The sequence below is a fragment of the Marinobacter sp. L-80 genome (assembly GCF_056859395.1).
Genome location: NZ_JBSXOI010000077.1, coordinates 518181 through 633523 on the forward strand (window position 1 = coordinate 518181; position 115343 = coordinate 633523).

The 115343-nt window shown below is 58.0% G+C and carries 104 protein-coding genes (2 of these 104 cut by a window edge); 47 read left to right on the forward strand and 57 right to left on the reverse strand.

What is annotated here, in order from left to right:
- The 8 genes from hisG to AC13E3_RS22035 all read right to left on the reverse strand — a co-directional run.
- Nucleotides 1–558 carry the 5' portion of an ATP phosphoribosyltransferase gene (gene hisG / locus AC13E3_RS22000; protein ID WP_014577730.1) on the reverse strand. 84 nt of this gene lie to the left of the window's left edge, so 558 of the gene's 642 nt are visible here — the first part of the coding sequence; the start codon lies at nt 556–558; the stop codon falls past the left edge of the window.
- A 40-nt stretch (nt 559–598) separates the two neighbouring features.
- Entirely contained in the window at nt 599–1861 is a 1263-nt protein-coding gene (gene murA, locus AC13E3_RS22005; protein WP_008170181.1) for a UDP-N-acetylglucosamine 1-carboxyvinyltransferase, read from the reverse strand.
- 28 nt (nt 1862–1889) lie between these two features.
- A complete protein-coding gene (locus tag AC13E3_RS22010; RefSeq protein ID WP_008170179.1) occupies nt 1890–2132 on the reverse strand; it encodes a BolA family protein in 243 nt (80 codons plus the stop codon).
- Nucleotides 2133–2236: 104 nt separating this feature from the next.
- On the reverse strand, nt 2237–2569 hold the full coding sequence (locus AC13E3_RS22015) for an STAS domain-containing protein (protein WP_008170178.1): 333 nt from the start codon (nt 2567–2569) through the stop codon (nt 2237–2239).
- The gene (locus AC13E3_RS22020) at nt 2566–3219 is read right to left on the reverse strand and encodes an MlaC/ttg2D family ABC transporter substrate-binding protein (protein WP_008170176.1); all 654 of its coding nucleotides are present in this window, start codon (nt 3217–3219) and stop codon (nt 2566–2568) included. Before AC13E3_RS22020 ends, AC13E3_RS22015 begins: the two co-directional genes overlap by 4 nt.
- Nucleotides 3220–3251: 32 nt before the next feature.
- Nucleotides 3252–3701, reverse strand: coding sequence for an outer membrane lipid asymmetry maintenance protein MlaD (gene mlaD, locus AC13E3_RS22025; protein WP_008170174.1), 450 nt, complete (start codon nt 3699–3701; stop codon nt 3252–3254).
- A 34-nt stretch (nt 3702–3735) separates the two neighbouring features.
- Nucleotides 3736–4518: a lipid asymmetry maintenance ABC transporter permease subunit MlaE gene (gene mlaE, locus AC13E3_RS22030; protein ID WP_008170172.1), complete on the reverse strand. Its 783-nt coding sequence runs from the start codon at nt 4516–4518 to the stop codon at nt 3736–3738.
- Nucleotides 4515–5327 carry an ABC transporter ATP-binding protein gene (locus tag AC13E3_RS22035; RefSeq protein ID WP_482902559.1) on the reverse strand — a complete coding sequence of 271 codons (813 nt, stop codon included), beginning with the start codon at nt 5325–5327 and terminating at the stop codon, nt 4515–4517. Before AC13E3_RS22035 ends, mlaE begins: the two co-directional genes overlap by 4 nt.
- A 188-nt stretch (nt 5328–5515) precedes the next feature.
- On the opposite strand from AC13E3_RS22035, the gene AC13E3_RS22040 reads away from it, so the two are divergent.
- From AC13E3_RS22040 to yjgA, 12 genes are all read left to right on the forward strand, one after another.
- Nucleotides 5516–6496: a KpsF/GutQ family sugar-phosphate isomerase gene (locus AC13E3_RS22040; protein WP_108017532.1), complete on the forward strand. Its 981-nt coding sequence runs from the start codon at nt 5516–5518 to the stop codon at nt 6494–6496.
- 23 nt (nt 6497–6519) lie between these two features.
- Nucleotides 6520–7068, forward strand: a complete 549-nt coding sequence (locus AC13E3_RS22045; RefSeq protein WP_405420807.1) for a KdsC family phosphatase — start codon at nt 6520–6522, stop codon at nt 7066–7068.
- Nucleotides 7065–7649 carry an LPS export ABC transporter periplasmic protein LptC gene (gene lptC, locus AC13E3_RS22050; protein ID WP_014577737.1) on the forward strand — a complete coding sequence of 195 codons (585 nt, stop codon included), beginning with the start codon at nt 7065–7067 and terminating at the stop codon, nt 7647–7649. Before AC13E3_RS22045 ends, lptC begins: the two co-directional genes overlap by 4 nt.
- The gene (lptA, locus tag AC13E3_RS22055; protein ID WP_405420809.1) at nt 7633–8199 is read left to right on the forward strand and encodes a lipopolysaccharide transport periplasmic protein LptA; all 567 of its coding nucleotides are present in this window, start codon (nt 7633–7635) and stop codon (nt 8197–8199) included. The genes lptC and lptA overlap by 17 nt, the downstream gene beginning before the upstream one ends.
- On the forward strand, nt 8177–8902 hold the full coding sequence (lptB, locus tag AC13E3_RS22060; RefSeq protein ID WP_405420812.1) for an LPS export ABC transporter ATP-binding protein: 726 nt from the start codon (nt 8177–8179) through the stop codon (nt 8900–8902). Before lptA ends, lptB begins: the two co-directional genes overlap by 23 nt.
- A 151-nt stretch (nt 8903–9053) precedes the next feature.
- On the forward strand, nt 9054–10580 hold the full coding sequence (locus AC13E3_RS22065) for an RNA polymerase factor sigma-54 (RefSeq protein ID WP_273071640.1): 1527 nt from the start codon (nt 9054–9056) through the stop codon (nt 10578–10580).
- A 101-nt stretch (nt 10581–10681) separates the two neighbouring features.
- On the forward strand, nt 10682–10990 hold the full coding sequence (gene hpf / locus AC13E3_RS22070; RefSeq protein ID WP_008170154.1) for a ribosome hibernation promoting factor: 309 nt from the start codon (nt 10682–10684) through the stop codon (nt 10988–10990).
- Nucleotides 10991–11077: 87 nt separating this feature from the next.
- Nucleotides 11078–11548 carry a PTS IIA-like nitrogen regulatory protein PtsN gene (ptsN, locus tag AC13E3_RS22075; RefSeq protein ID WP_482902560.1) on the forward strand — a complete coding sequence of 157 codons (471 nt, stop codon included), beginning with the start codon at nt 11078–11080 and terminating at the stop codon, nt 11546–11548.
- A 28-nt stretch (nt 11549–11576) separates the two neighbouring features.
- A complete protein-coding gene (gene rapZ, locus AC13E3_RS22080) occupies nt 11577–12461 on the forward strand; it encodes an RNase adapter RapZ (protein ID WP_482902561.1) in 885 nt (294 codons plus the stop codon).
- Nucleotides 12462–12468: 7 nt separating this feature from the next.
- Nucleotides 12469–12738, forward strand: coding sequence for an HPr family phosphocarrier protein (locus tag AC13E3_RS22085; protein ID WP_482902562.1), 270 nt, complete (start codon nt 12469–12471; stop codon nt 12736–12738).
- A gap of 9 nt (nt 12739–12747) precedes the next feature.
- A complete protein-coding gene (gene mgtE / locus AC13E3_RS22090; RefSeq protein WP_008170150.1) occupies nt 12748–14109 on the forward strand; it encodes a magnesium transporter in 1362 nt (453 codons plus the stop codon).
- A gap of 15 nt (nt 14110–14124) precedes the next feature.
- Nucleotides 14125–14652 (forward strand): ribosome biogenesis factor YjgA, encoded by a 528-nt coding sequence (gene yjgA, locus AC13E3_RS22095; protein ID WP_008170149.1) that lies wholly within the window; start codon nt 14125–14127, stop codon nt 14650–14652.
- A gap of 9 nt (nt 14653–14661) precedes the next feature.
- Here yjgA and AC13E3_RS22100 read toward each other — a convergent pair whose 3' ends face one another.
- The 7 genes from AC13E3_RS22100 to AC13E3_RS22130 are packed head-to-tail and all read right to left on the reverse strand — an operon-like array spanning nt 14662 to nt 23862.
- Entirely contained in the window at nt 14662–15507 is an 846-nt protein-coding gene (locus AC13E3_RS22100) for a carbon-nitrogen hydrolase family protein (protein WP_008170148.1), read from the reverse strand.
- 30 nt (nt 15508–15537) lie between these two features.
- Nucleotides 15538–19293, reverse strand: a complete 3756-nt coding sequence (locus AC13E3_RS22105; protein ID WP_053112676.1) for a YhdP family phospholipid transporter — start codon at nt 19291–19293, stop codon at nt 15538–15540.
- Between the two features lie 40 nt (nt 19294–19333).
- Entirely contained in the window at nt 19334–20815 is a 1482-nt protein-coding gene (rng, locus tag AC13E3_RS22110; RefSeq protein ID WP_053112677.1) for a ribonuclease G, read from the reverse strand.
- Nucleotides 20812–21417, reverse strand: a complete 606-nt coding sequence (locus AC13E3_RS22115) for a Maf family protein (RefSeq protein WP_053112678.1) — start codon at nt 21415–21417, stop codon at nt 20812–20814. Before AC13E3_RS22115 ends, rng begins: the two co-directional genes overlap by 4 nt.
- Before the next feature lie 2 nt (nt 21418–21419).
- Entirely contained in the window at nt 21420–21896 is a 477-nt protein-coding gene (gene mreD, locus AC13E3_RS22120; protein WP_053112679.1) for a rod shape-determining protein MreD, read from the reverse strand.
- Nucleotides 21896–22792 (reverse strand): rod shape-determining protein MreC, encoded by an 897-nt coding sequence (mreC, locus tag AC13E3_RS22125; RefSeq protein ID WP_082220538.1) that lies wholly within the window; start codon nt 22790–22792, stop codon nt 21896–21898. Before mreC ends, mreD begins: the two co-directional genes overlap by 1 nt.
- Nucleotides 22793–22821: 29 nt before the next feature.
- Nucleotides 22822–23862, reverse strand: a complete 1041-nt coding sequence (locus AC13E3_RS22130; RefSeq protein ID WP_008170134.1) for a rod shape-determining protein — start codon at nt 23860–23862, stop codon at nt 22822–22824.
- 374 nt (nt 23863–24236) lie between these two features.
- Here AC13E3_RS22130 and gatC point away from each other — a divergent pair, with 374 nt between their 5' ends.
- Genes gatC through gatB form a run of 3 tightly spaced genes read left to right on the forward strand, consistent with a single transcriptional unit; the run spans nt 24237 to nt 27479 of the window.
- Nucleotides 24237–24524, forward strand: coding sequence for an Asp-tRNA(Asn)/Glu-tRNA(Gln) amidotransferase subunit GatC (gene gatC / locus AC13E3_RS22135; protein ID WP_008170132.1), 288 nt, complete (start codon nt 24237–24239; stop codon nt 24522–24524).
- Between the two features lie 11 nt (nt 24525–24535).
- Nucleotides 24536–25993, forward strand: a complete 1458-nt coding sequence (gatA, locus tag AC13E3_RS22140; RefSeq protein WP_482902563.1) for an Asp-tRNA(Asn)/Glu-tRNA(Gln) amidotransferase subunit GatA — start codon at nt 24536–24538, stop codon at nt 25991–25993.
- A gap of 34 nt (nt 25994–26027) precedes the next feature.
- Nucleotides 26028–27479, forward strand: a complete 1452-nt coding sequence (gene gatB / locus AC13E3_RS22145) for an Asp-tRNA(Asn)/Glu-tRNA(Gln) amidotransferase subunit GatB (protein ID WP_008170130.1) — start codon at nt 26028–26030, stop codon at nt 27477–27479.
- A gap of 455 nt (nt 27480–27934) precedes the next feature.
- Here the strand turns inward: gatB and rimO are convergent, their stop codons facing one another.
- Entirely contained in the window at nt 27935–29284 is a 1350-nt protein-coding gene (gene rimO, locus AC13E3_RS22150; RefSeq protein ID WP_482902564.1) for a 30S ribosomal protein S12 methylthiotransferase RimO, read from the reverse strand.
- Between the two features lie 327 nt (nt 29285–29611).
- Here rimO and AC13E3_RS22155 point away from each other — a divergent pair, with 327 nt between their 5' ends.
- From AC13E3_RS22155 to cysN, 3 genes are all read left to right on the forward strand, one after another.
- A complete protein-coding gene (locus AC13E3_RS22155) occupies nt 29612–30022 on the forward strand; it encodes a PilZ domain-containing protein (protein WP_482902565.1) in 411 nt (136 codons plus the stop codon).
- Nucleotides 30023–30183: 161 nt separating this feature from the next.
- Nucleotides 30184–31092 carry a sulfate adenylyltransferase subunit CysD gene (gene cysD, locus AC13E3_RS22160; protein WP_053112683.1) on the forward strand — a complete coding sequence of 303 codons (909 nt, stop codon included), beginning with the start codon at nt 30184–30186 and terminating at the stop codon, nt 31090–31092.
- Nucleotide 31093: 1 nt separating this feature from the next.
- Nucleotides 31094–32752, forward strand: a complete 1659-nt coding sequence (gene cysN / locus AC13E3_RS22165; protein ID WP_008170122.1) for a sulfate adenylyltransferase subunit CysN — start codon at nt 31094–31096, stop codon at nt 32750–32752.
- A gap of 68 nt (nt 32753–32820) precedes the next feature.
- Here cysN and AC13E3_RS22170 read toward each other — a convergent pair whose 3' ends face one another.
- Nucleotides 32821–34029, reverse strand: a complete 1209-nt coding sequence (locus AC13E3_RS22170) for an alginate export family protein (protein WP_039881807.1) — start codon at nt 34027–34029, stop codon at nt 32821–32823.
- Between the two features lie 612 nt (nt 34030–34641).
- Here AC13E3_RS22170 and AC13E3_RS22175 point away from each other — a divergent pair.
- Nucleotides 34642–35658 carry a nucleoid-associated protein gene (locus AC13E3_RS22175; protein WP_273157287.1) on the forward strand — a complete coding sequence of 339 codons (1017 nt, stop codon included), beginning with the start codon at nt 34642–34644 and terminating at the stop codon, nt 35656–35658.
- 162 nt (nt 35659–35820) lie between these two features.
- Here AC13E3_RS22175 and trmH read toward each other — a convergent pair whose 3' ends face one another.
- Nucleotides 35821–36558 (reverse strand): tRNA (guanosine(18)-2'-O)-methyltransferase TrmH, encoded by a 738-nt coding sequence (gene trmH / locus AC13E3_RS22180; RefSeq protein WP_104269919.1) that lies wholly within the window; start codon nt 36556–36558, stop codon nt 35821–35823.
- A 185-nt stretch (nt 36559–36743) separates the two neighbouring features.
- On the opposite strand from trmH, the gene miaB reads away from it, so the two are divergent.
- The 5 genes from miaB (at nt 36744) to lnt (ending at nt 42493) form a co-directional block, all read left to right on the forward strand.
- Nucleotides 36744–38090: a tRNA (N6-isopentenyl adenosine(37)-C2)-methylthiotransferase MiaB gene (gene miaB, locus AC13E3_RS22185; protein WP_482902566.1), complete on the forward strand. Its 1347-nt coding sequence runs from the start codon at nt 36744–36746 to the stop codon at nt 38088–38090.
- A gap of 555 nt (nt 38091–38645) precedes the next feature.
- Nucleotides 38646–39629 carry a PhoH family protein gene (locus AC13E3_RS22190; protein ID WP_449284931.1) on the forward strand — a complete coding sequence of 328 codons (984 nt, stop codon included), beginning with the start codon at nt 38646–38648 and terminating at the stop codon, nt 39627–39629.
- Entirely contained in the window at nt 39626–40099 is a 474-nt protein-coding gene (ybeY, locus tag AC13E3_RS22195) for an rRNA maturation RNase YbeY (protein ID WP_474545760.1), read from the forward strand. Before AC13E3_RS22190 ends, ybeY begins: the two co-directional genes overlap by 4 nt.
- Nucleotides 40096–40941 carry an HlyC/CorC family transporter gene (locus AC13E3_RS22200; protein WP_064228670.1) on the forward strand — a complete coding sequence of 282 codons (846 nt, stop codon included), beginning with the start codon at nt 40096–40098 and terminating at the stop codon, nt 40939–40941. The genes ybeY and AC13E3_RS22200 overlap by 4 nt, the downstream gene beginning before the upstream one ends.
- Nucleotides 40931–42493 carry an apolipoprotein N-acyltransferase gene (lnt, locus tag AC13E3_RS22205; RefSeq protein WP_482902567.1) on the forward strand — a complete coding sequence of 521 codons (1563 nt, stop codon included), beginning with the start codon at nt 40931–40933 and terminating at the stop codon, nt 42491–42493. Before AC13E3_RS22200 ends, lnt begins: the two co-directional genes overlap by 11 nt.
- Here lnt and AC13E3_RS22210 read toward each other — a convergent pair.
- Nucleotides 42462–43010, reverse strand: a complete 549-nt coding sequence (locus AC13E3_RS22210; protein WP_008170105.1) for a zinc ribbon-containing protein — start codon at nt 43008–43010, stop codon at nt 42462–42464. The genes lnt and AC13E3_RS22210 overlap by 32 nt on opposite strands.
- 449 nt (nt 43011–43459) lie before the next feature.
- Here AC13E3_RS22210 and leuS point away from each other — a divergent pair, with 449 nt between their 5' ends.
- From leuS to AC13E3_RS22235, 5 genes are all read left to right on the forward strand, one after another.
- A complete protein-coding gene (gene leuS / locus AC13E3_RS22215) occupies nt 43460–46045 on the forward strand; it encodes a leucine--tRNA ligase (RefSeq protein WP_273157300.1) in 2586 nt (861 codons plus the stop codon).
- 1 nt (nt 46046) lies between these two features.
- Nucleotides 46047–46634 carry an LPS assembly lipoprotein LptE gene (locus AC13E3_RS22220; protein ID WP_273157292.1) on the forward strand — a complete coding sequence of 196 codons (588 nt, stop codon included), beginning with the start codon at nt 46047–46049 and terminating at the stop codon, nt 46632–46634.
- On the forward strand, nt 46631–47638 hold the full coding sequence (gene holA / locus AC13E3_RS22225) for a DNA polymerase III subunit delta (protein WP_482902568.1): 1008 nt from the start codon (nt 46631–46633) through the stop codon (nt 47636–47638). The genes AC13E3_RS22220 and holA overlap by 4 nt, the downstream gene beginning before the upstream one ends.
- A gap of 111 nt (nt 47639–47749) precedes the next feature.
- Nucleotides 47750–48013 carry a hypothetical protein gene (locus AC13E3_RS22230; RefSeq protein ID WP_008170101.1) on the forward strand — a complete coding sequence of 88 codons (264 nt, stop codon included), beginning with the start codon at nt 47750–47752 and terminating at the stop codon, nt 48011–48013.
- Between the two features lie 187 nt (nt 48014–48200).
- Nucleotides 48201–48836 (forward strand): endonuclease, encoded by a 636-nt coding sequence (locus AC13E3_RS22235; RefSeq protein WP_008170100.1) that lies wholly within the window; start codon nt 48201–48203, stop codon nt 48834–48836.
- A gap of 89 nt (nt 48837–48925) precedes the next feature.
- Here the strand turns inward: AC13E3_RS22235 and AC13E3_RS22240 are convergent, their stop codons facing one another.
- The 9 genes from AC13E3_RS22240 to bioB form a co-directional block, all read right to left on the reverse strand.
- Nucleotides 48926–50716: an acyl-CoA dehydrogenase C-terminal domain-containing protein gene (locus AC13E3_RS22240; protein WP_092030995.1), complete on the reverse strand. Its 1791-nt coding sequence runs from the start codon at nt 50714–50716 to the stop codon at nt 48926–48928.
- Nucleotides 50717–50926: 210 nt separating this feature from the next.
- Complete coding sequence (locus AC13E3_RS22245) at nt 50927–52726, reverse strand: acyl-CoA dehydrogenase C-terminal domain-containing protein (RefSeq protein ID WP_273070409.1); 1800 nt, start codon at nt 52724–52726, stop codon at nt 50927–50929.
- A 269-nt stretch (nt 52727–52995) separates the two neighbouring features.
- On the reverse strand, nt 52996–53664 hold the full coding sequence (locus tag AC13E3_RS22250) for a putative metalloprotease CJM1_0395 family protein (RefSeq protein ID WP_273157294.1): 669 nt from the start codon (nt 53662–53664) through the stop codon (nt 52996–52998).
- Between the two features lie 22 nt (nt 53665–53686).
- Nucleotides 53687–53932: a flagellar basal body rod C-terminal domain-containing protein gene (locus tag AC13E3_RS22255; RefSeq protein WP_014577776.1), complete on the reverse strand. Its 246-nt coding sequence runs from the start codon at nt 53930–53932 to the stop codon at nt 53687–53689.
- 51 nt (nt 53933–53983) lie between these two features.
- On the reverse strand, nt 53984–54676 hold the full coding sequence (bioD, locus tag AC13E3_RS22260) for a dethiobiotin synthase (RefSeq protein ID WP_482902569.1): 693 nt from the start codon (nt 54674–54676) through the stop codon (nt 53984–53986).
- A 22-nt stretch (nt 54677–54698) separates the two neighbouring features.
- Nucleotides 54699–55529, reverse strand: coding sequence for a malonyl-ACP O-methyltransferase BioC (gene bioC / locus AC13E3_RS22265; protein ID WP_338355301.1), 831 nt, complete (start codon nt 55527–55529; stop codon nt 54699–54701).
- On the reverse strand, nt 55517–56272 hold the full coding sequence (locus tag AC13E3_RS22270) for an alpha/beta fold hydrolase (protein WP_482902570.1): 756 nt from the start codon (nt 56270–56272) through the stop codon (nt 55517–55519). The genes bioC and AC13E3_RS22270 overlap by 13 nt, the downstream gene beginning before the upstream one ends.
- A complete protein-coding gene (gene bioF / locus AC13E3_RS22275; RefSeq protein WP_092031001.1) occupies nt 56269–57444 on the reverse strand; it encodes an 8-amino-7-oxononanoate synthase in 1176 nt (391 codons plus the stop codon). The genes AC13E3_RS22270 and bioF overlap by 4 nt, the downstream gene beginning before the upstream one ends.
- 73 nt (nt 57445–57517) lie before the next feature.
- Complete coding sequence (bioB, locus tag AC13E3_RS22280) at nt 57518–58576, reverse strand: biotin synthase BioB (RefSeq protein WP_482902571.1); 1059 nt, start codon at nt 58574–58576, stop codon at nt 57518–57520.
- A 263-nt stretch (nt 58577–58839) separates the two neighbouring features.
- Here bioB and AC13E3_RS22285 point away from each other — a divergent pair, with 263 nt between their 5' ends.
- Complete coding sequence (locus AC13E3_RS22285) at nt 58840–59361, forward strand: ComF family protein (RefSeq protein WP_227497727.1); 522 nt, start codon at nt 58840–58842, stop codon at nt 59359–59361.
- On the opposite strand, the gene AC13E3_RS22290 is transcribed toward AC13E3_RS22285, so the two are convergent.
- Nucleotides 59358–60455 (reverse strand): NAD(P)/FAD-dependent oxidoreductase, encoded by a 1098-nt coding sequence (locus tag AC13E3_RS22290; RefSeq protein WP_092031005.1) that lies wholly within the window; start codon nt 60453–60455, stop codon nt 59358–59360. The two genes, AC13E3_RS22285 and AC13E3_RS22290, sit on opposite strands and share 4 nt — an antisense overlap.
- 161 nt (nt 60456–60616) lie before the next feature.
- Here AC13E3_RS22290 and AC13E3_RS22295 point away from each other — a divergent pair, with 161 nt between their 5' ends.
- From AC13E3_RS22295 to cmoB, 5 genes are read left to right on the forward strand one after another with little or no spacing between them, the layout of a single operon-like run.
- A complete protein-coding gene (locus AC13E3_RS22295) occupies nt 60617–61042 on the forward strand; it encodes a hypothetical protein (protein WP_008170078.1) in 426 nt (141 codons plus the stop codon).
- 10 nt (nt 61043–61052) lie between these two features.
- Nucleotides 61053–62069 carry a serine/threonine protein kinase gene (locus tag AC13E3_RS22300; RefSeq protein WP_092031007.1) on the forward strand — a complete coding sequence of 339 codons (1017 nt, stop codon included), beginning with the start codon at nt 61053–61055 and terminating at the stop codon, nt 62067–62069.
- Between the two features lie 34 nt (nt 62070–62103).
- Complete coding sequence (locus AC13E3_RS22305) at nt 62104–62472, forward strand: PA3694 family proteiin (protein ID WP_008170074.1); 369 nt, start codon at nt 62104–62106, stop codon at nt 62470–62472.
- Nucleotides 62465–63241: a carboxy-S-adenosyl-L-methionine synthase CmoA gene (gene cmoA / locus AC13E3_RS22310; protein WP_008170072.1), complete on the forward strand. Its 777-nt coding sequence runs from the start codon at nt 62465–62467 to the stop codon at nt 63239–63241. Before AC13E3_RS22305 ends, cmoA begins: the two co-directional genes overlap by 8 nt.
- Nucleotides 63242–63243: 2 nt before the next feature.
- Entirely contained in the window at nt 63244–64236 is a 993-nt protein-coding gene (cmoB, locus tag AC13E3_RS22315; RefSeq protein ID WP_193364066.1) for a tRNA 5-methoxyuridine(34)/uridine 5-oxyacetic acid(34) synthase CmoB, read from the forward strand.
- Between the two features lie 54 nt (nt 64237–64290).
- On the opposite strand, the gene AC13E3_RS22320 is transcribed toward cmoB, so the two are convergent.
- The 11 genes from AC13E3_RS22320 to AC13E3_RS22370 form a co-directional block, all read right to left on the reverse strand.
- Nucleotides 64291–65586 (reverse strand): adenylosuccinate synthase, encoded by a 1296-nt coding sequence (locus AC13E3_RS22320; RefSeq protein WP_008170068.1) that lies wholly within the window; start codon nt 65584–65586, stop codon nt 64291–64293.
- Nucleotides 65587–65669: 83 nt separating this feature from the next.
- On the reverse strand, nt 65670–66851 hold the full coding sequence (locus AC13E3_RS22325; protein ID WP_008170066.1) for an ATP phosphoribosyltransferase regulatory subunit: 1182 nt from the start codon (nt 66849–66851) through the stop codon (nt 65670–65672).
- A gap of 175 nt (nt 66852–67026) precedes the next feature.
- Nucleotides 67027–67902 carry a protease modulator HflC gene (hflC, locus tag AC13E3_RS22330; protein ID WP_008170064.1) on the reverse strand — a complete coding sequence of 292 codons (876 nt, stop codon included), beginning with the start codon at nt 67900–67902 and terminating at the stop codon, nt 67027–67029.
- 2 nt (nt 67903–67904) lie between these two features.
- The gene (gene hflK, locus AC13E3_RS22335; RefSeq protein ID WP_053112707.1) at nt 67905–69092 is read right to left on the reverse strand and encodes an FtsH protease activity modulator HflK; all 1188 of its coding nucleotides are present in this window, start codon (nt 69090–69092) and stop codon (nt 67905–67907) included.
- An 83-nt stretch (nt 69093–69175) separates the two neighbouring features.
- Nucleotides 69176–70474 (reverse strand): ribosome rescue GTPase HflX, encoded by a 1299-nt coding sequence (hflX, locus tag AC13E3_RS22340; RefSeq protein WP_482902572.1) that lies wholly within the window; start codon nt 70472–70474, stop codon nt 69176–69178.
- Nucleotides 70475–70592: 118 nt separating this feature from the next.
- Nucleotides 70593–70844, reverse strand: a complete 252-nt coding sequence (gene hfq / locus AC13E3_RS22345) for an RNA chaperone Hfq (RefSeq protein ID WP_008170056.1) — start codon at nt 70842–70844, stop codon at nt 70593–70595.
- A gap of 33 nt (nt 70845–70877) precedes the next feature.
- On the reverse strand, nt 70878–71882 hold the full coding sequence (miaA, locus tag AC13E3_RS22350; RefSeq protein WP_482902624.1) for a tRNA (adenosine(37)-N6)-dimethylallyltransferase MiaA: 1005 nt from the start codon (nt 71880–71882) through the stop codon (nt 70878–70880).
- 28 nt (nt 71883–71910) lie between these two features.
- Nucleotides 71911–73821, reverse strand: a complete 1911-nt coding sequence (gene mutL, locus AC13E3_RS22355) for a DNA mismatch repair endonuclease MutL (protein WP_008170053.1) — start codon at nt 73819–73821, stop codon at nt 71911–71913.
- A 20-nt stretch (nt 73822–73841) separates the two neighbouring features.
- Nucleotides 73842–75146 (reverse strand): N-acetylmuramoyl-L-alanine amidase, encoded by a 1305-nt coding sequence (locus tag AC13E3_RS22360; RefSeq protein ID WP_413540216.1) that lies wholly within the window; start codon nt 75144–75146, stop codon nt 73842–73844.
- Between the two features lie 92 nt (nt 75147–75238).
- Nucleotides 75239–75736, reverse strand: a complete 498-nt coding sequence (tsaE, locus tag AC13E3_RS22365) for a tRNA (adenosine(37)-N6)-threonylcarbamoyltransferase complex ATPase subunit type 1 TsaE (protein ID WP_092031013.1) — start codon at nt 75734–75736, stop codon at nt 75239–75241.
- A complete protein-coding gene (locus AC13E3_RS22370) occupies nt 75733–77286 on the reverse strand; it encodes an NAD(P)H-hydrate dehydratase (protein WP_482902573.1) in 1554 nt (517 codons plus the stop codon). The genes tsaE and AC13E3_RS22370 overlap by 4 nt, the downstream gene beginning before the upstream one ends.
- A gap of 147 nt (nt 77287–77433) precedes the next feature.
- On the opposite strand from AC13E3_RS22370, the gene queG reads away from it, so the two are divergent.
- Complete coding sequence (gene queG / locus AC13E3_RS22375; protein WP_288365186.1) at nt 77434–78513, forward strand: tRNA epoxyqueuosine(34) reductase QueG; 1080 nt, start codon at nt 77434–77436, stop codon at nt 78511–78513.
- Here the strand turns inward: queG and orn are convergent.
- Complete coding sequence (gene orn, locus AC13E3_RS22380) at nt 78508–79050, reverse strand: oligoribonuclease (RefSeq protein ID WP_008174128.1); 543 nt, start codon at nt 79048–79050, stop codon at nt 78508–78510. The two genes, queG and orn, sit on opposite strands and share 6 nt — an antisense overlap.
- A gap of 253 nt (nt 79051–79303) precedes the next feature.
- On the opposite strand from orn, the gene rsgA reads away from it, so the two are divergent.
- Nucleotides 79304–80359: a small ribosomal subunit biogenesis GTPase RsgA gene (gene rsgA, locus AC13E3_RS22385; protein ID WP_014577800.1), complete on the forward strand. Its 1056-nt coding sequence runs from the start codon at nt 79304–79306 to the stop codon at nt 80357–80359.
- A gap of 15 nt (nt 80360–80374) precedes the next feature.
- Here rsgA and motB read toward each other — a convergent pair whose 3' ends face one another.
- Together motB and motA are read right to left on the reverse strand one after the other, a co-directional pair.
- Nucleotides 80375–81334, reverse strand: coding sequence for a flagellar motor protein MotB (motB, locus tag AC13E3_RS22390; protein ID WP_273094576.1), 960 nt, complete (start codon nt 81332–81334; stop codon nt 80375–80377).
- 31 nt (nt 81335–81365) lie between these two features.
- Nucleotides 81366–82217: a flagellar motor stator protein MotA gene (gene motA, locus AC13E3_RS22395; RefSeq protein WP_008174118.1), complete on the reverse strand. Its 852-nt coding sequence runs from the start codon at nt 82215–82217 to the stop codon at nt 81366–81368.
- Nucleotides 82218–82391: 174 nt separating this feature from the next.
- Between motA and asd the strand changes: the two genes are divergently transcribed.
- Nucleotides 82392–83246, forward strand: coding sequence for an archaetidylserine decarboxylase (gene asd / locus AC13E3_RS22400; RefSeq protein ID WP_008174116.1), 855 nt, complete (start codon nt 82392–82394; stop codon nt 83244–83246).
- 15 nt (nt 83247–83261) lie between these two features.
- On the opposite strand, the gene epmA is transcribed toward asd, so the two are convergent.
- Both epmA and efp read right to left on the reverse strand, forming a co-directional pair.
- Entirely contained in the window at nt 83262–84230 is a 969-nt protein-coding gene (gene epmA, locus AC13E3_RS22405; protein ID WP_008174115.1) for an EF-P lysine aminoacylase EpmA, read from the reverse strand.
- A 7-nt stretch (nt 84231–84237) separates the two neighbouring features.
- Nucleotides 84238–84813 (reverse strand): elongation factor P, encoded by a 576-nt coding sequence (gene efp, locus AC13E3_RS22410; protein ID WP_008174112.1) that lies wholly within the window; start codon nt 84811–84813, stop codon nt 84238–84240.
- Between the two features lie 45 nt (nt 84814–84858).
- Between efp and epmB the strand changes: the two genes are divergently transcribed.
- From epmB to AC13E3_RS22425, 3 genes are all read left to right on the forward strand, one after another.
- On the forward strand, nt 84859–85899 hold the full coding sequence (gene epmB / locus AC13E3_RS22415; protein ID WP_008174110.1) for an EF-P beta-lysylation protein EpmB: 1041 nt from the start codon (nt 84859–84861) through the stop codon (nt 85897–85899).
- Nucleotides 85900–86121: 222 nt separating this feature from the next.
- On the forward strand, nt 86122–87927 hold the full coding sequence (locus AC13E3_RS22420) for a GTPase (RefSeq protein ID WP_286801583.1): 1806 nt from the start codon (nt 86122–86124) through the stop codon (nt 87925–87927).
- Nucleotides 87928–88035: 108 nt separating this feature from the next.
- Nucleotides 88036–90120, forward strand: a complete 2085-nt coding sequence (locus tag AC13E3_RS22425) for an EAL domain-containing response regulator (protein WP_008174106.1) — start codon at nt 88036–88038, stop codon at nt 90118–90120.
- A gap of 11 nt (nt 90121–90131) precedes the next feature.
- Here the strand turns inward: AC13E3_RS22425 and serB are convergent, their stop codons facing one another.
- Complete coding sequence (serB, locus tag AC13E3_RS22430; RefSeq protein WP_008174104.1) at nt 90132–91364, reverse strand: phosphoserine phosphatase SerB; 1233 nt, start codon at nt 91362–91364, stop codon at nt 90132–90134.
- Nucleotides 91357–93666 carry a DNA topoisomerase IV subunit A gene (gene parC / locus AC13E3_RS22435; RefSeq protein WP_273017347.1) on the reverse strand — a complete coding sequence of 770 codons (2310 nt, stop codon included), beginning with the start codon at nt 93664–93666 and terminating at the stop codon, nt 91357–91359. Before parC ends, serB begins: the two co-directional genes overlap by 8 nt.
- Nucleotides 93667–93944: 278 nt before the next feature.
- Here parC and AC13E3_RS22440 point away from each other — a divergent pair, with 278 nt between their 5' ends.
- Nucleotides 93945–94202, forward strand: a complete 258-nt coding sequence (locus tag AC13E3_RS22440) for a hypothetical protein (RefSeq protein WP_053112721.1) — start codon at nt 93945–93947, stop codon at nt 94200–94202.
- Between the two features lie 116 nt (nt 94203–94318).
- Here AC13E3_RS22440 and AC13E3_RS22445 read toward each other — a convergent pair whose 3' ends face one another.
- Both AC13E3_RS22445 and AC13E3_RS22450 read right to left on the reverse strand, forming a co-directional pair.
- On the reverse strand, nt 94319–94900 hold the full coding sequence (locus AC13E3_RS22445; protein WP_482902574.1) for a YceI family protein: 582 nt from the start codon (nt 94898–94900) through the stop codon (nt 94319–94321).
- A 66-nt stretch (nt 94901–94966) separates the two neighbouring features.
- On the reverse strand, nt 94967–95512 hold the full coding sequence (locus AC13E3_RS22450; RefSeq protein WP_104269898.1) for a cytochrome b: 546 nt from the start codon (nt 95510–95512) through the stop codon (nt 94967–94969).
- A gap of 525 nt (nt 95513–96037) precedes the next feature.
- On the opposite strand from AC13E3_RS22450, the gene AC13E3_RS22455 reads away from it, so the two are divergent.
- Nucleotides 96038–97324 carry an EAL domain-containing protein gene (locus AC13E3_RS22455; protein WP_482902575.1) on the forward strand — a complete coding sequence of 429 codons (1287 nt, stop codon included), beginning with the start codon at nt 96038–96040 and terminating at the stop codon, nt 97322–97324.
- On the opposite strand, the gene AC13E3_RS22460 is transcribed toward AC13E3_RS22455, so the two are convergent.
- The 8 genes from AC13E3_RS22460 to AC13E3_RS22495 form a co-directional block, all read right to left on the reverse strand.
- Entirely contained in the window at nt 97319–99097 is a 1779-nt protein-coding gene (locus AC13E3_RS22460) for an SLC13 family permease (protein WP_053112725.1), read from the reverse strand. The genes AC13E3_RS22455 and AC13E3_RS22460 overlap by 6 nt on opposite strands.
- Before the next feature lie 95 nt (nt 99098–99192).
- The gene (gene parE / locus AC13E3_RS22465; protein WP_008174087.1) at nt 99193–101088 is read right to left on the reverse strand and encodes a DNA topoisomerase IV subunit B; all 1896 of its coding nucleotides are present in this window, start codon (nt 101086–101088) and stop codon (nt 99193–99195) included.
- A 100-nt stretch (nt 101089–101188) separates the two neighbouring features.
- A complete protein-coding gene (locus tag AC13E3_RS22470) occupies nt 101189–101527 on the reverse strand; it encodes a protease complex subunit PrcB family protein (RefSeq protein ID WP_008174084.1) in 339 nt (112 codons plus the stop codon).
- A gap of 149 nt (nt 101528–101676) precedes the next feature.
- A complete protein-coding gene (locus tag AC13E3_RS22475; RefSeq protein WP_227497833.1) occupies nt 101677–104109 on the reverse strand; it encodes a S8 family serine peptidase in 2433 nt (810 codons plus the stop codon).
- A gap of 334 nt (nt 104110–104443) precedes the next feature.
- The gene (locus AC13E3_RS22480) at nt 104444–106495 is read right to left on the reverse strand and encodes a TRAP transporter large permease subunit (protein WP_482902576.1); all 2052 of its coding nucleotides are present in this window, start codon (nt 106493–106495) and stop codon (nt 104444–104446) included.
- A 15-nt stretch (nt 106496–106510) separates the two neighbouring features.
- A complete protein-coding gene (locus AC13E3_RS22485; RefSeq protein ID WP_405420906.1) occupies nt 106511–107521 on the reverse strand; it encodes a putative solute-binding protein in 1011 nt (336 codons plus the stop codon).
- Between the two features lie 58 nt (nt 107522–107579).
- On the reverse strand, nt 107580–108644 hold the full coding sequence (locus AC13E3_RS22490; RefSeq protein ID WP_405420908.1) for a hypothetical protein: 1065 nt from the start codon (nt 108642–108644) through the stop codon (nt 107580–107582).
- A 204-nt stretch (nt 108645–108848) separates the two neighbouring features.
- On the reverse strand, nt 108849–109508 hold the full coding sequence (locus AC13E3_RS22495; protein ID WP_008174077.1) for a TetR/AcrR family transcriptional regulator: 660 nt from the start codon (nt 109506–109508) through the stop codon (nt 108849–108851).
- A 106-nt stretch (nt 109509–109614) separates the two neighbouring features.
- Here AC13E3_RS22495 and AC13E3_RS22500 point away from each other — a divergent pair, with 106 nt between their 5' ends.
- The 4 genes from AC13E3_RS22500 to AC13E3_RS22515 form a co-directional block, all read left to right on the forward strand.
- On the forward strand, nt 109615–111411 hold the full coding sequence (locus AC13E3_RS22500; RefSeq protein ID WP_008174075.1) for an acyclic terpene utilization AtuA family protein: 1797 nt from the start codon (nt 109615–109617) through the stop codon (nt 111409–111411).
- 150 nt (nt 111412–111561) lie between these two features.
- Nucleotides 111562–112428, forward strand: a complete 867-nt coding sequence (locus AC13E3_RS22505) for an SDR family oxidoreductase (RefSeq protein WP_008174073.1) — start codon at nt 111562–111564, stop codon at nt 112426–112428.
- 10 nt (nt 112429–112438) lie between these two features.
- Nucleotides 112439–114055 (forward strand): acyl-CoA carboxylase subunit beta, encoded by a 1617-nt coding sequence (locus tag AC13E3_RS22510; protein WP_104269891.1) that lies wholly within the window; start codon nt 112439–112441, stop codon nt 114053–114055.
- A 541-nt stretch (nt 114056–114596) separates the two neighbouring features.
- Nucleotides 114597–115343: the 5' portion of an acyl-CoA dehydrogenase family protein gene (locus AC13E3_RS22515; RefSeq protein ID WP_062781787.1), read on the forward strand. 414 nt of this gene lie beyond the right edge of the window; 747 of the gene's 1161 nt are visible here — the first part of the coding sequence; it begins with the start codon at nt 114597–114599; the stop codon falls past the right edge of the window.

The following is a 115343-nucleotide window of genomic DNA, read 5'->3' on the forward strand; positions in this document are numbered from 1 at the left end:
ATTGACCACCAGCCGGCTGCTGATGTGCTCAATCAGTTCCCGGGCCTCGAGGCCGTTCGCCTTCAGCGTGTTGCCGGTGTCGACAATGTCGACGATCTCGTCGGCCAGCCCGAGAATCGGAGCCAGCTCCATGGCACCGTATAACTTGATGATGTCTGCCTGACGGCCCTGGGCCGAGTAATATCGGCGGGCCAGGTTTACAAATTTTGTTGCCACCTTGATACGACCGGATGGCGGAGTCTGATCTTTTGGGCCGGCGGTCATAAGGCGACACCGGGAAATGTTCAGATCCAGTGGCTCATACAGCCCTTCCCCACCATGCTCCATCAGCACGTCCTTGCCGGTCACACCAAGGTCCGCCCCGCCGTACTGAACATAAGTCGGCACGTCTGTGGCCCGGATAATCAGAACCCGAACATTGGGGTCCGTTGTCGGGAACACCAGTTTGCGCGACTTTTTGACGTCGTCGATCAGTTCGATTCCTGCTTCCGCCAGCAGCGGCAGGGTTTCTTCCAGGATTCGTCCCTTCGACAAGGCGATGGTTATGGAATCTGTCATGGATTCTTCCGGTTTCCCGTAGTGTCTGGATAGATGTCTTTCACGCTGGCAGGCGGCGGATGGTGGCACCCAGCAACTGCAGTTTCTCTTCGATACACTCGTACCCGCGGTCTATGTGATAGATGCGATCTACGATGGTATCGCCGTCGGCCATGAGGCCGGCGATGACAAGGCTTGCCGAGGCCCTGAGGTCCGTGGCCATAACCGGCGCGCCGGTGAGGTGGTCCACACCCTTGATGATCGCGGCATTGCCCTCAAGCGTGATATCCGCACCCATGCGGATCAGTTCCTGAAGGTGCATAAACCGGTTCTCGAATACGGTTTCCACAATGGTACCGGTGCCTTCGGCCACGGCGTTCATTGCAGCGAACTGCGCCTGCATGTCGGTCGGGAAGGCCGGATATGGCGCTGTACGCAGGCTAACCGCCTTCGGGCGATTACCCTTCATGTCCAGTTCAATCCAGTCCGGGCCGGTGTTGATGTGGGCGCCGGCCTCTTCAAGCTTGAGCACAACGGCTTCGAGCAGGTCTTCACGGGTATCCTTGAGCTTGACCCGCCCCCCAGTAGCCGCCGCAGCCACCAGGTACGTCCCGGTCTCAACCCGGTCTGGCAGTACGTTGTAATGGCAACCGTGCAGGCGCTCTACACCGTTGATTTCGATGGTGGCGGTACCGTGACCTTTGATGTCTGCGCCCATGGCGATCAGACACTCGGCGAGGTCAACAACCTCCGGCTCGCGGGCCGCGTTTTCCAGGATGGTTTTTCCGTCGGCCAGGGCCGCGGCCATCATCAGGTTTTCGGTGCCGGTTACGGTGACGATATCCAGGAAGATGTGCGCGCCTTTCAGACGACCGTTGGTCTTGGCCTTGATGTAGCCATTCTCGACCTTGATGTCCGCGCCCATCATTTCCAGGCCATGGATGTGCAGGTTCACCGGGCGACTGCCGATCGCACAACCGCCGGGCAGGGATACTTCTGCTTCGCCGAAGTGAGCCACCAGCGGACCCAGCACCAGAATGGAGGCCCGCATGGTTTTCACCAGCTCGTAAGGGGCATGGAAGTGTTTGATGGTGTTGGCATGGATTTCCACGCTCATTTTCTCATCAATGATCACTTCAACACCCATGCGACCCAGCAGCTCGATCATGGTGGTTACGTCGTGCAGGTGCGGTAGATTGCCTACGGTTACCGGCTCATCCGCCAGCAGAGTGGCTGCCAGGATCGGCAGTGCGGCGTTCTTGGCACCGGAAATCCGGATTTCACCATCCAGAGGCTTGCGGCCTCTGATCAGAAGTTTATCCACAATAAATATCCTGTTTTGTCCGGGCCGTTCAGCCCTGGCGCTCAGCCCATTCGGCCGGAGTAAATGCTTTTGGATGAAGGGCGTGAATCGAGCCATCCATGATCTGCTGGAACAGCGCCTTGTTGATCAACTGCTGGCGCTTGATAGTCGGCAGGCCTTCGAATACGTCACCCACCACGACGACCAGGTAATGGGTACCATCAACCTGAACCTGAACTTCACAGCCGGGCAACGCTTCTTTGACCAGCTCGGTGACTTGGGCGGCATCCATAGACAATCCTCGGGTGTTTTGAAATCAGGGGCGAGATTGTAACCAATTCCGGCGCTCGGGTCAGCTTTAGCATCCGGTCAAGAAAGGGAGCGAGGCCGGAATAATCAGTGGGCGGGATGGACGGCTTCCGGACCAAACCCCTCAAGCTGATCATCAAGATTGCTCAGGGCTGCCAGCGAGGCCAGACGGCGGCTGACGCCACGAAACGAAAGGGCAACGCCTGCCTGATGCGCCAGGCGCTGCCAGCAGAGCAGCATGGAGAGAACAGCACTGTGGGCCGTCACCAGTCCATCGAGGTCGACGACCAGATCGACAGAAGCCAAACGGATCAGCTTCTCACCCTGCTTTCTCAAGCCGACCACGGTGTCTGTGTTCACTTCACCGGTCACGACAAGCACGCCGTCCAGGAGCTGAACCACAGGCGAGCCGCTGGTCATGATTGGTTGACTTCCTGATCGAGGTTCAGACTTTCAACAGCGTCGCTCCACCCATCAATCACCGCCTGGATCTGGCCACGGTTTTCTTCCATTTCCTGGCCGAATCGATCCCGGAAAGCCAGGCCTATGTTGACGCCCTCAACAATGACGTTTTCCATCAACCACTTGCCTTCCGCCGTCTTGTACATCGAATAGGTCACCGGGTAGCGATTACCGGAGGCACTGATCACTTCCATCTGCACCGAGGCTCGATCGTCACTCTGGGGGTTTATGGTCGCCTCCTTGACCTGGATCTCAAAATTCTCGGCATTAACCAGCGCCTGGGCGTAGCTGTCAAACAGACTGCGCTTGAACTTGGCCACGAACTCGTCTCGTTGCTCAGGCGTCGTCTGGCGTGCGTAACGACCCATCACCCTGGCAGCGATGCGGCGGAAGTCGACAAAATCGGTCAGAGCCTCATCCATGCTTTTATAAAAAGCCTCTGGATCCCGCTCGTAGAGTCCACGCTCCTCGTTCAGCTTGTCCACCAGCCGCTGGGTATTGGCGTCCACATACTTGCGAAGCTCCTCAGCTTCACTCGCCTGTGTCGGCGCGACCAGAGCCAGGGCCATGAAGAGGCCGATCAGAATGTGGTGTCTCAGTGCAAACATCAGGATCTCCTGTTTGATCTTTCCGGCCCGAATCAACGGCCCGACGCAAAGTTGCTGATCAGCCGTTCCAGGTTCATGGCCGACTGTGTCGAATAGAAGGTATCGCCCTCTTTCAGCGAATCCATCTCGGCGCCAATCGATATATCAATGTACTGCTCGCCGAGCAGGCCGGATGTACGTATAACTGCGGAACTGTCCGATGGGATATTGTCCACATCCGAATGAATCGACATCTCGACCCGAGCCTGGAAGGTTTCCGTGTTCAGGCTGATGGATTCGATGGTGCCAACCGTTACCCCGGCCATCGAGACCCGACCGCGGGGCGTGAGCCCGCCCGTATCGTTGAAATTGGCGTAAATGGTATAGGTGCTCTCGGCCGACTTCGGCGACAGCCCGCTAACCTGCAGCGCCAGGAAAAGCAGGGCTGCGCAGCCTGCGATCATGAACAGGCCAACTACGATTTCAGTGGTTCTCTGTGCCATTTCAGGCTCCGGTAATATCTCGTTGATCGATGTTTCAGAAATCGCCAAACATGACAGCGGTCAGTACAAAATCCAGCCCCAGCACCGCCAGCGATGAGTACACCACCGTCTTGGTGGTCGCCGAACTGATACCTGCCGATGTCGGCACGCAGTCATAGCCCTGGTAAACCGCGATCCAGGCACAAACAAAACCAAAAACAACGCTTTTGATGACGCCGTTCAGGACGTCATCCACAAAATCCACAGACGACTGCATGTTGCCCCAGAAGGAGCCTTCGAACACACCCAGCCAGTCCACACCCACAAGCATACCGCCCCAGATGCCGACTACCGAGAAAATCACCGCCAGTACCGGCATGGCAATAAACCCGGCCCAGAGGCGAGGCGCAATGACACGCCGCAGCGGGTCTACACCCATCATTTCCATACTTGATAGCTGTTCGGTGGCTTTCATCAAGCCAATCTCTGCCGTCAGAGCTGAACCCGCGCGGCCGGCAAACAGCAATGCTGTCACCACCGGGCCAAGCTCACGCACCAGGGTCAGCGCAATCATCTGACCGATGGCCGCTTCCGAGCCATAGTCGCTCAGAATAGTGTATCCCTGAAGCCCCAGCACCATGCCGATAAACAGGCCCGACACCACAACAATGGCCAGAGAGAGCACCCCAACGGCATAAATCTGTTTCATCAGAAGCGGGAAGCCCGTTGCCGGGCGGGGAACACCGCCCAGAACGCCCGCCAGAAAACGACCGGAACGACCGAATGAAGAAACGATATCCAGCCCCAGGCGTCCGAATGCCGCTATTCTGTCAATCAAGAGGCACCTCCCGACAGGCCGAAGTCACTGGCGGCGCCTTCGGCCGGATAATGGAACGGCACCGGGCCATCCGGCTGCCCCTGCAAAAATTGCTGGACCTTCCCGGAAGGATGCGCCCGGAGCTCCTCCGGTGTGCCCTCACCGATTACCTTGCCATCAGAAATAATGCAGGCGTAATGGCAGATGCTCAGGGATTCGGGCACATCGTGGGAGACCAGCACACTGGTCAGTCCCATGGAGCTGTTCAGATCCCGTATCAGCTTGACCAGCACGCCCATGGCAATCGGATCCTGGCCGGCGAAGGGTTCGTCGTACATGATCAGTTCGGGATCCAGGGCCATACTACGGGCCAGTGCAACCCGGCGGGTCATCCCCCCGGACAACTCCGAAGGCATCAACTGGCGGGCTCCGCGCAGGCCAACCGCTTCCAGCTTCATCAAAACAATGTCGCGGATCATGTCTTCCGGCAACTTGGTATGCACACGGAGCGGAAAGGCAACGTTCTCGAAGACAGTCAGGTCGGTAAACAGAGCCCCGCTCTGGAAGAGCATGCCCATCCGTTCGCGAAGACTGTAGAGAGCCTTGCGTTTGAGCTTTGGCACCTCGTGGCCGTCCACCATGACACTGCCGGAATCTGGCTTGAGCTGACCACCGATAAGACGCAGCAGCGTGGTTTTACCGGTTCCGCTGGGCCCCATAATGGCAGTAATTTTGCCGCGGGGAATATCCAGACTGACACCGTCGAAGATACGGCGCCCTGAACGGGAGAACACGACATCCTTGAGCGATATGTAAGCCGGTGAATCCATAGTCCTTACCTTTCAAAGAGGCGCTACATTATGCCATGGAGCGCCGGAGCTCAATCCAAAGAGCGCAAAATGTACTGATAGCAATGATCAGTTTGACTGAACTTCCTGTAACCGGGCATCGTTGCCGGGGGAAAATGGTATACTCTGCCCCACATTTTCAATGTCCCGATAGCCAGGCCCTTAGCCCGATGACCGAACAGACTGCCCACGATTTCCGATCTTCTGCCATCCGCGCCATTCGCATCGAGCGTGACGCCATTGATGCACTTGAAAGCCGGATCGACGACCAGTTCACCCGTGCCTGCGAAGTCATCATGAACTGCAAGGGCCGTGTTGTCGTGACCGGCATGGGAAAATCCGGCCACATCGGCAACAAGATAGCGGCCACCCTTGCCAGCACCGGTACACCGTCGTTTTTCGTGCATCCCGGAGAAGCAAGCCACGGCGACATGGGGATGATCACACCGCAGGACGTTGTCATCGCCATTTCCAACAGTGGCAACACCAGCGAGGTGGTCACGATTCTGCCCCTGATCAAACGTATGGGCGCCCCGCTGATCAGCATGACCGGCAATGCCACGTCCACCCTGGCCCGGGAAGCCGTCGCCAACCTGGACGTCAGCGTTATGGTGGAAGCCTGCCCCCTGGGCCTGGCGCCCACCTCCTCAACAACGGCCACCCTGGTCATGGGGGATGCGCTGGCCGTTGCACTGCTTGAGGCCCGCGGATTCAGTGCCGAGGATTTTGCGTTCTCCCATCCCGGAGGCAGCCTCGGCCGCCGGCTGCTGCTTCGGGTTTCCGACATCATGCATACAGGCGATCAGATTCCCGTTGTTAACGAGGGCACACCCCTGAGCGGCGCTCTCCTTGAAATCTCCCGCAAAGGTCTGGGTATGACCACCGTCGTAAACGGGGAAGGCACGCTTACCGGCATATTTACGGACGGTGACCTGCGCCGGACTCTGGACCGGTCAGTTGATATTCATCATACGCCCATCAACGAGGTGATGACGCGGAATGGTAAAACCATCCAGGCTGATCATCTGGCGGCGGAAGCGCTGAATATCATGGAGGAAATGAAGATCAATGCCCTGCCCGTGACGAACGATAGCGGTGCTCTAATCGGCGCCATCAACATGCACGACCTGCTGCGGGCCGGCGTCATCTGATGGGCCATGAGGAGTTTTTCAACATGAAGCATCAATGGCCTGAGCCACTGCTGGAAAAAGCCGCCAAAATTCGACTGATCGCACTGGATGTGGACGGCATCATGAGCGATGGCAAGCTTTACTTCAGCGCCAACGGTGATGAACTCAAGACGTTCAACATCCTGGACGGCCTGGGACTCAAACAACTCATGGCAGCCGGCATTACTGTCGCCGTTATTACCGGTCGGAAGTCACCCCTGACCGAAAAGCGCATGCGGGATCTGGGCATCCCCCATCTGATGCAGGGGCGTGAGGACAAGAAAGTGGCCCTGCAGGAACTGGTCAGCACCATGGATCTCAGCCCTGAGGCCATCGCCTACATGGGTGATGATCTGCCAGACCTGCCGGCGCTCCGGTTTGCCGGGCTGGGAATCACCGTACCCAATGGTTACTGGCTGGTGCAGCAACATGCCGATTACTGCACCCGAACCCGGGGTGGCGAGGGCGCGGTGCGAGAAGCCTGCGACCTGCTGCTGACTGCCCATGGCAAGCTGGATGCTGCGCTTGCACCCTACCTGGAGCTCAAGGCGTGAACTGGCTCCCGGACAGGCCCTGGCTGCGAACACTGGCGCTGGCTGGCACCGTGGTGGCCGCGGTCTTTTTGCTCTGGCAAAGCGATGAACCGCCGGTCATTGATGATGAGGCAGCCGCACTGCGGGGCGATGCCGAACCGGACGGCTTTGTGGTCAATGGCAATTACACGTCATTCGACGAATCGGGCAAGCTGAAAATCCGGTTCTCCAGCCCCCGCATTGAGCAGTTTGAAGAAGGTAACCTGGCCACCATGGAGTCTCCCCGTGCCGAACTGTATGGCGGCGACAATGTTCTGCCCTGGATTGTTGAAGCCGAGAATGGCAGCCTGCTGCAGAACCAGAACCTGGTCTATCTCACTGACAATGTCCGGATTCAGCGCAGTATTGGTGAACGGGACGCCACTCTGACAACATCAACACTGACGCTGGATAATGACCGGGGCATGGTATATACAGACGCACCCGTAGAAATACGCGACGTTACCGGCATAACCCGGGCCACGGGCATGAAAGCGTGGATTGACGAGCGGATTCTGGAACTGAACTCCCAGGTGGAAGGACGCTATGAAACCGGAAACTAACCGATACCGGAGCCTGCTGGCCGCCCTGCTGACAGTCGCAATGGCTGGCCCGGTGGCGGCTTTCGACCTTGATTCCGACATCCCCATCAAGGTTACCGCCGACAACGCCCGCCTGGACGATGGCCAGGGCATTGCCACTTACACCGGCGATGTGGAACTTGAACAAGGCAATACCCGCCTGAACGCGGAGCGTGTGGTCCTGTACCGTACAGAGAACGGCCTGAGCCGCATCGAGGCCTCCGGAACCCCCGCAAGATACAGGCAACCGGCGCGCGAAGGTGGAGGTGAAACCGACGCCCGCGCCCTGAATATTACCTGGTCCGCCACCGACAGCCAGCTGACCTTTGAACGGGAAGCGGTGATTGAGCAGAATGGCAACCTGTTCCGCGGCGACGTGATTCACTATGATACCGCTGGCCGCGTTGTAACCGCAGAAGGCGGCGCCGAGACCGGCGATGGCACTGGCCGGGTAGAAATGGTGATCCAGCCGCGAAGCGCCGACAGACGCACTGACAAACAGGAAACCGATGGCAGTTCTGAGAGCCAGTAACCTGGCAAAGAGTTACAAACAGAAAAAAGTGGTTATCGATGTGTCCCTGGAAATCCGAAGCGGGGAAATTGTTGGACTGCTAGGCCCCAACGGCGCCGGGAAAACCACCTGTTTCTACATGATCGTGGGGCTGGTACCTGCCGATCACGGGCGGATAACTATCGACAGCCGGGATATCACGCCGCTGCCGATGCACGGTCGGGCCCGCCAAGGCATCGGCTATCTGCCACAGGAAGCCTCGGTTTTCCGCAAACTGTCTGTGCGCGACAACATCATGGCGATCCTTGAGACGCGGCAGGGCCTGACCAAGGCAGACCGGCAGAAAAAGCTCGAGGAGCTGCTGGAGGAATTCCACATCACCCATATACGGGACAGCGTTGGTATGGCCCTGTCCGGTGGTGAGCGGCGACGGGTGGAAATTGCCCGGGCCCTGGCCATGGAGCCGGCTTTCATCCTGCTGGATGAGCCCTTCGCCGGTGTGGACCCCATATCCGTCAGTGACATCAAACACATCATCCGGCACCTTCGGGACAAAGGCATTGGCGTTTTGATCACCGACCACAACGTGCGTGAGACCCTGGACATCTGCGAGAATGCCTACATTGTTTCCGGCGGCCACATCATCGCCTCCGGCAATGCCGACGCCATCCTGGCCAACCAGCAGGTCAAGGAAGTCTATCTCGGCGACGAATTCAGACTCTGACACCCAATGGCTGATTGTTTTGATGATCTGTAGCAAGTAAACTCGGCAAAGAACTTGCTAGGGTAAATTAAAATCACGGCAAGTAACCGGCATATAAAGATTTTTTCACGACTTATGACACAACGCGCTGATGAGTGACGGATCCTGAACCATGGTTATGAAAGCCTCCTTACAGTTAAAGCTGGGTCAAAGCCTGACCATGACGCCCCAGCTGCAACAGGCGATCCGGCTTCTCCAGCTCTCCACTCTCGACCTCCAGCAGGAAATCCAGCAGGCACTGGAATCCAACCCCATGCTGGAGACCTCCGAGGACGATGACCAGACCGACGCAGCCAGCGAAAACGACGAGCGCGAGGCCAACGCCACCGAGTCCGCCGCTGAAGCTGCCCCGGAACCGGCCAGCGACTGGGATGAATCCGAGAACGGCCCGGACTGGTCCTCGGAGAACGAGATTCCTGACAACATTCCGGACGATCTGCCGGTTGATACCGCCTGGGACGACATCTACCAGTCCGCACCAGCGCCGGCAGCCCGCAACGACGACGAAAACGATCACGATTTCGAAACCCGTAATTCCCCGACCGAAACGCTTCAGGATCACCTGGAATGGCAGCTCAATCTGACGCACCTCAGTGAACGGGACCAGGCCATTGCCCATGCCCTGATGGATGCAGTGGACGAACGGGGCTATATCACCAGCCCGCTGGAGGAAATCCACGCCGGACTGCTGGATGAGAACGATGAAGACCCCCTTGAACTGGATGAAGTGGAAGCCGTGCTTCACCGCCTGCAACACTTTGATCCGCCCGGCGTGTTTGCCCGGGACCTACAGGAATGCCTGCTGATCCAGCTCAACCAGCTGCCGCCGGAAACACCCTGGCTGGCCCAGGCACGCCTTGTAATTACCCATTACATCAACCTGCTGGGCAACCGCGATTACGCCCAGTTGCTGCGCCGCAGCCGCCTGAAAGAAGACCAGTTGCGGGATGTCCTGGCGCTGATCACCGGCCTGAATCCGCGGCCGGGCGATGTCATTGACCGGGCCGAACCCGATTATGTGATTCCGGACGTGATCGTTCGCAAACACAATGGCCGCTGGCGTGTTGAGCTGAATCCTGAAATTGCACCGCGCATCCGGGTCAATGCCAGCTATGCTTCTCTTATAAGGCGTGCGGACAGCAGTGCCGACAACACCTACCTGCGGGATCAGTTGCAGGAGGCGAAATGGTTTATCAAGAGCCTGCAGAGCCGCAATGAAACCCTGCTGAAAGTGGCGACCCGTATTGTCGAGCACCAGCAAGGATTCCTGGATCAGGGTGAAGAAGCCATGAAACCGCTGATCCTCTCTGATATCGCCCAGGCGGTTGAGATGCATGAGTCCACGATTTCCCGGGTCACCACCCAGAAATACATGCACACCCCCCGGGGAATTTTCGAGCTGAAATATTTCTTCTCCAGCCATGTCAGCACTGACGAAGGCGGTGAATGTTCTTCCACGGCGATCCGCGCGATGATCAAAAAGCTGATTGCCGCGGAAACGCCCAAAAAGCCGTTGAGCGACAGTAAAATTGCAGCCATGCTAGGAGAACAGGGAATCAAGGTTGCGCGACGCACCGTTGCCAAGTACCGGGAGGCCATGCACATTCCGCCTTCGAACGAACGCAAGCGGCTGGTCTGAACACCCCGGGGTCCGGGCGCAACGTACTATTCGCCGGCGCATAATGCGCCAGCACCCAGACCGGCTCCCGGGAGCCGGCACGATGACAACAGGAGACGCCTATGCAACTCAATATTTCAGGCCATCACGTAGAACTGACTCCCGCACTGAAGGATTATGTTTCAGAGAAGTTCGAGAAGCTCGAGCGTCACTTTGACCACATCAGTAACTGCCAGGTGACCCTGGAAGTGGAAAAGGTGCGCCAGATTGCGGAAGCCACGTTGCATGTGGTTGGTGGTGAGATTCACGCAAAGGCAGAAAATGAGGATATGTACGCAGCCATCGATGCCCTGATCGACAAGCTTGACCGTCAGATCCTCAAGCACAAGGAAAAGAATGTAGACCGGATGCACGGAAACGGCTCTCGCTAACTGACTGTTTTCATGCAATTCATCTAATCGAGCTGCGACATGAGTAACGTGTCGCAGCCTTTTTTTTAACGGAAACGCAGTCGATCCATGAGCGACACATCCCTGACCATAGAGAACATTCTTGCTCCGGAGCTCACCCTCTGCAGGGTAGCTGCGTCCAGCAAGAAACGGGCCCTGGAGTTTATTGCCGAGCAGATAAACCATCAGGACAACACGCTCAGCGAGACCCAGCTCTTCAACAACCTGATTTCCCGCGAGCGCCTGGGCAGCACCGGCATTGGCCAGGGAATCGCCATTCCCCACTGCCGTCTGGAAGGACTTGATCACGTGGTGGGCGTGCTGATGACGCTGGAAGAAAGCGTCGAATTCGATGCTATCGACAATCAGCCGGTGGATCTGATTTTCGCCCTGATCGTCCCGAAGGAAGCAACGAGCGAACACCTGGAGCTGCTCAGCCAACTGGCTGAAAAGTTCAATGAGCGGTCGTTCTGTGATCGCCTCCGGCAATCCGAGGACGCAAGCACGCTGTACCAGCGCATGACCGCCCCGGGCGGATGATATTCATTGCAGTGGAGATAAGGTGGTCATGAAGCTGATTATCGTTAGTGGCAGGTCTGGCTCGGGCAAGAGTACCGCCCTTCATGTGCTTGAAGACCTCGGATTCTATTGCATCGACAATCTGCCTATCGGCCTGCTCTTTCCCCTCACCCGGGAAGCCGCCAGCCAGACCAAGCCTGGCCGGCTGGGAAAGATGGCGGTGAGCATCGATGCCCGCAACCTTTCCGGAGAGTTGGCCAATTTCGAAGAGATCTACCGTCGCCTTCAGGAGACCGGGGTTACGGTTGAGATCATCTTCCTGGACGCCGACGAACAGTCATTGCTCCAGCGTTTCCATGCCACCCGCAGAAAGCATCCGCTGAGTGACGACAGGACATCCCTCCGGGAAGCCATTACCAGTGAAAAGAAGCTTCTTGAGCCTCTCTCCAAGCTTTCCGACCTGTATGTGAACACCACGGGCATGTCCATGTACGAACTCCGGGACATGGTGAAGCAACGGGTGGTTGGCCGGAAAGACCAGGAGCTGGCCCTGCTGTTCCAGTCGTTCGGCTTCAAACACGGTGTGCCATTGGATTCCGACTATGTCTTCGATGTTCGCTGCCTGCCGAACCCCTACTGGGATACCAGCCTCAGGAAATACGTGGGCACCGATCAGCCGGTTATCGAGTTTCTCGAGAAAGAGCCGGCAAGCCGGAAGATGATTGACGACCTGAAGGCCTTCCTGGATACCTGGCTGCCGTCGTTTGCTGATAGCAACCGCAGCTATATGACCATCTCCATTGGTTGTACCGGCGGCCAACACCGATCGGTGTATGTGTGCGAGCAGTTGGGTGAATACTTCCGGCAAAAATACAATAATGTGCAGGTACGCCATACCGAGCTGCCACACCTGCAGACCCGGGAAGAGATCTGATCGAACCATGATTCGCCGCCCGATCACCATTATCAACAAGCTGGGCCTGCACGCCCGCGCCACTGCGAAGCTGGTCGCCACCGCCTCCGAGTTTGACAGCAGCGTGCGAATCAGTGGCAAGGGCCGGGATGTGGACGCAAAGAACATCATGCAGGTGATGATGCTGGCCGCCAGCAAAGGGACCGATGTGGAACTTGTTGCCGAAGGGCCGGACGAGGAAGAAGCCGTCGAGGCACTGGTGGAACTGATCAACGACTATTTCGGCGAAGGTGAGTAGAATAAATACATGACCGATATACTGGAAAAAAGCCAGGCCCGCCAGCGCCTTCGTTCCCTGAGCGAAGCGCTGGACAGTGGCGCACTGAAGCAGGTTGCCCGCATCCTGAACGGTGGCCTGAGCCCCAGTGATATTGCCCATTTGCTGGAGTCCTCACCGCCCCGGCAGCGGGCCCTGCTGTGGAACCTGGTGGACAAAGACCTCGAAGGCGAGGTTCTCCAGTATCTCAGTGATGATATCCGAGGCTACTTCCTGAGCCAGCTGAACGCTCAGGAACTGGCGGACATCATCGAGGATTTCGAGTCAGACGACCTGGCCGACCTGCTGCAGCAGCTGCCGGATACGGTCATCCAGGAAGTCCTGGAGACCATGGACGAGCAGGACCGGCAACGGGTGGAGGAAGTTCTCTCCTATCCGGAGGACACCGCCGGCGGTCTGATGAACACGGACACCATTACGGTGCGCCCGGACATCAGTATCGATGTTGTGCTCCGCTACCTTCGCAGGCACCGCACCCTGCCACCCATGACCGACAGCCTGATCGTGGTCAGCCGCCGGGACGATTTCATTGGCATGCTGCCCATCACGAAAATGCTGGTCTCCAACCCCGCCTCCACCGTGCGGGAAGTCATGGATACCGACATCGAGCCCATTCCCGTGAGCCTCTCCGACACCAAGGTAGCGACATTGTTTGAACGCTACGACCTGATCTCGGCGCCGGTGGTAAACGAGGAGGGCCGCCTGCTGGGTCGGATCACCATCGATGACGTGGTTGACGTTATCCGGGAGGATGCGGACCACTCACTGATGAGTATGGCGGGTCTGGACGAAGACGAGGACACCTTTGCGCCGGTGTGGAAAACCACCCGTCGCCGTGCCGTCTGGCTGGGCATCAACCTGATTACGGCACTGACCGCCTCCGCCGTCATCGGGCTATTTGAAGACACGATCGCCAAAGTGGTGGCGCTCGCAGTGCTGATGCCAATTGTTGCCAGTATGGGCGGCATTGCTGGTAGTCAGACGCTTACACTGGTGATTCGCGGTATGGCCGTGGGGCAGATCAGCGGCGCCAACGTAGGCTGGCTGCTGAACCGGGAATTTCTGTCAGGGATACTGAACGGCCTGCTCTGGGCCGCCGTGGTGGCGGGTGCAGCCATGCTCTGGTTCCAGGATGTGATGATCGGCGCGATCATTGCTGCCGCGCTGGTGATCAATCTTGTCGCCGCAGCGCTGGTTGGCACGGTTCTGCCACTGTTTCTCAAATCTCGCAATATTGATCCGGCCCTGGCAGGCAGCGTGATTCTCACGACTGTGACCGATGTAGTCGGGTTCATGGCCTTTCTTGGCCTCGCGACGATTTTCTACGCTTAAGCGGATCTCGGATTTATGAAAGACCATCAAGACAACGACGCGCCGGAATACGACGGCCCGAGCAAATCCCAGCTGAAACGGGAAATGCATGCCCTGCAGGATCTGGGCAAGCGGATGCTGGACCTGAGCAACGATCAGCTGGAAACCTTGCCAATCAGCGAGACCCTCCGCGCCGCGATCGAGGAATCCCGCCGTATCCGCCAGAACGAGGCCAAACGACGGCACCTGCAATACATCGGTAAGGTCATCCGACAGGAAGATGATCCTGAAGCCCTGGCGAAAGCCATCGACGCCTTCGATGCCGGTAGCGAAGAACACACCCGCAGACACCACCTGGCGGAACGCTGGCGGGACCGGATGATTGCCGAAGGCGATTCCGTTGTTGGCGAGTTCTTCAGCTACTGCCCCACTGCCGATATGCAGCACCTGCGAAACCTTGCTCGAAACGCCCGAAAAGACGTCGAAAAACAGAAGAACACCGGCCAGGCCCGGAAACTGTTCCGTTATCTCAGGGAGTGCATCGATGACGCCGAGGCCATGTGAGCCGTTGGTTCAACCTTTGAGCCGGCGGTGCTCCCACACCGGCATCCGGGCGCGCAGATTGGCTACCTGATCGGCGTCCAGTTCGGCGGTGACCAGGCCCGGGCCTTCCCCCATTTCCGTCACGATCCGCCCCCAGGGATCACAGATCAGGCTGTGGCCATAGGTGCGACGGCGCTCGCTGTTCTGGCCACCCTGGCCAGGTGCCACTAACCATACCTGGTTCTCGATCGCGCGGGCCCGGATCAGGGGGTACCAGTGGGCATCACCGGTCTGCCAGGTGAAAGCGCTCGGAAGGCAAATCCAGTCGACATCCTGCTCACGCAGCAGCCTGAACAGCTCCGGAAAGCGAAGATCGTAGCAGATCGCCAACCCCAGCTTGCCCGCGGGCGTATCCACGGTCACTATCTGTTCGCCGGGCTCGAAGGTGTCCGATTCACGGTATTGACCATGGGCGTCTTCCACCATGGCATCAAACAGGTGAATCTTGTCGTAACGGGCAACTTCCTCACCCTGGTCATCAAAGACAATGCAGGTTGCCCTGACCCGATCCTCCAGATCTGAGCCGTCCGGTCGTTTGGCCACGGGCATCGATCCGCCAACGATCCAGAGCCCCAGTTTCCGGGCCTGTTCGGCCAGGAAGGTTCTTATGACAGGCTCGGCCCCCGCCTCCTGGCGACCACGATCAATCATCTGACTGGTGGCCAGAACCGCAAAATTCTCAGGCAGTACGGCGACCGAGGCGCCCTGCTCGGCAGCCCGGGCCAGCAGCTGTTCCGCTTCGCGCAGATTGGCGTCAATGTCATGACCGCTGACCATCTGGATGGCTGCGACCCGGTTGGAAACACGCTTGTTCATGACTGCCTCCGATATTGCCAAACAGAAAAGTTATTCGCCGGTGTCAAAAACCCGTTGCAGATTCACTTCCGGCTCGTCCCATGAGCCGGTCACGCTGTAGGTTGCGCTTGTCAGCCTGCTCAAAGGATCGCCCAGAATCTTGTCCAGCACAAACAAGGCGCCGCCGATCGGCGCACCGGCACCCATGAGCAGCGCCGCCAATGGCAGATTCTGAGTCAGGGGCAACACAACCACAAGCCGCATATCCAGCTCCTCGCTGGCCATATTGGTCGTGCCACTGAGTTTGAAGGCGCCGGATGGGCCCACTATTTGCAGTTCGGGATCCATGGTCAGCAAGCCATTGATGATCTGCGCCTTGCCCGAGATCGCGTCGAATGCCACCCCACGCTCATACAGATCGGAAAAGTCGAGCTTCAACCGGCGCCATAGGGTGTCAGAGTTCAGCAGATTGAACACCCGGAACAGTTGCGCCGTGTTGTTTCGCTCCAGGATCACACCCTCATCCAGCCTTAGACTGACCGAGCCACTGAGCTCCGGTATGGAAAGCTCATCCGGACGGCCGGGCCAGTCCAGATCCAGCTCTATGTTGGTCCCCTCGTTAGTGACCGGCATTTCAGTGTCGAGGAGCTCGTTCAGATCCGCGAGCGCACCCCCGCTGATGGAACCTGTAAACCGGCTGGTTTCCCGGTCTCCGACGATGCTCCAGCTCATGTCGCCCAGCAGTGTCAGGGAATTCAGGCGCCCCTCGATGTCATTTACCTGCAACCGAAAAGGTTCGGGGCGGAGCCGGAAGGCCCACTGTCCCAACGATTCGTCGTTCAGTTGCAGTTCCGCAATCGAGACATCGATATCCGGCCAGTTTCCCATATCCAGCGCGCGGAACGCCTCAAGCTGCTCTTCGAGGGTGAGTAATTCCGGCGAATCCTCAGGGGGTGTTTCACTGCGCACGAGCCGTAACACCTGAAAATCGGCCTTCACCGTGTCGCCATTTTGCGGAATTGTCAGTCGGCCTTCGGCGCGTTGCGAGCTGGTGGTCACCACCCACCGGTCACCAAGATCGAGGGCATTGATATCAATATCGTTCAACACCTGCGGGCCAAGGTGCAGGCGGCCAAGACGCAAATCAAACCCGGTCTCTTTCCATAACAGATCGAACGTTGCGCGGTTTTCCCAGTCGCCCGTAATGCCAAGCCCGCCGGCGGCCGAGGGATTGATGGTTGCCCGCAGCGGTGCTGCCTCATCCGCCGTTTTTGACAGTGGCTCCGGCCAGTCAACCGCCAGCCCCTCAAGAGTGGACCGCACGCGGATGCCCGACGTTGAATCCGATCCCACGTCCAGGTCCGCGGTATAGGTAACATTGCCCTGCAAACCAAAACCCGAACTGGTCTCAAGTCCCGCCTGCTCAAACACCCCGGGCACCGGTAGCGTTCCCGACTGCCGGATGGTAAGGGCATTGCCCGCCCGGGACTTGCTGAAGGCAATGGTTACCGGTTCATCGAAAAATTCGGCAGTCAAAGGGCCACCGGAGAAGCCGTTTTCGCTGTGGTAGGTCAGTTCACCCTGAACCGACCGCCAGGCCAACCCTGCCGAGGGGTAGGAGACGGTGCCTTCCTGTGCGGCAATTTTTGCCTCAACCACGGTTGGCTGCTCCGTCCCCAATGGCAAGTCGACACCAAGGTCCAGCTGATACTCACCACCATATTCAAGCTTCTGGGCCTCTGTGCCTGCCATATCACCCAGGGGGCTATTTTCCATCCAGAACCCGACCGATTCGCCGGGCACCCGTGCCGAGGTATCCACCCTTATCCGTGTGCCTTGATCGGAGGGCTCCACGCGAACCGTCCCGGGATCGAGATCCAGGCCACCGGTCTGACCTGCTTCGAGTCGAACCAGCGTGTCGCCATTGTGAACCCTGACACTGCCCCGGGCACCTGTGACCTCCGGCCAGGCGTCATCGTAGCGGACAGATGCCTGATCGAATTCATAGATCATTGAGGTGACGAAGGAGCCCCGGGGTGCACCAAAACCTATCTGACCATGGCCGAAAAACGTCCCTGAGGTAATATCGGCCTCGAGAATGGCGGTCGTGAGCCAATCGTACAAACCGGGGTTTACCGCCTTAACCGGAACGAAATCTGCCAGCATGTCGGCGTTGCCGTTTTTCACCGACACTTTGAGCCCCAGATTGTCTTCACCCTCTCGATCCATCCTGAGGTCAAAAGCACCGTCCAGTTCGGTGGCCTCGCCGTAACGCATCCGTACGCCATCCGAAAACACACGGGTAATAGCGCCATCCAGCAGCCAGGCCACTTCGCCCTCAAGTACGGGGAATGACCAGGCGCCCCCGAAAAGCTGGGGAAAATCCAGAGAAACGGGCGACTCGCCGGCGGCAATCCGGACATAGCCTCGTTGCCGGTCCAGAGCGATGTCTCCGTTTACAGAGGTAACGCCGGGCGCGCCGCCGTGGGCCCGAACACTAACGTCACGCAACCGGCCGGAAAGCTGAAAGTCTTCCGGGGCGCCCTCGGGGAAGAAGATTCTCAACTGGTCCAGAAAGCCACCGGGCCTATAGTCCTGAAGGGCCCGGAGTGCACGCTCCGGCAATAACGGAAGCCGCGCAGCGAGGCGACGTGTGGGCGCTAGCGGAAGGGCGTCGGCAATGACGGACATGCCTCCCTCCGACGGCGCCAACCTCAGACTGAAAGGTGAAACCACATCGCCGTCCCAGGTCCACTGGAGCTGCTTCAGATGCCACTCGCCAAGGGCGAAGGCCCCGGATTCGACCACAGTCTCGTCGGTCATCACCGTATCGTGGCGACGCCAGCCAAATCTCGCGCGGATGTCTTCCAGTGGCGCCAGGGATTGAGAGCCTACACCCAACTGCAGATAGGGGGTCCGCACCGTACCGGTCACCTGTTGCAGCAAACCGTTGCGGAACGTAAGCCAGGCTTCACCACCAAGATCGAAGCCTTCCACCCGGAGGGATCGCCACTGGTACTCGTCAACCAGTCCGTCGAACAGCCGGCCGGAATCGACGCCAAGGTACAACTGGCCGGTAAAGTCACCCCGGAAAAAATGCTGGCCCACGAGGGCAAAACTGGCCAGCTGCTGGGTAGTACCAGACTGCATGGCACGGCCGGATGCGTGGAACAATCCACGGCGGTAGTCGAGATCCAGCTGGGGGATATCCAGGTGGCGCAGGTTGCCCTGGTTATCCCGGATACCAAGATTGACGCGGGTAATCTTGACGTAAGGATCAGAGAGCCAGTCACCGGCAAGCTCCAGCCACTCCTGCAACTGATTGCTGACCGGTTCCGGTATTTCTGCGCCTCTCACCGCGACATCACCGCCGCGCTCCTGATTCACGGTCAGTTCCAGACCGTCTGCCTGGAAGTCCTCAAAGACAATCCTCAGACGCATCAGCGAGGCCAGTGCAGCAAAGCGGATATTCAGATGCTGAAGGTTGGCAACGACAATTCCGGTGTCAGGGTGAGTGACCTGAATGTCGCTGGCCGTAAAGGCGGGGTCGAGCCAGTACCACTGGGATGAAAGGCCACCGATGCTGACATCATGGCCCAGTCGGTCTGACAGCTCACGAGCCAGATCATCGCGAAAGCTGTCCACATTCTGGGTCAGTTGGCGGCCAAGACCGGCGTATAAGGCCAGCAGCACCAGAAGTGTCAGCAGCATCCACCAGATCAGGCTGGCGAGCCGCGCCAAAAGCCGAACCGGAGGGCTCTCGGGCAGGTTCTCCGGAAGCGGCGGTTCGTGGTCAGCGGAGGACATTCAGACCCCTTAACCCGGTAACCGGCGCAGTTTCCCGGCATCAGAGCAGAACAACATCATACTGCTCCTGGCTGTAGAAGGGCTCCACCTGGAAGCGAATGGTCTTGCTGATGAAGGTTTCAAGATCGGCCACGTTATCGGATTCCTCATCCAGCAGGCGATCCACCACGCTCTGGGAGGCCATCACCAGATAGCTCTCGGCATCATAGGCGCGATTAACCCGGAGAATTTCCCGGAAAACCTCATAGCAAACGGTCTCGGTGGTTTTCAGAAAACCCCGTCCATCGCAGATGGGGCAAGGTTCGCAGAGCACCTGACCAAGGCTCTCGGTGGTTCGTTTGCGGGTCATTTCCACCAGGCCCAACTCGGAGACGCCGGTGATCTTGGTCTTGGCGTGATCCCGCTCCAGCATCTTCTCCAGCATCCGGTGGACCTGGCGCTGGTGCTCGGGATCTTCCATGTCGATAAAATCGATGATGATAATGCCGCCCAGGTTTCGCAGGCGCAGCTGACGACTGATGGCCCGAGCCGCTTCCAGGTTGGTCTTGAAGATGGTTTCTTCCAGATTCCGGTGCCCGACGAACGCCCCGGTATTGATATCAATCGTGGTCATGGCTTCGGTCTGGTCGATAATCACATAACCACCGGACTTGAGCTGGACCTTTCGGCTCAGGGCCTTCTGGATTTCGTCCTCGACCGAGTAGAGGTCAAATATAGGGCGCTCGCCCGGGTAGTACTCGACCTTGTCGGCAAATTCCGTAACGAACTCCTCGACAAACTCCATCACCCGCTGATGACTCTCGCGGCTGTCGATACGCACCTTTTCGGTCTGGGGCCGGATCAGGTCACGGATGGTGCGAATGAACAACGGCAGATCCTGATACACAACCGCCGGCGCCTGAACCCGGGCAATTCGCTCGTGTATGGACTGACTTAACCGGTGCAGATAAGCCATGTCGCCAATCAGATCCTCAGGTGACGCCGCTTCCGCGGCCGTCCGGATAATATAGCCGCCCTGAACATCCGGATCCTCGGCGGCGGCCTCCTCAACGAGCGTTTTCAGCCGAGCCCGCTCGGTGTCGTCCTCAATTCGCTGCGAAATACCAACGTGGCTAACGCCTGGCATAAACACCAGATACCGCGACGGAATTGAAAGCTGGGTGGTCAGGCGGGCCCCCTTTGTACCGATCGGATCCTTGGTAACCTGGACGACCAGTGACTGCCCTTCCCGAAGCAGGCTTCGAATATCGGGAACGGTTTTGGGAATATCGGCGGGCTCATCGCCATTGGACTGACTCGGAACCACATCGGACGCATGAATGAATGCGGCCCGTTCCAGACCAATATCGACGAACGCCGCTTCCATGCCCGGTAGAACGCGCACCACCTTGCCCTTGTAGATGTTGCCGACAATGCCTTTCCTGCTGGTGCGCTCTATATAGGCTTCCTGCAGCATGCCGTTTTCAACCAGGGCCACCCTCGTTTCCACCGGGGTGACGTTGATCAGAATCTCTTCGCTCATAATGTTTGGCTCTCCAGACTGCGCGGCCAGTTTTTCCAGACCGGGTAACCGGCACCAGCCAGCAATGCGGCGGTTTCCTGCAGCGGCAGACCAACCACGGCACTGTAGCTACCCCGGAGCTCATTAACAAAAATACCACCAAGGCCCTGAATTCCATAACTCCCGGCCTTGTCCATGGGTTCGCCGCTGGCCACATAGGCGTCGATCTCTGCGCTGGAAAGCTGCCTGAAACAAACTTCGGTGATGACCAGAACAGACTGGCATTGCCCTTCTGAGGCCAACGCCACGGCAGTCATGACTTGATGAGTGGCGCCGGAGAGGCGGGCCAATGTTTCCCGGGCTTCGGTGAAGTCTGACGGCTTACCGAGTATCTCGCCATCGAGCACCACCGATGTATCCGACCCAAGTACCAGGCATTCCGGTGAGGACCCAGCCACAACCAGCGCCTTCTCCCGGGCCAAACGTTCCACATAGCGTTCCGGGGATTCATCGGGCTCCGGTGTTTCGTCGATGTCCGCCGGACGAACCGAAAAATTCAGGCCGATTTGCTGCAACAGCTCCGCCCGGCGCGGCGAAGCCGAGGCGAGAATGATTGATGGCATGGCTAACCCAGTTTGCGGTTAATGTTGTCCAGCAGGATACAGAATACCGGCCATACCAGGGCGCTGGTCAGGGCCGGCCAGAGGTAGCTGAAGCCAGCATCATCAGCCCCCAGCAATTGCTTTACAAAATGCACCAGCATCTGATTGATGCCCAACAACAGGAACACCATCAGGCACTGCTGGGGCATTGGATACATGCGCAAACGCTGGTGGATAGTAAGCACCAGAAAAGCGATCAAGGCCATCGCCATGGCATTCACGCCAAGAGGCGTGGCTTCCAGCACATCCAGAAGCAGGCCCAGACACCAGGCCAGCAGGATGCCGAACTGGGCCGGAGCCCGGAATGTCCAGTAGAAAACAACCAGCCCCAACCACTCCGGGCGGAACTCGAACCAGCCCACAGGAAACAGGGAAATACTGAACACCAGGGCAACGATCACGGAAAGCACAAAGACCGGATAGCTGATTACGGACAACATCAGTCCTGCCCTCCCTGGCTGGCATCTTCGGCGACGTTGGCAGCGGATGCGTCCTCACCCTCGTCGGTTTCGATCGGCGCGGCATTTTCCGCAGGGAATACTACCAGCACCAGACGGCTCTGGTTGAGTTGCGCCTTGGGTGTGGCTTCAATGGAGACAAAAGGTTCGCCCGGCTCTTTGGATATTCGACTGACTTCCGCGACCGGGTAGCCCCTCGGAAAACGGCCACCAAGACCGGAACTGACGAGCAGGTCGCCCTCGCGAATATCCGCCGTATCCGGCACATGAACGAGATCCAGGGTATCCGTATCGCCGGTACCCAGCAGGATGGCGCGCAAACCGTTACGCACAACCTCCACCGGAACGGCGTGGCTGCTGTCGGAGACGAGCAAGACGCGGGAGGTAATCTGGCTGCTCTGCACCACCTGGCCCATCAGACCATGGGCGTCCAGAATGGCCTGGCCCGGCGACAAGCCGTCACTGCGCCCTTTGTTGATAATAATTTCGTGGGAAAAGGGATCCGGGGAGACACCGACCACCTCGCCAACGATGACGCGGTCATCCAATACTTCTGATGAGTTCATCAGGCGGCGCAGCTCGTTGTTCTCGGAAGCAAGCGCGGCGTATTTCAGGGCGCGACGCTCGAGGATCAGCAAACGAGCCCGGAGATCTTCATTCTCTTCCTGAAGATCCTGTTTATTTTCAAACAGCCCGGCGAACCAGTCGGAAAATTCGTAGGGCGCATTCCCCAGCCAGTACACGGGTGCCAGACCGGTTGCAATGGTACTTCGCACCGTTGAGAGCTTGTCGAAACGCGCATCGGCAACCACCAGGGCTGCCGATACGAGAAGAACAATGAGGAGTCTGAAGCCGGGAACAGGCCCCTGGACAAAGATGGTTTTAATGGCGAGCCCTCCCCACAGGATTATCCCTCCTGGGAGAACATTCCGATGCCACCCCGGTCAATCACTTCCAGCGCCTTGCCGCCACCACGGGCCACACAGGTCAGCGGGTCTTCAGCGATAATCACCGGCAGGCCGGTTTCCTCGCTGATCAGTTTGTCCAGCCCGCGCAGCAGTGCGCCGCCGCCGGTCAGAACAATACCGCGCTCGGCAATGTCGGACGCCAGCTCGGGCGGAGACTGTTCCAGAGCACTCTTGACGGTCTGAACGATCTGCGCCAGGGATTCCTGCAGCGCGTCGAGAATCTCTTCGCTGTTGAGGGTAAATGCCCGGGGCACACCTTCGGCGAGGTTGCGACCGCGCACATCGATCTCGCGGATTTCGAGGCCTTCGTATGCGCAACCGATTTCGTGCTTGATACGCTCGGCGGTAGAATCACCGATCAGGCTGCCGTAGTTGCGACGCACGTAGGTTACGATGGCTTCGTCGAATTTGTCACCGCCAACCCGCACAGACTCGGCGTAGACGATGCCGTTCAGGGAGATAATGGCGATTTCGGTGGTACCACCACCAATGTCCACGATCATGGAGCCGCTGGCTTCTTCAACCGGCAGACCGGCGCCGATAGCGGCTGCCATGGGTTCTTCAATAAGGAAGACTTCCCGGGCACCAGCACCGAGGGCGGATTCGCGAATGGCTTTGCGCTCTACCTGGGTGGACTTGCTGGGAACACACACCAGCACTCTCGGGCTCGGGGTAATGAAGCTGTTCTCATGCACCTTATGAATAAAGTGCTGGAGCATTTTTTCGGTTACCACAAAATCTGCAATCACGCCGTCTTTCATGGGGCGGATAGCGGTGATGTTGCCCGGTGTACGGCCGAGCATGCGCTTGGCTTCAGCGCCGACAGCGGCAACCATTTTCTGAGAGTTGTTGGTGCGAATGGCCACTACCGAGGGCTCGTTCAGCACGATTCCGCGCTCACGCACGTAGATCAGGGTGTTGGCGGTGCCCAGGTCGATGGACAGATCGCTGGAGAAGATGCCTCGGAGTCTTTTTATCAACATTCGTGTAGTTTCAACCTGAGAGTTGCAGTCGCAAAGAAAAGATGCGGCAACTTTAGCAGTGAGCACCCCTGCAGGCAAGGCGCTAACGGGCCTCAAGCCTTACGGTTCACACATTTACCTTATGGGCTGGGGCCTCCCGCCATTGTTCGAATCTGTTACCATGGTCCACCTGATTTTCCGGCTTCGGTGTAGGGCCGCTCGGAGATCCCTTTTCAAAACACGCTACGAGCACGTCCATGTGCGCTTGTTTCGGGCCATCCTTGGCCCTCTACAGTTTTGAAAAGGGATCTCCGAACGTCCCCGCAGTTCAGAGCGGCCCTCTTTTTTCAAAACATTTATTAATGACATTTCATTTATCTGGGAGGCAATGCGTGACCATTTCCCGTGAGGACATTGAGAAAGTCGCTGTGCTCGCCCGCATTCGTGTGGATGACGAGCAGGTTTCGGCTCTGGAGAAGGATCTGGGCAACATCCTGGATCTGGTGGATCAGTTGGGTGCTGCCGACACCGATTCGGTTGAGCCCATGGCCCATCCGCTGAATGCAGTGCAGCGCCTGCGCGCTGACGAGGTAACCGAGACCAATCAGCGTGAGGCGTTCCAGGCGATTGCGCCGGCTACCGAGAACGGGCTTTATCTGGTTCCCCGAGTGATCGAGTGAAAGGACACGTCATGCATAACAAATCCGTAGCAGAGCTTTCCCTGGAACTGGAAAGCGGCAAGATTTCCAGTGTGGAGCTGACCCAGGAGTTCCTCGACCGCATCAAGCGGGAAGATTCGAAGTACAACAGCTTTATTACCGTGACCGAAGAGCAGGCCCTGGCCGATGCCCGGGTCGCGGATGACCAGCGTGCGGCGGGGAATGCGACGCCCTGGACGGGGATCCCGTTTGCGCACAAGGACATTTTCTGTACCAACGGCGTTCGGACCACTTGCGGTTCGAAGATGTTGGAGAACTTTGTTCCGCCTTATGATGCCACCGTTACGGCGAATTTCCGCCAGGCCGGTGCGGTGTGCCTGGGCAAAACCAACATGGACGAGTTCGCCATGGGGTCGTCCAACGAGAACAGTTATTTTGGCGCTGTGACCAACCCTTGGGGCCTGAGTGAAGGTAGTAAGCGGGTGCCGGGCGGTTCATCGGGCGGGTCGGCTGCGGCGGTTTCCGCTCGACTGACTCCGGCAGCTACCGCCACGGATACTGGCGGCTCGATCCGTCAGCCAGCGGCACTGTGTGGTGTTACTGGCCTGAAGCCCACTTATGGCCGGGTGTCCCGGTACGGGATGATTGCTTTTGCGTCTAGTCTCGACCAGGGCGGCACTATGGCTCGCACAGCAGAAGATAATGCGCTGATGCTGAATGTGATGGCAGGTTTTGATCCGAAGGACTCGACGTCTATTGACCGCGAGGTGCCGGATTACACCGCCACGCTGAACGAGCCCCTAAAAGGTTTAAGAATCGGCCTGCCCAGGGAATATTTCAGCGATCAGCTAAGCCCGGCGATGGAGCAGCAGGTTCGCAACGCAGTAAAGGAATACGAGAAACTGGGCGCCACCGTTAAAGAGGTGTCGCTGCCAAACGCGAAGCTCGCGATTGCTGCCTACTATGTAATTGCTCCAGCAGAGGCGTCCGCCAACCTGTCCCGTTTTGACGGGGTACGCTATGGCTACCGCTGCGAGGATCCCAAGGACCTGATGGATCTTTACACCCGCTCCCGCGCGGAGGGTTTTGGTGAAGAGGTGAAACGTCGGATTCTCGTGGGCACCTACGCCCTCTCCGCCGGCTATTTCGATGCCTATTATCTCAAGGCCCAGAAGGTTCGGCGGCTGATTCAGCAGGATTTCATCAATGCCTTCAAGGAAGTGGATGTGCTGATGAGCCCGACCACGCCCTCGCCGGCCTTCATCCAGGGCGAGAAGACCAGTGACCCGGTGACCATGTACCTGGAAGACGTATTCACCATCGCCATCAACCTGGCGGGCGTTCCGGCCATGTCGGTACCGGCTGGTTTCGTCGACGGTCTTCCAGTGGGTTTGCAGATCATCGGGGATTATTTCTCCGAGGCGCGTCTGCTGAACGCCGCCCATCAGTTCCAGCAGGTGACCGACTGGCACCAGCGTGAACCGCAATAAGCCCGGGACAGGCCCCTTACAGGAGAGAGCAACTATGCAGTGGGACATTGTGATCGGGCTGGAAATTCACGTTCAGCTCGCCACCAAGACCAAGATTTTTTCCGGCTCCAGCACCTCTTACGGCGCCGAGCCCAACACCCAGGCCAACGCGGTTGACCTGGCCATGCCCGGCACTCTGCCGGTGCCTAATGAGCAGGCGTTCCGCTATGCGGTGATGTTTGGCCTGGCCGTGAACGCCCAGATCGAGCGCCGTTCGGTATTCGAGCGGAAGAACTACTTTTACCCGGACCTGCCCAAGGGCTACCAGACCACCCAGCTGGAGCGCCCGATTGTCGGCCCCGGTTTCGTGGACATTGATCTGCCGAACGGTGAGACCAAGCGCGTTCGCATTCACCACGCCCACCTGGAAGAGGATGCCGGCAAATCCCTGCATGAGGATTTCCACGGCATGACCGGCGTGGATCTCAACCGGGCCGGCACACCGCTCATTGAGGTGGTCACCGAACCGGATATGAACAACGCGGAAGAAGCCGTCGCCTTCGCGAAGAAGCTGCACAGCATCGTGACATCCCTGGGCATCTGCGACGGCGACATGTCCCAAGGCTCCATGCGTTTCGACGTGAATATTTCGTTGAAACCGAAGGGGTCCGACACTCTGGGCACACGTACCGAAACCAAGAACCTGAACTCGTTCCGGTTCATGGAGCAGGCCATTGCCCACGAAGTTGAGCGGCAAATGGACGTTCTGGAAGACGGCGGCAGCATCGTGCAGGAAACCCGCCTGTATAACGGCGACCGTGACGAATCCCGCTCCATGCGCACCAAGGAAGAAGCCAACGACTACCGCTACTTCCCCTGCCCGGACCTGCTGCCGGTAGAAATCGATGATTCCTTCATTGAAGAAGCCCGCAACAGTCTCCCGGAACTGCCGGACGCCCGCAAAGTCCGCTTTATGGACCATTACGGCCTGAACGACTACGACGCCAGCCTGCTCAGCGGCGACTCAAAACTGGCCACGTTCTTTGAAGAAGCGGCCAGCCAGGGCAAAGACGCAAAGCTGGTCGCCAACTGGATCCAGGGCGAATTCTCTGCGCGCCTGAATGCAGAGGAGAAATCGGTTGCCGATTCGCCCATCAGCGGTGCTCAGCTGGGCGATCTGGTGGTACGGATTGCCGACAATACGATTTCATCCGCCGGCGCAAAGAAGGTGTTCGAGGCGCTGTGGTCCGGTGAGAACGACAGCGTTGACGCCATCATCGATGCCAAGGGGCTGAAGCAGGTGTCTGACACCGGCGCCCTGGAAGCCATGGTAGACGAGGTTCTGGCGGGCATGCCGGATCAGGTGGCGCAGTATCAGAACGAGGAAGACCCGAAGAAGCGCAAGAAGATGCTTGGGGGTTTCATGGGGCCTCTGATGAAGGCCTCCAAAGGTCAGGGGAATCCCAAGCTGTTTAATGAGATTCTTGTTCGCAAGCTTGGGGGGTGACCCTTTTGGCTTGGGTCGTGGTTTCTGACTGCGGCCCTAGCCTGCTAGCTTGGGGGGACTGCCATGGTGGGTAGAGCCTCCCAAAAAACGCCCGTGAATACATCCCTGTAGGGCTTCGTCGCGCCATCCCTGGCGCTCCAGATTTTTGGGAGGCTCTACCCACCACGGCACTCGAGCTGGCGGCGTGCCCTCGCGAAGACAGGCCATCAAAACAAAATGATAGGTCGGATTACGGCTTCACCTGATCCGACCTACTGACCTTGTTTATCCGGCCCGATTGCTCCCTATCCCTGAAGATTCTGAGGCCTTGGCGGGGTGTGACTCCCAAAAATGTCGGCGGCCATGGATGGCCGACGCCAAGCGCACATGGATGTGCTCGTAGCGGTTTTTGGGAGGCACACCCCGCCGAGGCCTACCCCCAAATTCGGCAGGCTAGGTGCCCAAGCCGGAAGCCATCAAAGAAGCCGAGCCCAAAGATCATGCTCATCGGCATGCTCAACAACCGCCTGAACAATCTCACCCGGAACAAGGTCGGTCTCGTCGTTAAGGTAAACCATACCGTCAATCTCCGGCGCGTCTGCCTTGGAGCGACCAATGGCGCCTTCCTCGTCGACCTCGTCAATCAGCACATCAATCGTCTGGCCGATTTTGGCCTGTAGGCGGGCTGCTGAAATCTCTGCCTGTTTTTCCATGAAACGGGCCAGGCGCTCTTCTTTGACTTCCTCGGGAACCGCACCTTCCAGTTCGTTGGCTTTGGCGCCTTCCACCGGGCTGTATTTGAACGCGCCAACACGATCCAGTTGAGCCTCGTCGAGCCAGTCCAGCAGGTACTGGAAGTCCTCCTCGGTTTCACCGGGGAAGCCGACGATGAAGGTGGAGCGGATGGTGAGCTCGGGGCAGATCTCACGCCATTTGCGGATGCGCTCCAGAGTTTTGCTGTCGTGGGCCGGGCGCTTCATGGCCTTGAGTACTCTCGGGCTGGCGTGCTGGAACGGGATGTCCAGGTACGGCAGGATTTTTCCCTCGGCCATCAGCGGAATGATGTCGTCGACATGGGGATAGGGGTAAACGTAGTGCAGGCGAACCCACACGCCCATTTCGCCGAGCGCTTCACACAGTGACTGCATCTTGGTCTTGAGCGGCCGCCCCTGCCAGAAGCCGGTGCGGTATTTGGTGTCGACGCCGTAGGCGGAGGTGTCCTGGGAGATGACCAACAGCTCTTTTACACCGGCATCCACCAGGCGCTGGGCTTCGTCCATCACATCGCCGATGGGCCGGCTGACCAGATCGCCGCGCATGGAGGGGATGATGCAGAAGGTGCAGCGGTGGTTGCAGCCCTCGGAAATTTTCAGATAGGCATAATGCCTCGGGGTCAGTTTGATGCCCTGGGGCGGAACCAGATCGGTGAACGGGTCGTGTTGCTTTTTCTGGGGCACGAACTGGTGAACCGCACCGACCACTTCTTCATAGGCATGAGGACCGGAAACCGCCAGAACGCCGGGGTGGGTCTCGCGGATCTTGTCGGCTTCGACTCCCATGCAGCCGGTGACAATGACCTTCCCGTTTTCACTGATGGCCTCGCCAATCGCATCCAGGGATTCCTGCTTGGCGGCATCAATAAAGCCACAGGTATTCACCACCACGATATCGGCGTCGTCATAGGTGGGGACCACGTCATACCCGTCGAGCCGGAGTTGGGTGAGGATACGCTCTGAGTCGACAAGGGCCTTGGGGCAGCCAAGGCTGATAAAACCGACCTTGCCATTACCGGTTTCTGTAGCGGGGTTCTGGGTGTTGTCTGTCATAAAAAACTTGGAATTCCCGGGGCTCAGTGAACGCCCACACATGAATGGAGGCCGGCATTTTACACCAGCCACGGTGCCGCCTGTAGCAAAACCTGTGACATAAGACGGACCGGCATTTCCGGTGGCTAATACTGACAGGCGTCAATTTTTGTGACGCTTCGTTCAGAAAGGTTTAATAAAACTGCCACAATAAGCGGCAGACTTCTTGCTGATCACAAAGTAAACAACTACACTTTCATGCGCTTATCATAAGCTTAAGTGTTTTTCTGGAAGGGATTTATGGGAAAGGCAGCCTCATTTGCAACCAGACACGCCAGAAGAGTCAACATGAAACCTGTCGCCGCCAAACTGAATCTGCGCAACCAGCAACGGGTGGACGTAGCCACCGACATTACCCTTGAAAAACCGGACGGCTGCTGTCTTACCTGTTCAATTTCCAATCTTTCACGCACCGGCGTGATGATTTCCTGCAACCAGGCAACGGTGAAGCAGTTGATTCCGGAGCAAAAGGCGCCTGCTCCCGGCAACTGGATTGCCGTCAAAGCCCGGTTCTCGGTGCCCGTCGTTGCCACGCAACCGGTTTCCATTGTTGCAGACGGCAATATCGTTCATATGCGCCGGATTGCCAGAGATGAATTCCAGCTGGGCATCCAGTTCGCCGAGTTCGAGGGCAACGGCTTCGACTATGTCGACCGCTACGTTGCCAAATTACTGGCCGACTCCTGCAATCCAGCCTGAGCCCGGACACCCGCCTTTCGGAAGCCCGGCGCCCGCCACCTGCTATATTGTTATAGCGCCAATGTCTAGTTGACCGTCTTCTTATGCCCTTGCTGGCTCTGGTATAGTTGCGCTATCAATTCGCATAGCCACAACGGCCCGCACGGCGGCAACGGATTACCATGACCACATACAACCTCACGCATCTGAAACAGCTGGAAGCGGAAAGCATCCACATCATCCGGGAAGTGGCAGCCGAGTTCGACAATCCGGTAATGCTGTATTCCATCGGCAAGGACTCCGCGGTAATGCTTCACCTGGCCCTGAAGGCCTTTTACCCGGGTAAGCCGCCCTTTCCGTTGATGCACATTGATACCACCTGGAAATTCCGGGACATGATCAAGTTCAGGGACAACGTCGCTGAGAAGTTCGGCCTCGACCTGATTGTGCACACCAACCAGGAAGGCGTGGATCAGGGAATCGGGCCGTTTACTCACGGCAGCGCGAAACATACCGATGTCATGAAGACCCAGGCCCTGAAACAGGCGCTCGACAAGTACAAGTTTGATGCAGCCTTCGGCGGTGCCCGCCGTGACGAGGAAAAATCCCGGGCCAAGGAACGCGTGTATTCGTTTCGGGATGAATACCATCGCTGGGATCCCAAGAACCAGCGTCCCGAGCTGTGGAACATCTACAACGGCAAGATCAACAAGGGCGAGAGTATCCGGGTGTTTCCGCTGTCCAACTGGACGGAACTGGATATCTGGCAATACATCTACCTTGAGAACATCGACATCGTTCCGCTCTACTATGCCGCCGAACGCCCGGTCGTTGAGCGCGATGGCACCCTGATCATGGTGGACGACGACCGCATGCCATTGAAGGACGGCGAGAAACCAATGATGAAATCGGTTCGCTTCCGGACACTGGGCTGCTACCCGCTGACGGGCGCCATCGAATCCGAAGCCAACACGCTTCCTGACATTATCCAGGAAATGTTGCTGGCCAAGAGCTCCGAGCGCCAGGGTCGGGTAATCGACCACGATTCAGCCGGCTCCATGGAACAGAAAAAGCGGGAAGGGTATTTCTAAGATGTCACACCAGTCTGATCTGATTGCGGAAGATATTCAGGCCTACCTGAAACAGCACGAAAACAAGGAACTCCTGCGCCTGCTCACCTGCGGCAGCGTGGACGACGGCAAGAGCACGCTGATTGGTCGCCTGCTGCATGACACCAAGATGATCTATGAAGATCACATGGCCAGCCTGAAAACCGACAGTGCCAAGATGGGCACCACCGGCGAGAAGCTGGACCTGGCCCTGCTGGTAGACGGCCTGCAGGCGGAGCGCGAACAGGGCATCACCATTGATGTTGCCTACCGGTATTTCTCCACCGACAAGCGCAAGTTCATCATCGCCGACACTCCGGGCCACGAGCAGTATACCCGCAACATGGCCACCGGCGCGTCCACGGCGCAGGTGGCGATCCTGATGATCGATGCCCGCCACGGTGTGCTGACCCAGACCCGCCGGCATTCCTACATTGCCTCGCTGTTGGGCATCCGCCACATTGTGGTCGCCATCAACAAGATGGATCTGGTGGATTTCAGCGAAGAGCGCTTCAACGAGATCCGGGACGACTATCTGGCGTTTGCCGCCAAACTGGGCCTGAAGGACATCCGCTTCGTGCCGATTTCCGCCCTGGAAGGCGATAACGTGGTGAACAAGAGCGAGCACACCCCCTGGTTCACCGGCCAGCCGCTGATGGAAATCCTGGAAACCGTGGAAGTCGGTCGGGACAAGAACCTGGAGCATTTCCGCTTCCCGGTTCAGTACGTAACCCGCCCGAACCTGAACTTTCGCGGCTTCTGCGGCACCATCGCCTCCGGCGTGATCCGCCCGGGCGAGAAAATCATGGCGCTGCCCTCCCGGCGCACCAGCACGGTGAAAGAGGTGGTAACCTTCGACGGCAACCTTGAAGAAGCCTATATCGACCAGGCGATCACCCTCACGCTGACCGACGAAATCGACGTCAGCCGTGGCGACATGCTGGTAAAAGCGGAAGATGAGCCTGAAGTGGGCAACCGTTTCCTCGCCAACATCGTCTGGATGACCGACGCGCCGCTGGAAACCGGTCGCCTCTATGACATCAAGCTGGGCCCCACCTTCTCATCGGCCACGGTGAGAAAGATTCAGCATCAGACAGACGTAAACACGCTGGAAAAACGGGAAAACCCTCCGGAACTGAACTTGAACGAAATCGGCCTGTGCGAACTGACCCTGAGCCAACCCGTTGCGTTCGATCCTTATCCCAACAACCACGCAACCGGCAGTTTTATCGTTATCGACCGGCTGAGCAACGTGACCATCGGCGCGGGCATGATCGCAGGAACCTCGGAAACGGTGGAATCGCTGGACCCGGTCAGCGCTGACGAGCGCCGGCGTCGTCTGGCCCAGAAGCCTGCCATCATCGCGTGCAATGGCAAGCAGGCAGCGGCCCTGGCCTTGTCCCTGGAACGGGCGCTGTTTGATCAGGGTAAAACGTCCATCGTGCTCAGCGAAGACAACGCCGGCACTGTCGATGATCGCCGCCGCTTCGCACAGGTCATCAGCGCCCACGGCGTCATCGCGATTGCGGCAAAGCTCGGCTCGGACATCGCCTCGGCTTCCATCTGCGCAGACGACAGTGAAGAAATCGCAGGCGCGGTCAGCAAACTGGTGCAAGACCTGGTGCGCAACAAGCGAATCTGAGCCGAATGACGGATGAAAGGCCCCCGCTGGCAGTGGACGCCGCCGGGGCTTTTTTTCGGATATCAGCCTCAGAACTTGGCGGCCAGAGTCAGCCAGAGCTTGTCAGTATCCACTTTTCCGGTTGCTGCATCTCCGGCCATGTAGCGAGCGTATTTAATACCTGCTGAGTAGTTCTCCGCAAACTTGCGCTGATAGACCACATCAACCTCGCTACCCAAGTCACTGGCACCGCCAGGCGAGTCACTGGCCCTGAAGTCATGATATTTAAGGGTCAGGCCGCCGCCCGCCACGGGTGCCTTTACGCTGAGCGACGCGTCTTCCAACCCGACCAGCGGGGTGTTCAGAAACTGGTCAGCCCAGCCGTTCTGACCGTGCAGGGTTGCCAGTGGTGTAGAGAAGCCGTAGTTGCCATTATCCGACCCAAGGACTTCAAGTCCCGCTGAAACAATGACGCCCGCGATATCAATGCCCGCATTCAGCTTGTAATACTCGGCATCAAAATCAGCACCGCCCGATTCTGCCTCCTGGATCGCATATTCGGCTTCGTAGATTATCCCCAGCGGCTCAAGGTCATACCCGCCAACATAACGAAGCCCGACGGTGTCGAGCGAGTTGTCAACGCCTTCATCAATTTCCAGCAGATAGGCATAGCCGGTCAGCTTGCCGAGGGGTGTTTGGTAGGCAACGTTGACTATGTGATCCTTGGATGGCAGGTCCTGGCTCTCGGCAAAGATGCGGTTGCGCTGACTCAGGAAGGCGTAGTCGATTGCGAGGTTGGTTGACGGGGTGTAAGTCAGGCGGGCCGCATCAAACGTCTGGCGATCCTGGCGCCAGCCAACGTCGCCAATAAACCGGTGATTGTCGTAAGTTATCACCTGACGCCCCAACCGACCGGTTATATCTCCGAACCTGTACTGAAGGTAAGCCTGGTCCAGCTCTGTTGTCTCGGGATCGGCAATAACAGAGTAATTTGGATTCTTCCCCAGCGTGTCGTTGTAGTCGTCAAGCCCAGCCACGTTCCGAACGTCCTCAAACTCGACAAGCCCGGATAACCCATTGTAATCCGCAGTACGATAGCCAAGGCGGGTTCGCAAAGTTACGCTTTCCGCGTCCCTGAGTGCATTGTCCTGTTGCACCTGTTCGAAACGCAAGCGAAGATCTCCGTATACCTCGCCCTTACTCAGGGCTTCATGAAACCCGGTCTGTGCGGCCTGCACCGAGCCACCCATCAGGGCAATCGCTATCGCCAATCCGGCCTTTTTCATTACACATTGCATCGCAGTTCTCCGTTTCTGTTAAACTGACTGGTCAAGAGGAGACCGAAGAAAAATTCCGAGCCGCCTCACTGGCCATTTGCCAAAAAAAAAAGCGCCTATTGAACCGAAGAAATCTCCGGGCCAATAAGCGCTTTTGCTTGAGTGACTTATTCCACGAGAATTGTGTCGCACGACACAACGCGACTCTTCCCGCTGACCTGAACCATAAGCATGGATTGCGCCAATTCTTGTTCAGGCCTTTACTCTGGCGCTTCCGACCCTTTCCCAACCTCTGCGGGGTAGCCCTGCCAAGCCTGAAAACTGCCCCTTATTCAGGCACAGGCACAGACATGGAGCAGTCAAAGTGCGGGTCCCGAAGGCGGCTTCAGAGCTGAAAAGGCGATATTGCGGAATTCTCACGTGTCAAAATCGGCTTTGAACGATAATGCATCAGGATGGGTGGAAATTTGGATTTCCGCGTTTTTCATAATAAGCTGCCGCTCCTTGGACTATGGCCTTCTCTCCCATATCACTCACTGCGCAACCCATTGGATTTGACTGGCTTTACCATCCCGATGAAACGCTCATCATGGAGGCCTTTCAGTCAGGACAACGGCAACAGGGTAATTAACCATGGCAATCAAACACCTGAGGTCTGCCTTTTTTACGCATTTCCAGCCGGACCAGGCAGCCCATCTCAGTGCCGGAGACTCTCTGAGGGAGCCCGGTGGCGACTACGAGGGCCTGCACAAGCAGATGAAGCGGCTGTTCAACAGCAAGCCCGGTAAGAAATACGGCCGGTTTTCCGAAGATCTGGGCGAGTGCCCGTTCAGCGCCTGGCTGAACGACTACCTGGAAGACAAGCAAACCTTCAGCGCCATGACCGACCGCCTGTTCGGACAATGGCAGGAGCTCCTGACCGACAGTCAGGAGGAGTTCGATGGCCATCTGATGATCGTCCACGATGCCCTAGCGGACGCCGAGGTGGTTTACCTGTTTATCCTGGAAACCGACAGCGCCATGCGGTTCGATGGCAACCAGTCACTGGATGCGACCGACGTCCTGAGCCTCTCCCGTCTGAACCTGGCCGTTCGCATCGAGCTGGACGACTGGCGCGGCAACAACCCGGCGGAAAACTACCTGACACTGGTCCACGGCCGCGGCACCGGCGAGCCAGGAGAGCTGTTTATCCGTTTGTGCGGGTTTACCAATCAGGTGGATGTGGAAAAGGAAACCATGACCTTCCTGGATGCGGTGGAAGCTTTTGCCAAGTCCTCCGAGCCTGAGAAAGCCGGGGAGGTTCGCAACAAGGCCTATGAGTTCTGTAAGGAGCAGCATGCCCTGGGCGAGCCGGTCGAAATCGAGGCATTGTCCGGCTACCTGGACGAGAGTGAGCCGCAACGCTTCAAGGAGTTTGCCTCAAAAACCGCCGAACTGCCGGAAAGCGGCGTGCTGCACCCGGACCACCGGAAAGTGAAAAAACTGGTACGGATTGCAGGCTCCGGAGGCGGAATGAGCGTGTCCTTCTCCTCCGACCTGGTGAATCAGGCGGTTTACTATGACCGTGACAAAGATGCCCTGACGATTACCCGGCTTCCCAAGGCTTTGCGGGAGCAGCTTCAGCGGTATCTTGAGGCTCGCGAGGAGTGATGGGCTCTAGCTTTTGCTAAGTAGCCTGCTCGATTTGGGGGCTGATCCAGAGGTGGGAGGCCTTTTCTTCTGGGAAAAGCAACTCGCTTCGCTCAGACATCTTTTCCCGACAGAAAAGACCTCCCACCCCCGGACCGATCTCACAGAAGAGTAATTTTCTTTTTATTGCTCATCTGCGGTGACTTTGGGTTCGTCATCCCACCGTGGGCGATTCGCCCTTAACTTTCTTACTTCCTGCATCCAGCCCACACCGTCGACCAACTCACCCGTTTCCGGGTCTATCGGCGGGTATGGCAAATTACGGTCGTCGCAGTAGCGTTTGACGGTGGGCTGACACCAACAGAATAAAAGGCGGTTGTACTCGTCATCCGGCATCCGGCGCTGATCGAACATGCCGGCCAGCTTCCGCTGCCTCTGGGCTTCGGACAGGACAATCGCACAGGCAGACGATACGTTCAGCGACTCCACCATCCCCATCATTGGGATAACGATGTGCTCGTCAGCCTGAGCTGCGGCATCAACGCTGACGCCATCCACTTCGTTACCCAGGATTATCGTGCACGGCAGGGTGTAATCCACATCCCGGAAATCAATGGCCCGGTCGGATAGCTGTGCGGCGTATAGCTTGTGGCCCTGCCCTTTCAGACTCTGGATCGCTTCGTCCATGCTCCGGTGGGTGTGGGTTGTTACCCAGTTGTAGCTGCCACCGGCGGTTTTGCGAAATGCCCGGAAGCCTTCTTTTGGCCAGACCACGTGCATGTTCGCCAAGCCAAACGCATCGCAGGAGCGGATGATGGCGGACAGATTCCGGGGCTTGTGGACCTGGTCGGTTAGGACGCTCAGGTCCGGCTGCCGGGTGTTCAGGGTTTGTTTGATTCGGGCGAGGCGTTCGGGGGTCATGATCGTGTTCGGGCTTGATTGTCGATTTAAAGAACCAAAAATAATACCACAAGCGGACTAGCAACTAGCCGAGACAAAGGTGGTTGAAGTTTAAGCACCCCGTTATAATACGCAGTTCCTTTTTGCTGGCGCCCCGTTTCAAAAACCAGTTCCCGGCGCAACATCCATCAGATTACGTGAGACCCATGGCCAAGAAGCTGTACATCAAAACCCACGGCTGTCAGATGAACGAGTATGACTCTGCCCGCATGGCAGACCTGCTCAAAACCGGTGAAACCGTCGAAATGACCGATTCACCCGATGACGCCGACATCCTGCTGCTGAACACCTGCTCCATTCGGGAAAAAGCCCAGGAGAAGGTGTTCCACCAGCTTGGCCGCTGGAAAAAGCTGAAAAGCAAAAAGCCGGAAATGATCATCGGCGTGGGTGGCTGTGTGGCTTCCCAGGAAGGCCAGGCGATCATTGACCGCGCACCCTACGTGGACATGGTCTTCGGCCCCCAGACCCTGCATCGCCTGCCGGACATGATTACCGAAGTGCGCGCCAAGGGTAACGGTGTTGGCGTGGTGGACGTCAGCTTCCCGGAAATCGAAAAATTCGACAACCTGCCCGAGCCCGGCGCAGACGGCCCTTCCGCGTTTGTTTCAATCATGGAAGGCTGCAGCAAGTACTGCACGTTCTGCGTGGTGCCCTATACCCGCGGTGAAGAAGTCAGCCGCCCGGCAGACGATGTGATCGCCGAAGTGGCCCACCTCGCCAGCCAGGGTGTTCGCGAGGTTAACCTGTTGGGCCAGAACGTGAATGCCTACCGTGGCGAAACCCACGACGGCGACACGATGGACCTGGCGGAACTGATTGAGCTGATCGCCACCATCGACGGCATTGATCGCATCCGGTACACCACGTCACACCCGGTGGAGTTCTCTGATGCTCTCATTGATGTCTATGAGCGCGTTCCGGAGCTGGTCAGCCATCTGCATCTGCCAGTTCAGAGCGGTTCCGACCGCATCCTGGCGGCCATGAAGCGCGGCCATACAGCGCTGGAGTACAAATCCAAACTCCGCCGCTTGCGCAAGATCCGCCCGGATATCAGTTTCTCGTCGGACTTCATCATCGGCTTCCCGGGCGAAACCGAGAAGGACTTTGAAGACACCATGAAGCTGATCAACGACATCGGCTTCGACATGTCCTTCAGCTTCGTTTACAGCGCACGGCCCGGCACGCCGGCATCAGATCTGCCGGACGATACGCCGATGGACATCAAGAAACAGCGGCTGAGCATCCTGCAGGATCGCCTGAACCAGAACGTGATGGACATCAGCCGCAAGATGGTGGGTTCTACTCAGCGGATTCTGGTGACTGGCTTGTCCAAGAAAGACCCTGGTGAGTATGCGGGGCGTACCGAGAACAACCGGATTGTGAATTTCCGGCATGAGAATCCGGAGGTTGTTGGGCACTTTATTGATGTCGATATTGTGGAGGCCTATCCCAACTCACTTCGCGGTGTGCCCGTGAATTCGGAGTTGTACTAAAGCTCGGATCCTATTCGTCTGGGGTTTGGAGTTTGGCGAGTGGTGGGGCTCCCCTCCCAAAAAACGCTACGAGCACCCGCAAGCGGGTCCAGCCAGCAATCGTAGATTGCTGTCGCTCCGCGGCACGCGAAGCTTCGCTTCTAAAGCGTTTGCTCCGCCCATGTGCGCTTGGCGTCGGCCATCCTTGGCCGCCGACATTTTTGGGAGGGGAGCCCCACCACTCTCCGTAGGCCCCAGAGCCGTCTGCCCAGTTTATGCTCCGCATTCGTAGGTTGGATTGGACGAATTCGTAATCGAGCAACATGCCTGTAACGAAGAAACCAGTCGGATTACGCCTCCAGCTACTCCGATCTACTTGTTTTTTAGCATTCGGGCCTGCACATAGAATGATCAGGGCGAGGGCCGGAAGGTGTTTCCAAAAACGTGGAGCGCCAGGGATGGCGCGACCGAGCCCTACAGGGACGTATTTACGGGCGCTTTTTGGAAACACCTTCCGGCCCTTGCCCGTTTCACCAACATCAGATACTCGTTCTCCCAAACCAAAACGGAGCACTTTTGAACGCCAACGATCACAGACAATTTGACCTGCACCCGGTGGACCAGCGCCGGCTGGCGACGCTTTGTGGCCAGTTTGATGAAAACCTGAAAATGATTGAAAAACGCCTGCACGTGAAAGTCGGCAGGCGCGGCCATCATTTCCGAGTTGAGGGTGAGACCGAGCATGTGGCGGCGGCCGTTGAGGTTATCCGGCATCTTTATCGGGAAACCGAGGCTACCGATGACCTTCCTCCGGATACCGTGCATCTGTTTATCCGGGAAACCGGTTTTGAACGCCTGCCCGAAGACGTGCCCTACGATGGCGCTGTGACGGTCATCAAGACCCCCAAGCTTCAGGCCAAGCCGAGGGGCGCGAATCAGCAGAAGTATGTGCACAATATCCGCACCCACGATATCAACTTCGGGATTGGGCCGGCGGGTACCGGCAAGACCTGGTTGGCGGTGGCCTGTGCCGTTGAGGCCCTGAAAGACGAGCAGGTGAAGCGGATTTTGCTGGTTCGGCCAGCGGTCGAGGCCGGCGAGAAGCTTGGTTTCCTTCCCGGCGACCTGGCCCAGAAGGTGGATCCGTATCTGCGCCCGCTGTACGACGCGCTCTATGAAATGCTCGGGTTTGACCATGTCACCAGGCTTATCGAGAAAAGCGTGATCGAGATTGCGCCGCTGGCGTTCATGCGGGGCCGTACGCTGAACAATTCGTTCATCATTCTGGACGAAAGCCAGAACACCACCCGGGAGCAGATGAAGATGTTCCTGACCCGGATCGGTTTCGGCTCTACCGCCGTGATCACCGGTGACACCACCCAGGTGGACCTGCCACGTGGCCAGAATTCCGGGCTGATTCATGCCGCAAGTGTTCTGAGCAAGGTGCCGGGGATCGGGTTTACCCGGTTCGAAGCAAAAGATGTGGTACGTCACCCGCTGGTACAGCGCATTGTCGAAGCCTACGATTCCTTTGATGACGGGAGTGCGACCGGCCAGTGAGCAAGCTGACTGTGGATTTTCAACAGGTTTTTGAAGCGCCGGGTATACCCTCGGAGTCGCAGGTTCAACAATGGGCGCAACTGGCCTGGCAGGGCGAGGATCCGTCCGAGGTGACGGTCCGTATTGTCGGAACCGAAGAGAGCCAGGCCCTGAATCACCAATACCGGGGGCGGGACTATCCGACCAACGTGTTGTCCTTCCCATTTGAGGCGCCAGCCGGTATAACGGTGCCATTGGCCGGAGATCTGGTGATTTGTGCACCGGTTGTCGAGACAGAGGCCAGGGAGCAGGACAAAACCCTGGACGCCCATTGGGCTCACATGGTGGTGCACGGTATGTTGCATCTCCAGGGTTTTGATCATATTGACGACGAAGATGCCGAGGTCATGGAAGCCCTCGAAATCCGGCTGCTGGCGCAGCTTGGATTTGGCAATCCCTACGAAGCAGAGGAAACGGAACAAGACTCATGAGCGACGATCAGTCGAGTCGCAGTCAGGGCGGAAAGTCCTGGCTGGAACGTATATCACAGGCCTTCTCCAGCGGGCCTGAGTCCGTCGAGGACGTGCTGGAAATCCTGCGGGACGCCGAGTCCCAGAACATCATCGATGTTGATGCCATGAGCATCATCGAAGGTGCCATGCAGGTGATCGACATGCGGGTGGATGAGATCATGATCCCCCGTTCGCAAATGGTCACCGTCAAGGCCTCCCAGGAGCCCAAAGAGTTTCTGGGTGAAATCATGGATTCCGCACACAGCCGGTTCCCGGTCATCGGGGACAGCCAGGACGATGTGATTGGCGTTCTTCTGGCCAAAGATCTGCTTCCCCTGGCCCTGAACAATGATCTGAACTGGAACCGTATCCGGGAAATCCTGCGCCCGCCCACCTTCGTGCCCGAGAGCAAGCGCCTGAACCAGCTGCTCAAGGAGTTCAAGGAAAATCGCAACCACATGGCCATTGTGGTGGACGAGTACGGTGGCACTGCCGGGCTTATCACCATTGAAGACGTGCTTGAACAGATTGTCGGCGAAATCGAAGACGAGCACGATTTTGATGAAGAAACCCACATCAAGGCCCGGGGCGATGGCAGCTACGCCGTGAAAGCGGTGACCCCCATTGATGATTTCAATGAGTTCTTCGAAACCGAAATGGACGAAGAGGAATTCGACACCATCGGTGGCGTGGTTCTCAAGGAATTCGGACACCTGCCCAGACGGGGCGAATCGGTTGAATTCGGCGGCTTGCGCTTTACCATTGCCAACGCCGATAACCGCGTAATCCGTCTGCTGCAGGTAACCCGAAGTGACCAGTGACGCCACACATTCCAGAGCGCTGAAAACCCCGCTCTCCTCCAACGCCTGGTTGGGCGCGGCCACCCTTGTGGTTGCCGGCGCCCTGCAAACCCTGACCTTTTCTCCGTTCAACCTCTGGTGGCTGGGCCCGGTCTCGGTCCTGCTGATCCTCCTGGTTACCGTACCCCTGGCACCGGAGAAGCTTTTCCGGGCTGGCTGGCTTACTGGCCTGGGGCTGTTTGGCAGCGGCGCCAGTTGGGTCTACATCAGCATCAGCGAACACGGCAACACGGCAATTCCCATCGCCGTCCTGTTGACGGTTCTGTTCGTAGCGGGCCTGGCGCTGTTCCACGGCCTGGCCTTCTGGTTCTGGGGCAAACTGGCCAAGGACAGCCCGGCCCGGCGCCTGATCCTGTTTCCGGCCATCTGGATCCTGGGCGACTGGCTCCGGGGCTGGCTGCTCACCGGCTTTCCCTGGCTGTATCTGGGCACCGCGCACACTGACGGCCCACTGGCCGGGCTGGCACCTCTGACCGGCGTGCATGGCATCACGTTCTGGATTGCTGCGACCGGTGCCGCACTTTACGGCGGCTGGTGGCTGCTGAAGCGCCTCAAACCGGTGGCTGCGGGCGTTACCCTCTTTGTTGCCCTGATTCCCTGGCTGGTTGCCCCGGCCATGAACCGTGTCGACTGGACGGATCTGAGCGAAGACCCTATATCCTTTGCCGCCATGCAGGGCAATATTCCGCAGCAGATCAAATGGGATCCTGAGTTCCTGAAGGATCAGATCGTTACCTACCTCGGCATGACCGAGGATCACTGGGACACGGATCTGATCCTCTGGCCGGAAACCGCCATTCCCACTCCCCAGGATCAGGCTGGCAAGATCATCGATCACATCAGTGCAGAGCTGGGCGACAACAGCACCCTGATTACCGGCATACCCTGGTACGGATTCAGTGACCGAATTGAAGATTTCACGTTTCACAACAGCATCATGGCCATCGGCAACGGCGAGGGCATCTACCACAAGCAGAAGCTGGTGCCTTTCGGGGAGTACGTGCCACTGCAGAGCGTGTTGCGGGGGCTGATTGGTTTCTTCGATTTGCCCATGAGCGATTTCAGCCGGGGACCGGAGTGGCAGGATCCGCTCAAGGCCAATGGCGTCAATGTGATGCCCTTCATCTGCTATGAAGTCGCCTATCCGGATTTTGTTGCCTTTAATGCCCGGGGCGCGGGCCTGCTGCTCACGATCAGCAACGATGGCTGGTTCGGCGATTCCATTGGGCCGTTACAGCATCTGCAGATTGCCAGAATGCGGGCACTGGAAACCGGTCGCTACATGCTCCGGGGCACCAACAACGGCGTGACTGCGATCATCAATAACCGGGGCGAACTGACCGAAACCATCCCCCAGTTCGAGCGCGCCACCCTGACCGGCGAGGTGTTCACCGCCACGGGCAGCACGCCTTACATGCAGACTGGCTCCTGGCCGGTCCTGACCCTCGCAGTTATTCTCATCGTGTTTGTCCGGGAGCGGATTATTCCTCCTGTTTCGGCCAGCGGCTCGTAACCCGCTCGTAGTAGTGGGAGCCGCAGGCTTCACAGGGTTCCAGATGGCTGGTGGCTGTCAGACACCGCATGTGCCCGCAGTTCAGGCACTGGAACATACCAGCGGTGGCCACCTCGCCCGAGATGTACTGGCCCACTTCGTTGTTTTCCAGTTTCTGTTTGAGCTCCAGAAAGTCCACAACGGTTTTATCAGCAACCGAGAACAGGCTATCCGCCAGCTGGTGTTCCAGCAGGGCGATATCAAGCTGCAACCATTCACTCAGGCCTTCGCCGGTCTCTTCCACGAAGTGCAGAAGGTGCTCGAGATCTCTCTGGAGGTATTCGCCGAGCAGGGCCGCTTCATCTCTGGTCATTTCCTCCAGCTCGTACTCGAACTCCACCGCCCTCTGGACTTCTTCCTCAAGGTTCTGGAGCGATGTTTCCTCCAGGTCATGGAGACGCGTTTTTACCCGCTCCAGCATACGGTCGTAAACTTCCAGTGCCTTGCCTGAGAGATGACTTCTTTCTGGTTGTGTCATGTTGACTCCTTGATACCGCAAATCTGGGTGCAAGAGCCGGACTGCGCCCTCTCTTTCCGGGACACGCTGTGAATACATCCCTGTACGCTTGACTGCAGCATCCATGCTGCAGACAGTCCCGGAAAGAGAGGTCGAAGCCCGTCTCCCAAACCTTGGGAAAACACCTGCCGACTCCACTGCTTATGCCTGGGGCGCTGGCGGGGATGACTCCCCGGGACTGTGAGCAGCATGGATGCTGCGATCAAGCCTACACGGACGTATTCACGGCGTGTCCCGGGGAGTCATCGCCGCCAGCGCTACCCCCATATCAGCAAGTCTGGCACAAGAACAGAAAATTGGCAGACTACCTGTAAAGGCTAGTGTGCGTTAGAATGTCCGGCCCGCTCCGGACGTGATTTTTGATACAGGCTTTTATTTTTCCACACAAGGTAATTTCGGTAATGGCAGGAATGGACGAGCAATACAATCCCCGTGACGTAGAACAGAATGCCCGTGATTTCTGGGAAGAGAACAAGACCTTTATGGTCAAGGAAGAGCCGGGCAAGCCCAAGTACTACTGCCTGTCCATGTTCCCCTACCCCAGTGGCAAGCTGCACATGGGGCATGTCCGTAACTACACCATCGGCGATGTGATTTCCCGCTATCAGCGCATGCAGGGCAAGAACGTGATGCAGCCCATGGGCTGGGATGCATTTGGTCTTCCCGCCGAGAACGCCGCCATTGCCAACAAGACCGCGCCGGCCAAGTGGACCTACGCCAACATCGAATATATGAAGAACCAGCTCAAGCAGTTGGGCTTTGGTTACGACTGGGACCGGGAGCTGGCTACCTGCAAGCCGGATTATTACCGTTGGGAGCAGTGGTTCTTCGCCCGCCTGTACGAAAAGGGCCTGGTGTACAAGAAAATGTCCACGGTGAACTGGGATCCGGTGGATCAGACGGTTCTGGCCAACGAGCAGGTAGTCGACGGCCGGGGCTGGCGTTCCGGGGCCCTGGTGGAACAGAAGAAGATTCCCCAGTGGTTTATCCGCATTACCGATTACGCCGAAGAGCTGCTGAACGATCTGGACCAGCTGGAAGACTGGCCTGAGCAGGTCAAGACCATGCAGCGCAACTGGATCGGCAAGTCTGAAGGTACCGAGCTGACCTTCCCGCTGAAAGACCGGGACAGTGGCCTGACCGTTTACACCACGCGCCCCGACACCCTGATGGGGGTGAGCTACATGGCCGTGGCCGCAGAGCATCCGCTGGCGAAAGAGGCGGCGGAGCGCCATCGGGACGTGGCTGAGTTTGTCGAGGAGTGCCGAAACAGCAAGACCGCGGAGGCCGAGCTGGCCACCATGGAAAAGCGCGGCATCGACACCGGTTTCAAGGCGATTCACCCGCTGACTCAGGAAGAGATCCCGATCTGGGTCGCCAACTTCGTGCTGACTGACTACGGCACCGGTGCCCTGATGGCGGTTCCTGGCCACGACGAGCGGGACCATGAGTTTGCCCGCAAATACAAGCTGCCCATCAAGCAGGTTATTGCTGCCCGCGATGGCCGCGAGATTGATGTGCAGGAAGAAGCGTTTACCGAAAAAGGCACGCTGGTGTCTTCTGGCAAATACAGCGGCCTGACCAGCGAGGAAGCCTTCGACGAGATTGCCAGCTACCTGGAAGAACAGAATATCGGCAAGCGCACCGTCAACTACCGCCTGCGCGACTGGGGCGTATCCCGCCAGCGTTACTGGGGTGCACCGATCCCGATGATGACCCTGGAAGATGGCACAGAGATGCCGGTGCCCGATGACAAGCTGCCGGTACGTCTGCCGGAAGATGTGGAAATGGACGGTGTCCAGTCTCCCATCAAGGCCGACCCTGAGTGGTGCAAGACGGAGTTCAACGGCCAGCCGGCGACGCTGGAAACCGACACCTTTGATACGTTCATGGAGTCCTCCTGGTACTACGCACGGTTCTGCAGCCCCAATTACGACCAGGGCATGCTGGACCCGTCCGCGGCCAACTATTGGTTGCCAGTGGATCAGTACATCGGTGGCATTGAACACGCGATCCTGCACCTGCTCTACGCCCGCTTCTTCCACAAGCTCTTGCGGGATGTCGGGCTGGTAACCAGTTCAGAGCCATTCAACCGGCTGCTTTGCCAGGGCATGGTTCTGGCGGAGACCTATTACCGCGACGATGGCAAAGGCGGCAAGGTATGGATTTCGCCCGCCGACGTGACCGTCGAGCGTGACGAAAAGGGGCAGCCCGTTCGAGCAGTACACAGGGAAGATGGTGAGCCGGTGGTTTCCGGCGGTGTCACCAAGATGTCCAAGTCCAAGAACAACGGTATCGATCCCCAGGCTATTATTGATGAGCACGGCGCCGATACGGTTCGCCTGTTCATGATGTTTGCGGCCCCGCCAGAACAGTCCCTGGAGTGGTCGGACAGCGGTGTTGAAGGCGCACACAGGTTCCTCAAGCGGGTCTGGCGTCTGGTGAACGAACACGCCGCCGCTGGCCCGGCACCCGCTCTGGACGCGGCAAGCCTGAACGATGACCAGAAAAACCTGCGACGCAAGACTCACGAAACCATTGCCAAAGTCAGTGACGACATCAGCCGTCGGCTGACCTTCAACACGGCCATTGCCTCGGTGATGGAGCTGCTTAACGAGGTCGGCAAACTGCAAGGTGACGAACCCCAGACCCGGGCGGTACGCCAGGAAGCGCTGGACACCGCAGTGCTTGTGCTGTCGCCGATCGTCCCGCACATCTGCCACACCCTCTGGCAGGCGCTCGGCCACCAGGAGCCCGTGGTTGATGCACCCTGGCCAAAATCCGATGAAGCCGCCATGGTTCGCAGCCAGATCCAGGTGGTACTGCAGGTGAATGGCAAGGTGCGGGCCAAAGAAGACGTGCCTGCAGACATCAGTAAGGCGGACCTCGAAAAGCTGGCCCTGGAAAACGAGAATGTCATGCGCTTTACTGAGGGAGCGACGGTGCGCAAGGTTATCGTGGTCCCCGGCAAACTGGTGAACGTGGTGGCTAACTGATATGTCCCGGCACTCCGCTCTGAAATCGTCAGCACGCCTGATGCTGACCGCTGTAATAGCGGCGCTGCTTGGTGGTTGCGGGTTCCAGTTGCGGGGTGCCCCACCGGTTTCTTCGGCCCTCGAGCCTCTTGCCGTGGATTGCTCCTCACAGGTGCCCGACACGCTGTGCCGTTCCTTGCGTGAACAGCTGAACCTGGGCAAGGTCCGTGTGGCGCCAGTGGCGGAGGCCGACTACATTCTGCGTCTGAAGAACTTCGAGCGTGACCGTCGCGCAAGTGCCATCACCGCCCAGGCCGCAGCCGCGGAATACACGCTGCGTCACTCTGTTGATCTAGAAGTAATCAGCGCGGATCGGATTCCCATGGTGGGCACGACACGCCTGACCACCAGCGAGAGTTACCGCTACGACGAAACCAACGTGCTGGCAAGACAGCGGGAAGAAGAGACCCTCCGCCAGCAAATGGACGATCGTCTTGCGCAGCAGGTGATATTCCGGCTGGCACCATTGACCCCGCAACGCATCGACGCCATCCGGGCGGATTACCAGCGTGAACAGGAAGCCGACGCCCCAGCCACAGGCCAGCCATGAAGACCAATCCAGGCCAGTTATCCCAGCTGCTAAAAAAGGGCCTCTCGCCCGTCTATCTTATATCCGGGGACGAACCCCTGCTGGTTCAGGAATGTTGTGACCAGGTTCGTAAGGCCGCAAAAGACGCCGGTTTTCATGACCGCCTGACCTTTCACGCTGACCACCAACTGGACTGGAACGCCGTTGGCGAGGAATTTAGTGCCATGTCCCTGTTCGCGGAAAAACGGCGCATCGAGATTCACTTGCCAACCGGCAAGCTGGGCGACGGCCGCGCGGTACTGGAACGAGTCCTGGCCGACCCTCCCGACGATATCATCCTCGTGCTCATCAGTGCCCGTCTGGACGCGGCGGAAACCCGCCGCAAATGGTACAAGGAGCTTCAGGGAAAGGGCGTGCACGTACCGGTGTGGCCCGTCGACGCCGACAAGTTCCAGGGTTGGCTGCAGCAGAGGGCCAGCAACCGCGGCCTCAGCCTGACCCGGGGTGCCCTGGCCATCATGAGCGAACGCCTCGAGGGCAATCTGCTCGCCGCGAGCCAGGAGCTCGACAGACTGTCACTGCTCGCAAACGGCAATACCATTGATGAGGAAACCGTTGAACAGGCGGTCCAGGACAGTTCCCGATTCAATGGCTTTGAACTCGTGACCGAGCTGATCAGTGGCCGCGCGCCCCACGCCGGCAAGATGATCACTGTGCTTCAGCAAGAGAGAGAAAACCCGCTCGGTTTGCTATCCGTTCTCAGCCGGGATCTGAACCTGCTGCTTGAGTTGAAATCTGCGGCCGGCCAGTCGGAAAATCCCGCCGCATTCCTGAAAAAACGGGGCGTATTCCAGCCGCAACGTGCCCGCGCAATGGAACAGGCCGCTCGCCGGCTGAACCGGAACCAACTGAATGAGGCCATCACCCTGTGCAGCCAGATCGACCGCGCGGCGAAAGGCTTCGATTCCCTCTCCCCCTGGCACTATTTGCGGGATATGTCTGCCCTGCTCGCCGGCCGTTCCTGATCTGAATCAAACTCAGCCTTCGTTGTGCCCTGTTGGCCCTGCCGGCCCCTTGACAGTTTTTTACGATCGGGCGCATTGTAAGCACACCAACAATCCAAGGAGGTGCTTGATATGAGTCTTCAAGAAGAACTCAAGAAGCTGTCGGAAAAAGTGAAACAATACCGGGATGAGGCGCGCGTCCAGATGCATCTGGCCCGTGAAGACGTTAAGGACGAATGGGAGGATCTCGAACAGGATTGGGATCGTTTCAGAAGCAAGATCGATGAAGTTCTGCACGATGCCGAGAACGCGTCCCAGGAAGCTCGTCAGACCGCATCCAAACTTGGCGAAGACCTGAAAACCGGTTACCAGAACATCCGCAACAAACTGAAGTAATACTGTTAACCCGTTAACATTACGCCACAAATTTCTAGCCTGGAGGCTCCGTGGTTTGGAGCCTCTGTGCCATACTTCACAATATCCGTGAACAAAGCGTCATAGTTTTGACCCGCTTGATCAGATCCTGACCAGTGAGGCCCGAATTGACAGGGTGCTTGAACACACTGCGAGGTATAAAAGGCGTATGAAAAGATTCTTACTGATACCCACAGCACTTGGCCTATTGCTCACCACTACCCTCGTGATTGGCCAGAATACCCGGTTCAGTGATCCAAAAACCGTTGTTACCGATCACTTCTGGGGTGACCTTTACGCCAGTGGCGGCAATTCCTTCTTCTGCAACACCGCCTTTACAAGCAAAGGATTCGTTCTGACGGACGGTTATGTCTATCCATTGGCCGATGTCCGCAGCGCACTCGACTGTGGCACCTCGCGTCAATGTGAACAGGATAACCGCTACCGTCAGATCGCGTCTGACATGCACAACATGGTACCGGTGCGCAGCCGGACCGAGATGGGCCGGCGAAACGCTCGTTACGAGGACCTGGGCTCGTCAGTAAGCGAAGACGAATGCGGCATTCGCCAGAGCGCCCAGTTCTTTGAGCCCCCGGGGCGGGTAAAGGGAGATGTGGCGCGCACGGTGGCCTACATGGTGGACACCTATGATTTGCCCTGGCTTGGCTCCTCGGCGGTGTTCAAGGGCTGGAACAGGCTGGACCCGCCGGATGATAGCGAGCTGACCCGTCACGGGCGCATTGTCGAAATCCAGGGTAGTGCCAATCCCTTTATTACCAACCCGGAGAGAATGGAGCGACTCTGAGAGTCCGGGAAGCTTGCCCTGCTGACCAATTAACCATAAAAAAACAGGCCCGAGGGCCTGTTTTTTTGTGCCTGAGTCTTGCTGGCTAATCAGAACTCTTCAGCCGTCAGCGCCATCATGGAGTCGCTGCCGCTGCGAATACCTTCAGCCAGTGAAACGGTCTTGGGCAGCAGGCGGTCAAAGTAGAAGCGCGCGGTCTTCAGTTTACCGCTGTAGAATCCGGAGGTATCTGAATCCGCCTGGGGCGCAGCCGCTTTGACGATCTTCGCCCACATATAACCCAGAGCGGTCAGGCCAAACAGATCCAGATAGTCCACAGACGCTGCCCCAATGGCATTCGGGTTATCGCCAGCCTGTTTGATCACGTGCTCGGTTACATCGTCAAGGCGCTCAACCGCTGCCGCAAGAGGCTCGAGGAACGGGCGCAGGTGCTCGTCACCACTGTTCTCTTCAAGGAAGCTCGCGACATCCTGGGCAAACAGTTCGTAGAGCTTACCCTGGGTACCGACCACCTTCCGGCCCATCAGGTCCAGCGCCTGGATACCATTGGTTCCTTCGTAGATCTGGGTAATGCGGCAGTCACGAACCAGTTGCTCCTGACCCCACTCACGGATGAAGCCATGGCCACCGAAAACCTGCTGGCCCATGATGCAGGCATCCAGGCCGCGATCGGTCAGGAAAGCCTTGGCCACCGGTGTCAGCAGCGCCACCATGCCCTCGGCGTGCTTGCGCCGCTCGTCGTCCTCGGCATACTTGGCGATATCCAGCCACTGGGCCACGTAGGTTGAGAAAGCACGACCGCCCTCCACATAGCCTTTCATGGTCAGCAGCATGCGACGGACATCCGGGTGTACCAGAATCGGATCAGCCGCCTTCTCGGGCTGCTGGGCACCCGTAGGCGCACGGCTCTGGGTGCGGTCGAGGGCATAGTCCCGGGCACTTTGCAGTGACGCCTCGGCAGCACCGATACCCTGAATGCCAACCCCGAGACGCTCATAGTTCATCATGGTGAACATGGCCGCCAGGCCCTTGTTCTCCTCGCCGACGAGCCAGCCTTTGGCGCCATCAAAGTTCATGACGCAGGTCGCAGAGCCCTTGATGCCCATCTTCTTCTCGATGGAACCACAGCTGAAGCTGTTACGCTCACCCAGGGAACCATCGTCATTCACCAGGAACTTGGGCACCAGGAACAGGGAAATACCCTTCGGGCCTTTCGGTGCGTCCGGAAGCTTGGCCAGCACCAGGTGGATGATGTTCTCCGCCATGTCGTGCTCGCCCCAGGTGATGAAGATCTTGGTACCTGTGACATTGAAGGAGCCGTCGTCCTTGGGCTCGGCCTTGCTACGGATAATACCCAGGTCAGTACCGGCATGGGGCTCGGTCAGGTCCATGGCCCCGGACCAGACGCCGGAGTACATGTTGGGCAGGTATTTTTCTTTCAGCTCATCACTGCCATGGGCGTCCAGGGCCAGGCAGGCACCGGCCGTCAGCATGGGAGCGAGACCAAAGGCCATGTTGGCACCCTGCATCATTTCCTCGAACTGGGCCACCAGGGTCTTGGGCATGCCCATGCCGCCAAAGTCCGGGTTACCACCGAGGCCGTTCCAGCCGCCTTCAACGATGGTCTGGTAGGCTTCCTTGAAGCCGTCCGGAGAGGTCACCTCACCGTCGTTCCATTTGCAGCCCTGTTCATCACCTTCGCGATTCAGGGGCGCAAGTACACCACTGCTGATCTTGCCGGCTTCTTCAAGAATCGCGTCGGCCGTTTCCGGGTCCACATTCTCGGCAACCTTGGGCAGTGAGGCCCACAGGGAAGGGGCGTCGAAAACCTCATTCAGAACGAAACGCATGTCACGTAGGGGTGCCTGATAATCAGCCATCTAAAACTCTCCAAAATTCTGTCAGTCTGTTCAGGTGGCAATAGGGCCGTTGTTCCGGCCGGTCACACCTGCTCGGGCTATGTGTCCGCTGAAGATTATTTTTATGGGCGTTTATTCTACCCTAAAAACGGACCGCAACTCATGAAAAAAGCCCGCCTCCGGGGAGCGCGGGCTTTGTGTCCTTTGGAACCGTCCTTCGGTGCCCGCGCCTTAGATGGCGAATGCTTCCTCCGGCATGTCCATCAGGCTGTCAGCGCCAGCCAGCATGCTTTCTGCGTGGCCCTTGGCCCTGGGCAGCATACGCTTGAAGTAGAAGCGCGCAGTCTGGATCTTGGCGTTGTAGAACATCTCTTCAGTGGTACCCTCAACCATCTTGTCCAGGGCAACCTTGGCCATACGGGCCCACAGGTAGGCAAACACTGCGTAACCGGAGTACATCAGGTAGTCCACAGAGGCCGCGCCCACTTCCTCACGATTCTTCATGGCAGACATACCAATTTTGGTGGTCAGCTCGCCCCATTCCTTGTTCATCGCCGCCAGCGGCTCGATGAATTCCTTCAGCTGCTCGTCTTCCGCGTTTTCCTTGCAGAACAGATGCACCTGCTTGGTGAAGCCTTTCAGGGATTCGCCCTGGGTCATCAGAACCTTGCGGCCCAACAGATCCAGCGCCTGAATACCGGTGGTGCCTTCATAGATCATGCCGATACGGGCGTCACGAACGTTCTGCTCCATGCCCCACTCGGAGATAAAGCCGTGACCACCAAAGACCTGCATACCAAGGTTCGCTGCCTCGTAACCGATTTCGGTGAGGAACGCCTTGGCAATCGGTGTCAGGAAGCCCAGCGCCTCATCGGCCGCCTTGCGCTCTTCTTCGGTCTTGCCGCTGTGAACAACGTCTGCCTGCTGCGCAGTCAGGTAAATCAGGGCACGGGCGCCTTCTGCAACCGCCTTCTGTGTCAGCAGCATCCGACGAACGTCCGGGTGAACAATGATCGGATCGGCAATACCTTCCGGATTCTTCGGACCGCTCAGTGAACGCATTGCCAGACGCTCCTTGGCGTAGGCAAGTGAACCCTGGAAGCCCAGCTCGGCGGCACCCAGCCCCTGGATGGCGGTACCGATACGGGCCACGTTCATGAAGGTGAACATGCAGTTCAGGCCTTTGTTCTCCGGCCCGATCAGCCAGCCCTTGGCGCCGTCGAAGTTCATCACGCAAGTGGCGTTGCCGTGGATACCCATCTTGTGCTCAATGGAACCGCAGGAAACGGCGTTGCGCTCACCGGCCGAGCCATCTTCGTTCGGCAGGCACTTTGGCACGATGAACAGGGAGATACCCTTGGTGCCTTCCGGTGCACCCGGCAGACGTGCCAGGACGATATGGACGATGTTCTCGGCCATGTCGTGCTCACCGGCAGAAATAAAGATCTTGGTGCCGGTGATAGCGTAAGTGCCATCGGCATTCGGCTCCGCCTTGGTGCGAAGGGTGCCGAGATCAGAACCGCAGTGCGGCTCGGTCAGACACATCGTACCAGTCCACTCGCCGCTGATCAGCTTGGTGAGGTAAGTCTGCTTCTGCTCTTCGGTGCCATGCTCTTCAATGGTGTTGGTTGCACCGTGGCTCAGGCCCGGGTACATGCCAAAGGACCAGTTGGCGGTGCCCACCATTTCACTCATGACCAGACCGAGAGAGTGCGGCAGTCCCTGGCCACCGTAGTTGGGATCGGCGGTCATGGACGGCCAGCCGCCTTCCACATACTGCTGGTAAGCTTCTTTGAAGCCAGTCGGTGTCTTCACACCGTCTTCGCTCCAGATACAGCCTTCCTTGTCACCCACCTGGTTCAGCGGAGACAGAACCTGCTCACAGAACTTGGCACCTTCCCCGATAATGGCATCCACCATATCCGGAGTAGCGTCTTCGGCACCTTCCAGGTTGGCGTAGTGCTGCTCGCTGTTCAGCAGCTCGGTCATTACGAATTTGATGTCACGCAGGGGCGCTTTGTACTCAGGCATGGAATCCACCTCGGTTCTCGGGCTCAGCTGAATCAGGTTTGACAGCTTCTGGCCTTGGGTTTGCTCAGACACCGCAACGCGATGCGCTGCAGCCTTAATTAAACACTTGTTTGAAACATACGTTTACAGGCACAGAATTGTCAATAGCCGGATGCAAAATTTGTGTTGCGAACTGTCACCGGATCACGCGCCACAGCAGCGCATGGAGCCGGATCGCACCTTAAGTGCCGGATATCTATGAAAGGACCTGGATGTTGGAAATTAAACGGTCAGGCAGACACCGGTTGGAAAGAAGAAACGCGGTTTTCGTCACCACTCTGATCAGACTCTCCCATGGCGGAGACCTCACGATAAGCATCGCTCGCGGTTCTTGACGAAGCGCCCGTTTCGGCGGCCAGCTCCGACTGGGCCTGGAGCATGATCTGCATCGCCTGGGCAGCCACCGCTCGATCCTGGCCGGACGGCTCCGCCGGCGCCATGGCCGCCGCCCGGACAATTCGCATTTTCTCGATAGTGGCCTGGGGATCACCCTGCACCGGGGACAGATCAATGGAGACTTCACCTCCCACCGCATACTGGGCACCGTCCGGCCCCCGCTGGTAGGTGAACGACATGGCGCCGGCGTACTGGCCGCCAACCGCCTGGTGCGCGGCTTCGTGGGCACGAACTTCACGATCCCGCGCTTTCAGCTCGGTCAGTTGTTTCAGCTCTTGCTCTTTGAGTCCCTGAGGATTGTCGGATTCCCCGCTCCGGGGCCCGGAGTCGGGATTTTCCCGCGCAGATTCGGCTTTGCCTGCAGCCTCAGTAGATCTGGCGCCGGCGGTCGGCGCCTCCGGCTTTGCCGATACTGGGCCCGTGGCCTGGACTCGCGGAGAAACCTGACCCTGAAACGAGGCCGCTGGGATAGGTGGGGGAACAGGGGGGAGAGATGAAAGCACGAGCCAGGCGCCCTTTCAGTAATCAGGCCATGATATCAAGCAGCGTTCCGAGTGTTTCGTCAGCGGTTTTCACCACTTGTGCGGACGCTTCGACACTTCGCTCGTAAATCTTGAGATCAACAATGGGTTCAACGAGGCTGCCCGCGCCTTCCGCGGTTCCCTGGGGACCATCAGTACCACCACGAGCAATCTTGCGGGCGGCATTTTCCATGCCCACCATGCCATCCTGGATGCCCTGAATCCCAACTGCGAGAGTGTTACTGATCATAACTGCGCTGCCCGATGACCATAAATTGACTTCATTAAGCCACAAACCTGGTCAATTTTCAAACAGCCCATCGATATTCAGATAACCAGCCAGCATTTCAGGCCGCGCCTGCTCCAGCCACGGAAGAATACCCAGACAGAGCGCTCCCATGTGGTTAACCAGATAGTTCAGGGTGTCCTGTTCGCAACTCATGGGCTCAGGCTCGGTGCGATTGGCAACCCACCCTGCCACTCTGAGACCGTCACTTCTGATGGCCTCTGCCGTAAGAAGCGCATGATTAATACAGCCAAGGCGCAGTGAAACCACGAGAATGACCGGCATGGACAGCTGGCGCGGAAACTCTGAATAGGTTTCCCGATCGTTAAGCGGGACCCGCCAGCCGCCGGCACCCTCAACCAGCAGAAGGTCCGCCGGACGAATCTGCAATCCGCGGCAGAATCCAACCAGACGATCAGACGTAATGTGTCGCCCAGCCTGCTCAGCCGCAACATGCGGTGCAATGGCAGGCTCCAGCGCCACCGGGTTGATCAACTCGTAGGCCAGTGGCTCAGTAATGGCGTTCTGCAGAATAAGGGCATCTTCGTTGCGAAGGCCTTCCGGCGTCCGATCGCAACCCGAGGCGATGGGCTTCATCGCCAGGGTGTGCTTACCCATGGCCTTTGCCGCCTGAAGAATGGCTGCGGATACCAGGGTTTTCCCAACCCCGGTGTCGGTGCCCGTTACGAAAAAGGATTGCTTGGCCATGTGTATTTCCAGTTAACGACTCTTACGGTTTCTGCCAGTAAACCCAGGCAGCCTCATAGCTTGCCATGATAGTGCCATCCGGCTCTTTGGGGTACTGCCTGCACATTTCCCGCATCCGCCCCGGTGCCGTGGCCGCTCGTCGCCGGCCAGCGCCGCGGAAGCCCGCGCCAAGATGGCGAAGCTCACCCGCCAGGGCCATCGGCGATTCGTAGGGTAAGCTGATAGTGCGCTCTTCAACAACGGCATCCGGTAACTCGGCCCGCACCTTGGCCTGCAAGGCAAGGTCAGTCTCGAAGCGATTTACGTGCTGATGGCCAGGATCCGCCGCCTGCCAGGCCGATTTCAACTCACGGAGCGTACCGTCAAGGAGTGTGGAGACCATCAGATTCCCACCTGGCCGCAGGATCCGCCGGCATTCCCGAAGCACGGCGCCGGGGTCATCACACCACTGAATCATGAGATTGCTGAAAATCACATCGACACTGCTATCCGGCAAAGGCAGGTGTTCGGCATCGCCCACGATCCAGCTGATTCCCGCAGGCCCATTCTTGCGAGCCTGTTCCAACATGCCAGGCGACAGATCAACCCCACTCAACGATTCAATCTGCCCGAAATCCGCAAACTTTCGGGTAAACCAACCTGTGCCACACCCCAGGTCCAGCAATGTTAGATCATGATCCTGACTTTCCCGGAACTCAAACTTCTGCAGCATGGTATTGCCCATGAAGCGCTGCAGTCTTGAGGCATTTTCATAGGTGCCACTGGCAATGCCAAAGCCCCGGGCAATATCAGACTTGCGAGTGTCGGAAATGCCCCGGGCTATCTGGTCGGTAGAGATGCTCATAACGCCCATGACAACGCCTTTTGAGTGGCAAAAAACGCCTGTATCGCCTCCCAGCAATCCGAAGCCGAGCAGCCGCCCGGCCAGTGCGCCATACCCGGTACGAGCGCATGACCGCTTGACGTCGGGACAGCGAGATCATCCGCCCACGACCTGACCACAATATCGTTCTCACCCATCACATGAAGAGCCGGTGTGGCGAGTGAACGCCATAACGCCCTCTGATCTCCGCTTTCCAGCCAGGCAAGACTCGTGACGAGGTGTTCATGCGAGACCAGAGTGCCTTTCTCAAGCCACGTCTTGAGCCTCTGGCGCTCCTGTTTTTCGTCCGCAGAACCGTTGATCATCAACAACAGAAAATGCAGCCAGTAGCGCTGTGGGTCACGGCGGATACCACGGGCAAACGCCCGAAAGTCGCTTTCCGCCATACCATTGAGCCAGCGTTCGTCGGCCACGAACTTCGGAAAACCACCGAGGGTAATAACACAGGACACTGCACCGGTCTCACGCCCGGCGGCCTCCATCACAACCTGACTGCCCAGGGACCAGCCCATCCAAACTGACGGCTCCGGATAAAGTGACAACAGCTCGTCCGTCACCTCCGAGAGCGACTGGCAGCGGCTCAGCAGCTCATCGTCCAGAGACACGGGAACCACCTCCCCCGGCCAATAGCCATAGAGCCCAGATAACATCTCTGCACGAACGCCCCAGCCAGCAACCACCACCAGACGCGGACAGACCCTGCAGGAACTCATACCGCCATGTCCGCTTTTTGAACCAGATGCCGGCAGTCTGACAGCGCGGTCAACAGACAATCCAGGTTCGCCTGGGAATGAGCGGCACTGAATGTAACCCGCAATCGCGCCTCCCCCGCGGGAACCGTCGGCGGGCGAATGGCCGAGACCAGCAAGCCGCGCTCCTCCAATGCCTGACTGAGCGCCAGCGCGTCGTGATTGTCGCCAACCATGATCGGCTGGATCGGAGTATGTGAAGGCATCAATTCATACCCCATGGCCGAGGCCTCCCGACGAAACCGCGAAACCAGACCCAATACATGCTCGCGGCGCCCCTGATCCCGTTCAATAAGATCCAGACTCGAAATGGTTGCCATGGCAAGAGCCGGCGGCATCGCCGTCGTATAGATATAGGTTCTGGCTTTCTGAACCAGATAATCCATCAGCAGCGATGGCCCGGCCACGAATGCGCCACTGGTTCCGACCCCCTTGCCCAGGGTGCCGATCAACACGGGGACATCCTCTTCGGACAACCCCGCTTCAGCGACGCTGCCCCGCCCTTCAGGTCCGAGTACGCCAATTCCGTGAGCATCATCAACCACCAGTAACGCATCGTGGAACCGGCAGACCCGGGCCAGCTCCGCCAGGGGCGCAATATCGCCGTCCATGCTGAAGACCCCGTCGGTCACCACCAACTTGTGCCCGGACGTCTCCGCCAGCATCGCCTCCAGCGCCGCGACATCGCCATGGGCATAACGGCGAACCCTGGCCCGGCTCAGGATACAGCCGTCGATGATGGATGCATGATTCAGGCGATCCGAAAAAATCGTATCGCCCCGCCCGGCCAGTGCCGAAATAACGCCCATATTCGCCATGTAGCCAGTGGAGAAAAACAGCGCCGAACTGCGTCCGGTAAACTCCGCCAGACGAAGCTCCAACTGGTGATGGGCATCATGGTGACCACAAATCAGATGGGAAGCCGCGCCCCCAAGGCCTGTTTTGGAAAGCGCATCACGGAGGGCCTCGATATTGGCAGGGTTATTGGCAAGACCAAGGTAATCATTACTGCAGAACGACAACAAAGGTTTGCCGTCAGCAATGAGAGAGGGCCTCTGAGGACCGGCTACATGCCGACGCGTCCGATACAGACCGGCCTGTTTCCGCTCTTCGAGTTCAAGGGCAAAATCCCGCACGATAGCACCTGGAGGTTAACTCAACGATCCGGGCAACGAGCGGGTGAGCTCGCTGCCTCCCAAGATCAAATACTCAGGCAGACTCCCGCGTAGCGTCGTAGAACATGTGACGGGTCGCCTCATACTCCACGGCCTCGGCAATCGCCTCCTCTTCCTGCTCCTCCGACGCACACTGCTCCCGCTGCTCTGGGCGAATACCGAGGCGTTTGAACAACAGCATATCGGCATCGGCCTCCGGATTGGCGGTGGTCAGGAGCTTTTCGCCGTAGAAGATCGAGTTGGCACCAGCCATGAAACACAGAGCCTGCATCTGCTCATTCATGTTTTCACGCCCAGCTGACAGGCGAACGTGGGAAGCCGGCATCAAGATCCGCGCCACCGCAATAATCCGGATGAACTCGAACGGATCCAGGTCCTCGGCGTCCTCCAGAGGCGTGCCTTTCACCTTCACCAGCATATTCACAGGCACACTTTCCGGATGATGGGGCAGGTTCGCGAGCTGAACCAGCAGTCCGACCCGGTCATCCTCGTCTTCGCCCATACCCATAATGCCACCGCAACAAACCTTCATTCCGGCCTTGCGAACATTGTCGAGAGTGTCCAGTCGATCCTGGTAGGTTCGAGTGGTGATGATGTGGCTGTAGTACTTCTCAGAGGTATCCAGGTTATGGTTGTAGTAATCCAACCCGGCATCGGCCAGTTCTGCCGCCTGCTCCTCTTTGAGCATGCCAAGGGTCATGCAGGTCTCAAGCCCCAGGGACTTCACCTGTTTGACCATGTCCAGAACATAAGGCATGTCCTTCTTCGAAGGACTGCGCCAGGCGGCGCCCATGCAAAACCGGGAAGCCCCCTTTTCTTTCGCGGCCCTGGCCTCAGCCACAACTTTTTCGATTTCCAGCAGCTTCTCTTTCTCAAGACCGGTGTTGTAATGACCGCTCTGGGGACAGTATTTGCAATCCTCCGGGCAGGCGCCGGTCTTGATCGACAGCAAGGTGCTTACCTGAACCTCGTTAGGATCAAAATACTGGCGATGCACACTCTGGGCACGGAACAGTAGATCGTTAAAAGGGAGTTCGAAAAGCTCGCGAGCTTCCTGCAGTGTCCAGTCGTGGCGGAGTTCTGTAGCGGTCATGTAAAAGTCCTGTTAACCTTTCCCGGTCTCTGGGTTTACGGATGAATCAGATGATAAAGGGACTGAACTGGCTGTCAACCTTCGTGGACAAAAAGGTTAACAGCATCAGGCACGGCGGACTGTGTGTCGCCTGCCTTTCCTCACAGGCATTCAACGGCTTATGCCAGCCTTGCCGGGGCGACCTACCAGTGAACCGCTGGCACTGTCGCTGCTGCGCCCTGCCCCTGGCTTTTCCCTCCTCGGAGCTGCTCTGCGGTGACTGTATGAAACACCCGCCGGCTTTCGATAGCTCTTTTATTCCCTGGCGCTACCAGTACCCACTCGACGGCATGATTGGCCGATACAAGTATCGGGGCCAGCGCAAGTTCGGAAGACCATTGATGGCGGATTTTGCTGACTTGGTGCAGAAGGCTCGGCTCGATGGTGCTATCGCAATGCCAGAAGTACTGGTACCCGCGCCAATGGATGCGCGGCGACGCCGGCAACGCGGGTTCAATCAGGCCCAGGACATTGCCGAGACGATTGCCAGCGCCCTGGATCTCCCGGTCGACAACGGACTTGTCAGAAGGGTTCGCCGTGTCCGGTCTCAACGGGAGTTGAACCGGGAGGCCCGACTGGCGAATCTTCGCGGGGTATTTGAGGTCATCCCGCCAGTGCCAGAGCGAATAGCGATTGTCGATGATGTGGTGACCACCGGCGCGACCGTCAGGGTTTTATCATCAGCACTTCGGGAGGCCGGGGCCCGGAACATTCAGGTTTGGGCACTAGCCCGGACGCCAGGTTAAGACAGCAAAGCTTTTACACGCTCAGCAATTGCCAGGCAGGATGTTAAACCCGGCGATTCGATACCGAACAGATTAACCAGTCCCGGCATACCGTGCGTCTCTGGACCATCAATCCGGAAATCCGCGAAGCCACCATCGGGGCCTATCAGCTTCGGTCGGATGCCGGCATAGGCGGGCTGAAGTCGGGTCGGGTCGAGTCCTGGCCACCATTGGCGGATGCCTCTGGCGAAGCCTTCCTGGCGGCTGGGTTCCACGGTGTAGTCTTCCTTTTCGATCCACTCTACATCCGGACCGAAACGGGCCTGGCCAGCGAGATCGAGAGTCAGGTGGATACCCAGGCCCCCGGGTTCAGGAACCGGATAGATCAGGGTCCTGAAAGGTGTTCGTCCGCTGTAGCTGAAGTAGACGCCCCTCGCGAACCATTGCCGGGGAATGCAGTCGTCGGGCAGACCTGCCCAGTTTTTTGCCAGCGGGACGGCGCCGAGCCCGGCGGCGTTAATGACATTTTTCGCTTCCAGAATTAGCGGGGTTTCGCCTGCCACGTTTAGACGGTGCCGCTGGCTATCCGATTCAGCAGCCGCTACCGGTGAGCGTAGAGCGAGCTGGCCGCCGGCATCATGGAGCTCGCCAAGCAAGGAGAGCATCAGCCCGTGGCTGTCGACAATACCGGTTTCGGGGGACCAGAGCCCCGAGCTGGCGCAAATACCCGGAGCGCCTCGGGCGACTCTTTCGCCATCATACAGCTCAAGTTCAACACCGTTGCTGGCTGCCGCAGCCTGAATATCAAAGAGCTTGTCATTCTGTGCCTCGTCGACGGCAACAATCCACTTACCGCATTTACGGTGTCCAACCTTGTGCGTCAGGCAATAGTCGTAAAGCTGCCGTCGACCCTCAACACACAACTCCGCCTTCAGTGATCCTTGCGGATAATAAATGCCGCCGTGAATGACTTCGCTGTTTCGTGAGGAGATGCCCTCACCAAACCGGTCTGAGCTTTCCAGAACGATGACCTCATGCCCGGCTCTAGCCAGAGCGCGGGCAATAGCCAGCCCAATGACACCGGCGCCGATAACAACGGTTTGGATTTCCAGCACTTCTGTCGACACTTATGGTTGGCCCTGCTCCACTGACAAGAGGTTGAGCATATCCTATACCGCCAGCCCGGCGAAAACGGGCGCCGGCGGGCTCAATACATTACTCAAGAGCCCATACCGGTTATACTTGGCTCCGGAAAGTAGTGCATGGAGCCCGGCTTATGATGTCTGACAGGAAGCAGTTTGTTCTGGTAATGGTGGTGGCGGCCCTCTTTGTCGGGTGGCTAGGCTGGCGGGGCTTTGAAGTAATCAGCCTGAACGAGCGGCTGAAAGCGGATGAGGTGGTTGCCAGCTACCCCTACAAGCACCGGGTACTGAGGGTGGAGGGCGACACGGCCATTATGAGCTCACTGCGGTCCCACACCACGTCCACCCACAAGGCGCTGAGTGCGGTATTTCCGAGTATGCGCAATCTTGGGGACAGTCATCGCGACTGGCAGCGGGCAGAACGCGAGCTTGCACAGGTTCAGGCCCGTGCCGGAGACGTTATTCTTGGGGCTTCTGGCATCAGCCGTATCCGCTGGGAGCTGGACGAAAACTGGTACCATCTGCAAACCATGAAATCCAAATACGACACAAGGCTCTGAAACGCCCTTTATGACCCATGACCCCTCACTTGCGGCATCCACCCACCCCTACGATTCCCTGACGCCGGATATCATTCTGGATGCGATGGAAGAGGCAGGGTTTGCGGTAAGTGGCCGGCTGTTCGCGTTGAACAGCTATGAAAACCGGGTCTATCAGGTAGGCCTGGATGAAGGCGCCCCGGTAATTACCAAGTTCTATCGGCCGGGCCGATGGAGCGAAGCGGAAATCCGCGAGGAACATACATTCACCCTGGAGCTCCTGGAAGCCGACATTCCGGTTGTAGCACCTATGAAGCTGGCGACCGGGGACACGCTCGGGCGCCATGGTGAGTTCCTGTTTGCGGTATTTCCGCAGCGTGGCGGGCAAGCACCAGACACCAGTGTTACCGATACCCTTTACCGGCTGGGGCAATGGCTGGGTCAGATCCACAATATTGGCGCCAAAAAACCGTTTGCCCATCGCTCGGGCATGGATTTGCTGGATGGCATCGAAGCCAGCAATCGGCTTTTGTTACGGGGAGACTGGATTCCCACGGATCTGAGGCCAGCCTGGGACAGCCTGATTCCTGACCTGCAAAGACTCTGTGCCGCTCGGGTTGACGAAGCCGGTCCGGTGGAAACCCTGCGACTTCATGGCGACTGCCATGCCGGTAATATTCTCTGCCGGGACGAACAGATGCTGTTCGTGGATCTCGACGATTGCCGCACCGGGCCCGCCATTCAGGATATGTGGTTGCTGCTGAACGGAGACGACTTCGAGCGCGGCGCCCAGCTGGGAGAGTTGCTGGAAGGCTATGAAATGTTCCGTGATTTCAATCGCCGCGAGCGCCACCTGATTGAGCCGCTACGCTGCTTCCGGCAGATTGCCCATTGCGCGTGGCTGGCAAAGCGCTGGGATGACCCTGCATTTCCGCGATTCTTTCCCTGGTTTGCCCAGCCACGGTTCTGGTCAGACCAGATTCTGTCGCTCCGGGAGCAGTTATCAGCCTTGCAGTCACCGGCCATCACGGTGCCGGGACAATACTGACCAACACTTTTAATTCGTTTGATTTGAGGTATGCATGAGCCAGAATGAGGCCCGTTACACCGTCCGTAGCCTGATCGTAACCGCTGTGGTTGCGGCTATTGGCACCGTTCTTGTATTGGAGATGAGCGGCAGGATCAACCACAGCGAGAACAAGGATCATATGCCTGTTGGCGATTTCCAGGCCATCCATGTAACCGAGGAGGATCCGTTTCGCATGTCGCCCAAAGCCTCGGAACTGCACGCCGTTTGCGAAAATGGTTACCTGGCAATTGCCGCCGATGTGGATCCCTCGTTCCGGGGAATCCTGGTGGACTATAAAAATCGCGGCGTACGCTGCTCAAGGCCCTCCCCAACCGGGCCTGCCGTTCTGCCCGCCCCCGAGACTCCGGACACCAATGAATAAATCCCGCAAGCCGTCGGAGGCACCCGAGCAGACCACGGACCGGCTGTTTGCCACAGAGCGCCGGCCGGAGGACTTCCGATTCGACGCATCGGTGGCAAGGGTGTTTCCGGACATGATCCGGCGCTCGGTGCCGGGCTACACCACCGTCATTCCGATGATCGAGGTTATCTCGGAGCAATATGCCCAGCCCGCCACCAACTGCTATGACCTGGGCTGCTCACTCGGCGCTTCCACGCTGGCAATGCGCCATGGTATCGCCAATGCGGACTGCAACCTGATCGGAGTGGATAACTCGAGCGCCATGATCGAACGCTGCGAGCATTACATTGCACTGGACGACAGTGCGCTCCCCGTTACCCTCAGGTGCGAGGATATTCTGGACACCGAGCTGAGTAATGCCTCGGTGACCACTCTGAATTTCACCTTGCAGTTTGTCGATCCGGAGAAGCGGGCCGGCCTGCTTGCGCGCATTGCTGATGCCACGCGTCCTGGCGGTGTCCTGATCCTGTCGGAGAAAGTTCGCTTTGAATCTGACGACGAGCAAGCCATTCAGACCCGACTGCATCACGAATTCAAGCGCGCCAACGGCTATTCGGATCTTGAAATAAGCCAGAAACGCACGGCGATCGAACAGGTGCTGATTCCCGAAACACTGGCTGCGCACAAGGCGCGCCTGTTGTCGGCAGGTTTCGATGACGTGGTGGTGTGGTATCAGTGCTTCAACTTTGTTTCCATGCTCGCCATAAAGGCCAACCAAACCACCGAATGACCATGGCAGACTTTGACTGGAAAGCCCGGTTCGGGCCTATCATCGATGAACTTGAGAAAGACGGCCTGGAGCATTGGGCGACGCAACTCCAACAGCAACTGACCCACCGCTTTGAGGACCGCCCCCACGGCGATCTCGATCGCTGGCAAGCTGCCCTTGACCAGCTACCCGGTCTGACTCAGATAGACGCGCAACTGGACCAATCCGCGGTAACCCTGACCTCCAGGCAGCCCCTGACCGTGGCACAACGGGAGCAACTGGAACTCGGATTACGCGGCCTGATGCCCTGGCGCAAAGGCCCCTTCGACTTCTTCGGTACGTACATCGATACCGAATGGCGCTCTGACTGGAAATGGGACCGCGTGTCGCCTTACCTTTCAGACCTTTCCGGTCGTCGCATACTGGATGTGGGTTGTGGCTCCGGGTATCACTGCTGGCGCATGCTGGGCGAAGGCGCGGGTCGGGTGATCGGCATCGACCCGGGGTTGCTGTTCCTGTTCCAGTTCTTCAGCGTCAAGGACTACCTCGGTGATGTCCCGATAGACCTGCTGCCCGTTCGGATGGAAGACCTCCCCGCCGACCTTGAAACCTTCGACACCACCTTTTCCATGGGGGTTCTCTATCATCGGCGCTCACCGCTCGATCATCTGCTTGAACTGAAGGGGACGCTTCGCAGGGGCGGGGAACTGGTGCTGGAAACACTTGTCGTTGAAGGCCCTGAGGGCTTCAGCCTGATGCCCGAGGATCGCTATGGGCAGATGCGGAACGTCTGGTTCCTCCCGTCCTGCGACACACTGCTGCGCTGGCTGGACCGCACCGGCTTCCGGAATGCCCGGGTGGTCGATGTCACCCCTACGACCACAGACGAACAGCGAAGCACCGACTGGATGCGTTTCAACTCCCTCCAGGATTTTCTGGATCCGAACGACCCCTCAAAAACCGTGGAAGGATACCCGGGGCCGTTGCGTGCTACCGTGATTGCCGAGAAGCCCTGAACACAAAAAAACCGCCGTGCCTTTTAAGCAGGGCGGTTTTTTTAACGTTGGCGATTACTCGCCGAACGGGTGACGCAATGTAATCGTCTCGATACGATCCGGACCAGTAGATATCACATCGATCGGCGCTTCGATCTGCTCTTCCAGGAAACGGATGTAGGCCTTGGCGTTCTCCGGCAACTGATCAACGCTGGTCAGGCCAACGGTGCTTTCGCTCCAGCCGGGCAGTTCCTCATAAACCGGCTCGATGTCCTTGTAGCTGTCGCAGCCGATGGGCGGCCGGAAAATCTCGCCGTTAGGCGTCTTGTAGCCTACGCAAACCTTCACGGTTTCCAGTCCGTCCAGCACGTCCAGCTTGGTCAGACAGATACCGGACACACTGTTGATCTGGATGGCGTGGCGCAGAGCCACCGCATCGAACCAGCCACAACGGCGGGCGCGCCCGGTTGTAGTGCCGACTTCGTTGCCCTTCACCGCCAGGTGGTTGCCCATATCGTCGAACAGTTCGGTCGGGAACGGTCCGGAGCCTACACGGGTGGTATACGCCTTGGTGATTCCCAGCACATAGTCGAGGAACAGCGGGCCGAAGCCGGAACCGGTGGCCGTGCCGCCAGCGGTGGTGTTGGAAGAAGTCACATACGGATAGGTGCCAAGATCGATATCCAGGAGCGAGCCCTGGGCACCCTCGAACAGGATATTCTCTCCACGCTTACGGAAATCATGCAGCATGTCAGTCACGTCTGCCGCCATGGGCAAAATTTCCTCGCCCATCTGCTTCAGCTCTTCCAGTGCGGCATCAATGTCCTCAGCCTCTTCCTTGAAGTACTCTGTCAGGATGAAGTTGTGGTACGACATGATCTCCCGGAGCTTCATTTCGAAGTCGGCGGGATTGCACAGATCGCCCAGGCGCAGGCCACGACGGGAAACCTTGTCTTCATAGGCCGGGCCAATACCGCGACCGGTTGTGCCGATCTTGTCGACACCACGAGCCCTTTCACGGGCCTGATCAATTCGAACATGAGTACGCAGAATGATCGGGCACGCCAGACTGATGCGGAGGCGATCGCGAACCGCCACGTCATTGGCTTCCAGCTCACGCACTTCTTTCAGCAAAGCCTCGGGCGACAGGACAACACCGTTGCCGATGAGGCAATAGACGTGTTGCCGCAGAATGCCGGAAGGAATCAGGTGAAGCGCTGTTTTCTTGCCGTCAATTACCAGGGTATGACCGGCATTGTGCCCGCCCTGGAAGCGGACAACCGCTGCAACCTTGTCGGTCAGCAGGTCAACAATCTTACCCTTGCCTTCATCACCCCACTGGGTGCCCAGCACAACAACATTTTTACCCATGATTCTCTCTCAATGCGGCTGCCCCGCAGGACAGGCGTTTCGCAAGTTTACCTGTAAATGAATTCACCGAGGCCCCGGGGGCATCAGCCCAGCTTCTGCACAACCCATTGGCCACTCTGTTTGACCAGCTCACGGTCACAGCCTCTGGCGGCAGGGTTAACGCCCTCGTCTTCGGGAAGTGCACGAACAACGGTTTCCGTCATTCTCAGACCGGAGATCACGCCTTCCAGGGCGGGGTCGTCATCCGCCGGCGCCCAGACAGCGCCGGCACTGCGAGTCACGCGCTCGCCAAGAGAGACGAGCGAGCGAATATCAAGACTGAACCCCGTTGCCGGGCGGGCGCGGCCAAAGTCACTTCCAATCGCATCATAACGGCCACCCTTGGCCACGGAATCGCCGTGGCCCGGCACGTAGGCTGCAAACACCAGGCCCGTGTGGTAGTTGTAGCCACGAAGCTCACAGAAATCGAATCCGAAGCTGATATCCGGGTAATCCCTTCCCAGCATTTCAGACACACGCCCAAGCTGGTCGAGTGCCGCGTCCAGGCTGTCAGAGGCACCCTGCAGGATCCGACGGGCCTCGTTCAAGGCTTCCGGGCCACCACTGACCCGGGCAAGCTCACGCAAACGAGCACCCGCAGAGCCTGGAGGGCATTGACCCAACAGTTGATCAAGCTCCGGCACCGATTTGCGGGCCATGGCGTCAAAAATGGCGCTCTCCGTATCCCGATCAAAATCCGCCTCGCCGATCAGACTCTCATAGATGGCAACATGAGCCAGATCCAGATGGATACGGGGCAAGCCGGCAACCCTGAGGGTTTCCAGCATCAGGCTGATCACTTCCATATCCGCTGCTTCGGAGCCACTGCCAAACAGTTCGCAGCCGGCCTGAATCGGTGTTCGACCTGTCAGCATGTGCCTTGGGCGGGTGTGGAGTACGTGCCCTGCATAGCAAAGACGGGTGATCCCTTCCTGGCCCAGGGTATGGGCATCAATGCGCGCCGCCTGAGGCGTCATATCGGCGCGAACACCCATCATCCGCCCGGTCAACTGATCGGTGAGCTTGAAGGTCTGAAGCTCCAGATCGTTTCCGGTTCCGGTAAACAGGGATTCGAGATATTCAATGAGCGGTGGGATTACCAGCTGGTAGCCCCAGCGCTGGCAGGTATCCATTACATCCCGACGCAGGGATTCGATCCGTCCGGCCAGTGGGGGAAGAATGTCCTCTACCCCGTCTGGCAGTAACCAGCGATCAGATACTGTCATGAGATTCCGTTGTCCGTTATATCCGCTCCGGCACAGGTGGCTGGGGGGATCACACAGGATTTAAGGCGGCACTCGGCAAAAGCCCGACACAAAACCGGCAGAATTTTACACGGTTGCCGGGCACAAAAAAACCGGAATACAGAGGTATTCCGGTTTTTGGTCTCAACGTGCAGGGTTAACGGGCACCCTGCGGATCGTTCAGGAACTTCATGAACGCGCTGTTGGAATCAATCACCATGATGTCATCCTTGCTCATGAAGGTATTGCGGTAAGCCTGCAGGCTCCGGTAGAAGCTGTAGAATTCCGCGTCGGAGCCGTAGGCATCGGCGTAGATTCTGGCCGCTTGACCGTCACCTTCACCCCGGGTTTCTTCTGACTGGGCAAAGGCTTCAGCCAAAATAACGGTTCTCTGACGATCCGCATCGGCACGAATACCTTCGGCCAACTCCCGCCCCCGCGAACGGAATTCCTGAGCCAGTTTCTCACGCTCGGTCGCCATCCGACGGTAAACGTTTTCGCTCACCTGACCCGGGAATTCGATAGCCTTGACACGAATGTCCAGGACCTCGATACCGAATTCATTCTGGGCGGTCTGGTTTACGCGATCCCGCAGAGTGTGCATCAGCTCATCTCGCTGGCCCGAGACCACTTCCACCATGGTCCGGATACCAAACTCGTCCCGCAGGCCGTTATCAACACGGGAGGACAACAGAGACTGAGCGCGGAACTCGTCACCGCCGGTCGCCCGATAGAACTGGTCCACATCACGGATCTTCCAGGCAATATACGAATCCACATCCAGCGGTTTCTTCTCCACGGTCAGATACTGCCGTGAGGGCAGATCCATGGTGAGAACCCGGATGTCGAATTCACGAACCTGGTCGATGACCGGAACCTTGAAATGGATACCGGCCTGGATATCGGTCTCTACCAGCTCACCGAACCGGAGCAGAACACCCCGATGGGTTTCCGGAATGATGTACACACTGGACAGTACCAGCAGGACAACGATCAGGGCGCCTGCAAGGCCCACTACACCTTTAGGTCCCATAATTATCTGCTCCTCCGAACGGTAGTATCCTGCCTGCTTCGCAGTTCCTGAAGAACCTGATCAGTCAGGGTCTGGATGTCCACGTTGCCCTGGTTGTTGCCGGAGGATGATCCACCGGTACGGGGCAGCGAGCCCTGGGTCAGTCGATCAAGCGGCAGGTACATCATGTTGCCACTGCTCTCCGTGTCAACCAGGATCTTGCTGCTGTTAGCAAGGACTTCTTCGACCGTCTGTAAGTACAAACGTTCGCGAGTGACTGTCGGAGACATCTGATAGACGGCCAGAAGCTCAAGGAAACGCGAGGTCTCACCACGTGCCCGCTCGATCACCTCTTCCTTGTAGGCGTTGGCTTCTTCGATCATGCGCTGGGCCTCACCACGAGCCTCCGGAACGATCCGGTTGCGGTAGGTTTCAGCTTCTTCCTTCACCCGCTGCTCGTCCTCACGGGCCCTCTGGACTTCACGGAAGGCATCCTGGACCGCTGGTGGTGGCTGGGTGCTTTCAACGTTAACCCGCACCAATTCCAGGCCGGTGCCGTATTCCCGCAGGAACATCTGGAGCCTTTGCTCGACCCGCACGGCCAGTTCTGCACGACCTTCGGTCAGTACGTCGTCGAGTGTCGAGCTACCGACCTCGTGACGGATCGCACTATCCGTTGCAAAGGCCAGTGCCTGGTTGGAGTCACGCACATTCAGCACGTAGGCTTCTGCGTCGCCAACGCGGTACTGCACCTGGAGGTCAACCGTTACCAGGTTTTCGTCCTGGGTCAGCATCTGGCCACTGGACTCAGCGGTACGCACGTTAGTCACGCGGACCTTGGTGACGCTATCGATCAGCGGCACCTTGAATCTCAGGCCAGGATTCTCGGTCTGGTGGTATTCACCGAAACGGAGAACCACCGCCCGCTCCTGTTCGTCCACGGTATAGAAGGACTGGAAGATGACATAGCCGACCACCAGTATGGCTGCCAGTGCGAGAATCGCACCAAAACCACCGGCGCTGCCGCCGCTACTGCCACCACTGCCGCCGGACTTGCCACCCTTGCCGCCCAGCATCTTGTTGAGCTTGTCGAGACCTTTTTTCAGCGCCTCATCGAGGTCTGGCGGCCCCTGATCATTGCCGCGTCGACCACCACCGGTACCCCAGGGGTCATTGTCGTTACGGTTTCCACCCGGTTCGTTCCAGGCCATAGTGCTCTCCGTTACTGACTTATAAATAGAATGGCTGCAAATACTAGGGATTTATCTCCGCCCCGGCAATAGCCGCTGCGGTTTCAGGCGTGACCCACGTCCAGCCTGACTGACTTTTCATTCACACCGGCGCGGCTCAACAGCTGATGCCAATCCCGGTTCTGCAGACGCACCTCAACCACCGTGTCGCCGGTATCCCGGTATTCCTCGCTGATCACCGATCCTGCCTCATGCAAAAGTGCACGCAGTTTGCCATCCGCGGGACCCAGCAGGACAAAGTGGTGAACGACGTCTTCGGCCACACGCTCCACGATCGCATCGAACAAGCCGTCCAGGCCTTCGCCAGTAACCGCGGAAACCCACGCTCTCACCGGGATACCCTCTTCGTTGCGCTCAACCCGAGGCGTGAAATTTTCAAGCAGATCAATCTTGTTGAACACCTGCAGCATGGGAATGTCGTCCGCCCCGATCTCCGCAAGCACTTCCTCAACCTGCTCAATGTTCTCCTCGCGGCGCGGGTCATGGCTGTCGATGATGTGAAGCAGCAGCGTCGCCTGCGTTGTTTCCTCAAGCGTCGCCCGGAACGCCTCAACCAGCTTGTGCGGCAGATGCCGGATGAAGCCCACGGTGTCCGCCATTACGACCGGCCCGACATCCGGAAGTTCCAGCCGCCGCAACGTCGGATCCAGCGTGGCGAACAGCTGGTCTGCAGCATATACGGAGGAAGTGGTAATACGGTTGAATAAAGTGGATTTACCGGCGTTGGTATATCCAACCAGCGATACGGTGGGGATGTCAGCCCGCTGACGGGCCCTGCGGCCCTGGTTGCGCTGGCGACGAACCTTTTCCAGACGCTTGTGGATAGACTTGATGCGCTCCCGCAAGAGCCGGCGGTCGGTTTCCAGCTGGGTTTCACCAGGCCCGCGCAGCCCGATACCACCTTTCTGTCGCTCAAGGTGGGTCCAGCCCCGAACCAGTCGCGTGGACATATGCTCGAGCTGCGCCAACTCTACCTGAAGCTTACCTTCGTGAGTCCGTGCCCGCTGAGCGAAGATATCAAGAATCACACCGGTGCGGTCCAGCACACGGCACTTGAGCTCGTGCTCAATGTTGCGCTCCTGGCGTGGGCTCAGGGCATGGTTGAACAACACCACATCCGCTTCGTTCGCCGCTACTGCATCACGAATTTCTTCCAGCTTGCCCTCACCAACGAAAAATCTGGGGCTGGGCTGCTTGCGGGACCCGGTAACGGTTGAGACAGGCTCAACACCGGCAGAGGTGACCAGCTCCCGGAACTCACCGGGGTCTTCGGTACCATCGTAGGCAGTAAAATCGATGTGGACGAGGACCGCGCGCTCACCGACATCAGGACGTTCAAACAATTGGCATCAACTCCGGGGTAAACACATGATGAGGGTCATAAAAACAAACACCCGCAGCCACAAGACCCCTTGTCGGGATCCTCTGGAACGCGGGTGGCAAGATCGGGAAACGGATGGATCAGTCTTCAGACTCGCCCTCTCCTCCCGGAGCCTGCTGCGGAATGCGGACATTTCGGGCAGGAACCACAGTGGAAATAGCGTGCTTGTAGACCATCTGGCTGACAGTATTTTTCAGCAAAATCACGAACTGGTCGAAAGACTCAATCTGGCCCTGAAGCTTGATACCGTTGACCAGAAAGATGGAAACCGGAATGCGTTCCTTGCGCAATGCATTGAGGTAAGGGTCTTGTAACGAATGCCCTTTTGACATGTGTTTTCTCCTGTTTTTAGTAAATGCAGATCGTCATTTGTCAAAATTAAATGTGGTGCGAAGTCGGATTTTTTTCAAGGCTACCTCAGCGATATGTTTGTCGCCGCTGTCCAGCCAGTCCAAATCTGACCACTTGCGCAACCAGGTCAACTGCCGCTTCGCCAGTTGGCGTGTTGCTGCCACTCCCTTGCTGACAAATGTCTCGTAGTCGTCTTCCCCGGACAAATAGCTCCAGGCCTGGCGATATCCGACACAACGCATGGAAGGGAGATCAGGGTGCAGGTCGTCCCGGATCATCAGAGCCCGAACTTCATCAACGAACCCCGCCTCCAGCATTTTTAGAAACCGCAGGCGAATACGCTCATGAAGCACCCGCCGCTCAGGCGGCGTCACGGCAAGTTGAATTACAGTATACGGAAGCAAAGATGTTTCGTCTGCCTGCCAGCGAGTGAAATAGGTGTAATCCTCAATGTCGCCGACCTGCGCCACTGCCGTCGTTTGCTCACAGCCACCCTGATCGGCTCGCCAGAACTCCGAAATCGGCTTGCCGGTAAGGCGCAATACCTCCAGGGCCCGCATCAGACGCTGCCGGTTGTTCGGATGGATCCGCTCGGCTGCCACCGGATCACTGGCCCGCAGCTCTTCATGCAAAGCCTCCCAACCCCGCTCCTCTGCCTCCTGCTCCAGCGCCCGTCGTACGTCGGGGCTGGCCGATGGCAGACCGGACATTCCATGCAGCAACGCTTTGAAATACATCATGGTGCCGCCGACTAGAAGCGGGATCCTGCCTGCGGCCGTTATTTCGGCCACGGCGGTCAGCGCGTCCCGACGGAAATCCGCAGCGGAGTATGTTTCCGCCGGATCGCAGATATCAATCAGCCTGTGGGGCGCCCGCGCGAGCTCTGCGGCCGTGGGTTTGGCCGTTCCGATATCCATACCCCGATAGATCATTGCGGAATCTACGCTGATGATGTCGCAAGGCAGGTGGTCGCAGAGCGCCATGGCCAGGTCTGTCTTTCCGGAAGCCGTGGGCCCCATCAGAAAGATGGCAGGAGGCAGTGACACCTCAGCGCCCCCGGAGAAACAGCTTGTCCAGCTCAGACATGGTCACCAGGGTCCATGTCGGCCGGCCATGGTTGCACTGGCCACTGCGCTCGGTCGCCTCCATGTCCCTGAGCAGCGAATTCATCTCCGGAATGGTCAACTGCCGGTTGGCACGCACTGAACCATGGCATGCCATGGTGCCGAGCAGCTCATGCGTCACCGCCTCGACACGATCACTCTGACCGTGCTCAATGAGATCCGCCAGAACGTCACGCACCAGCTGTTCTGTGTCAGCACCCCGCAGAAGCGCGGGCACCTGCCGCACAGCGAGGGTTTCCGGACCAATCCGCTCAATCTGGAGACCAAGCTTCTGCAGTTCTTCACCGTGACTCTCGGTCAGGGCGGCTTCTTTCTGGCTGACCGCCAGCGACAGCGGCACCAGCAACGGCTGGCTTTTAAGGTCCTGCTCGGCAAGCGCCCGCTTCATTCGCTCATAGGTAATGCGCTCGTGGGCCGCGTGCATGTCCACAACAATGAGCCCCGCACGACCCTGGGCAAGAATATAGATCCCGTGCAGCTGGGCGATGGCATATCCGAGCGGCGGCTCCTGGTCACTGTCTGCAGGCGGTGTTGGCATTGGTGTGGCGGCGCGATCGCTTACGGGCATAGCCTGCTGTCCGTCGCTTCCGCCACCGGCATTCAGGGACTGATAAAACGCCATCTGATCGCTGGCGCGCCACTCCTGTTGGGGCTGCGACTGTCCGCCAAAGCCGGCGCCTGAGCTGCCGGGGTAACCATAGCTGGATACCGATGGCTGGCCGTTCCAGCCCGCCTCTGCAGAGGCACCGGTGGACGGAACGGCTTCCTGACCCTGGGTGACTGCTTCGCGACCAAAGGACTGCGCCACCGCGCCGCGGAAATGATCGTCCGGCCGGACATCGGCCAGCGCCTTGTGCAGGGTTCTGAAGATGAAATCGTGAACCAGCCGACCATCCCGGAACCGGACCTCGTGCTTGGTCGGGTGGACGTTTACATCGACGGTGGCGGGGTCGACTTCCAGATACAATACAAACGCCGGGTGCCGGTTATTGTAGAGTACATCCCGATAGGCCTGGCGCACGGCATGAGCTACCAGGCGGTCACGAATAACGCGGCCGTTGACGAAAAAATACTGAAGATCGGCCTGGCTGCGCGAAAATGTGGGAAGAGCGACCCAACCCCAGAGGCGCAGCCCGGTGGCCTCCGCATCAATAACCACCGCGTTATCGATAAACTGCTGGCCGCACAGGGATCCAATCCGACGCTCGCGATCGAGGGCCGATTCCGCTGGCCTGAGGCTTTGAACGACACGCTGGTTATGGCGCAACGTGAAGCCAGCATCGAAACGGCTCAGCGCCTGGCGCCGCACACATTCTTCGACGTGATTGAATTCTGTCTTTTCAGTACGCAGGAATTTGCGGCGAGCCGGGGTGTTAAAAAACAGGTCGCGCACTTCAACGGTCGTTCCGACCGGATGCGCTGCAGGCGAAATTCTCGCGTCCATTTCCCGGCCCTCGACCTCGACCCGAGAGGCCGCTTCCTGCGACTCGGTCCTTGAGGTCAGGGTAAGACGAGAGACAGAGCTGATACTGGCAAGCGCTTCTCCCCGGAAACCCAGGGACGCCACGGCTTCCAGATCGTCCAGACTGGCAATCTTGCTGGTCGCATGGCGGCTTAGCGCCAGGGGAAGATCGTCTTCCTCAATACCACTGCCGTCATCCCGAACTCGAATCAGCTTGACGCCGCCCTGCTCCACCTCAACATCGACGCGGTTGGCGCCGGCATCCAGGGCATTTTCAACCAGTTCTTTGACGACAGACGCGGGGCGCTCAACCACCTCACCCGCGGCAATCTGGTTCGCGAGCCGCGGTGACAGCAATCGAATGGGGGGCATGTTACAGAAAAACCTCTTGATCAGGACGCGGGAATACGAATGGTTTGCCCTACCATAACACGGTCGTCCCGAAGGTCGTTAAACTGCATCAGCTCACTGACGGTCGTCTGATTTTTCCGGGCCACGCCGGATAGCGTGTCTCCACGCTGTATCCGATAGTGGCTGATGCTGTTTCCACCCTGGCGATTCTGTTTTTGCCACGCCAGCAGGGTTCCAGGCGGGGGCGTTTTCTGGAAGTAGTCATCTATGCCTTTCATGATGGCGCCGGCCAGCTTGTTGCGATACCACTCAGTGGCCAGGTTTTTCTCTTCCTGGGGATTCGATACGAAGCCTGCTTCCACGAGGATGGAGGGAATATCCGGTGATTTCAGAACCGCAAAAGCGGCCTGCTCAACGCCAGGCTTGTGCAACTTCGCCACGCCGCCCAATTTGCCCAGGACCGAACTGCCAACCCCCAGACTGGCGTTGATACTGGCCGTCATGGAGAGGTCCAGCAGAACACCGGCAAGCATGTCGTCACGGCCATCGAGGGACAGCCCGCCGGCACCACCGATCAGATCCGACCGGTTCTCACTATTGGCCAGCCAACGGGCGGTTTCACTGGTGGCGCCGCGTTGGGAAAGGGCGAAGACCGAGGCACCTTTGGGTTGTGGTGTACGGAAGGCGTCGGCATGGACCGAGACGAACAGGTCAGCGTTGTATTTCCTGGCCAGAATCGTGCGATTGCGAAGGCCAATGTAGTAGTCCCCGGTTCTGGTCAGCTTGGCGGTATAACCCGGCCGATCATTGATGAGGTTGGCCAGGGTTTTCGCCATTTTCAGAACCACATCCTTTTCACGGGTTCCCCGCGGACCAATAGCACCCGGATCTTCCCCGCCGTGCCCGGCATCAATGACCACAATAACGTCCCGCTTTCCGGATGAATCCTGGGTCACGGTGGGCGTTGTCGCCTTTTCCAGCCGGCTACCGCTTTCATCAATCAGGTCGACCACCAGTCTGTGGCCGTACTGCTGATTCGGCTCGAGCTGAAAACTCCGCGGTTTGATGTCAGCCTTGAGATCCAGAACGACGCGCAAATCGGTGCCGTTTCTGGGGGCGCTGCGGATTCGCTTGATCGGACTGCCGGAAAGGTCCAGACCGGAAAAATCGGTCTTCAGGTTGGCATTCTTGAGATCGATCACCAGCCGCGCCGGGCCGCTCAGGGAGAAAATGTTGTGCTCCACCTGCCCGCCAGTGTCCAGAACCAGCCGGGTATGATCGGGCGCGGGCCAGATACGGGCACTCTCAACCTGTGTCGCCGCCGAACCGTGAAACGCCAATGTCATAAGCAATAGCGCAATCGGCCAGACCAGTTGTTTACTCAGCTTTGCACAATTCATAAAGCTTACCTGCCAGTTTATTCCCGGTTCCGGGCTCACTATGACGCCGGACCAATCAACTCCAGTTCGTTCAGCACCCCGGCGCCCGGCTCTGAGCGGGCCCTGAGGACTACAGAGCGCCCCTCTCCCCGGGTTTCGAGATGAACCTCCAGGTCCGGCTCGGGCAATATGCCCTTGCCTCTCTCGGGCCACTCGATCAGGCACAGGTTTTCGGCGGAAAAATAATCGCGGATGCCCATGTATTCCAGTTCTTCGGCGTCGCCCAGGCGATAAAGATCAAAATGGTATGTCGGTGGATTCAGAGTCTCGTAGGGCTCTACCAGGGTATAGGTCGGGCTCTTTACGGCCCCCTCATGACCCAATCCGCGCATGACGCCCCGACTGATGGTGGTTTTACCCATGCCGAGCTCACCATCCAGATAAACAACCAGGCCATGGCCAGACTCCACGACGGTCCTGGCCAGTTCCCGACCGAGATGCTCGGTTTCGGCCTCGTTCTCCAGAAAAACCCGACGCTCGTTACCCATTATGCTCATAACGATTCAGCCCCCGGACTCCTTTCAGATTCCCGAAACACCAACGGCAGCGCATCGATGACATCGGTCGGTATCAGCCCGATAAACCCCGTGGTTCTCGCAGCACGGTCAGCCGCAGCAAGGTGCACGGATGCGCCCAGCACGGCCGCTTTCTGTCCGTCACCAATCTGAGCCAGAACAGCCGCAACAATACCTGAGAGCACATCTCCCATTCCGCCAGTCGCCATTCCGGGATTGCTGCCGCTGATGATATCCAGGCCGCCGTCCTCAGACGCGACAACGGTGCCGGCGCCTTTCAAAAGCACCGTGCCGCCATACAGCGTCTGCAGCTTTCTGGCGGCGGCCATCCTGTCTGCCTCAACCTCGGGCACCAGGCAATTCAGCAACCTGGCCGCCTCGCCCGGATGAGGAGTCAGGATGTGATTATCCGCCGGGATGGCTACCCGACCAGACAAAAGGTTCAGCGCATCCGCATCCAGCACCCGCGGCTTGCCGCTGGCAACCACCTGCTCGAGCATCTGCTGGCCCCAGGCGCTTCGCCCGATACCCGGGCCACACACGACAACCGAGGCAGCATCAAGCAACGTCGGCAACTCCGAGCCATGGATCAGGCCATGAACCATGACGGATGGACATCTTGCCAGGGCCGCTGTCACATGCTCGGGGCGGGTCGCCAACGACACGAGCCCGGCACCCGATCGCGCCGCAGCCTCTGCCGCCAGCAGACCGGCCCCACCGAATCCGCGATCACCCGCAACCACCAGCACATGCCCGAATCTTCCCTTGTGAGCGTTGGCAGGCCGGGGTGGTAGCCAGGGCATCACAGAACCCCAGTCACGACGGCGGGCGACGGGCTTCTGGCCGCTACCGGCGATACCCTCGTCGGTATCCAGAGATTCGAAAACCACCTCGCCGCACGCTGCTGCACCTTGCCCCGTGAACAAGCCAGCCTTGAGCCCGATAAAGGTCACTGTCCTGGCCGCATTAACCACATCCCCCTCGGCCGCTCCCGTGGTCGCATTAAGCCCGGAGGGCAGATCCACTGCAAGGACAGGCGCTAAAGCGCTGTTACACCGGCTTATCAGAGTCGCAAACGGTTCCCGGGGGGCACCGGACACGCCAGTACCGAGCATGGCATCAACAATCAGGCCCGCGCTGGCAAACAGATCGTCCAGCGATGACTCGCCGAGAGCCTCGAGGTCAAGAACATCTACACCGTCCGCCAGGGCCTTTTGCCAGGCTTTACGGGCGTCGCCGGACAATTTGCCGGTTGGCGCAACCGCGACACAGCTGACGTCCAGATCGTGCCTTTTCGCACTTGCCGCGACCAGGTAACCGTCACCACCGTTGTTACCCGCACCGCACAGGACCAGCACCGAGCCGCAGTTTGGCCAATGCCGTACCAGGCAGCGAAAAGCGGCGTGGGCGGCGGACTGCATCAGTTCAAAACCATCAACACCTTGCTGATCAATCACATAGCGATCGATCTGCCTCACCGCATCGGCGGAAAACAGTGCGTCTGGTAGACTGTGCCCAGCGGACGGCGGCATGAACCTTTGCTCCCGTTACAGAAACCGGTTTAAGAAAATTGGCCAGATACCTGTAAAGCATAGCAAAACAGTAGAAAAGGTCATAACTTAATCAGATTAAATATCCGTACACGGGTTCAGCACCGAATTCCAGCATCGGCAGTCACTATGAGCACCACAGCAACCTGTACCACGACACACCCGGAACTTGCGGATCTGCCGTCGCTCATCCGCCGGTGGGCAGCTGAATTCGGGTTTGCCGATGTGGGCATTACCAACGCGGACACGGGCGAGCACGCCGACCATCTGAAGGACTGGCTTGCGGCAGGTTACCAGGGCGAGATGGATTACATGGCCCACCACGGTGACAAGCGCTATACGCCTGCCTCTCTGGCGCCGGGCACCACGCGGGTTATATCCGTGAGAATGGACTATTTGCCCTCACCAGACAGTCCGAAAGAAGCGCTTACTAACCGGGAGGGTGCTTATGTCACGCGTTATGCGCTGGGTCGGGATTACCATAAACTGATCCGTAAGCGTCTTGCACAGCTGGCAGCGAAGATTGATGAGGCCGTTAGCGGATACGATTACCGGGCTTTTGTAGACAGCGCTCCGGTGCTGGAACGCGCACTGGCGCAGAGAGCAGGCCTCGGCTGGATCGGCAAGAACAATATGCTGATTCACCCGAAGGCCGGCTCGTTCTTTTTCCTCGGGGAAATCTTCACCAGCGCCCCCCTGCCCATCGATGAACCCTTTGAAACGGATCATTGCGGCAGCTGTTCGGCCTGCCTCGACCTTTGCCCGACGGACGCCTTTGTTGGCTCGCACAAGCTTGATGCCCGACGTTGCATCAGCTATCTCACCATCGAGCTGAAAGGGAGTATCCCAGAGGAGCTGCGACCGCTAATGGGCAACCGGGTTTTCGGTTGCGATGACTGCCAGCTGGTGTGTCCATGGCAGAAGTTCAGCAAACCGACCAGCGAAAAGGACTTTCAACCGAGGCATGGGCTGGACAACAGCTCCCTGGCAGAGCTTTTTCTCTGGACCGAGGAGCAGTTCCTCAAACGCACCGAGGGCTCTGCGATTCGGCGCACAGGCTACGAGGGCTGGCTCCGCAACCTGGCGGTCGGGCTGGGCAATGCGCCGTCAACCATCCCGGTAATTGAGGCCCTGAAAAAACGCGCGGACCACCCTTCCGAGGTGGTCCGCGAGCACGTCCAGTGGGCTCTGAAGCGGCATGGCCTATAGCTTGAAGAACTGTTCCCGGTAATGACGCAGTTCGTTGATGGAGTCCCGGATGTCGTCGAGTGCAAGGTGGCTACCTTTCTTTTTTACGCCGGCGAGGACATCCGGGCGCCAGCGGCGAGCAAGTTCTTTCACTGTGGATACGTCGAGATTCCGGTAATGGAAGAAGTCTTCCAGTTCGGGCATGTATTTGACGAGGAACCGGCGATCCTGGCCAATGCTATTGCCGCACAGGGGTGACTGGCCCTTTTCTACGTGTTTTTTCAGGAATTCGATGGTCTGCTGTTCGGCTTGAGACTCGGAGATATCGCTTTCCTGAACGCGTTTGGTGAGTCCGCTTTCACCATGGGTACGGGTGCACCATTCGTCCATGGAGTCCAGAAAGGATTGTGGCTGATGGACGGCAATAACCGGTCCTTCCGCGACAATATTGAGTTCCGAATCGGTGATGATTGTGGCCATTTCGATGATCCGTTCTTTTTCCGGATCCAGGCCTGTCATTTCCAGATCGATCCATACGAGGCGATTGCTTTCTGCCATTTTGTTACCAGCCTTCTGAGTGCGGTGGTAGTGGTGCTGGGTCCGGCTTTCCGGAAACCGCTACGAGCACATCCATGTGCGCTTGGCGTCGGCCATCCATGGCCGCCGACATTTCCGGAAAGCCGGACCCAGCCCCACTGCGAAATCAGGTGATATACCTTGAACGTCTCGGCATTGCCCAAGCCGAGTAGCTACGATTGCAGTATGATGGCACACCAAGGGCGAAACTTTCATCTGGTTATCCGGGACATAAATGGCAAAACGGCGACTGAACAAACAGCAGCAATTCCGCATCAAGAAAGTCCAGGAGGAGCGTGCGGCCCGGGCGGCGCGCAAGGAGAAGAAGGTTCAGGAGCAGGCCGACGCCGGCGAGCTCGGGCCAGAGCAGGAAGGGCTGGTTATTGCTCACTACGGGCAACAGCTGGATGTCGAAGCGCTTGAAGGCGACCAGGAAGGCGATGTGGTTCGCTGCTTTGTTCGGGCCAACATTGATAGCCTGGTAACTGGCGACAAGGTTGTCTGGCGGCCGGGTAAGAATGAGACGGGGGTTATCGTTGCCCGCAGTGAGCGCCGCAATCTGCTGCAGCGGCCGGATAATTTTGGTGCCCTGAAGCCGGTGGCCGCAAACATTGATCATATTATTCTTGTGATTGCGCCGGAGCCGGAACCTCACGATAACCTGATTGACCGGTATCTGGTTGCATCCGAGATCACAGACATTCCGGCAGTGATTCTGTTGAACAAGACCGATCTGATCACCGACAGCAACCGGGAGTACATCGACGCGCTTCTGGGCCGGTATGAGGCCCTGGGCTATGAGGTGGTTCGAACGTCTGCGGCTGAGTCCGGTGATAAACCTTCGCCAGAGGTTGAGGCACTGGTGAAGGATCAGACCAGTGTGTTTGTGGGGCAATCCGGGGTGGGCAAGTCATCCATTATCCAGACACTGATGCCCGATGAGGCCATTCGCGTGGGGGCTGTGTCGGAGAGCACCGGCAAGGGGATTCACACGACAACCACGGCTAAGCTGTTCCACCTGCCGCTAGGAGGCGATCTGATTGACTCGCCGGGGATCCGTGAGTTCGGGCTCTGGCATATGACAGCGCAGGAGATCGAGTATGGCTTTCGGGAAATTCGGGAGGTGATCGGCACCTGCAAGTTCCGCAACTGCCGGCACATGGGTGACCCCGGTTGCGCCATCGACAGAGCTGCGGAGGAAGGGAAAATCAGCCCGGAGCGGCTGAAAAGCTTCCACCGGATTCTTCAGGATATGACGGAGCAGCAGGCCCGCGGGCTGAAGCTGGACTGACAGACCCGAGCGGCCTTACCAGTTGAGTTCGCCAGGGGCCGGCTCTTCTTGTTCCTGCAACCATTCCCCGCTTTCCAGACGCTCACGGGCCGCCTCCTGCTCCGCCTCGGTTGGCTGGGTCAGATCGATCAGGGGCTCATCTGACTGGCCAGCGCTACTCTGGATGTTATCGACGGTTTTCTTGTTGAGGACGATAATGGAGATGCGGCGATTCACCGGCGCGTTCGGGTCTTCGTTGTCGAACAGTACGGAATCACTCAGGCCAACCACGCGAGCAATCTGCTGCTGACGCACACCCCCTGCAACCAGCGCTCTTCGGGCGGTATTTGCCCGGTCTGCCGATAATTCCCAGTTCGTGTAACCCGGCCGACCGCTAAATGGCGTGGAGTCGGTGTGCCCGGTAATACTGAGCTTGTTGTTCACTGAACCCAGAGTTTTCGCAAGCTCAAACAGAATATCCTGAGAGTAGTACTTCAGCTCGGCCCGGCCGCTGTCGAACATGGGGCGACCGGAGCGATCGACGATCTGGATCCGCAGGCCCTCGTCGGTTATATCGATCAGCAACTGATCCTTGAACTCCTGCAAAGTCTCATCCTGCTTGATTTGCTCCTTCAGCTCCTGAAACAACTCCTGCATACGTCGCTGTTCAAGAGTTTCAGAGAGCTCATCCACCACTTCGTCTTCAATCTGGATCTGGCTCGATTCGATATCCGGACTCGCCTCGTTGACGACCGAGGCACTGCCCTCAAGGTCCACAGGGTTTGGAGAACCACCCTCGGTAAAGCCAACGGGATCCCGGAAGTAACCCTCAACCGCTTTTTTTTGCTCCGGCGATGCCGTAGCGGTTAACCACAGAACCAGAAAGAAAGCCATCATGGCGGTGGCGAAATCGGCAAACGCGACCTTCCAGGAGCCACCGTGATGGCCACCTGCAACAACCTTTTTCCGTTTGATGATGATCGGCTGTTCTTCCACGAATCGGCTCCGGGTTCAGATGAGGGCGGTGTTACTTGGAACGAACGTGATCATTAAGCTCCTGGAACCCAGGGCGCTTATCCGTGGGCAACGCCTTGCGGCCAAACTCAATGGCCATCTGGGGTGCTTGCCCGGAAACCGTCGCCACAATCGCTGATTTGACGCACTCGTAAGCCTTCAGCTCATACTTCGCAGCGTGTTCCATGGCGATAGAAGCAGGACCCACAAAACCATACCCCATGAAAATACCCAGAAAAGTACCCACCAGTGCTGCAGCCACACTGAGACCAATTTTTTCCGGGCCTTCAGTGAGAAAGTTCATGGTAATTACGATACCCAGCACCGCAGCGACGATGCCAAGCCCCGGCAGCGCATCGGCGATTTTGTTGACCGCGTGAGCAGGCTCCTCAAGCTCGTGCTGACGACTGTCGATCTCATTCTCCATCATGCCTTCCAGCTCGTGGGTCGCCATATTTCCGGAGCTGATGATGCGAAGGTAGTCCGTGATGAACGCGAGCAGTTCCTTGGACTTCATGACGGCTGGATATCGACTGAAAATCTGGCTTGCCTCGGGATTATCGATGTCCTCCTCGATCGCCATGACGCCTTGTTTACGGGATTTATCGAAGATCTCGTAAAGCAGACTCAGCAGATCCATGTAGAAAGCCTTTTTATAGGGTGAGCCTGTGAGTAACTGGACTCCCTTACCAAAGACTTCTTTGAGCGTATGGACGGGGTTAGCAATGATGAACGAGCCCAGAGCCGCCCCGAAAATGATTAACACTTCGGTTGGCTGCCAGAGCACCATCAGATTGCCGCCGTGGAGAACATAGCCAGTCAATACGCTGGCCAGAACAATAATCGAACCGACGATCAGTAACATAGAATCTACGCACGCCTTATTTTCTTGGTTATCGGCCGGAGCCGGAAGCTGTCACGCAAAAGGTGACACGATAATAGCAAGGCCGCGTCATAACCGCGAAGCCATGAAACAATTTCTATACAGGTAGCAGTCTTTGGTAAACTTCGCGCCTTTGAGCGCAAAGGATCACATCTAATGTTCGACAAGCTTTTTGTTCTTAGCCAGTACATCACGCCGCAACTGGGGGTATCCAACCTCGCCGGCCGTCTGGCGGACAATGACCGCTCCCCTGCGCTCAAGAACCGGGTTATAAAATGGTTTATCGGCCGCTATGGCGTTGACATGAGCGAAGCCGCCGAGCCTAACCCTGAAGCCTACGCCACGTTCAACGATTTCTTCACCCGGGAGCTGAAGCCTGGCATCCGCCCCCTGGCGGACGGCGAAAAAACCCTGGTCAGCCCCGTTGACGGCGCCATCAGCCAGCTCGGCCAGGTCACCGGAGACCGGGTTTTCCAGGCAAAGGGCCAGTCGTTCAGCCTGAGCGAGCTGCTCGGTGGCGAAGAGGCGACCACAGCCCCGTTTGCCGATGGCGAATTTTCTACAATCTACCTCTCGCCCAAGGACTATCACCGGATCCACATGCCGATGGCCGGCACGCTTCGACAGATGATCCATGTTCCCGGCAAGCTTTTTTCGGTCAACCCGGTAACCGCCGAAAATGTCCCGAATCTGTTCGCCCGCAATGAGCGGGTTGTCTGCATCTTCGACACCGCCTCCGGCCCCATGGCCCTGGTACTGGTTGGCGCCATGATTGTCGGCAGCGTGGAAACCCGCTGGGCAGGCGTTGTTGTGCCCGGCAGACGGCAGGTCACATCAACACTGTACGAAGGCGAGCAGGCCATCACCTTCGATAAGGGTGAAGAAATGGGCCGGTTCCGCCTGGGCTCCACTGTGATTGTGGTTATGCCAAAAGGCGCCGTCAGTTGGAACAGCAATCAGGTGGCCGGCAAAACCGTTCGCATGGGCGAGGCGTTCGGCGCCCTGGCGTGATCAAGTTCCGCAGGCTCAAGCCCGCTCGAACGGAAACGCCAAGACCTCACGGATGTCCTGGACTCCCAGCTTGAGCATCAGCAGCCTGTCCAGCCCGAGTGCGACACCGGAGCACTCGGGCAAACCCTGATCAAGCGCAGCGAGAAAAGCCTCATCCAGCTCCATTTCAGGCTTTCCGGATCGGCTGCGAAGCTCGTTATCGGCCTCAAAGCGCAACCTCTGTTCTCTTGGATCGGTCAATTCCCAGTAACCGTTACAAAGCTCCAGACCATCTACATAGAGTTCAAAACGATGCGCGGTCTCATAACCGTTAGACTTCGAAACTCTAGCGAGAGAAGCCTGCGAGGCTGGATATCCCGTTATGAAAACGGGCCTGCCCCGTCCCAGATTCGGCTCCACGGCAAAACTCATCAACAGATCGAGGCAGCCATCCCGACCAAGGTCCGCCAATTGCTCTGGCTCCAGCCACTCCTCACAGCGGCGCATCAGTTCAAGGTCCGTCGCTGCGAACGGGTCAATGTGCGCCCATCGCCTGAGGGCATCGCGATACTGAATGATTTCCGGCCGCTCGCATCCCAGCCAGCCGCAGACAAGGTCCGACACTTCAGCCATGAGCGTCACATCGTCAAAGCCTGTCCGATACCATTCGAGCATGGAGAATTCGGGGTTGTGACGACGCCCCTGTTCGCCATTGCGGAACACCCTGGAGATCTGAAAAATGGATCCACAGCCGGCCGCAAGCAATCGCTTCATGTGGTACTCGGGAGACGTCTGGAGCCACCCGCCTTTGCGTGTGCCGGCAGAAACCTGCGCGGGGATGCCGTCAAGATTGACATCAGTAACGCCACATCGCCCAAGCACCGGGGTTTCGACCTCCAGCACTTCTCGCTTCGCAAAAAAGCCGCGCACAAACGCCAGTTGTTGTGCGCGGCTTTTCAGGGCAGCCTGCGAGGCAGAGGGCTGCCAGACAGGTTCGCGGTTCATGACCGGATCAACTGCTCTTTACCCGGCTCACGTACTCGCCAGAGCGGGTATCCACCTTCAGGACTTCGCCGATGGTGATGAACAGGGGTACGTTGACAACCGCACCGGTAGAGAGTGTTGCCGGCTTGGAACCACCCTGGGCGGTGTCACCTTTCATTCCCGGATCGGTATCGACCACCTCAAGTTCAACGAAGTTGGGGGGCGTTACAGACAGCGGCGAGCCGTTGTAGAGCGTTACCGTATAAACGTCCTGCTCTTTCAGCCACTTCAGCGCGTCGCCAACCGCTTTGGCATCAGCCGGGTACTGCTCGAAGGAACCGTCAGTCAGCATGAAGTGCCAGAATTCACCGTCGGTATAGAGATACTCCATATCCTGATCAATGACATCCGCAGCTTCAAGACTTTCGCCGGACTTGAACGTGCGCTCCCAGACCCGGTTGGTCATGAGGTTACGCAGCCTTACCCGGTTGAAGGCCTGACCCTTCCCGGGTTTGACGAACTCATTCTCGAGAATGATGCAGGGGTCGCCATCCAGCAAAACCTTAAGACCGCCGCGAAATTCGTTGGTAGAATATGAAGCCATGAAATGTCCACCTGACAAAATGCTGTTTAGAATTCGAAGGGCGTTATGATACAGCGAACCCCCGCCCGTATAGAAGCCCACCTTTCCGACCACGAACAACGCAGCTGGCAGCAACTGCTGTCGGGCGCTGTTAAGTCGCCGAAGGAGCTGCTCCGCCGCCTCGAGTTGCCCGAGGAACCGTGGCTTGCAGGGGCAGAACAAGGCCACCGGCTTTTTCAGATCCGGGTACCTGAACCCTTCCTCAACCGGATGGAAAAGGGCAATCCGGCCGACCCCTTGCTTAGACAGGTGCTTCCGCTGGCGGACGAAGCCGGCCACGCGCCCGGTTTTGTCAGCGATCCTCTCGAAGAATCCGGCGCCATCGCCACCACCGGGCTCATCCGCAAGTACCGCAGCCGTGCCCTGCTCATGGTAACCGGACAGTGCGCGATCAACTGCCGGTACTGCTTCCGCAGGCACTTTCCCTACGACGAGCAACGCCTGAGCCCTCACGACCGGCAGCGGGTAATTGATACCCTTGGCGCCAGCCCGGAAATCAACGAAGTCATCTTCAGCGGCGGCGATCCCCTGGCCGTCAATGATCGCCTACTCAGTCAGTGGGCAAGCGCTATCAGCGGGATACCCCACATCCGCCGGCTGCGCCTGCATACCCGCTTGCCAGTTGTGATTCCCCAGAGGGTTTGCGACGAGTTACTGAAGTGGCTGTCGACGACTCCGCTCCAGGTAGTGATTGTCCTGCACATCAACCACCCGGCAGAGATCGACGGCCCCACTCGCCGTGCGCTCGGATACCTCCGGGCCGCAGGCGCAACGCTCCTGAACCAGAGCGTGATCCTCAGGGGTGTAAATGATCGAACGGCGGTGCTTGAAGAGTTGAGCGAGACCCTGTTTGATGCGGGCGTCCTGCCCTATTACCTGCATGCATTTGATCCGGTGACAGGCGCTCACCATTTCGACGTATCCGATGATGAGGCCCGAAATCTGGTGCGTGAGCTGCTGGCGCGCCTGCCCGGTTTTCTGGTGCCGAAGCTGGTGAGAGAAGAGCCTGGCAAGGAAAGCAAGACCCCGATCAACCTGTTCCCGTGACCAGCTTCACAAAAAACGGCCCAAATTCACTTGTCAAAGATTGTCAACTCATGATCTTCTCGCTTTTTACGACTGGTTTGCTACTTTAAAGTCCAGTACCGTTAACGATAAAAACATGTATTTACGGCGTTTTCCTGACAGGCCGGCGGACAACCGGTAACCGCCAGCCAGGCAGGGCCAACCCCGGAATACCACCTGTGGTCCAGACATTGGCATGCATTCATGGAAGGTAAGACCCTGAAACCTGATCTCCGCGTTCCCGAACAGAAAACGGCCAGCCTGTCGTTCTGTGACACGACGCCCAAGGCGTTCCGGGTCTGGATAGACCAATTGCCGATGGCCAATATCGGCGAGGTGTCACGACAGCTTTACCACGCCATTATCGAACTGAATCACCTTTTCCTGGCGCCCCAGCAGCGCATGCAGTTCCTGGAATTGATTCGGGAAAAGATTCATTTTGTCTGTAATGAGCTCTCCCGCCACTACCTCGGTCTTGCCGTGGCGCTGCCCGAAAAACAAAGGAAGATCGCCAATCTGTCCCAGGCGCTCCAATTACATCTGGCCGGCGGCTACAAGCTGTGCGTTCTGGACTTTATCGACAACGGGGGACTGGACAAGAATCGGCGCCAGATTGCCACAGCCGCACACCGGGCCATTTCCGAGCTGTCGGCAACCATTCTGAGATCGCACCAGCTCTACTGCCCGAGCCCCGCCCAGAGCTGGCTGGAGTGCCACCGTCTATTCCGGTTTGCACACCGCAACAAGCTCTCAGTAGTACAGGTGGAGGACGACACACTTCAGCATCGCCGCACCAGCTCGGTCGCCGACAGCTACAAGCGTATCCTCCTGCTGGGCTGTGCGCGCCCGAATCAGCTGCGACAGGCTGAGCTTCTGCACGTCTATGAACTCTTCGAATCCTGGACGGACCATACCCGGTGCGGACCGGATGTTGAGGACGACAGCCTGTTTGTAATCAACATGGAACGGGACAACCCGCCGGTTTACCGCAGCCTTCTCGAACAGAAACCAGGTGACGACAGCTTCGGCTTTGATACCCGGGATCTCTCGGCGATGCTGTCGGAGACGCTCCATGCCCGTCGCGAGCACAAAGATACCGACCACGAACTTCAGGTGCCGGCAAAGGTAAGCGACACCCTGCTCACCCACCTCAGCCAGGCCCTCGGCATTCTCGCGAAGCGGAACTTCAACCGCATCGCGAGCCAGGGGTCCCTTGAAGTCTGCGCGGGCCTCACAGCCGCGCACTACTTCATTGCCGGCGAGAAAACCTTTACGGAATTCGTGAATGGCAACGACAACGGCCATCATGAAGAAGAAAACCTGTTCGTGCGGTCGTCGCGCCAGAAGCAGGACGCCTGGTCAGGCGCCCACGACGCCAGTCCCAGCGACGAACGGCTTCACGCCGACGACACGCCGATCAACTTCAAGGGTTCCTACGGCAACTCCCAGGCCCCGTCGACCGACCGGAACCGGCCAAAATCACACCACTCTTTCCTGATCAACACCAGCCCCGGTGGCTACTGCGTTGCATGGGAAAGCAATGTGCCTCCGTCATTGCAGGCCGGCGAGGTTCTGGGCGTTCGTGAGCAAAGCTCACATCCCTGGAGCGTGGCGGTGGTGCGCTGGATTCGACAGATCAAGAACCAGGGCACCCAGGTGGGCATTGAGCTGCTCGCACCGAGCGCTTCACCCTGCGGTGTGCGCCTGATCCAGAAAGTGGGCAACAGCAGTGAATACCTGCGCGGCCTGCTGTTACCGGAAATCAGCGTGGTCAACCAGTCAGCCACACTGATCACGCCTCGCCTGCCATTCCAGTCGGGCAGCCGCATCTCCCTGCTCCATGATGGCCGGGAAGATCAGGGTCAGTTGTCTCGCAAAGTGTCCTCTACTGGCAGCATCAGCCAGTTCGAACTCAAGCTGCAGAACGCGGCAACGCTGAATGCTGGCGCACCGCCTGCATCATCCGGAGCCAGCGAGGACGAATTCGACTCGCTCTGGCCATCTCTGTAAGGTCTCCAAACTGAGACACCGGAAGCCTTCAGAGGGTTGTTATTGATCGGCAACCCCTGCATCATTCAGCGTTAGTGAATGAACCGTGTATCACGAGATGCCCTTCGAATGCAGAAAAAGAACGCGACCGTACACCTGCTGATTCTGGATCCATCGCAAAACGATGCCGAATCACTGGTCAGCCTGCTCCGTAACTCCGGCAAGGCTACCCGAGCCCACAGAATCACCTCGGAAGAAGATCTGGAAGAAACGCTCAAGGCCGGAAACTGGGATTTGCTTCTGGCCCGCGACCTGGAGCAGGAATTTTCGGCCGACGACGCCCTCGCCATGATCCGCCGGATGGACAAGGACATTCCGTTCATTCTCCTGACGGAAGAAGAAAGCCGGGAGCGCACCGTAGGCATGATGAAGGCAGGCGCCCAGGATACGGTGTCGTTCGAGCACACCGATCTTATTGTGCTGAAGGTCAATCGTGAGCTGGCAGCTCTTGACGAACGTCGCCGGCGCCGTGTTCTGGAGTCCCATCTGCGGGAAGCGGAACAGCGGTGCCAGTTGCTGCTGGAAAGCTCCAAGGATGCGATTGCCTACATCAATGATGGCATGCACATCTACGCCAACCAGTCGTACATGGAGTTTCTCGGGTACGATGACATCGACGATCTAATCTGCGTTCCGGTGCTGGACACCCTCACCCCGGAAAGCCAGGAGAAGTACAAGGAATTCATGAAGTCGTTTGCCGAAAAGGGCGAAGACGGCATGACCATGAATTGCACGGCTCGACGCAGCGACGACCACGAACTGAACGTGACCATGTCGGTCTCGGCCGCCACCTACGACGGTGAGGAATGCACGCAGATCGTTCTGCAGCCGGAGCACAGCGACGCAGAGCTGGAAGAAAAGCTGCGCCAGATCAGCAGCCAGGACCTTCTGACCGGGCTGTATAATCGTCAGTACCTGATGGATGCACTCGCTGAAGCAATCGCCAACGCCGGCAAGAAGAATGAAACCGGTGCACTCGCCTACATCGCCCTCGATAACTTCATGAGCATGAAGGGCCAGGTGGGCATTTCCGGCGCCGACCTGCTGCTTGGTGATCTGGCAAACCTGCTCAAAGAGCAGGCCGGTGGCGACCTTGCCCTGGCCCGGTTGAGCGATGATGCCTTCAGTCTGCTCAGCCAGCCCTGCGATGAATCTACCATGGCAGGGCACGCCGAGCGCATCCGCAAGGCGGTTGAGGACCATCTGTTTGATATCAATGGCCGCACGGTCCAGTTGACCGTGAGCATCGGTGTCGCCGCGATTACCGAGAATTCGCCGAAGACCGAGGAACTCATGGCCAGGGCCCATACGGCATCGGCGGAAGTACGAAAGCTCGAAGGTCATGCAGAGGGCAACGGTGTGGTGGTCTACAACCCCGCCGACTTCGAGGCTCTGGATCAAAGCAATTCGGTGGAAGCGATTCAGAAAGCTCTGGAAGAAAACCGCTTCCGGCTGCTGTTCCAGCCGATAATCAACCTGCGTGGCGAAGGCGAGGAACATTACGAGGCCTTCGTGCGCATGCTCGACAAGGACGATGAGGAAGTCTCACCCTATGACTTCCTGCCGCCAACAGGTCCGAGCGACACCGCGATCAAGATTGACCGCTGGGTTATTCTGCAGACCATCAAACAGCTGTCCAGCCATCGCTCACGGGGCCACGATACCCGCCTGTTCCTCAATGTGACGGCCGAAACCCTGCAGGATAAAACCTTCACTCCCTGGCTGAGCGTTGCCCTGAAAGCCGCACGGCTGCCGGGCGATTCCCTGATTTTCCAGATCCGGGAAGGCGATGCCAACAACTACATGAAGCAGGCGAAAGACTTCACCAAGGCGGTGCACGAGCTTCACTGCAAGGTATCCATCTCCCAGTTCGGCTGCGCCCTCAATCCGTTCAACACCCTGAAACACATCGATACGGACTATGTGAAGATCGATGGTTCCTTCACGGAAGAAATCCAGAAGAGCGACGAGGCCAAAGAACAGGTCAAGGAAATGGTCAAGAGCCTGCAGTCCAGCGGTAAGCTCACCATCATCCCGCTTGTGGAGAATGCCGGCGTTCTCGCCACCCTGTGGCAGGCCGGCGTGAACTATATTCAGGGCTACTACCTGCAGGCACCAGTACCTGAAATGAACTACGACTTCGGCGACAACTGAGCCTGAACGGCTCAGAAGTCGGCGTTTTCCAGACTCTGATTGGTTTCGCTCTCACGGAAACCAATCAGGTACAGGATCGCATCCAGCCCCAGCGTCGAAATCGCGTGGCGCGCTGATTCCTTGACCAGGGGCTTGGCGCGGAAAGCCACCCCCAGGCCGGCCTGGCTCAGCATTGGAAGGTCATTGGCGCCATCACCGACGGCAATAACCTGTTCCCGGGAAATATGCTCTTTCTCGGCGATTTCCAAAAGCAGTTCTGCCTTTCGCTTGCCGTCGACAATCTGCCCGGAAACCTTGCCTGTGACCTTGCCATCCTCAATTTCGAGTTCATTGGCGTAGATGTAATCGATACCGAGTTTGCGCTGAAGGTGGCGCGCAAAGTAGGTGAAGCCGCCCGACAGGATTGCGGTGCGATATCCCAGCGCCTTGAGACTGAGGATCAGGTGCTCTGCACCCTCGGTCATCCGCAACCGCGAGGCGATTCCCTCGAGGACCGATTCATCCAGGCCTTTCAGAAGTGCCAGGCGCTCGGCAAAACTCTGGCTGAAATCCAGCTCGCCCTGCATGGCCCTTTCGGTAATCTCTGCCACCTGCTCCCCGACTCCGGCCTCCGCAGCCAGCTCGTCGATCACTTCGGCTTCGATCAACGTGGAATCCATGTCAAAGACCACCAGCCGGCGATTGCGGCGGAAGATGGAATCTTCCTGGAAGGCGATATCCACATTCATTTCGCCAGCGATATGCAGGAAATCCGCCCGAAGTTTCTCAAGATCTGATGGTGTGCCTCTTACCGAGAACTCGACACAGGCGATACGATTGTCTGCGGCATTCAGCGAGGGCCTGGCAGACAGGCGTGAGATGTTATCGATGTTCAGACCATGACGCGCCGTGATGGCGGAAACCCGGGCAATCTGCTCGGCTTTGATATCCCGGGCAAGCAGCGTCACGATGTAGCAGGCCCGGTTCCGGGCCGCGGCCCAGGATTGGTACTCCTCGACGGTGATCGGCGCAAACCTGACCTGCAGATCCAGAGCGTGTAGCCGGAACAGCAAGTCACGAATGACGGGCGAGGATTTGGATTCATCCGGAATCTCGATCAGAATGCCCCACGTCAGGTGGTCGTGGATGACCGCCTGTCCGATATCCAGAATGCGCACATCATAGCGCCCCATGATGCCGGTGATTTCCGACGTCAGGCCGGGCTTGTCACGCCCGGAGACATTAATCAGTACCAGTTCACTCACTGTCGGTACCCTCGCTGTCAGAGCCCGCCTCTTCCTGCGCTCGTGCGGCGGAAGGAATCACGTCAATGCCATCAACCCGTTGCAGACCCCTTGGCAGCTTGTGGCCGCGGCGCCCCCGCTCTCCGAGGTAGTGCTCGAGGTCCGCGAACTGCAACCCCATCTTGCGCTTGCCGGCCCGTATTTCCAGCTGGTCATCCTCGGCAAATACTGCTACTGCCACCACATATTCTTCACGGCTCTGAACCCTGGCCGAGGGAATGCTGATGATCTTGTTGCCTTTACCCTTGGCCAGTTCCGGCAATTCGCTAAGCGGGAACACCAGCATCCGTCCCTCGTTGGACACCGCCCCCAGATACAGCGTTTTCTCGGTCGTCGGTATGGTCAGTGGAGGCATGATCCTCGCGCCCTTGGGAACACTGACTACTGCCTTGCCATTGCGGTTCTTACTGATCATGTCGTTCAGCGATGTAACAAACCCGTAGCCACCGTCGGTAACCAGCAACGCCTTACGGGACGGATCTCCCATCAACAGGCCTGAGAAGCTGGCACCGGAGGGCGGGTTGATGCGCCCCGTCAGCGGCTCACCCTGGCCTCTGGCAGATGGAAAACTGTGAGCCATCAAGGAATAGGCGCGCCCGGTAGAATCCAGGAATATCGCCTGTTGGTTGTTCCGTCCCCGGGCCGCGAGGGAGAAACGGTCACCGGCTTTATAACTCAGACCTTCCGGCTCAATGTCATGCCCCTTGGCGGCGCGAACCCAGCCTTTTTCAGACAGCACAACCGTAACGGGGTCGTTCGAGATCAGGTCCACTTCACTGAATGCCTTGGCCTCCTCACGCTCGACTATCGGTGAGCGGCGATCATCGCCAAAGGTCTGGGCATCCGCTTGCATCTCGCTCTTGATCAGTTCGCGCAGGCGATCCTCGGAACCCAGAATGGATTGGAGCTCATCCCGTTCAGCCGCAAGCTCATCCTGCTCGCCCCGGATTTTCATTTCCTCAAGCTTGGCCAGGTGGCGCAACTTGAGTTCGAGGATGGCTTCCGCCTGGTCCGGGGACAGACCGAACCTGGCCATCAATTCGGCCTTGGGCTTGTCTTCAGTGCGAATGATCTCGATCACCTCATCGATGTTGAGATAGGCGATCAACAGGCCTTCCAGAATGTGCAGGCGTGCAAGCACCTTGTCCAGGCGGTGCTGGAGACGGCGGATGACAGTGGTGCGCCGGAAGGTCAGCCACTCGGTAAGGATCTGGTGCAATCCCTTCACGCCCGGTCTGCCATCGTTGCCGATCACATTGATGTTGACCCGATAGGTTTTCTCCAGATCGGTGCTGGCAAACAGGTGCGCCATCAAACCATCCAGATCAACCCGGTTGGATCGGGGCACGATCACCAGGCGGGTCGGGTTTTCATGATCGGATTCGTCACGAAGGTCCGCCACCATCGGTAGCTTCTTGGTCTGCATCTGATGGGCAATCTGCTCCAGAACCCGGTTGCCAGAGACCTGGTGCGGCAGATCCGTAACCACGATCTCACCACTCTCGCGGATCCACCGTGCCCGCATCCGCAGCGATCCGCGGCCGGTTTCGTACATCTGCCGGATGTCTTTCCGGGGGGTGATGATTTCTGCTTCAGTCGGAAAATCCGGGCCCTTGATGTGCTCGCAGAGTTCATCAACCGTCGACTCCGGCTGATCCAGCAAGCGTATGCAGGCTGCGGTGACTTCCCGAACGTTATGCGGCGGGATATCCGTGGCCATACCAACGGCGATACCGGTGGTGCCATTAAGCAGAACATGGGGCAACCGGGCCGGAAGCACTGACGGCTCATCCATGGTGCCATCAAAGTTGGGCACCCAGTCCACCGTTCCCTGCCCCAGCTCGCCCAGAAGCACTTCCGCAAAAGGCGCCAGGCGGGATTCGGTGTAACGCATGGCGGCAAAGGATTTGGGATCGTCCGGGGAGCCCCAGTTACCCTGCCCGTCCACCAGGGGGTAACGATAGGAAAAAGGCTGGGCCATCAGCACCATGGCTTCGTAGCAGGCGCTGTCGCCATGGGGATGGAACTTACCCAGTACGTCACCCACGGTACGGGCAGACTTCTTGTACTTGGAAGTGGATTTCAACCCCAGCTCGGACATGGCGTAGACGATCCGCCGCTGAACCGGTTTCAGGCCATCGCCGACATTCGGAAGTGCCCGGTCAAGAATGACGTACATGGAGTAATCGAGATAGGCCTTTTCCGTGTAATCCCGGAGCGAAACCCGCTCGAAGCCTTCATCCGTTGTCTGAAACTCTGGCATGGATGCCTCTTTGATTGCCTGTGTTGCCTGATTTGAATACCGTCGGTGATGCTACGCCCTGGCCCCGGAATAATCACCGGTTAGCAGGAGCGCACATTATATGGAGCAAGGCGCCGATACACCAACAACCTGCGGATTTATTGGCCAAAACTGCCGAGGCGTCGCACAGACGTCTGATTCCAATAGCGGAATTCCCGCATGGAGAGTCCGTAAGGTGAGCCGTATGCTCCGTCGAAGTGAATAGAAGACCGTTTTACTTCTCTGACAAGCGGAACACTATGAAACCCAACATCAAAGCCTGCGGGCAAGCCATGGTGACAGCCATGGTAAATGCGGTTCTGGCGGTGGCACTGATGCTCCTCGTGGAGTTTGCAATCAGCGGCAGCTTCCAGATTCCCGAGCCCTACCTTTGGGCGGGTTTGCTGATCTGGCTGGTCATCTTCGCGGGACAATTCTGGCGCCAAAGGCACCTGTGCAAATCTTGTGAAACAGACAGGTCATCGTCAGATCATCCACAGAGCGAATCCACGCTCTGAACCAGCCAGAATGCGGCATTTGTATTCACGGACAATCATGATGCATCGTAGAGGGGAATCCTGAAGTGAGGTTCCGGGCCTGCGCCCGGAACCCCCTCTGACAGGGTCAGCCAGTTTTACTGCCGGATACCTTCGACAGAAATGATGATCTCGACAGTCTCGGAGGCCTTGCCGAGATCCATCGGGATGCCAAAGTCTGTCAGGCGAAGCTCGGTTTCCGCTTCAAAACCCATACGGTAGCCACCCCAGGGATCGTCCCCGTGGCCAAGCATTTCGGCATCGAGGGTCACTTCTTTTGTCACACCTCGGAGGGTGAAGTCGCCGATGATATCGGCCTCGCCTTCTTCATCCAGCACCACGCGCTTGCTCTTGAACGTTGCTTGCGGAAATTCGTCCACATACAGGAAATCTTCGCTGCGCAGATGCTTGTCGCGCTCGGCGTGATTGGAATCCACACTCGCAGTATCGATCGTCACGTTGACAGTGCTGTTCTCCGGATTCTCGGCGTCGTAGACAAACTCGCCGTCGAAATCGTTAAAACGACCGTACAGCCAGCTGTAGCCAAGGTGGGAAATCTTGAAGGTAATGAACTGGTGAGTGCCCTTGGTATCAAACGCATAGGTGCCGCTGTGCTCGTTGGCCTGGACTGCACCTACAAGCGCCATCGACACGGCCGAGGCAAGCAGAACTTTTTTCATGGTTATCTCCCTTGTTGCATTGGTGCCCGACTTCCGGGCGTTAAACGATAAAAAACGGCCGGCCAGTCACTTCCCTAGCATACGCCGTAACGTGCGGTCGCGATCAAGCAGATGATGTTTGAAGGCGCCAGCCGCGTGAATGGCAGCAAGACCGACAATGGCCCAGGTGGACCAATAGTGAACTGTTCCGGCGATGTCCTCCATTCCCTTTATCTGGCCAGTGACCGATGGCACTTCAAACCAGCCGAACACGCTGATCGAAGACCCGTCGGCGGTCGATATCAGGTAGCCGCTGACCATGGCGACGAAAATCAGCACGTATAGGAGAAGGTGGGCTGCATGGGCGCTTCGAATCTCCCAGCTCTTGTGCCCATCCAGCGGATCCGGCGAAACATTCACCGCTCTCCAGACCACCCGGAAAAGCATCAATAAAAACAGCAGTATGCCAACGCTGCGATGAATATCCGGACCGCGGCGATACCAGTCGTCGTAATAGGACAAATCCACCATCCAGAAGCCGAGCCCGAACAGGCCGAAAACAGCAAGAGCAACGACCCAGTGATTCACGATGGTTACAAGACCGTAGTCGGCTGAGGTATTCCTGATTTGCATGATGAAAATTCACCCTGTTCCCTGGTTACATCGTTGAAGCCAAGTCTAGAAACTTGGTTGTGCGAAAAAAATCAAAATCTTTTGCAGCGGTACATCAGAAATTCTGACTATTCGCCCGGGCTTTTGCCTTTGGTCGCATAGGGGTTTTACGGATTGTTCAAAATTATAGCAACGATAAACTTGGCTCATAATTGAATGCCCCGTCTGGGGCCTCATTGACCGAGAGGACAGGACATGGAACTCGAATTCGACGAAAGCGTGGTTGTACCCAGTAATAACTGATTCTCTGGCGGTCCGTCCGGACCGCTGGGCTCCCCTCTCTTCTTTCCTCTTGCAGACCCTCAAAGATACAAACCGTTTCCAGTTTCTACATGAAACAGTGGTAATAAACTCGGTTTTTTGGCAATCTTCCTTCCAACTATCAGTAACTTCTCGATTTTTCAGGCGAAACCTGTACTGATAAAAGACAGTTCAGGCGCCAGAGTGGGGCGACTGATGCGTTCGTTCAATCAACCAGAATCATCTATGTCGAGACGCCTCCCTGAAAAGCTGACAGCTCCGGAAGTGGACCTGTTGTCTCCTATGCTGAACAGGGACGATGACACATGGACCGCAGATTTTCGCGGACTGACGTTGAGAACAGCGCTCCAGCCGATTTACAGCATTTCACACAAACGTATCGTCGGCTATGAGGCCCTGATCCGGGCCTTTGATACGGATAACTCCGCGGTACTGCCGCTGCACCTGTTCCAGCTACCGGCCTCCGAGGCTGAGAACCTTCTCCTTGACCGCCTTTGCCGCTATCTGCACATACGCAATTACAGCGGCATTCGCGATCAGCTGAACTGGCTGTTCCTCAACGTTTCGCCCCAGGTGGTAACCAGCGGCAGCCAGGCCGATTCGTTCTTCGGACAGCTTCTGGCCAAAACCGGCCTACCTCCACACCGGATTGTTATGGAAATAGTTGAGCAACCCACAGACGACGCCGAAAGGCTTCGGGAAACGGTTGCCTACTACAAGAAACTGGGCTGTCTGACGGCCATTGATGATTTCGGTGCCGGCCACTCCAATTTCGAGCGAATCTGGAACCTGTCACCCGACATCGTGAAACTGGATCGACAACTGCTTACCCGTGCGACAGATGATCACAAGGCACGCCAGATTCTGAACGGCATCGTGTCACTGCTGCACCAGTCCGGCTGCCTGGTTCTTCTGGAAGGCGTGGAAACCCGTGATCAGGCAATGATTGCGATCGATGCGGGCGTGGATTTCGTTCAGGGCTTCTATTTCCGCAGACCGAGCACAGACCTCGACCAACTGAGTCACTCACCCGCCGATTTCGATCATCTGTTGCAGGAATACAAAACCCGCAACCAGGTTACCCTGGATCCGACCCGGCAACTGGTGGACTTTTTCAGTGGCTTCTTCGACCACGCAATCACGAAGCTTCGCAGCGGGATGAGCATGCAGCAATCCTGTCTAGAATTGTTGAACCACCCAGCCGTTTCCCGCTGCTACCTGGTCGACGACAAGGGCGTTCAGATGGACGACACCCTGGTTTCCGATGCGGGCACACGCAGTATGGACCCGCGTTTCAAACCCCTGGAGAGCACCAGCAGCGCCGACTGGTTTCGCCAGCAGTTCCTTCGCCAGGCGCTGGCTCAACCGGAAAGCCTGCACGTAACCGCCCCCTACCTTTGCGTCACCGGAGCCTATATGTGCGTGACCCTGTCACTGGGGTACTACCAGGACGGCAAGCTTCAGGTGCTGTGCTGCGACATTCTCGCCAACCCGACCGAACAGCGCTCATAGACCGGGAGTGATGTCGTAGACCACGGCAATAACCACAACGGTAACGGCGCCAACAAACACGTTCATGGGTAAACCGACCCGCACGAAATCACCGAACCGGTAACCACCAGGCCCGAATACCATCATGTTGGTCTGGTACCCAAGCGGCGTGGCAAAACTGGCGGACGCGGCCATCATCACCGCAATCACAAACGGCTCGGCGGCCACCCCCATACTGTTCGTCATCGACAGAACGATGGGAATGACCAGGACCGCCGCCGCATTGTTGGTAATAACCTCGGTCAGGACCGACACCACGAGATAAACCAGCAGGATCGTTAACAGTACGTCGCCCTGACTGAATTCAAGGATGCCTGCAGCCACAAAGCCTGCCGCGCCGGTCTGTTCCAGAGCCGCGCCCATGGCAAAGGAGGCCGCAATGGTAAGGATCACCGGCACATCCACGGACTTCTGGGCCTGGCCCACCGAGCAGCAGCCAGTCAGAATCATTCCTGCGGCGCCCAGCAGGGCCGCGTTAAGCATGCTCAGGGTGCCACAGGCAGCGAGACCCACCAGCACCAACAGGATTCCCCAGGACAGCCACGCCCGGTCATGCCGGGGTGTCTCGGTTTCCAGGTCATTAATAAGCAGAAAGTCCTTGTTATAGCGCTGTCGGCTGACAAACGCGGGGCGGGCCTCGAGAAGCAGCACATCGCCAGGTTTGAGGCGGATATTCCCAAGGTTGCCGGAAACACGCTCCCCACCCCTGGCAACGGCCAGCACAACCGCACCGTAACGGTCCCGGAACCGGGCGTCGCGAATGGTCAGCCCCAACACATCGGACTGGGGCGACAATGCCGCTTCAACCAGACGCCGTTCCGCCCGATCCTTGCTCAAGCTCGGCTCGTCTTCATGGACTGACGGGACGATACCGTTTATCCGCAGGAGGTCGGAAATGGCCTGGGTATCACCGGCAAACACCAGACGATCGCCACCCCTGAGTCGCTCCTCCGAGGGCACCGCCGTAACCACGCTGCCATCGCGTTCGATCTCAACCAGATACAATCGCTCAAGCTCCCGGAGCCCGGCTTCACCAACAGTCTTGCCGACCAGCGGCCCGTCAAACGACACCGCGACCTCCAGGGTAAACTCCCTCATGGAGCCAAATTTCTGCTGATCCTTACGATCCGGAAGCACACGGGGCATAACAAGCAGCAAAGCGGCCACGCCGATCACCGCCACCGGCAGCCCGACCGCCGTGATCGAGAAAATGGAGAAGCCCTCTTCGCCGGTTAGCTGCTGGTACTGGCCGTTGACGACCAGATTCGTGCTGGTGCCGATCAGTGTCAGGGTACCCCCGAGAATGGCGGAGTAGCTCAGGGGAATCATCAATTTGGACGGTGAGATACCGATCTTGCGGGACCACGCATGCACCGCCGGGATCATGGTGGCGACAACCGGGGTGTTGTTGAGAAAACCACTGAGAAGGGATACCGGGAGGGCAATCCGTGCCTGGGCAGAACGAACGGTCTTGGGATTGCGAAGCAGGTGGTGCACCAGCAGATCGACACCGCCGGAATGATGAATGCCCGCAGCCACCACAAACATGGCAACCACGGTGATCAGACCACTGTTGCTGAACCCGGCGAGCGCCTGGTCCGCGGACACAATCCCGCTGGCACTGAGCACCACGAGCACACCCATCATCACCAGATGGGGCGCAAATCGCCCTGCACTCATCAGTATCAACGCGGTGCCTGCGAGGCCCAGCGCAAACCAGCCCTGCCAGTCCATCAACGGTTCTTCCCGATCAGAAAACTGGCAGGATAACGACTTTGCAGAAGACAGAGAAAGAATAAAGGATGCTTTTTATAGCATCTTATAGAATATTAAACTTCGATGTCCGCCATGTTGCCGTAGGTCTCGAGCCACGCCCTTCGATCGGATGCGCGCTTCTTGCCCAGCAACATGTCCATCCGGCTATCGGTATCATCCCCGTCTTCGATGGTCAGCATGACCAGGCGACGGGTGTCCGGGGCCATGGTGGTCTCACGCAGCTGAAGCGGGTTCATCTCACCCAGACCCTTGAAGCGGGTCACCGAAATCTTGCCCTTGCGCTTCTCCGCGGCAATACGGTCGATAATGCCCTGCTTTTCATGTTCATCCAGGGCGTAGAAGGTTTCCTTGCCCAGATCTACCCGATACAGCGGCGGCATGGCAACGAACACATGGCCGGCGGCAACCACAGGGCGGAAGTGTTTGACGAACAACGCGCACAGCAGCGTGGCAATGTGAAGGCCATCCGAGTCCGCATCAGCAAGGATGCAGATCTTGTTGTACCGAAGGCCATCCAGCTGGTCAGAACCGGGATCTACACCAATCGCAACGGCAATATCGTGAACTTCCTGGGACGCCAGGATCTCGCCCGAATCAACCTCCCAGGTATTGAGGATTTTCCCCCGAAGCGGCATCACCGCCTGGAACTCCCGGTCCCGGGCCTGCTTGGCGGAACCGCCTGCAGAATCACCTTCTACCAGGAACAGCTCGGACCGGGCGGTATCCCCACCGGAACAGTCCGCCAGCTTACCCGGGAGTGCGGGGCCCGAGGTGACTTTCTTGCGGGCCACCTTTTTGCTGGCTCGCAGCCGACGCTGGGCATTGCTGATGAAGAGCTCAGCTAGTGCTTCTGCCACATCGGTGTGCTGGTTGAGCCAAAGGCTGAAGGCATCCTTGACCACGCCGGAGATGAAGGCCGCGGCCTCACGGGAAGACAGACGCTCTTTGGTCTGCCCTGAGAACTGGGGCTCCTGCATCTTGAAGGACAGGACATAGGCTGCCCGTTCCCAGATATCTTCCGGAGAGAGCTTCACGCCACGGGGTAGCAGGTTGCGGAACTCGCAGAACTCGCGCATGGCTTCAAGCAGGCCGGTACGCAGCCCGTTCACATGGGTGCCGCCCTGGGCCGTGGGAATCAGGTTTACGTAGCTTTCCATGATCGCTTCGCCGCCCTCGGGCAGCCACTGGATGGCCCAGTCCACCGCTTCCTTGTTTCCGGAAAAGCTGCCGGTAAACGGCTCAAGCGGCACAACCTCGATATCGGCCAGGGCCGTGCGCAGGTAGTCCCGCAACCCGTCTTCGTAAAACCATTCGTCTTTTTCCCCGGTTTTTTCCTGGAGGAAAGTAACCGTCAGGCCCGGACACAGAACCGCCTTTGCCCTCAGGTTATGGCGGAGCCGGCTAACGGAAAAATTGGGGCTGTCGAAATAGGTTACGTCGGGCTTGAACTTCAGGCGGGTACCGGTGTTGCGCTTGCCCACGGTATCGATCACTTCAAGCTCGGACGCTTTGTCGCCATTGGCGAACGTCATCCGGTGCAATTGGCCATCGCGCTTGATGGTTACTTCCAGATGGGTGGACAGTGCGTTGACTACGGATACACCGACACCGTGGAGACCACCGGAAAAGTTGTAGTTGCCCTGAGAGAATTTGCCGCCGGCGTGCAGGCGGGTAAGGATCAGTTCAACGCCAGGCAGGCCTTCCTCTTTGTGCAAATCCACGGGCATGCCGCGGCCGTCATCTTCAACGCTCAGCGAGCCATCGCTGTACAACACCACGTCGATGCGTTTGGCGTGCCCTGCCAGCGCCTCATCCACACTGTTGTCGATAACTTCCTGCGCCAGGTGATTGGGCCGACTGGTGTCTGTATACATCCCCGGCCGCTTGCGCACCGGATCCAGGCCGCTCAGTACTTCAATAGCATCGGCGTTATATTGTTGCTGGCTCATGGGCAGGAACTGACTCCGCGATTGATATGAAAAGCTGAGCCATAGCTTAGGGATTCGTGAGGAAAGATCAACGGTTGTTTTGTCTGTCCAGCGACCACTTTCACTTCCCGACGATTTTTATCAGAGGTCGATCGGAAAGCCCCGTTACTTCAAGTCTTTGCCATTTGTCTTTGGAAACCGCCAGCACTGCACAGGGTGTGGTAATAACCTGTGCAACCATCGCATCGGGCTCAGGCGTGATAACCGCCATGTCCAGAAGAAGCGTATCACCAGTTGCATTGGCGTCCCGCAGCCCAACACTGAAACCGGCCGTTGGCTGTTGGCCGAGAGTCACAAACACCAACTGTTCCCGATCGAAGCTGACGCTTCTGATCGCCGCTGTGGTCAGGTTCTGTCCGGACACGCCCAGGAATCTGTCGAGTTCATCGGACGATTTCACATAAGCCACACCCGGCCCGCTCAAACCACAATAAGGCGACTGGGTAATTTGGCGAGCCAATGGTGCCGGGGAGGCATTCCTTGCGGGAGATGTGCAAGCCGTCAGAATCAGAACCAGAAAAGCCGTTATCAACCCCGAATTCGATAAGCTCATCGCGTCGTTTTCCTCGTGTATTCGAGAGACTCTCTGCGCTCACCGGCTTCCAGCAGGCGATAACCGGAAAAGTCTGGTCGAGGCAGGATATCTGGAGTTGACGCTGAGATCGTCGGTCGCGAAAAGCTGGTGGTCATGATTACTTCCTCCAGCGACTGCCCTTCTTCAATGGTGATGATCTCTCGCAGCCCGGCTATCGGGTATTCCGCACAGGCCTCGCCTGGCTGGCAAATGATCCCGTCTCCATCGATATCGGTGCCCGCAACGAGGTAATAGGAGCCTGGTGAAACCTCGCTCAACCGTTTCGGTGCCACGCCATCATCCGACTCGAACCGGAACGTGTAATGCCCATTTTCCGGCTCAACCGCCAGTTGTGCCTCCGCCTCATAAAATCCGTCTACCGGGGTAGTGTTCACGAGGAGCACGAAATGGACCCCGGCAGTCCTCGCAAATTCATCTGAAAGTACTTGGGCTACTACGGGAATATCCAGAGACCGAAGCTCACTGCCAGCCTGGTAGTCAACACGTATCACATCGCGATAAGCCACGTTTTCTTCAATTGCCGAGTCAACCAGCGCAACATTCAGAGCGATTGTACTGTCGATGTCGCTGCGGATTACCGTAAACCAGGGAGGCGTATCCGAAATGCTGACGTTGCTGATGGCTCCGTTACCGATCTGATTCAGACGGACAATCTGTTCGCTCCCCGTTTCAGACCCCAGAATAACCTGGGATGGGGAGGGTGAAAGAATAGTGATATCACCACTCAGATTCGCCTGCAGCGCCCCGGAGGCATCAAGAATGCCAAAGCCAAGCTGGTCCGACCGGCTACCAGAGAAGTCGGTTAGCCCGCCGGACTCAAGCAGCGCTCTTAACCCCTCATAGTTCAACGAGCTATCCTGCGTCTTCAGCAAAGCAAGAACTCCCGAGACATGAGGTGCCGCCATGGAGGTGCCCTGGAGCCCGGTATAGCTGGCCTCAAAACCATTGGCACCTGCAACCGCACTGGTACTCCAGACTACATCTGCCCGCCCGTCGTTGTTGCCATCACGGCTGGCATCGCCGCCCGGTCCGGCAAGATCGATCCAGCTGCCAAAATTCGAATACGATGCCAATTGCCCCCCCGCATCCACCGAGCTGACCGCAAGCACATTGGGCGACGCGGCCGGGTATGAGGGTGAAGAAGTGGCCGAGTTGCCCGCGGCACCGACAAAAAGCATATCTCGTTCATTGACGCCGAATTCGATGGCTGCCTCCAACTGGGGAATTTCAGGCAAACCACCGAGGCTAAGATTTACCACCTGAGCTCTCGCGGCAACACCGTCAGTCTCCCCGGTGACCCACCGAATAGCATCAATCAGATCGTCCGAAGACCCGGTTCCGCCCTCGCCAAGCACCCTGACCGGCAGAATACGTCCTCCGAAAGCGACACCGCCGATGCCCTGGCCATTGAGCACAGCACCAATGGTGCCGGCCACGTGGGTGCCATGAAAGACACTGGCAGCAACGCTACTGCCCGGATCCTGGGGAAAATCATCACCGTCCACGAAATCACGGCCCGGGAGCACATTGTCTTCCAAGTCCGGATGCCAGCTTCGGCTCGCCGGATCAGGGCTAAAGAGCCCGCTATCCAGGACCGCCACCGAAACCCCGGCACCTCCGTCCGGTGCCAATTGCCAGGCTTCAGGACCGTTTATGAGATCGTAGTGCCATTGAAGACCATACAATTCCTCGCCCACTGGTGTGTTGGCGCTTGAAAACAGGTAATTGGGCGATACAGATGCGACATCGGTTCGCTTGCGTAACCCTCTGATCCAATCGAGGGTTTCTGTTTTCGTAGCCTCGGTACTGGCAGCCGCAGCTTTCAAAGGCATTTTGATCAGCCAGTCCTCGTTACCCAGATGCCGCCCTGGAGTGGCCGACTGACCGGATAGCCCCGGAGAGCCTGCGCTGTTCATTCTGACAATAGCTTCTCCAGACATGAACTCATGGGCCGGCCAATCGAGGCTGAACGAGCCAAGCTGTCCAGTTGACGCTTTCACCAGAACATAACGTGCTGGAAAACTGCCGGTGGCCTCGACTTCCAGCAGGTAATCGTCTTCGGAAAAGCCATCGCCAAGTGTGACTTCGGCGGGATCTGACTCTCGGTCCGTTGTCGCCGAGGGCGGCATCCCGGATCCATCAAACAATGTGAGCGTGAGTTGGGGATTGCCCGCGCGGCTACCAAGACTGACCAATCGGACGACTTCACCGGGCGCAAGAGGCACTAAAAACTGATCAGAAGCGTCTGCGCTGTAACTGAAGATTTGCCCGCTAATGGCCTCGTAACGGCCCGAATCACCACTGACATAGCCAGCAAGAACAAAGTTCAGTGGCAGAGACTGTGGACTGGTTGCCGGTTGCGCGCCCGACAAACCCAGCTCATCCATGGTGTCCTGATCTATTCGGCTACCGGCCTCAATATTTATTTGGCCCGCGAGCGGGCTGCCCGGTGCTACCGGGAAGGGGTCAGAGCTGGCTTCACCGCCCCCACCTCCGCAGCCGGTCAAAAAGGCTATGCCGGCGGTCAACAGAAGGTGTCTGCAGCGATTTTGAATAATCATTTGAATAGGAACCACCCAAAATTCAGGACAAGTGAGAATAGCTTATAGTCACTTGCCGGCTGTGTCAGTTTCTGTTCAAACTACGTTTCCTCTTGTATTCCAGATGCAAAAAAGCCGCCCGAAGTTTCCCTCAGGCGGCCCTCTTTATCGCACTTCAACATTACAACGCGTAGAACAGCATCGGCACAAAGGCCACGAACAACAGTGTGGGGCCCATCACGGCCAGGGGCAGCAGCAGCCGCTCATAGCGATGCCAGAAGGAACCTGTGCGCTCTGCCGCCAGCACTTCGGTCTCGCCCACCACCTGGCGGGTGAGCAGGTGGTTCAGCGCCACTGGCGGGCTCAGGTAACCGAGCTCAAATGCCACCAGACACACAATCCAGAAGTGCAGCGGATCAATACCCAGCTGGATCGCCGGCTGGGCAATGGTCGCCGACACCAGGATTACCGCGCCGAACGGGTCCATGACCATGCCTATAACTGTGAGCATCACGACGATCACCAGCATGGCGATCCAGGGACTGGTCAGGTCCTCCGGGAAGAGCGCGTGAACAATATCCGAGCGTTCCAGGATACCGCCGAGGCAGATCGAAAACCCGATAAGCGCAAGCAGGGCTCCGATATGCACCGCTGAATCGCTGGCAGCGGCGGAGCTTCGGTTCCAGAACGCCTGAGAGCGGGTGTGGCCCTGCGCCTCTCTGCTCCGGCCGGAATCCAGAAGGACCAGAGCCAGCATGACCAACGGCAGGATCAGCGGGGCGCTGTACTCGTTGAACTTCAATCCCAGAACAACCCAGATCGACAGGATGACCAGAGCAGCCACAACCACATAAGGCAGCAAGGCACGACTTTCCGAGAGAGCAGCACGGAACGCGCCCGGCGCCGGACGAGGCTTCCAGTTCCCCTGGGTCTTGCAGACAATCAGCGAAAACAGCGTTGCCGACATGATAAAGACCCAGAAGCCCCAGCTGTACATCTCTGTGGTGGTGACTTCTTTATTAAGCGCAGCCACGACAACAATCAGCAGGCAAGGATTCAGCACAACGCCCAGGCTGCCCGACATGGCGGTCGTTGCCAGGGACAGCTGCCGCCCTGCACCGGCACGGCGGAGTTCGTCATAAACAACGCCACCCACGGCCAGGATGAAAATGCCCGATGCGCCGGTGAACGCGGTCGGAAACGCAGTTGCGAAGATGATCACCGAGGCCAGCAGCGGTGCTGGCAGATTGAAGGGCTTGATAAGATTCAGCAGAAGCTCGGGAATCCTGGTCTGCTTCAGCATCATGCCCACCAGCACGTAAAGGCCGATGTTGATGAACATGGACGACAGGTTGGACATCATCCCGAAATAGATGGCCAGGCCCGAGGCGTAACCGTCTACCAGGAAGAAATAGCTCATGGCGATCAGGCCCATGGCACAGTAGAGCGGAATCACCAGACCGGACGAGGCGGAAAGCCCGCCGGAACGGATCCGTTCCGGAACGTTCAGGAACCGGACGGCGTTAATCACCATGAACAGGCCGAAGACCCCGCCCCAGGCATACTGCAGGTTCATGGTGTCTTCCGAACCCGGCGACGCGGCCAGTTTCCCAAGATAAGCGTTCAGCGACAGCACCATCAGGCCATTAACCACAAACTGCACACCCTGGCTCAACCGCCATTCGGCACGGTTGCGAGGCAGGCGAAGCGCAATGTGGTCGGTATCCAGTGCAGCGATTGCCGCAGCCATCGCGAACATTGCGATAAACAGGTACTTGGTAAGCTCAATGTTCTCAAGCAGGAAGTCCGCCAGCCCCTGCTCTACGGTCTTGAAGGCCCCGAGAGCTGGCGTGGCGTGCACCAGGTTCTGCTCATAGACATCGTATTGCTGCTGGCAGAGTTCCAGATTGCTCTGGAGGGATTTGCGAATGGCTTCCGGATTAGGCGGTGAACTGAAAAGGTCATCCGGGTCCGGCTTATAGTTCGCCACCCGGCGGGCAACCTCGGCGTCGATATCCATCTCCAGTTGGCACGTGGGCTCCGCGGCATCCGGATTCAGCAAATAGTAGTTTGGCCAGGCCTGTTCGCCGACCCAGAGCAGTCGGGAATGCAGGGAATTGCCCATCCCCAACAGCAACGTAAACAACAGCAAGAGCAGCAGGACGGCCCCGTATATCCGATGTACGGGATAGAGGGTCCTTGCAGCCGGAGCGGTAATTGCTCGCCAGTTCATGATGGTTCCGCCCTGTTATTCGCGGTTGGCCGCAGTACACTCGGCAGCAGCCGGGTTACTTGCACACCGGATCTTGCTGAGCAGACCCATCATTTTCGGGTGATACACATCCGGGGCGCCGTTCAGACCATCGCGCATTTCGATCCGGTTCTCCCGGAACATTTCCTGATAGCCGCGGATGTCTTTCTCAGGGATGCGTACCCATTTTTCCTCAGGAATGGCCGCTTCCTGGCCTTCGATCAGGCCCATAGCCTGCGGGAACATGTTCCAGGCAACTTCCCGGGCTTTCTGGGCGGTTTCGTCGCCTAGCACGTCATCACGGGCAACCATCTGAAGCGTCAGCTGTGCCAGCGGATAGTCCACCACCCCGCCGTTCTCGCCAATGCCCTTGTAGAGTTCCAGAGCTTCGTAAGCAAAAGCCGGCGCATAGGCGGTATCCACCGAACCGTTGTTGAACTTGCCGGCGAAGTTGGTGATGTCGGAGGGCACGACCGTGGCTTTGACGAAGTTCACCATATGAATGGCGTCTTTCTGGTAGTCCAGGGTTGCCATACGCTTGCCGGCCAGCTCGCCGGCGGTATCAATACTGCGATCGTTTACAAACAGATAGCCGGCACCGACAGGAATGATCCCGAGCACTTCGTACCCGTTATCCTTCATCAATGGCGCTGCTTTGGGCTGCGCCAGAGTGGCCAACAGGGTTTTCAGGTTGTCGTAGGTGGGAAGGGCTCCCACGGCGCTGATGCTGCCCGTGAACTTGTTGAATGGACGAATCCGGATGTCCGTGGCGGCAACCGCATCGCATTGCCCGGCATTAAAATCACCAATCGCCACACCTTCATCGGTGTAGGGTTTCAGCTGGAAATCCACGCCATGACCTTTCATCTCCAGGGCATAGTCTTTGACGAAATTGTAAAAGTCTCCATTGGCGCCGATGACATCGAACACACACATGGAGACAGACTGCGCCGATGCCAGAGGAGCGGCGGCGACAAGGGCCATGGCTGTCAGGGATTTGCGGATCATAACGACCTCCGGGTCATTCTTGTGTTTGTCAGTTTTCAGAGGATGTCGGCAACCTGGCTTACAGCAGGTCGTCCAGATTCATGGTTTCGACGTTGTCGGTTTGCCGCTCCGGGCTCATCCTGCCGAAGAAGGATTGCGGCGTCCGATAGCCGTAGTTGGCGGTCCAGTGTTTGTCAGAAGAAAAGCGAACCACGCCCGCCGCGACTTCATCCACCAGACGGTACTCGTCCCAGACCTCCATAGTTGCATCGGCCTCGGCGAAACTGGCGATGGCTTCCTCAAGCTTCTCCGGCCGGCCAAAGGTTTCGGCGGCGACAGCCTGGAGCGCGTGCGGAACCCGCATGCCTTTCTCAACGCCCAGCTCCCTGCTGTGTTCCAGCACCTGCCACGGATCCGGCGCCAGCGCCGGACGGGTATCCGGCAGCAGCAGCCAGACCAGGGCCCGGATGGCGTTTGGCATACCACCCCACTTTTCATTGTCCAGACAGGTAGCGGCACGCTCGGCCTGGGGAGCGATATTCCTGGGGACTCCGGCCATGGCGCCGGAATTGGCATCGTTTACGATTGCCTGCATACCGGTCAGCAAGCCCAGCAGGAAGGTGATTTCGTCCTGTTCGGTGAACAGAAAGGGGCACTCGAGGGGTTCAGCAGCGGGATCGAACTCGTAGGCGGCCATTGCTCGCTTAAAGGAGGCATACCGACGTTTCGCGGTCAGCGCATTCAATCGCTTTGCCACTTCCCTAGCGTCCTTTGCCGCTTCCACATCTCCCTCATAATCCGCTCTGAGATAGGCGAGCTCAGCCTCCCAGGCCTTGTACTCCGCACAATTGCCTGCCAGAAGCATCAACAGGGAGCCGGTGGTGTCAGGTGCATCGGTGACCCGCGAGAAGGAATAGAGCAGCGGATCCACGCCCTCGCCCAGCGCACACGCCATCTGGGTGTCGGACATCTGCAACACGTAGGGCGTGGCTTCGCCCTCCGAATAATTGGAGAGCACAACGCCGGTGGTGGTGTAGATGGGGTTGGCCGAGCAACCTGTGAGTATGGCAACGGCTGCCAGCGAGAGAGCCTTGAGGCGAGCCGCAAAGACATGCGGTCCGAGCTTTGCCAGAGAGGAGATCATATTTCACCCTGCATCACGTTGTTTTTGTTTGCCCGATCTGAACTCGGTTTTTGTCAACGGGTGCAAGAATGCGGTGAAAACTGTCCTACAAAAATGGCTCGAATGCCGATTTTGTTATGCCGATCGGGCCAATGGCCCGGAAGGAAAGGAATTTGCCAGAATATTATTGATATAAAACAATGACTTTTGAAAACGCCAATCCGCTTACAGAGCCATCATTGCCATTACCTGATCGGTCAGGCCATCCAGTGTCAGCCCTCCCCGCTCCGGTTTGTACCAGGTTACGGTCCAGCTGAGAGCGCCGGTCAACATCCTTCGAACAACGAAGGGATCCGCCTCCAGCGCGCCCTCGCGCTTCAATGATTCCAGCACATCCAGCCACAGTTTCTCGTAGATGTCCCGAAGTTCCAGCACTTCGCCCTGGGACGGGGCCGACAGACTCCGCCATTCAAATACCAGGACCGCCATCGCTTCGCCGGTCTGGCCATTGATAGATTCAAGTTCCGCGCGGATCAGTCCACGAAGCTTCTGCCTGCTGGTATCGGCGGCCTCCAGAGCCGCCTGCATGAGCGCGGTGTTCAGCCGGATGGTTTCTACCATCACTGCCTTGAGGATCTCTTCCTTGGTTCGAAAGTGGTGGAACAGGCTGCCGGACTGAATACCCACGGCAGCGGCAAGGTCACGAACTGTAGTGCGCTCGTAGCCTTTTTCCCGGAACAGCCGAGCCGCCTCAGTGAGCAGACGGCCGCGAGCGCCTTCGGGGTCTGACACAAGGTTTTCTGCGATCAGGGACTGGAGGATCTGGTTCTGGCTCACTACGGCTACTCGGTTGGCATAAGAGGCCTTTAATTCTACCTGAAACATGCCTGTTTACAAACCAAGCGCTTGCTTGGTATTGTCATCTCCATCGTGTGGCAAAACCGCCACCGCTCCCATTTTCAATCAGCAATCATTTACAGGGCACAGGAAGATGGCTGAATCCCCCAACACTGTTCGCATCGGATGCTCCGCCGCCTTCTGGGGCGACACGGAAACGGCTGCCGCGCAGCTGGTCCACAAGGGCAATATCGACTATCTGGTAGCCGATTATCTGGCCGAAATCACCATGTCGATCATGGCGGGCCAGAAAATGAAGGACCCATCCCAGGGGTATGCGCGGGATTTCGTACAGACGGTCATGGGCCCCTTGCTCGGTGACATCAAGGAAAAGGGCATTCGGGTGCTGGCCAACGCCGGCGGCGTCAACCCGGTGGCCTGTCGTGACGCCCTTCAGGCTCTCTGTGAAAAAGCCGGCGTGGACATGAAGATCGCCCTGGTTCTGGGCGACGACCTTCTGATGAAAAAGAAAAATCTCGCAGATATGGGCGTCAAGGAGATGGGTTCCGGCCAACCGATGCCCGCAATGATGGTCAGCCTGAATGCCTATCTGGGAGCGCCAGGTCTGGTTGCGGCTCTGGAACAGGGCGCGGACATCGTTATTACCGGCCGGGTGGCAGACAGTGCCCTGGTATTGGCACCGCTGGTGCACGAGTTCGGCTGGAGCTGGCAAGACTACGACAAACTGGCGCAGGGCAGCCTGGCCGGGCATCTGCTCGAGTGCGGTGCCCAGGCCACCGGCGGCAACTTCACCGACTGGGAAGCGGTAGCTGGCGGCTACGCCAACATGGGATTCCCGATAGCCGAAGTGAGTGCCAACGGCGACTTTTTTATCACCAAGCCCGAAGACACCGGCGGGCTGGTTAGTCGTGGCACAGTTGCGGAACAGCTGGTCTACGAAATCGGTGACCCAAGGGCCTACCTGCTGCCTGACGTTACCTGCGATTTCACAGGTGTAGAGCTGGAGGAAACCGGTAAAGACCGTGTACAGGTGCGGGGCGCACGGGGGCTACCACCCACCGACAGTTACAAGGTATCGGGCACCTGGCCGGATGGTTTCAAGTGCACGGTTACCTTCCTGCTGGCAGGCATGAATGCCAGGGCCAAGGCCCAGACTGTCGCACAGGCCATTCTGGCCAAGACCTCACGCATGTTCAGCGAACGTGGCCTGCCTGATTACAGCGAAACCAGTATTGAGCTTCTGGGTACGGAAACGACCTACGGTGCTCATGGCCGTGGCGAGGATTGCCGCGAAGTAGTGGTCAAGATCAGCACCGCCCATCCCAAGAAAGAGGCCCTTGTACTGTTTTCCCGCGAGATTGCCCAGGCAGCCACGGGGATGGCACCGGGAATCACCGGGATTGTGGGTGGCCGGCCGACCGTGTGGCCGAAGATCCGGTTGTATTCATGCCTGGTGCCGAAAACGGAAGTTGATGTGTCCGTGGATCTGGGCGGCGAGCGGCAAACCGTTGGAGTCGAAACCAGCGGCGGTTTCGATAACAGCGACCTCCAGCCCCAGTCGTTCACACACGAGACAGACGAAACGGACACCACTGTGCCGCTGGTGAAGCTTGCCTGGGCCCGCAGCGGTGACAAGGGCGACCACACCAACATTGGCGTGATCGCCCGCAAACCGGAATTTCTGCCGTTCATTGAAACCGCGCTGACGGAAGCGGCGGTTGCGGACTGGATGGCCCATACCCTGAATCCGGAAACCGGCCGGGTGACCCGCTGGGCCATGCCCGGGCTGAAGGCCATCAATTTCCTGCTGGAGCACAGCCTTGGCGGCGGTGGCGTGGCCAGCCTGCGGATTGATCCACAAGGGAAGGCGTTTGCGCAGCAGCTATTGGAGTTTCCGGTGCCTGTTCCTTCTGGTCTGGTTAAAGATTGATTTATTGGTGCATGCACTCTGGTTGATAGCGCGTTCCGGGACACGCCGTGAATACATCCATGTAGGCTTGATCGCAGCATCCTTGCTGCTCACAGTCCCGAAACGCGCTACCAACCAGAGCGCCCGAACTTTGAAAGGGTCTTCGTTACTATGAGCTATCAGTCTGTGTTTCATCCCGACTTGTTTAAGGGCCAGGTGTATATTGTTACCGGCGGCGGTTCTGGTATTGGCCGGTGTACGGCCCATGAACTCGCTGCCCTGGGCGCACGGGTTGCCCTGGTCGGCCGCAAGGCCGAGAAAGTGGAATCTGTGAAAGCAGAGATCACCGAGGACGGCGGCATTGCGTCCGCCCATGTCTGTGATATCCGTGAAGAGGACTCGGTCAAGGCCACGGTGAAGGCGATCATTGCCGAACACGGAGGCCTGAATGGTTTGGTGAACAATGCCGGCGGGCAGTTCCAGGCGCCGCTGACCGGGATCAACCAGAAGGGCTGGGAGACGGTGGTTCGAACCAATCTGACCGGCGGCTTCCTGATGGCACGGGAATCCTACACCCAGGCGCTGTCAAAAACCGGGGGCGCTATTGTAAATATCGTGGCCGATATGTGGGGTGGTATGCCCGGCATGGGACACTCCGGCGCCGCCAGGGCCGGCATGGTGAACTTTACCCAGACAGCCGCCGTTGAGTGGGGCGCGTCCGGGGTTCGTGTAAACGCAGTCGCTCCGGGCTGGATTGCCTCCAGTGGCATGGATAACTACCCCGAACACATGAAGCAGTGGATTCGCAGCCTTGGTGATAACGTCCCGATCAAACGCATGGGCACCGAATCCGAAGTCAGCTCGGCCATCTGTTTTTTACTCAGCCCTGGCGCAGCGTTTATCAGCGGGGATTGTCTGCGGATCGACGGCGGTGCGTCACAGGGAGGTCGGGTCTGGCCGCTACCGAAAGCCAAGAACAACGAACCCTACAACGGCTTTCACCGGGCCATCACCCCGAAAGTTCTGAGCGACGACTAAGGAGCCGACCATGCAGGTACTTGAATCCACGGTAAGCTCCACGTCCGAGGACTTCCGCACCAACGCCGAAGCCATGGACGCCCACATCACCACGTTCCGGGACGTTGAGCAAAAGGTTCTGGATTTGGCGGAAGCCGCCCGGGAGAAGTTCATCAAACGGGGCAAGCTGCTCCCGAGGGACCGTATTAACCGGTTGCTGGACCGCGGCACGCCCTTTCTGGAACTCTGCTCCCTGGCAGGCTACAAGATGCACGACGACAAGGACGGCAGCCTCGCCGGCGGCGGGATCATCGCCGGCATAGGTTATGTGAGCGGCATCCGCTGTCTGGTGGTGGCCAGCAATAGCGCCATCAAAGGCGGCACCATTACCCCTGCCGGCCTGGACAAAACGCTGCGCCTGCAGCAGATCGCCATGGAAAACAAGCTTCCGGTCGTATCCCTTTCCGAGAGCGGCGGCGCCAACCTGAACTACGCCACCGATATTTTCGTGCTCGGCGCCCGGGGCTTTGCCAATCAGGCGCGGATGTCCGCGGCCGGCATTCCTCAGGTCACCGTTGTCCACGGCAACGCCACCGCCGGAGGCGCCTATCAGCCGGGTCTGTCCGACTACGTGATCGTGGTGCGCGAGCAAGCCAAGATGTTCCTGGCCGGCCCACCACTGCTGAAGGCAGCAACCGGCGAAGTTGCCACCGATGAGGAACTTGGCGGCGCGGAGATGCATGCGACCGTGGCAGGAACGGCAGAGTACCTGGCCGAAGACGACGCCGACGGCATCCGCCAGGCCAGAAACATCCTCGAAGCCCTGCCCTGGAACGAGCAGCTGCCACCCCGGCGCGAACTTCAATGGGAGGAACCGCTCTACCCGGCCGAGGAGCTGTTGGGTGTCATCCCGGCGGATTCCAAAAAGCCCTACGATGTGCGCGAAATCCTCGCCCGCATTGCCGACGGTTCAAAGTTCATGGACTTCAAAAACGAGTTCGACGACCAGACCGTCTGCGGCACCATCCGAATTGAAGGTCATTCAGTCGGCATCATCGGCAACAACGGCCCGATCACCCCGGCTGGATCCGCCAAGGCCGCCCAGTTCATCCAGCTCTGCGACCAGGCCGGAACGCCCCTTTTGTTCCTGCATAACACCACCGGTTTCATGGTGGGTACTCACTCAGAGCAGAACGGCATCATCAAACACGGCTCGAAAATGATCCAGGCTGTGGCCAACTGTCGGGTGCCAAAGGTCGCAATTGTCATCGGCGGTTCCTATGGTGCAGGTAACTATGCCATGTGCGGCCGTGGCCTGGATCCGAGGTTCATCTTTGCCTGGCCCAACAGCCGAACCGCAGTTATGGGGCCGGCGCAGGCAGGAAAGGTGATGCGTATCGTGGCTGAAGACAAGCAGCGCCGCGGCGGCATGGAGCCGGATCCGAAGACACTGGATTTTCTGGAGCAGGCCACGGCGAAGAAACTGGAGGAAGGCTCAACGGCGCTGTTCGGAACGGCCAGATTGTGGGATGACGGGTTGATTGACCCGCGGGATACGCGGCGCGTTCTGGCCCTAGTTCTGGACGTTTGCCGGGAAGCCGAGGCTCGGCAGTTGCGGCCCAATACCTTTGGTGTGGCCCGCCTTTAGGCTTTCTGGGTTTGGTGGGGCCCGCCTATTGGTCTTCGGAATGAGCTGCAGGAACCGATTGGGCCCCTCTGTCCAAAAAACGCTACGAGCACATCCATGTGCGCTTGGCGCCGGCCATCCTTGGCCGTCGACATTTTTGGACAGAGGGGCCCAACCGATTCTTCAGGATTCGGAGTTAACGCCTTCAGTGAGAGCGCTTTTCAGAAGTATGCGAGAAACAAACGTAGGTCGGATTAGCCAAAGGCGTAATCCGACAAAAAAAGCCAGGCCACCCCGCCAATCTGTCGGGTTACGCCTTTGGCTAACCCGACCTACAAAAACAACAAAACTGCCAGCAGGCAGCAAACAGTTTGCAAACATAAGCGGCTGTGTGGGATCGGTTTCAGAAAATGTCGGCGGCCATGGATGGCCGACGCCAAGCGCACATGGATGTGCTCGTAGCGGTTTTCTGAAACCGATCCCACACAGCCGCGTCCCAAGCTAAAGAACGTGCACCAACACCGAGAAGGCACGGACTCTCTACCAGCAGGAGAACAGGAACGTGAAATTCACAGCCGAACACGAAGCCCTTCGAAAAACCGTCCGCGATTTCGTCGAGAAGGAAATCAATCCCCACTGCGACGAATGGGAAGCCGCCGGGGAATTCCCGATTCATGAACTGTTCAAAAAGCTCGGAAACCTCGGCATCCTGGGTATCCAGAAGCCCGAAGAATACGGCGGTATGGGGCTGGATTACAGCTACAACCTGGTGGCTGCGGAAGAGCTTGGCATGGCCCATTGTGGTGGTGTGCCGCTGGCCATCGGGGTCCAGACCGATATGTGTACCCCGGCCATTTCCCGGTTTGGATCTGATGAACTGAAACGCAGTTTCCTCGCGCCGGCCATTGCCGGCGACATGGTGGGATGTATTGGCGTCAGTGAAGTTGGCGCAGGTTCTGATGTAGCGGGAATGAAAACCACTGCCAAGAAAGACGGTGACGACTACATCATCAACGGCTCCAAGATGTGGATTACCAACAGCCCCAAATCCGACTTCATCTGCTTGCTGGCCAACACCTCGGACGACAAGCCCCACAAGAACAAGTCTTTGATCATCGTGCCCACGAAAACGCCGGGCATCTCCTTCAGCCCGCACCTGAACAAGCTCGGCATGCGCTCTTCCGAAACCGCCCAGATCTTTTTTGACGACGTCCGTGTGCCCCAGCGCTACAGGATCGGCGCCGAGGGCACCGGTTTCATGATGCAGATGCTGCAGTTCCAGGAGGAGCGAATCTGGGGTGCGGCGAAC

Excerpts from the sequence above, each read along its gene's own strand:
- miaB (WP_482902566.1), top strand. The coding sequence starts at position 36,744 with ATGGCCAAGAAGCTGTACATCAAAACCCACGGCTGTCAGATGAACGAG.
- gatB (WP_008170130.1), top strand. The coding sequence starts at position 26,028 with ATGCAGTGGGACATTGTGATCGGGCTGGAAATTCACGTTCAGCTCGCC.
- holA (WP_482902568.1), top strand. The coding sequence starts at position 46,631 with ATGAAGACCAATCCAGGCCAGTTATCCCAGCTGCTAAAAAAGGGCCTC.
- AC13E3_RS22440 (WP_053112721.1), top strand. The coding sequence starts at position 93,945 with ATGAAACCCAACATCAAAGCCTGCGGGCAAGCCATGGTGACAGCCATG.
- AC13E3_RS22235 (WP_008170100.1), top strand. The coding sequence starts at position 48,201 with ATGAAAAGATTCTTACTGATACCCACAGCACTTGGCCTATTGCTCACC.
- AC13E3_RS22170 (WP_039881807.1), bottom strand. The coding sequence starts at position 34,029 with ATGCAATGTGTAATGAAAAAGGCCGGATTGGCGATAGCGATTGCCCTG.
- hflC (WP_008170064.1), bottom strand. The coding sequence starts at position 67,902 with ATGGGACCTAAAGGTGTAGTGGGCCTTGCAGGCGCCCTGATCGTTGTC.
- AC13E3_RS22245 (WP_273070409.1), bottom strand. The coding sequence starts at position 52,726 with ATGCCTGAGTACAAAGCGCCCCTGCGTGACATCAAATTCGTAATGACC.
- AC13E3_RS22035 (WP_482902559.1), bottom strand. The coding sequence starts at position 5,327 with ATGGATTCACCGGCTTACATATCGCTCAAGGATGTCGTGTTCTCCCGT.
- AC13E3_RS22505 (WP_008174073.1), top strand. The coding sequence starts at position 111,562 with ATGAGCTATCAGTCTGTGTTTCATCCCGACTTGTTTAAGGGCCAGGTG.
- AC13E3_RS22450 (WP_104269898.1), bottom strand. The coding sequence starts at position 95,512 with ATGCAAATCAGGAATACCTCAGCCGACTACGGTCTTGTAACCATCGTG.
- parC (WP_273017347.1), bottom strand. The coding sequence starts at position 93,666 with ATGCCAGAGTTTCAGACAACGGATGAAGGCTTCGAGCGGGTTTCGCTC.
- lptA (WP_405420809.1), top strand. The coding sequence starts at position 7,633 with ATGAAACCGGAAACTAACCGATACCGGAGCCTGCTGGCCGCCCTGCTG.
- AC13E3_RS22065 (WP_273071640.1), top strand. The coding sequence starts at position 9,054 with ATGGTTATGAAAGCCTCCTTACAGTTAAAGCTGGGTCAAAGCCTGACC.
- rng (WP_053112677.1), bottom strand. The coding sequence starts at position 20,815 with ATGAGCGAAGAGATTCTGATCAACGTCACCCCGGTGGAAACGAGGGTG.
- orn (WP_008174128.1), bottom strand. The coding sequence starts at position 79,050 with ATGGCAGAAAGCAATCGCCTCGTATGGATCGATCTGGAAATGACAGGC.
- AC13E3_RS22500 (WP_008174075.1), top strand. The coding sequence starts at position 109,615 with ATGGCTGAATCCCCCAACACTGTTCGCATCGGATGCTCCGCCGCCTTC.
- AC13E3_RS22115 (WP_053112678.1), bottom strand. The coding sequence starts at position 21,417 with ATGCCATCAATCATTCTCGCCTCGGCTTCGCCGCGCCGGGCGGAGCTG.
- parE (WP_008174087.1), bottom strand. The coding sequence starts at position 101,088 with ATGAGCCAGCAACAATATAACGCCGATGCTATTGAAGTACTGAGCGGC.
- mgtE (WP_008170150.1), top strand. The coding sequence starts at position 12,748 with ATGACCGATATACTGGAAAAAAGCCAGGCCCGCCAGCGCCTTCGTTCC.
- cmoA (WP_008170072.1), top strand. The coding sequence starts at position 62,465 with ATGAATAAATCCCGCAAGCCGTCGGAGGCACCCGAGCAGACCACGGAC.
- epmA (WP_008174115.1), bottom strand. The coding sequence starts at position 84,230 with ATGAACCGCGAACCTGTCTGGCAGCCCTCTGCCTCGCAGGCTGCCCTG.
- cysN (WP_008170122.1), top strand. The coding sequence starts at position 31,094 with ATGTCACACCAGTCTGATCTGATTGCGGAAGATATTCAGGCCTACCTG.
- AC13E3_RS22475 (WP_227497833.1), bottom strand. The coding sequence starts at position 104,109 with ATGGATGAGCTGGGTTTGTCGGGCGCGCAACCGGCAACCAGTCCACAG.
- AC13E3_RS22020 (WP_008170176.1), bottom strand. The coding sequence starts at position 3,219 with ATGTTTGCACTGAGACACCACATTCTGATCGGCCTCTTCATGGCCCTG.
- AC13E3_RS22420 (WP_286801583.1), top strand. The coding sequence starts at position 86,122 with ATGGAAGGTAAGACCCTGAAACCTGATCTCCGCGTTCCCGAACAGAAA.
- AC13E3_RS22015 (WP_008170178.1), bottom strand. The coding sequence starts at position 2,569 with ATGACCAGCGGCTCGCCTGTGGTTCAGCTCCTGGACGGCGTGCTTGTC.
- motA (WP_008174118.1), bottom strand. The coding sequence starts at position 82,217 with ATGTTACTGATCGTCGGTTCGATTATTGTTCTGGCCAGCGTATTGACT.
- hfq (WP_008170056.1), bottom strand. The coding sequence starts at position 70,844 with ATGTCAAAAGGGCATTCGTTACAAGACCCTTACCTCAATGCATTGCGC.
- rapZ (WP_482902561.1), top strand. The coding sequence starts at position 11,577 with ATGAAGCTGATTATCGTTAGTGGCAGGTCTGGCTCGGGCAAGAGTACC.
- tsaE (WP_092031013.1), bottom strand. The coding sequence starts at position 75,736 with ATGAGCATAATGGGTAACGAGCGTCGGGTTTTTCTGGAGAACGAGGCC.
- trmH (WP_104269919.1), bottom strand. The coding sequence starts at position 36,558 with ATGACCCCCGAACGCCTCGCCCGAATCAAACAAACCCTGAACACCCGG.
- hpf (WP_008170154.1), top strand. The coding sequence starts at position 10,682 with ATGCAACTCAATATTTCAGGCCATCACGTAGAACTGACTCCCGCACTG.
- asd (WP_008174116.1), top strand. The coding sequence starts at position 82,392 with ATGTTCGACAAGCTTTTTGTTCTTAGCCAGTACATCACGCCGCAACTG.
- AC13E3_RS22240 (WP_092030995.1), bottom strand. The coding sequence starts at position 50,716 with ATGGCTGATTATCAGGCACCCCTACGTGACATGCGTTTCGTTCTGAAT.
- AC13E3_RS22425 (WP_008174106.1), top strand. The coding sequence starts at position 88,036 with ATGCAGAAAAAGAACGCGACCGTACACCTGCTGATTCTGGATCCATCG.
- queG (WP_288365186.1), top strand. The coding sequence starts at position 77,434 with ATGAGCACCACAGCAACCTGTACCACGACACACCCGGAACTTGCGGAT.
- epmB (WP_008174110.1), top strand. The coding sequence starts at position 84,859 with ATGATACAGCGAACCCCCGCCCGTATAGAAGCCCACCTTTCCGACCAC.
- AC13E3_RS22255 (WP_014577776.1), bottom strand. The coding sequence starts at position 53,932 with ATGATCAGTAACACTCTCGCAGTTGGGATTCAGGGCATCCAGGATGGC.
- AC13E3_RS22295 (WP_008170078.1), top strand. The coding sequence starts at position 60,617 with ATGATGTCTGACAGGAAGCAGTTTGTTCTGGTAATGGTGGTGGCGGCC.
- AC13E3_RS22300 (WP_092031007.1), top strand. The coding sequence starts at position 61,053 with ATGACCCATGACCCCTCACTTGCGGCATCCACCCACCCCTACGATTCC.
- lptB (WP_405420812.1), top strand. The coding sequence starts at position 8,177 with ATGGCAGTTCTGAGAGCCAGTAACCTGGCAAAGAGTTACAAACAGAAA.
- AC13E3_RS22495 (WP_008174077.1), bottom strand. The coding sequence starts at position 109,508 with ATGTTTCAGGTAGAATTAAAGGCCTCTTATGCCAACCGAGTAGCCGTA.
- hflK (WP_053112707.1), bottom strand. The coding sequence starts at position 69,092 with ATGGCCTGGAACGAACCGGGTGGAAACCGTAACGACAATGACCCCTGG.
- AC13E3_RS22445 (WP_482902574.1), bottom strand. The coding sequence starts at position 94,900 with ATGAAAAAAGTTCTGCTTGCCTCGGCCGTGTCGATGGCGCTTGTAGGT.
- AC13E3_RS22510 (WP_104269891.1), top strand. The coding sequence starts at position 112,439 with ATGCAGGTACTTGAATCCACGGTAAGCTCCACGTCCGAGGACTTCCGC.
- AC13E3_RS22480 (WP_482902576.1), bottom strand. The coding sequence starts at position 106,495 with ATGAACTGGCGAGCAATTACCGCTCCGGCTGCAAGGACCCTCTATCCC.
- bioD (WP_482902569.1), bottom strand. The coding sequence starts at position 54,676 with ATGGCCAAGCAATCCTTTTTCGTAACGGGCACCGACACCGGGGTTGGG.
- rsgA (WP_014577800.1), top strand. The coding sequence starts at position 79,304 with ATGGCAAAACGGCGACTGAACAAACAGCAGCAATTCCGCATCAAGAAA.
- AC13E3_RS22370 (WP_482902573.1), bottom strand. The coding sequence starts at position 77,286 with ATGCCGCCGTCCGCTGGGCACAGTCTACCAGACGCACTGTTTTCCGCC.
- AC13E3_RS22155 (WP_482902565.1), top strand. The coding sequence starts at position 29,612 with ATGAAACCTGTCGCCGCCAAACTGAATCTGCGCAACCAGCAACGGGTG.
- AC13E3_RS22270 (WP_482902570.1), bottom strand. The coding sequence starts at position 56,272 with ATGAGTTCCTGCAGGGTCTGTCCGCGTCTGGTGGTGGTTGCTGGCTGG.
- gatA (WP_482902563.1), top strand. The coding sequence starts at position 24,536 with ATGCATAACAAATCCGTAGCAGAGCTTTCCCTGGAACTGGAAAGCGGC.
- AC13E3_RS22360 (WP_413540216.1), bottom strand. The coding sequence starts at position 75,146 with ATGACATTGGCGTTTCACGGTTCGGCGGCGACACAGGTTGAGAGTGCC.
- AC13E3_RS22175 (WP_273157287.1), top strand. The coding sequence starts at position 34,642 with ATGGCAATCAAACACCTGAGGTCTGCCTTTTTTACGCATTTCCAGCCG.
- AC13E3_RS22200 (WP_064228670.1), top strand. The coding sequence starts at position 40,096 with ATGAGCGACGATCAGTCGAGTCGCAGTCAGGGCGGAAAGTCCTGGCTG.
- AC13E3_RS22230 (WP_008170101.1), top strand. The coding sequence starts at position 47,750 with ATGAGTCTTCAAGAAGAACTCAAGAAGCTGTCGGAAAAAGTGAAACAA.
- AC13E3_RS22010 (WP_008170179.1), bottom strand. The coding sequence starts at position 2,132 with ATGGATGCCGCCCAAGTCACCGAGCTGGTCAAAGAAGCGTTGCCCGGC.
- AC13E3_RS22285 (WP_227497727.1), top strand. The coding sequence starts at position 58,840 with ATGAAACACCCGCCGGCTTTCGATAGCTCTTTTATTCCCTGGCGCTAC.
- yjgA (WP_008170149.1), top strand. The coding sequence starts at position 14,125 with ATGAAAGACCATCAAGACAACGACGCGCCGGAATACGACGGCCCGAGC.
- AC13E3_RS22490 (WP_405420908.1), bottom strand. The coding sequence starts at position 108,644 with ATGATCTCCTCTCTGGCAAAGCTCGGACCGCATGTCTTTGCGGCTCGC.
- mreD (WP_053112679.1), bottom strand. The coding sequence starts at position 21,896 with ATGTTGTCCGTAATCAGCTATCCGGTCTTTGTGCTTTCCGTGATCGTT.
- AC13E3_RS22320 (WP_008170068.1), bottom strand. The coding sequence starts at position 65,586 with ATGGGTAAAAATGTTGTTGTGCTGGGCACCCAGTGGGGTGATGAAGGC.
- rimO (WP_482902564.1), bottom strand. The coding sequence starts at position 29,284 with ATGACAGACAACACCCAGAACCCCGCTACAGAAACCGGTAATGGCAAG.
- bioB (WP_482902571.1), bottom strand. The coding sequence starts at position 58,576 with ATGACCGCTACAGAACTCCGCCACGACTGGACACTGCAGGAAGCTCGC.
- AC13E3_RS22455 (WP_482902575.1), top strand. The coding sequence starts at position 96,038 with ATGTCGAGACGCCTCCCTGAAAAGCTGACAGCTCCGGAAGTGGACCTG.
- AC13E3_RS22325 (WP_008170066.1), bottom strand. The coding sequence starts at position 66,851 with ATGACAGTATCTGATCGCTGGTTACTGCCAGACGGGGTAGAGGACATT.
- AC13E3_RS22210 (WP_008170105.1), bottom strand. The coding sequence starts at position 43,010 with ATGACACAACCAGAAAGAAGTCATCTCTCAGGCAAGGCACTGGAAGTT.
- ptsN (WP_482902560.1), top strand. The coding sequence starts at position 11,078 with ATGAGCGACACATCCCTGACCATAGAGAACATTCTTGCTCCGGAGCTC.
- leuS (WP_273157300.1), top strand. The coding sequence starts at position 43,460 with ATGGACGAGCAATACAATCCCCGTGACGTAGAACAGAATGCCCGTGAT.
- AC13E3_RS22045 (WP_405420807.1), top strand. The coding sequence starts at position 6,520 with ATGAAGCATCAATGGCCTGAGCCACTGCTGGAAAAAGCCGCCAAAATT.
- AC13E3_RS22085 (WP_482902562.1), top strand. The coding sequence starts at position 12,469 with ATGATTCGCCGCCCGATCACCATTATCAACAAGCTGGGCCTGCACGCC.
- AC13E3_RS22105 (WP_053112676.1), bottom strand. The coding sequence starts at position 19,293 with ATGTCCTCCGCTGACCACGAACCGCCGCTTCCGGAGAACCTGCCCGAG.
- bioC (WP_338355301.1), bottom strand. The coding sequence starts at position 55,529 with ATGGGCGTTATGAGCATCTCTACCGACCAGATAGCCCGGGGCATTTCC.
- miaA (WP_482902624.1), bottom strand. The coding sequence starts at position 71,882 with ATGGGGCCCACGGCTTCCGGAAAGACAGACCTGGCCATGGCGCTCTGC.
- AC13E3_RS22040 (WP_108017532.1), top strand. The coding sequence starts at position 5,516 with ATGACCGAACAGACTGCCCACGATTTCCGATCTTCTGCCATCCGCGCC.
- efp (WP_008174112.1), bottom strand. The coding sequence starts at position 84,813 with ATGGCTTCATATTCTACCAACGAATTTCGCGGCGGTCTTAAGGTTTTG.
- mutL (WP_008170053.1), bottom strand. The coding sequence starts at position 73,821 with ATGCCCCCCATTCGATTGCTGTCACCGCGGCTCGCGAACCAGATTGCC.
- AC13E3_RS22305 (WP_008170074.1), top strand. The coding sequence starts at position 62,104 with ATGAGCCAGAATGAGGCCCGTTACACCGTCCGTAGCCTGATCGTAACC.
- AC13E3_RS22460 (WP_053112725.1), bottom strand. The coding sequence starts at position 99,097 with ATGGACTGGCAGGGCTGGTTTGCGCTGGGCCTCGCAGGCACCGCGTTG.
- cysD (WP_053112683.1), top strand. The coding sequence starts at position 30,184 with ATGACCACATACAACCTCACGCATCTGAAACAGCTGGAAGCGGAAAGC.
- AC13E3_RS22485 (WP_405420906.1), bottom strand. The coding sequence starts at position 107,521 with ATGATCCGCAAATCCCTGACAGCCATGGCCCTTGTCGCCGCCGCTCCT.
- AC13E3_RS22100 (WP_008170148.1), bottom strand. The coding sequence starts at position 15,507 with ATGAACAAGCGTGTTTCCAACCGGGTCGCAGCCATCCAGATGGTCAGC.
- AC13E3_RS22220 (WP_273157292.1), top strand. The coding sequence starts at position 46,047 with ATGTCCCGGCACTCCGCTCTGAAATCGTCAGCACGCCTGATGCTGACC.
- cmoB (WP_193364066.1), top strand. The coding sequence starts at position 63,244 with ATGGCAGACTTTGACTGGAAAGCCCGGTTCGGGCCTATCATCGATGAA.
- mlaD (WP_008170174.1), bottom strand. The coding sequence starts at position 3,701 with ATGGCACAGAGAACCACTGAAATCGTAGTTGGCCTGTTCATGATCGCA.